The sequence below is a fragment of the Thermoactinomyces vulgaris genome (assembly GCF_005886755.1).
Lineage (GTDB): Bacteria > Bacillota > Bacilli > Thermoactinomycetales > Thermoactinomycetaceae > Thermoactinomyces > Thermoactinomyces vulgaris.
Map to the genome: position 1 here is coordinate 2,119,698 of NZ_CP039710.1, position 115,343 is coordinate 2,235,040.

Consider the following 115,343-nt stretch of genomic DNA (forward strand, 5'->3'; position numbering starts at 1 on the left):
TCAGCACCGAGCTCAAGCCCCAGCACTTTATCCAGTTCATCCGTTTTGGCTGTCAGCATCAAAATGGGAATATGCCTTTTCTCCTGTCTGAGCCTGCGACAGACTTCCAACCCGTCCATTTTGGGCAACATCAAGTCCAACACCACCAAGTCCGGATGGAATTGATCCGCCATCTCCAACGCCATTTCCCCGTCATACGCCACCTCAACCTGATACCCTTCTTTCTTCAGGTTGAATTGCACTAACTTCACAATGGACGGTTCATCATCCACCACCAAGATTTTTTTGCTCATCGCCGTTCGCCCCCCTTTTATTCTCGCCATGAATTATTCCAAATTCTTTCATCTTTTATTTACAAAGCAAATCATAACATAACAAAGTTAAGAAAAAGTAAAAAAAGCACCTTCCCTTAAGAAGGTGCTTTCGTCCTTTGTCAAAAATTATCCAACAGATTGTCCATCATGGGATTTAAGGGTTGCGGCGGCAATACATCAATTTCTCCTTCCGCAATGGTACGCGCATCGCCGGTGACCAACACTTGTAAAGTAATGTTCCGGTCCGCGGGATTCTTGTCCTTCACCGTCAGTGAAAAAGAAATTTCATTTTCCGGATGAAAGGTTTCAGGAAAAGACAAACGCATCTCTTTCACAACGCTTCCGGGTCCCGGCAACTCTGAAGAAATCAATGCTGAAATCCAACTGACAATGAGTCCGGACGGAACGATCACCTGGCGGTATCTTGTCTGAGCAGCGTAGCTTTCTTTCAGGTAAATGGGATTGCAGTCGTCTGCCGCTCCCAAATAAGCAAAAATATCGCGCAAAATCACCTTTTTCTTGACTTGAATCCCGTCGCCCACTTGAATTTCGTTCCAACCTTTTCCTGTGGTCACTAATTTTCCAAAGTCCAAGCGAACCCCTCCCTATGTATCCGCTTTCATTTTAGCATACTTGAATGAAAATTCATAGAAAAGCAAAAAGACTTAAAAGGCCTTTTTATGCCGGCGGGCAGCTTGATCAATCCGGTTTATGCCTAGTTTTCCCTTCCGCATCGTTTTTTCATGCATCCCACCGCCGTTTTTTGGTAAAGAAAATGCCCGGAGCATCGTCCGACTCCGGGCAAAGGCGCTTGTTATTGCTGTAAAACTTTCATCACGCTTTTCACAGATTCCGCCGATTTGTCCAGGGCTTTCTTTTCCTCTTCCGTCAAATCGAGGACGATCACTTTTTCCAAACCACTTCCGCCCAAAATGGTCGGCACCCCGAGATACAAATCGTTGTATCCGTATTCGCCCTCCAGATAAGCAACCGCCGGCAAAATGCGTTTTTTGTCTTTCAAAATCGCTTCGGCCATTTGAACCAGCGAAGCGGCCGGCGCATAATATGCGCTTCCGTTCCCCAGCAAGTTGACGATCTCTCCGCCGCCTTTGCGTGTCCGTTCCACAATGGCATCCAGACGGTCTTGGGGAATCAGTTTCTCCAACGGGATGCCGCCTGCATAGGAGTAACGCACCAAAGGCACCATGTCATCCCCGTGGCCTCCCAAAACAAATCCGCTGACGTCTTCCACAGACACGTTCAATTCCTGGGCAACAAAAGTGCGGAAACGTGCCGTATCCAACACGCCGGATTGGCCGATCACACGGTGTTTCGGGAAACCGGAGGTACGGTAAACCTCATAGGTCATGGCATCAACCGGGTTCGTCAACACAATGATGATGCAATCCGGGGAATATTTAACCACTTGTTCCGTCACGGAACGGACGACTCCGGCGTTAATGTTGACCAGGTCATCCCGGCTCATTCCCGGTTTGCGCGCCACTCCGGCCGTGATGATCACCAAGTCGGAATCTTTGGTATCTTCATAGTTGCTGGTTCCGATGATGTTGGCGTCAAATCCTTGGACAGGACTGGCTTCCAACATGTCCAACGCTTTTCCTTTCGTGGGGTTTTCCGCTTTTGGGATATCCACAAGTACAACGTCACCCAATTCTTTTTGTGCAAGCATTAATGCTGTTGTACTGCCGGTAAATCCCGCACCGATGACAGAAATTTTTCTGCGTCGAATGGCCATTTGGCATCCTCCTCAAATATTACAAGTTTTGAATCAGGTGGTCTGCAAACTCAGAACATTTGACTTCTGTTGCTCCATCCATTAAGCGGGCAAAGTCATACGTAACGGTTTTGTTGCTGATGGTTTTGCTCATGGATTGGTAAATGAGGTCCGCCGCTTCTTGCCATCCCAGATGTTCCAGCATCAAGACGCCGGACAAGATCACCGAACCCGGGTTTACTTTATCCATTCCGGCATATTTGGGAGCCGTGCCGTGTGTCGCTTCGAAAATGGCGTGACCGGTTTTGTAGTTGATGTTGGCTCCCGGCGCAATTCCGATTCCGCCAACTTGTGCCGCCAATGCGTCGGAAATGTAATCCCCGTTCAGGTTTAAGGTGGCGATGACATCATATTCGGCAGGACGTGTCAGGATTTGTTGCAAGAAGGCATCTGCAATCACATCTTTTACGATGATTTTTCCTTCTGCTTCGGCTTTGGCTTGCGCTTCGTTGGCAGCTTCCGTTCCTTTTTCTTCTTTGATGCGGTCATATTCGGCCCAGGTGAACACCTGATCTTTGTAATCGCGCTCAGCTACTTCATAACCCCAATTTTTAAAGGCCCCTTCGGTAAACTTCATAATGTTTCCTTTATGTACCAAAGTGACACTTTTCCGTCCATGTTCAATGGCATAATCGATGGCCGCTTTCACCAACCGCTCGGTTCCTTCCGAAGAAACCGGTTTGACCCCGATTCCGGCCGTTTCCGGGAAGCGGATTTTTTTCACGCCCATTTCTTCTTGTAAAAATTGGATGACTTTCTTCACTTCTTCGCTTCCGGCTTCCCACTCGATTCCGGCATAAATATCCTCGGAATTTTCCCGGAAGATGACCATATCCACATCCTGCGGTTTTTTCACGGGAGAAGGAACACCTTCAAAATAACGAACCGGACGCAAGCATACATACAAATCCAATTCTTGCCGCAACGCGACATTCAATGAACGGATGCCGCCACCCACGGGTGTGGTCAACGGGCCTTTAATGGCAACGAGATATTCACGAATGGCTGTCAAGGTGTCTTCCGGCAACCATTCTCCCCATTGGTTGTAAGCTTTTTCGCCGGCATACACTTCATACCAGGCAATTTCTTTTTTCCCTTGATATGCTTTTTCAACAGCGGCATCCAAAACCCGTTTGGCCGCCGCCCAGATATCGGGACCGGTTCCGTCGCCTTCGATGAAAGGAATAATCGGATTGTCGGGGACTTGAAGCTTTCCGTTTTGTACTGTAATGGGTTCACCTTTTGTTGGCGCTTCTAACTGTTTAAACAATGCCATCTTTCACACTCCTTTACAATAATCCGAAAAGGGACAGGAGAAAATGGCCCGTCCTGCCCGAACATCTCACTGAACAGGTGCTGGCAGGCATCGATTCAATGAAAAGCCGGCCACCCGTCCACCTTCACCATTTTATTTTAACAAAATTCAGTGGATCTTGCGAGGTGGGGGAGTTCTGCCCCATCCCGCCACCGCATCAACGGGATGGGGATGATGCCTGAATGAAAGAGAATTGCCTTTTACCTGTTTTCAACCGGAACATAACGTTGGTTGGTCGGCCCCACATACTCCGCACGGGGACGAATGAGACGGTTGTCCCGATATTGCTCCAAGATATGAGCGGTCCATCCGGTTACACGGCTCATGGCAAAAATTGGCGTGAAAAGATCCCGCGGAATGCCCAAATAAGTGTAAACCGAAGCGGAATAGAAATCGACATTGGGCTTGAGCCCTTTCTTCTCGGTCACCAGTTTCTCGATGGAGGTGGACATGTCGTACCATTTGGTATCCCCGTGTTGAGCTGACAATTGACGGGACATTTCCCGCAAATGTTTGGCGCGCGGATCCCCGTTTTTGTAGACACGATGACCAAAGCCCATGATTTTTTCTTTCCGGTCCAATTTGTCTTGGATCACCGTTTCGATGCGATCTGGGCTCCCGATTTCTTCCAACATGGCCATGACCCGTTCATTGGCTCCGCCATGCAACGGCCCTTTCAAGGTCCCGACCGCTGTCGTCACCGCCGAATAGATATCGGAAAGCGTTCCCGTGGTCACCCGGGCGGCAAACGTGGAAGCATTCAGCTCATGGTCGGCATGGAGCACAAGCGCTTTATCAAACGCTTTCACAGATACGTCGGAAGGCTCTTCGCCCGTTAACATGTACAGGAAGTTTGCCGCAAAGCTCAATCCTTTTTTGGGAGCAACCGGCTCCAATCCTTGGCGGATTCTGGCAAAGGCTGTAATGATGGTCGGGATTTTTGCCGTTAATTTGATCGCTTTTCTTTGATTTGCTTCCAGACTGTTGTCATCGGCTTCCTCATCATACAGGGCCAATGTGGAAACAGCCGTGCGCAACACTCCCATGGGGTGTACATCTTTCGGATACGCTTTCAATTGTTCATAAATGACATCCGGGATTTCCGCATAATCCTCAAAATTTTTCTTTAACTCGTCCAATTCCGACCGGGTCGGAAGATGGCCTTTCCACAATAAGAAAGCCACTTCTTCAAACGTTGCATTATCGGCCAGGTCATCAATGTTATATCCACGGTATGTTAAAACCCCATCAATAATCGAACTGATCTCGGAAGAACACGCCACGATACCTTCAAGACCTTTTGCAACCGTCATATGATCGCTCCTTTACTCAAAGATCTATGCCATGTGGGACACTACCTTTATTGAAAACGGTTAAAATTTTTTAATGAATGAACCATCATTCTCTTTACTAATTATAAAACATCTTTTTCAATAAAACATCATTTGTTCGTATTTACACAAATTTTGGACTTTTCTATTATCCTTGTTTATCAAATAATAATATTTAGCTAAATCATAATAAATATTATTATTTAAATTTATACATTTTGTAATTTTGGTAGTGCCCGGCTTTTTATATCGATTTTCATTTTATCATAAATTGAACAAATTATCACATCAGTTATTCACCATTGTTTATAATTGAACAAATTCAACGAATATTTTGCTTTGATTTTCTCCATGGATTGTCTTTTTCCATGGTATAATAAAACCGCAAAGAACGTTGTAACTGGGAGGTCCGCGTCAGATGGTTTATCCTAAGTGGATGGGAATCATTCTCCGGTCCCTTCTGGTGATCGGCGCACTGCTGGGTACATATTTATTGGTTTCATTCACCATGCCGCTGGTGTATCCCTTTGTGATCGGCTGGTTGATCGCCATGCTTATCGAGCCGATGGTCCGCTGGCTGAACAAAAAGGCCAAAATCCCCCGTTGGGCAGGAGTGACATTGATCCTGTTATTGCTTCTGAGCTTGTTGTTGACGCTGATTATTTTTTTGGTAGCCGAAATCGTGGTTGAATTAACGAAACTGGCGGACTTCCTGCCGGTGATTTTCGATAAGGTCGGCCAAACTTTTGTTCAGACATTCACGAAAGAAAACACTGATGTTCGCCGGATCATTGATACAGTGCAAACGTACCTGGAAAAAAATCCCGAACATGAACAACGCATCTCCCAAAGCATCCAGGAAAATATCGGGGTGATTGCCGATAAAGGAAGCGAATTCATCACCGGAATCCTTGTGGCCATCGGACAGTTTATCAGCAATCTGCCTTATTTAATCACGGTCCTTGTCTTTATCACGCTCGCCGCACTGTTTATCGGTTGGGACTGGCCGCGCTTACGAAAAAAAATATTATGGGTGATCCCCGTTGACATACAAAAAACAATCCGTACCATTTTAACGGATTTAAAAAAAGCGTTACTCGGATTTGTCCGTGCACAACTTGCACTGGTCACCATCACTGCCGTGATCATGTTGATCGGGCTCACGATATTAAAAGTTCCGTATGCCTTTACCATCGCATTTATCATCGGGCTGGTGGACTTACTGCCTTATCTGGGTGTCGGCGCCGTTTTGGTTCCCTGGATCATTTATTTGTTTTTGACCGGAAACCTTCAATGGGCGATCGGTCTTTCCATCACTTACGGAATCATTATCACCGTCCGTCAATTCCTTGAACCCAAATTGGTGGCAAGCAGCATCGGCATTGATCCGCTGCTCACCCTGATCTCGTTGTTTGTCGGCTTAAAGCTGTTTGGCATGATCGGGCTGATCCTGGGACCGGTTACGGTGGTGATTTTAATGGCTCTTCACCGGGCTCGTGTCTTCCAAGATGTCTGGAAATACATCCTCGGTCATCAACCGCCGGTTCTCCGGCAGAAAAAGGATTGACAGAAAAAACCCCATCCCCAAGCAAACAAGGAGTCCGAATCGGACTCCTTTTCAATATCTCCGGTACCATATGATTTCCCCGCGTTCGATTTTCTTCTTCAACCATCGGATGATCCAATGCTTGACAATCGCACGGGTATAAGGAAAGACCAAAAGAAAACCGGCCGCATCCGTAAAAAATCCGGGCGTGATGAGCAAAATGCCTCCGCTCAAAATACAAGCCCCGTCAAGCAAAGCTTCGCCGGGCAATTCCCCGTTTTGCATTTGGATCATGGCCAACCGGTACGTATTCCAACCTTCCCGTCTGGCAAAATAGGCTCCCAGCACTGCGCTCAAAAAAACGAGCATGATGGTCGGCAGGGCCCCGATCCATCCTCCGATTTCAATGAACAACCAGATTTCCAATGTCGGGATGACGATGATCGCACCGAGAAGAAACAAAAACAGATTTCTCATTTTCCTTCCTCCGTGAAACGGATGAACCAATCATAAAGCTCCGGAACCGCTTTCTTCAAATTCACCCGCTTCATGTTCCGGTCCACCCATAAATGAGAGGATTCCCCTTTTGCCAGACATTGGCCGGTCTCATGGTTTACCACTTCATAAGAAAAAATGATTTTCCACTTGTTCCAGTCTTTGATGCTTGTCCGCACAACCACCAAATCATCATATTTGGCAGAATACAGATATTTGCAGTGAATATCCACAACCGGCAGCAAAATGCCTTTCTCTTCCAATTTTTTATATGAAAATCCGTGTTCCCTCATGAATTCGGTACGCCCCGACTCAAACCAAACCAGATAATTGGCATGATAGACCACGCCCATTTGGTCCGTTTCCTGATAACGGACACGCAGCTTCGTTTCGGCCGTCTTTTTCATCATACGGATTCCCCCTTCGAATTGCACCGGTGACTTTTGACATATTGTTTTATTTGTCAACCTTTTTTTATAATAGCCTTAGCATAAATCAAACGGGAGCTTTCTTTACACATATTTTAAATCTTCCTCTCACATAATGTGAGTAACCACCCTCTTCATCCAACTCATATACAAACAAGGAGGGAAATCAATGAGCCGCAAAAAGAAGAAAAAGTTGCGCAGGAAACTTCGCTGGTGGGTCTTTCCGCGTTTGGGTCTGGTTCCATTTTCATTTTAATCATAACCGTCTTAAAGAAAAAGCGCTGGCTGATCCAGCGCTTTTTCTACAGAACGTTTGCCCTTCCTGAGTAAATTTGTCCGTGTTCCCCATCGACAGTCACTTCACTTTCGTTTGCCAACAGTTTCACGGCGTCTTTCACTCCCACAACCACCGGAATGCCCAAGCTGACACCAACCACCGCAGCATGCGAAGTCAAACCGCCTTCTTCGGTAATGACAGCCGAAGCCTTTTCAAATGCTTCCATCATGTCTTTATCCGTGCTGTGTGTCACAATGACGCCGCCTTTGACCATCTTGCGATTCAACTCATCCGCATTTCTTGCCACGACCACCGGACCGGTCACGACTCGTTTGCCGATTCCCTGTCCTTGAGCCAACACGCCGCCAATCACATGCACTTTCATCAAATTGGTGGTTCCTGATTTTCCGACTGGCACCCCGGCCGTAATGACGACCAGATCCCCTTGTTTCACGTATTGGTTTTCCAATGCCGTGGAAATGGCATAAGTAAACATTTCATCCGTTGTTTCCGCATTGATTCCCTTGATGGGATAAACTCCCCACACCAGCGATAATCTTCGCAAGGTCGATTCATTGGGCGTCACGGCAATCACGGGTGTTTTCGGGCGGTATTTGGACACCATGCGTGCGGTATATCCGGTTTCGGTCGGGGTCACGATCGCCGAACATTCCAATTTGTAAGAGGTATGCACCACGGCCTGGCTGATGGACTCGGTAATCGTGTGGCTGATCTCTCTGATTTTTTGTTGAAAACGTTCTTGATACCGAAGCGATGATTCCGTGCGAACGGCAATGCGTGCCATGGTACTGACGGATTCAACCGGATATTTCCCGGCTGCCGTTTCCCCGGACAACATGATGGCATCGGTTCCGTCCAAAATCGCATTGGCCACGTCGCTGGCTTCCGCCCGGGTGGGCCTTGGATTGCGTTGCATGGAATCCAGCATTTGCGTCGCCGTGATCACCGGTTTGCCCAGATGGTTGCATTTTTTGATCATTTCTTTTTGGACAATCGGCACTTCTTCAACGGGAATCTCCACTCCCAAATCGCCACGGGCCACCATCAAACCGTCACTGACATCCAAGATGCTGTCCAGGTTGTCAATTCCTTCCTGGTTTTCAATTTTGGAGATGATCGGGATATTGGCTTGGTGCTCCTCCAAAATTTCCCGGATTTCCAAAACATCCTGGGGCTTTCTCACAAAAGAGGCCGCGATAAAATCGACTCCCTGTTCAATTCCGAAAAGAATATCTTTGGCATCTTTCTCCGTGATGCCCGGAAGGTTTATTTTGACCCCCGGGATATTCACCCCTTTGCGGCTTTTTAAAACACCGCCATTGTCAATGATGCATTCGATCTCGGAGCCATGAACCCGTTCCACGGTTAATCCGATCAAACCGTCATCAATCAAAATCGTGGCGCCCGGTTGGACATCCTGCGGCAACCCTTGGTAGGAGACGGAAATCCGTTTTTCATTCCCCAATACCTGTTCGGTTGTTAGTGTGACCTTGTTTCCGGCAACCAATTCAATCTCCGGCTTTTCCAAATCACCGGTGCGGATTTCCGGGCCTTTGGTATCCAGCAAAATCGCAATATTTTTTCCTTCTTCTTTCGCCGCTTGCCGGATATTTTCAATCCGCTGTTTATGTTCTTCATGAGAGCCGTGGGAAAAATTCAAGCGGGCCACATCCATGCCGCTTTGAATCAGCTTTTTTAGCACCGGGATCTTTTCACTCGCCGGACCAATCGTACAGACAATCTTTGTTTTACGAAGCATCCTGCTACTCATCTCCTCATGTTAAATCGATAATATCTTTGCCAAGTCATATAATTCCATATCGGGTTGATGCTTCATGGAAAAAGCCTCATCAAAGTCAATTCCGACCAATTTATTATTTTGAATCGCCACCATTTTATCCTTTTCTCCTCCACGCAAAAGATCGACCGCTTTAGCTCCCATCCGGCTGGCTAAAACACGGTCGAAAGCAGTAGGAGATCCTCCGCGCTGCACATGTCCCAACACGGTCACTCTTGTCTCAACGCTGAGTTTTTCTTTGATTTTCTCTGCAAATTCGACGCCGCTGCCCACACCCTCAGCAACAATGATGATGCTGTGTTTCTTCCCGCTTTCCGCTGCTTGTTTCAACCGGTTAACCACATCATCCAGATCATACGGCGATTCCGGAATCAAGATGGATTCGGCCCCGTCGGCCAATCCGGACCAGAGGGCAATGTCCCCCGCATTTCTTCCCATCACTTCGATTACATAAGTGCGCTCATGGGAAGTGGCGGTATCCCGAATCTTGTCAATGCAGTCGATGACGGTGTTGACTGCTGTGTCAAACCCGATCGTGAAATCCGTACCCGGAATGTCATTATCAATGGTTCCGGGAACCCCCACAGCAGGGAAACCCAATGCCGTCAATTTTTGGGCTCCCCGGAAACTGCCGTCTCCGCCAATGACCACCAATCCGTCGATTTCATGCTTTCTCAATTGCTCGACCGCTTTTTTCCGGCCTTCCTCTGTTTGAAACTCTTTGCAACGAGCACTATATAAAATGGTACCGCCGCGATGAATGATATCCCCGACCGATCTTAAACTCAACGGGCGGATATCCCCGTTGATCAAACCAGAATAACCGCGGATCACTCCATACACTTCCAGGCCATGATAATGTCCGCTGCGCACAACGGCACGAATGGCGGCGTTCATGCCCGGAGCATCACCACCGCTTGTAAGTACAGCTATACGCTTCATTGTTCAAATCACCTCATCAGATTCAGTATATCCCAGCCCTCAGGGACAAAAAACGTCCAACCGGGACAAAAAGAGAAACCGTCAAAACGGCTTCTACTTTGTGACCATTGAAGTAAATTCTCCGATCTTGGAAAATTTTTGATACCGATCCTCAATCAGTTCGTCTCCTGAGAGCAAAAGCAAAGATGACAGATGTTTGTTTATTGCTTGTTTAATATATTTTGATTGTAACATGGGATCTTGGTGAGCTCCACCTTTTGGTTCTGAAATAATTTCGTCAATGACTCCTAATTTTTTCAAATCTGCTGAGGTTATCTTCAAAGCTTCGGCTGCTTCCTGGGCTTTTGCCGCATCCCGCCACAAAATGGCTGCGGCCCCTTCCGGCGAAATCACCGAATAATAAGCATGCTCCAGCATCAACAAGCGGTTGCCGACACCGATGCCGAGTGCGCCTCCGCTTCCCCCTTCACCGGTGGTGACACAGATGATCGGGACCGAAAAACCGGCCATTTCCCGCAAATTCCTGGCGATCGCTTCACTCTGTCCCCGTTCTTCCGCTTCAATTCCCGGATGGGCCCCTTGTGTATCAATGAAGCAAATGATCGGTCGGCCGAACTTGTCGGCTTGTTGCATCAAACGAAGCGCTTTTCGGTACCCTTCCGGATGGGGAAGGCCGAAATTGCGGGCAATTTTATCTTTCGTGTCCGTGCCCCGTTCATGTCCGATCACCGTCACCGGACGCCCGTCCAACTTGGCAATGCCTCCGACAATCGCCGGATCATCCCCGTAGAGCCGGTCCCCATGCAATTCCATAAAATCAGTAAAAATGGTCCGGATGTAATGCAGGGTCGTCGGACGGTTCGCATGCCGGGCAATCTGGATCTTTTGCCAGGTTGTCAAATTCCCGTATATCTCATTTTCCAAACGGGCGGCTCTGTCTTCCAGCTTTGCGATTTCATCCGACAGATCGAGATTTTTTTCCTGCGAAAAATTCTCAAGTTCCTCAATTCTTTTTCTTAATTCAATCAGTGGTTTTTCAAATGGCAATGCATTTTTCATCAAGCTTCCCTCCTATCGGCGTGAAAATCCAAAATCCGTATCAGGGTTTCACGCATATCTGAACGGGGAACCACTTGATCCAACTGGCCGTGTTTCAACAAAAACTCCGCTGTCTGAAAATCATCCGGCAATTTTTGGCGAACCGTTTGCTCGATGACCCGGCGTCCTGCAAAGCCGATCAAAGCCCCCGGTTCCGCGATGTTGATATCCCCGAGGGAGGCAAAGCTCGCAGAGACTCCGCCCGTGGTCGGATGGGTCAAGACAGAAACAAACAATACACGATTCCGGTGCAATTTTTCCAGAGCCGCACTGGTCTTGGCCATTTGCATCAAGGATAAAATCCCTTCCTGCATCCGTGCCCCTCCGGAAGCACAAAACAGAATAAACGGGTACTTTTTCAGAACCGCTTTTTCCGCCGCACGGGCAATTTTTTCCCCGACGACCGACCCCATGCTCCCCATGCGAAAACGGGAGTCCATCACACCCAACACAACCGGATAGCCTCCCATGTTACCTTCACCGGTTATAATCGCTTCATTCAGATTGCTTTTTTCCATATCTTTTTTCAGTTTCCCCTGATAACCCGGAAATTCCAAAGGGTCGGCTGACCGCAAATCCGCGTCATATTCGATAAAACATCCGCTATCCACCAATGACTCAATGCGCTCCCATGCGGTCATGGGAAAATGATAACCGCACGCCTTGCACACTTTCAGGTTTTTTTCCAGCTCTTTTGTAATCAAGATTGTCCGGCATTTCGGGCATTTTTGCATAATCCCTTCGGGAATCTCTTTTTTGACCTGTTCTGAAGGAATGGTTGCGTACTTTTTCTGTTTCCTGAATAAATCTCGTAACACGTTAACACCTTCTCTGAAAGTCTTCTTTTCAATCTGTCAAGTCCAATTCCATTCCACTTGTCGATTCATGATGACTGATTCCGGTCCGAATCGATCGCCAGGCGGCAAAGAGCCGTTCCAAGCAAGAGATGGCGGACCACTCCCGTTTCTCCTTGATTGCATCCACAATTTCCTCGTAGCACGCGATCATCTTCCGGTAAATCTTCTCCTCATCGTCCTTCTCTTTGCTGATCGCCTTTTCAAAACAAACAACGGGATGCCAAACACGGGTTAACAGATAGTTGTCTGTTAACTTGATCAAATAAGCATGAAAATCCATCATCACTTTTTTTGGATTTTGATGATCATAAACCAGCCTTTTCATTTTCTCCACCAGATACTCCAAATGAGCCGTCTGCTCTTTTGTCACCGGGTGTTTTTGAATGAGACGAACCGCTCCGATCTCCAGGATCATCCGCATTTCCATGACGTCTTTCTTGGCATTTTCGTTTTTTAAAATGAATCCTGCCAACAGATCGACAAATTGATGGGCATAGACAGGCTCCAGGAAAGTTCCTTCCCCTCTCCGGGTACTGATCAATCCCAACAGTTCGAGTGAGCGCAAAACCTCCCGAACCGACGATCGTCCGGCATTTAACCGCTCGGACAATTCTCTCTCGGAAGGGAGGCGGTCACCCGGCCTGAGCCCGTCTTCTTCTATCAGTTTGTGTATTCCTTTAAAAATTGCTTCAAATTTACTGGATCCACTCATCGTTTTCATCCATCACGCCTTATTTCTGTCATGGTACATATACTTTGGTCCATTGGATTGTTTTTTGGCGAATTTCCTCCGGATCGACTTGAATTCGCGCCTCACCGGTTTCCATCGCCGCTTTGGCAACTTCCATGGCCACTTTCGGGGCCACCCGCGGATCAAAAGGAGCGGGAATCACATAATCCGGATTCAACTCATGTTCCTCAATCAGACTTGCGATGCCATGCGCAGCGGCAATCTTCATTTCCTCGTTGATCGCTTTGGCCCTCACATCCAAGGCTCCCCGGAAAATCCCCGGAAAGGCCAAAACATTGTTCACCTGATTGGGGAAATCGGACCGTCCCGTTCCCACCACTTTCGCCCCGGCTTGTTTCGCTTCTTCCGGCATGATTTCCGGAACGGGATTGGCCATGGCAAAAATAATCGGGTCTTTGTTCATGGATCGAACCATTTCCGGCGTCACCGCACCGGCTACCGAAACACCGATAAACACATCGGCGCCTTTCATCACATCGGCCAATTCCCCGCGCAGCATCCGGTGGTTGGTCATTTCAGCCACTTTTTCCTTCACGGGATTCATCCCGTAGGGACGCCCTTTGTAAATGGCACCTTTGCTGTCACACATCACCACATCGCGGACGCCCATATTGAGTAACATTTGAATAATGGCAATACCCGCGGCTCCGGCACCATTGGCGACAACCCGGATTTCTTCCATCTTTTTGCCAACCACTTTCAAAGCGTTGATCAACCCGGCCAAAGTGACAATGGCGGTGCCGTGCTGATCATCGTGAAAGACCGGGATGTCCAGTTCTTTTTTCAACCGCTCTTCAATGATGAAACAATTGGGAGCGGCGATATCCTCCAGGTTGACCCCGCCAAATGTGGGGGACATAAATTTGACCGTCTCTACAATTTTATCGATTTCCGTCGTATCAAGGCAAATCGGAATTGCATCGACACCTGCAAACGATTTGAACAGGACCGCTTTTCCTTCCATCACCGGCAGGGCAGCTCCCGGACCAATATTCCCCAATCCCAACACGGCGGTGCCGTCAGTAACGACAGCAACCAGATTTCCTTTCATCGTATAATCATAAATGACGCCCGGATCCTTGTGAATTTCCCGGCAAGGTTCGGCAACACCCGGTGAGTAAGCCAAACTGAGATCATACGCCGACTCGACAGGAACCTTTGATTGCATCGTGAGCTTTCCGCGCTTTTCCCGATGCAACCGCAATGCTTCTTCGCGCAAATTAGCCAATACCGATTCGCTCCTTTTCTCCGAATAAGTGGTCTGACCACTAATAAGTCACATTATACCAGAACAGCCGGGGAAGTGAAAATGGCTGTTGTTACTTTGTATAACCCCTCACAAAGCCTGTGCTTGTCTCATCGGATGCGCACGGTTATTTTTCTTTATTTTCAGACTTTTATCCATCGTTCCGGATGCTTCCCCCGAAAACCATTATTTTGTCAACAAAACCTCCTCCTTTTGTTGATCCCACCGGATTTCCAGCGTCAACCGATCCGTCTCCTCCACCGGGGAAATGTCTTTCAAAACCGAATTCATGACCGCCTGGCCATTGCCATCCAAAAACGTTTTCTCCTCGCTTAAAACCTTTTGCCCGGATTTCAACTGATAGTGAACCGGCCCCACAAAAGCCGCTTCTCCGCCGATATACCGGATCATCAGTTTTTCTTCGCTGGTGTTTTCGCTTTGATGGTATTCCACCGCCGCTTCCCAGTGTTTCGTTTTTCCGGATAAACGGTCTGTCGCTTCCGGATGGGCACAAGCCGACATCAAAATCAAACCGGCCAAAAGAGAAAGAATGACCGGAAACCGGATGTTTTTCATCTGCACTCCACCTTTCTGAACCATCTTTTCCTATGTATCCAATCAGCTTTTCATCCCGCTGATCATTTTTTATATTTATGTTTTTATACATTTATATAAACAAAATCTATGATCTTCCGCAGGAGAAAAGCCCGCATCCGAGCTTTTCCGGACTTCCTGTCACAACACCAAACCCATTTCTTTTTTGGCTTCTCTATGAAACCAACATTCTCCCTTGGTGATCAATCCCAAAACATATTCCCTCACTTCCCGACGCTGCAAAGTCAAAAAACTCAAATCTTCGCCCATCCACACTTCCCATCCGGGTTCTTCCGCCTGACGGTTCACCCTGATATCCAACCCGTAATTCACATCAAAAAAACGCCAAACTTTTTTTGATGCAAACACACTTTCCAAATAATCATCTATCCCGGATTCAAACCGTTCGTACACAGGCTCCAGTTTTTGCGCAACCAATTTTCCACTCGTGAAAACTTCTTCTTTTTTTATTTCATTTATAAGTGAAACGAAAAAAATCTTTTCTTTTTCGAAATGGATACAGTATCGCTCATGATACACAGGATCCATCAGTTCACGGGTCTCTTGCTGTTTCCACAACCTGCGAATGGCCTTTTTCATCCCCATCCTCCTTGTCAAATATAAAAAAATATTCTAAAAACAATTTGTGAATGATTTCGTCTACTTTTATTATAAACAATCAGGGGAATTTTTCATTAAAGAAAGTAAATAAAAAGAAAAACTTGTGAACAAACATGCAAAAAGAAGTGTCCGCCTCCCGGCAAACACTTCTTTAAAAAGATCAAGGTTGATTTTTCATATATGGATTTGTATCGGGATGTTGATGAGCAATCCGCGCGGATGCCGCCGCCGCCACGCCGGCGACAATATCATCCAAAAACACATGAATCTGTTTCCCGTGGTTATTTAATTTCTCCATGATCCCGACTTTGTTTTTATCCAAATAACCAAAACTGGTCAGACCGATGGTTCCATAGACATTCGTAATACTGAGTGCCAGAATTTCATCAATTCCGTACAGCGGTTCATCCACTTCCATGATGGTTTGAAAAGGCTCGGGCAACTTCTTTTGTTCTGCGAGCATATCCAAGGACACACCCGTGATAATGGCATGTTGCACTTCCCTTTTTTTCAATACGGCTTTCACATTTTCAACGCAGGTTTGAAGTGACAAATCCTTGTTGTACGGTGATTGCAACTGATAAACGATCTCTGCGATTCCTTCGACGGTAACCCCGCGCTTTTTCAGCAACTTCAAGGAATGTTCATAAAACAAAATCTCACCTTCTCTTAGCGGCTTGCCGCCTGTTTGTGCCTTCCGTCTCTCTTTTGACCCGCAGCCCTTCTTCTCCGACAATTTGTTTCAGTTGGTTGACACATGCCTCCGTCAATGCGATCCCGTATTGTTCAACCGGCAACGCACGCACTTTTTTCAACCGCTCATAATAAAGATAAACGGGAATCCGCCCCCGGTTTTGAAGAATGACTGCTTTTAACCGGTTTAATCTTTCCGCTTGTTCCAACTCCGGAGTGATGCGCAGATACAACCCCTGCGGAGTGTCCGATCGGCGTGCTTTCACCGCTTTCAAATCCATCAATGCATCCACAACCACTTGAACCCGGTCATCCGGGTCGGTTTGGACACTTCCTTTGACCAGAACCATCGCTCCGTCTTGCACATCATCCCGGTATCGGGAGAAAGCTTTGGGAAACAAGATCGTTTCCACTTCGCCGTGCCGGTCGGCAAGCGTCATAAAGCCCATGGGTTCCCCTCTTTTGGTTTGAATAACTTTCAATCTGGTGACTTGTCCGGCAATCCAAACCCGGCTTTTGTTCGGCAGGCCCCTTTATTCCTGAATCGTATGGGTGGTGGTTTTTCGGATCTCTTCTTGATAAACGTCCAACGGGTGGCCCGACAAATACAATCCCAAAAGCTCTTTTTCCTTTTCCAATTTTTCTTCCCGTGAGTAAGGGGTCACCCGGCTTTGGGACAGGTGAAATTGAATGTCCTCCCCGTTTGAACCGGAAAAAGCAAAGCTTAACTGGTCTTTGTCGGCCAGTTGTTTTTCCAACAACGCCTGTTCCATGACATCGTCGAGAACGGATAAATTTTGCGCCCGATGCCCCGGAAACGAATCCATCGCCCCGCATTCGATCAACGATTCCAAGACGCGCCGGTTGCAGATTCGCAAGTCCACACGCCGGCAAAAATCCAACAGATCCTTAAACGGACCATCTTCCCGGGCTTCAATGATATTGCGGATGGCTGCAGTGCCGACATTTTTGACGGCCAACAGCCCGAACCGGATCGCCCGGCCTTCCATCGTAAACGTCAGTTGGCTCTTTTGAATGTCCGGAGGCAGAACCGGCAAATTCATCCTTTTCGCTTCCTCAATATATTCGGCCATTTTGTCATGATTTTCCATCACGGTGGCCAAAAGCGCCGTCATGAATTCAAGCGGATAATTGGCTTTCAAATAAGCCGTTTGATAAGCCAGCACGCCATAGGCCGCCGAATGGCTCCGGTTAAACCCGTAATCGGCAAACCGGACAATCAAATCATAGATTTGTTCTGCTGTCGATTTATCATAGCCTTGTCCGATGCAACCTTTGACAAACGCCTGCCGCTGTTCCAGCAACAAGCTTTTTTCCTTTTTGCTGACCGCCCGGCGCAAGATATCGGCCTGCCCCAGCGAAAAGCCGGCCATTTTGGCGGCGATTTTCATGATTTGCTCCTGATAGACAATAATCCCGTACGTGCTTTCCAGGATCTCTTCAAGATCCGGATGCAGATAATCCACCTTTTCCAACCCGTGTTTGGCGCGGATAAACCGCGGAATCTGTTCCATGGGACCCGGACGGTATAAGGCGAGCACCGCGATCAGGTCCTCAAAATGGGTCGGCTTTAATTCTTTGAGTACTTGCCGCATCCCGAAAGACTCCAACTGGAAAACACCGACGGTCTCACCCCGGGACAACATCCGGTAGGTGGCCGGATCGTCATATTCCATTTGCGAAAAATCCGGTGTCTGTCCGTGGGTTTCTTTGATGAGACGAAGCGCATTTTCAATAATGGTCAAATTGCGAAGCCCCAAAAAATCCACTTTGAGAAGGCCGATCTTCTCCAAGACTTCCATCGGATATTGCGTCAGCGGAATCCCTTCACTTCCTTCCTGTAACGGAACGAAGCGGGTCAGGGGTTCGCTGGAGATGACCACTCCGGCGGCATGAGTGGATACATGCCGCGGCATCCCCTCCACTTTTTCCGCCGCTTTCAACAATTTGCCCATCGCCGGATCCAAGGTTTGCTGTTTTAACCGTGGTTCGGATTGATAGGCCTTCTGCATGGTCATCCCGGGGCTTGCCGGAATCATTTTTGCCAGCCGGTCCACCGACGGATAAGGATAATCCATCACACGCCCCAGATCCCGGACCGCCGCCCTGGGGGCCATGGTTCCGAAGGTGATGATGTGCGCAACGTGATCCTCGCCATATTTTTTGACAACATAACGAATCACTTCATCCCGCCGCTCATAGTTAAAGTCAATATCGATGTCCGGCATGCTGATCCTTTCCGGATTTAAAAACCGTTCAAACAACAGTCCGTACCGGATAGGATCGATCTGGGTGATGTTCAGCAGATAGGCCACAAGGCTTCCGGCAGCCGAACCGCGTCCGGGACCGACAGCAATCCCGTTTTCATGCGCAAAACGGACAAAATCCCAAACCACCAGAAAATAATCGTTCAAATCCATTTGATCAATGGTTTCCAATTCATAGTGAAGTCGGTTGAAAATTTCGTCGGTGATTTTTTCATACCTTTCCTCCGCTCCCTTTAAACATAGTTTTTTCAAGAAATCTTTCGCGCTCATCCCGTCCGGGACAGGGAAGCGGGGGAACCATTTTTGCCCGAGCGGAATCGTCACATGACAACGCTCGGCAATTTCGGCTGTATTCCGGATGGCTTCCGGCACATGCCGAAAGCGCTCCTTCATCTCATCTTTCGACTTTAAATAAAATTGATCCGAACCGAAACGAAACCGATTCTCATCATCCAATTTACTGCCTGTTCCTATACATAATAAACAATCATGAATTTCATGATCATTTTTTTCCACGTAATGGACATCGTTGGTGGCAATGAGTGGAATCTTGAATTCTTCCGCCCACTTGATCAGCACCCGGTTCACCTGCTGTTGTTCCGGCAATGCATGATCCTGCAGTTCCAGATAAAAACAATTTCTCCCAAAAATATCCAAATATTCCCGGATCAAACGCCGGGCTTTTTCATATTGGCCGTTTAAAATCGCCTGCGGAATCTCCCCCTTCAGACAAGAACTGGTTGCGATCAAACCGGCCGCGTGTTTTCGAAGCAAATTCCGGTCGATTCGCGGTTTATGGTGAAATCCCCGCAGATGGGCTTCGGTACATAAGCGGATCAAATTTTGGTATCCTTCATTGGACTCGGCAAGGAGCAGCAAATGGTATGTTTTTTGCTCCTTGAGGGGCGGTTTTTTCGTGTAATCGTCCGTCAAGTACATTTCACAACCAATGATGGGTTTGATTCCTTCTTCCAGACAGGCCCGGTAAAAAGGGATCACACCGTACATCACACCGTGATCACTGATGGCCAATGCCTTCATCCCCAGTTGTTTTGCTTTGGCAACCACCTCTTTGATCCGGACCGCCCCGTCCAACAAACTGTATTCCGTGTGAAGATGCAAGTGGACAAAATCATCCGGTTCCACAGCCATCACCTCCCATCTTTCTCCCATTATATCAAAGAAGGTCGTCCTCATATTTTACAAGAAGCGCTCATAGGGTGAATAGAAGAAACCGAATGGAGGACGGTTAAGCGATGGAACAGGAATTTTGGACCACAGCCATTTTGGATTTTCTGATTGCATTGGGCGTTGTGTTGGGCGGAGTCATGTTGGGAGGACTGGGTGCTTTTGTGGCGGATGATTACCCGATGTACAAAATGTTGCGGTTGTCCGAACAGCTGAAAATCTGGGCCATGGTTGCCGCCATCGGGGGAACGTTTGACACCATCAAAAATTTTGAAATCACCATTTTGGGAGGACAATTGAATTTAGCATTCCAACAATTGATTTTTATCGTCAGTGCTTTTTTGGGCGCCCACACAGGAACCATCCTGGTTCGTTGGTTGATCCAAGGGGAATTTTAAAAAATGTCCAATGGCGTTTGGCAAATGCTGAAAAAAAACCGCCGTTCTTTTGTAATGTTCCTGTTGGGCGTTGTCACGGGCAGCAGTATTTTTCTGATTGTCTACGGACAAAAACTGGACGGTTTGCTTTCCGAGAGAAACACCATCTATTATGCAAACAACCAAAAATACAAAGAAATCCTGAAATTGGAGAAAGAAATTGAGCAACTGACCAAAAAAGGAAACCGGCGGCAAGACGAGGAAGAACGAATCAAAAAAATCGTTGTGGAGGTGGATGCCGAACAGCCTTTTATCTCGGACGCCGTCAAAACGCGGATCGAGAAAAAATTATCCCCCTTTCTGGACAAATCCATGCAATGGATCAGCAACAATCCGGATATCATTGAACTGATCCTCGAAAAAGAACAAGTCACCATTGATGACACCCAACGCACCAAAGTGGAAGTTCACTTAAAATATGTCTCGTTGTACAATGAAACGCTGAAAATCTGGCTGGAAGCCAAAAGCCTCAACAATGACGTGGCAAACACGAACGGTTGATGCAATGCTTTAAGATATACGATATGATGTAAAGGAAACCGGCATTTTAGCCGTAAAGGCAAAACGCCTTGTTCCATCTTGGACATGACCAAACGCCGCATGCGGTTTCAGGAGGTATTATCAGTGGAAGCCCTTGTCATCCTGTTGATTTCATTGATATGCATCAGCATTTTCGGAACTTTTTTCAACAGCATTTTATCGCGTCGCCAACAAGGAATATCCAAACATCTTCACCGGGCCCGGATGAATATCCATATGGGGGTCATGTTTGTCTCCATCGCCCTGTTGCAATTTGTCACTATCCAAACGACAACGATACAGGGAGTGTTCATCGCCATCATTTTTGTGCTGGGCCTGATCAACGGATATTACGGAATCAAAAACCATCACTATTTCAAACAACTGAGACAAGAAAAACAAGAAGCCTCACAGTCCTGAAAAAACAAAAAGGCTCAAACCTGAAGAGATTTGAGCTTACCATGACGGCATGGGCAATGAAGTCCATGCTTTTTTTAACGGTCGATGGCGTGCGCTGTGATGAGCGCTTTGGCCACAACTTGTTGATCCAATATCATTTCCACATCCATTTTCGCCTGTTTCCGCCCCAGATCCAAAATTTTGGGTTGGATTTTTACGTTGCTTTCGATTTGAACCGGTTTTAAAAAATAAAGCGTCACATTTTGGATGGTGAGATCCCCGCGCCGTTTCCGGCGAAGGGCACGAATGGCGGCCTCCGTCATCAACGTGGTGCACACCCCCGTGCTTAACATCCCCAAAGAATCCGTCATTTGCGGGGTGATTTGACCGCTGAATACGGTTTCTCCATTGGTTCCCTCTTCCGAGAACCCGCGAAAACTCAATTCCTGGATCGTTTCGCCGACTTGCGGCTGTTTTTGCATATAGTGCAACGATTTGATCACATCTTCGCGGCTGATCACCCCGATGATTTTCCGGTAATCATCCACGACCGGCAACAATTCAATGCCTTCCCACACCATTTCATGGGCGGCGGAAGCGAGGGATGTCTTTAAATTCACCGTGATCGGATTTTTGGTCATCACTTTTTCAATTTTCTCATCCGGGGGAAATCCCATCACGTCTTTCGCTGTCACCATCCCGACCACGCGGTCTTTGTCATCGGTGACCGGATACCGGCTGTGCGAGGTTTCCCGCAACAACTCGTGAAAACGGGAAATGGTGTCATCCGCCCGCAGATAAACGGGACGATTGGATGTTTTGATCACATCTTCCACCATCAAGATCTCTTTTTTGATCAGCCGGTCATAAATCGCCCGGTTGATCATCGTCGCCACCGTAAAGGTATCATAACTGCTGGAGATCACCGGCAACTCCAGCTTGTCCGCCAGCTGCTTCACTTCATCGGTTGCATCAAACCCGCCTGTAATCAGCACGGCGGATCCTCTTTCCAGCGAAACCCTGTGCACATTATCCCGATTTCCGACGATGAGAAGGTTCCCCGGTTCCACGTAACGCATCATGGCTTCCAATTTCATGGCTCCGATCACCATGCGGTTCAACGTCTTGTGCAAACCGGCCCGGCCGCCAAGAACACTTCCGTCCACAATGTTGACCACTTCGGCATATGTCAATTTTTCAATATCGGAACGTTGCTTTTTCTCAATACGCACCGTTCCCACCCGTTCAATGGCATGGACAAGCCCCTTGAGCTCTGCGTCTTTAATCGCTCTGTAAGCGGTTCCATCGCTCACGTTCAATTCTTTGGCAATTTGCCGTACAGATATTTTATGTCCCACTTCCAAGCTCTCAATGTATTTGAGAATTTGCTCATGCTTTGTCGCCAATTGCCTTCCCTTCCTTCGCCGTTACTGTTACACCTATTATATTACAAAACGGGAGACAGAAAAAATAAAAAGGAGCTTTCCAAGAAAACTCCTTCCTGTTTGCAATAGAAACAGTCTTGCCAAATAGAAAGAAACAGATTCAATACCCGGTGATCTGACGGTGTTTTAGGGTTTTCTTCAGTTCCAACATTCTGAAATATTGCCGGATCATTTTTTCTTTGCGTTCTTTTTTCAACAACCGTTTCATCTCCAAAATATTGGCCGCGATATTCAGGGATAACCCCGTCAACCACATCAGGGAAAAAAACGTTCCTCCCCCTCCATGGAGATCAAAGGGAAGCTTGGGGACGGCAATGATCAAAAGGGCCACACTGATTCCAAGTTCAATCATCCGTTTACCTTTCAATTCCCTTCCCCCCTCACCATTTACCAACAATATATTCTTTTGTCTTTTTATATAGCACCGGCTTATCAGCCTTATGAGCAAACAAAAAAGAGACGGCTTTAAAACCGTCTCTACCAAAGGGGGTTTTCATCTTCGTCTATTGTAGTGGAAAAAGATTACGAGTCAATTACAGTAAATTTACAAATCGTTATCTTAGAGGGTGAATGTTTCGCCGACGCCAAGCACACTGCCGCTCATACCTTTGGCATTCAGTTTCTCCACAAAAGCGCCGGCATCTTGCCGGATCGGCGGGAACGTGTTGTAATGCATCGGAATCACATGCTTGGCCCCGATCCATTCCGCAGCCGTCAGCGCATCTTCCGGCCCCATGGTGAAATTGTCCCCGATGGGGAGAAGGGCCAAATCGATTTCTTTTCCTCTTCCAATCAGTTTCATATCAGAGTAAAGCGCAGTGTCCCCTGCATGGTAAATGGTTTTACCTTCCAAGGTCAGCACAAAACCGGATGGTGGTCCCAAATAAATGATTTGTTGTTCTTCATTTTTGACAAATCCGGAACCATGCAGCGCATTCACCATTTTGACATGGCCAAAATCAAACGAATAGCCTCCGCCAATGGACATGCCATGGGCATTCACCCCTTGGAAACCGAGCCAGACGGCCAATTCATGGGGGGCGATCACGGTCGCTTGATTCCGCTTGGCAATGTCCACCGTATCCCCGACGTGGTCGTCATGACCGTGCGTCAATAAAATCCAATCTGCCTTGATCTCTTCCGGTTTCGCTTTCGCCAGCGGATTGCCGCTTAAAAACGGGTCAATGACAATGCGGTGTTTCGGGGTTTCAATTTCAAAACAAGAATGTCCGTGATATGTAATGTTCATCCGTCATCCTCCTTCTTTGCAATCCTTTCAACCTGTCTGACCATCCCGGGAAACCGTGACCGTGGACAAGGTCATCCTTCCACCCGTCCGGCTTCAGTCCCCCTCTTTTTCATCCTAACGATTTTCCCGCTTTTTTTCCATCCCTTCCGCCGAAGCCAAGCCTGTTTTATTCACCATGCGGTTGACGCCCACATACCATACATTAGTATTTTACAGGCGGAAGGGGATTGTCATGGGGCTGGCACAAGTACAAATTCAAATCTTGTCGCAACATCAGCTTCCTCACCACATTGATCTGGTGATGAGTCAGGCTTTGGCCAAAAAATTGGAGATAAAAACCCCGGTTTTCTCAGTCGCATTTGGTTCAGCCATCGCAAAAGGACGAGTCGCTTTCAGTCGCATGAACCATAAACTGATTTGCATCAGCTCTGAGCTTGCCGAGCAATTGAAAATGAACCCTCAGCCATGGATTCGGGCCCATTTTGACGCACATTCTCTCCGCTTGCGATTTGGACCTGTTTTTGGCATTTTGATCAATGCCCATCCACAGGAAAAGCGTGCTCAACCTTTTGGCCTGATGACCAAATTTCTGGATGAATGCATCACTGCCGGTCAGATGAGAGGGATCCGGGTCGCTGTCATCACGCCGGAACACATCGATTTAAACCGGAATGAAACGACCGTCTGGATCAAACAGAAAAACCGGTGGCAATGTACAAAATACCCGCTCCCGGATGTAATTTACAACCGCATCAACTCACGCCGCATCGAGCAACAAGAATCTTTGCAGAAAAAAATGTCCCTGTTAAAAAACCTTTTCCGGATCCCCATCTTTAATGAGAGGTTTTTGGATAAATTACAGGTTTATCAAATCCTGGTCCAAGATGAAGCAATCCGTTCGCGATTGCCGGAAACCTATTCATTCCGCGATCCGAGGGCCTTATCCCTCTTTAAACGATACTCCACCGTTTATCTCAAACCGACCAACGGCAGTCTGGGAAGCGGGATCATCAAGATAACCCATTCCAAAAACAGGTGGATTTATCAACTGTCCACTCCAGGGGGAACGGTTCGCCGAACCTTGAAGAACCATTCCAGCCTGATGAAATTGTTAAAACAAAAAATCAGAAGCCAGCCTTACATCGCCCAACAGGGACTCAGGCTGATGAAATTTGACTACCGGCCGGTAGACTTTCGCATTTTGGCACAAAAAACCAAGGAAGGGGTTTGGAAAATCACTTCTTCCGTTGCGCGGATTGCCAACATTCAACATATTGTATCCAATCTGGCCCGTGGAGGTACAATCCGCAAAGCAAGTGATGTTTTGAAGGAATTGTCCTATCCAAACAAACCGTCCATCCACCAACTTCGGGCCGCCGCACTTGACATCGCCAAAACGTTTGAACGTTTGGCCGACGGTCATTTCGCCGAACTCGGAATCGATCTGGCCATTGATGTGCACGGAAAAATCTGGCTGATTGAAATCAATTCCAAACCATCCAAAACCGATGACACCGTGATTAATCCAAACAGCCATTTTCGCCCGTCCGTGTTGCGGTTGATCGACTACGTGCTATACCTTTCCAAGCAAGGAAAACATCCTCCCGCCCCTTCTCCTTCGACGACTTCCGGGATCATGAGGAGGCAACGGCGATGACCGATCAAAAAAACAGGCTTGGCATAATGGTTTGCTACGGAAACAACCAAAAACACCCTCCGTTTAAAGAGCACACATTCTTTGAACAACTGACACTCGAAGGAAAAAAGCAGGGGCTGGAAGTCTTTATATTCAATCCGGGCCGGATTCATTGGAAAACCAGAACGGTTCCGGCTTGGCATTATCACAATCAGCGTTGGAAACAACAGACGGTTCCGCTGCCGTATTTGATCTATGACCGTTGTTATTATGTCAACGCCCGGCATTATATGAAGTATAAACCCCATGTTCAAAAAATCACCCAAGACCCGCAAATCCGGTTGCTTGGAAGAGCTTTGGGCGGGAAATACCAAACCTATCTCATCTTGAAAGAGCATCCGGAAATCCGGACTTATCTCCCGGAAACCAAGCGGTTGACCCATGCACAAGAGCTGTTCTCTTTCCTCCGGAAACATAACCGTGTTTTGATCAAACCCAATGGCGGCAGTCACGGAAGAGGAGTGGTCGCCATCGAACAAATCCCCCCCTCCTCTTTCTTGCTGAAAGGGCGGACGAAATTCAACCGGCCTTTTTCCGTTCAATTTGAAACCCTGGTCCAACTCAGCCATTGGGTGGAACAAACCATCCGGGACACCCGTTACATCCTTCAACCTCTTTTGTCGCTGAACACACCGGATGGACGCCCGTTTGATGTCAGGATTCTGGTCCAAAAAAACGGACAAAAAAGATGGGAAACAACGGGGCATGCCATCCGGACCGGCCAACCCGATTCCATCACCTCCAATTTGCACGGCGGCGGGCAAGCTTTACCGTTCCAACCTTTTTTAAAGCAGCATTACACCCCGCAAGAAGCAGCCAAAATTTCCTCGACCATCAACTATCTGAGTGAAATCGTGCCCCCTTTTATCGAAAGCCGTCACGGTCCTCTGGTAGAGCTGGGAATCGATATCGGCATCGATGAAAACAAAGATGTCTGGATTATTGAAGTCAACTCAAAACCCGGGCGGTCCGTTTTCTTAAAAACCGGAGAACTGGAAGTGCGGCGGCGTGCCATCCAGTTTCCCATTCAATATGCGAATGCCTTATTGAACAGCTAGGAGGGTCAGTATGAAATCAATCCTTTGCCAAATACGAATTCACTCCAAAACTCCGGCCAAAGCCATTGTGATCAGCCAGGCATTAGGGAATTTATGGGGATGCCAAAGCGGGCAATCCATTAAAATTCAACTTGGAAACAAAACGATGATCACCCGGGTGATCATCGCTCCACTGGCCGGAAACAAGATTTTCCTTTCCCCGGCGGTCGCCAGACAGTTGCTCTTCCCTTACACGGGAACCATCCGGGCCCTGTTTACCGACAAAACGTTGAAATTCGGACCCGTGATCGGCATCCTCACCACCGGTTTCCGCCACCACCCGGAACAACCTTTCGGCAACCGGACCCAGTTATTTCGTAGTTTCATTCAAGCGGGTTTTGACGAAAAACCATTCATCTATGTCTTTACTCCGGAAATGGTGAATTGGCAGAATCAAACCGTCCGGGGATGGTACTTCTTCCAAAATCGTTGGCATCCCTTGCTCTCACCGTTTCCCGATGTCATTTATGAACGGATTCCCAATCGCCGGGCTGAATCCATGGCCCAGGTTCAGTCCTGTTTAAACCGCTTCAAAAAAAACACCGCTTGCAAAATCTTCAACCAAGGCTTTTTCAACAAATGGTCCATCCATCAGATGCTGAACCACCATCCGGCAACATCCACTTTCATGCCCGAAACTTACATGCCCCCCACTCTGGAGATCATGGAAAGAATGCTGAAAGAGCATCGGATGGTCTATTTAAAGCCCAGTGGCGGCAGTTTGGGGCTGGGGATTTTCCGCATCACTTACCACCCGGGAAAAGGTTACTATTGCCGGTTCCACAAAGGGAACAAAAACGTCCTTCACCTGTTCCGGTCTTTAAAAGCGTTAATCAGCCATTATTTTGGCAGCATCCACTCTCCCCGGTTCAAAAAATATCTCGTTCAGCAGGGGATCCGGTTGATCCGGAATAACCACCGACCTGTCGATTTCCGTGTTCACATGCACAAAGACAGCAAAGGGCACTGGAAAGTGGTTGCCATCGGCTCCAAGGCAGCCGGTTTCGGTTGCGTCACAACACATGTCAGGACCGGAGGCTCCATCATCCGGACGGATGAACTGCTTCTTAAAACATTCCATCAGCATGCCTCTGAAGTGAAAAAAATGATCATCCGCTCCGCCATCACCATTGCCGAAACATTGGAAGAACAGATTGACGGAACCCTGGGAGAGTTGGGGCTGGACATCGGGGTAGACCGCAACGGCCGCGTTTGGCTTTTTGAAGTGAATGCCAAACCGGGCAGGCACATCTTCTTGCATCCGAGTTTGCGCGAAGCCGGGCGCATGTCTGCAAAATATATAACCGATTATTGTTTAAATCTGACCAACTTCATTTAACAAAGGGGGAGCGCCATCTTATGAAATTACCCAAAGCCGGCTGGCTGTCCATCGTACCAAACAAAAACACCCTGGAATTTGTTCCGCTCAGACGATATCCAAAAAAACAGTTTCCCGGCATGGTTTCTGCCATTATCGGCCGTCACACGAAAGCGAAAATCAGATTCAACCCCCACGGCAGGCCCAGCCAATCCCATCACACGCCCGCCCGCCTCAGGCATTTGTCCCGGAATCATTATCAAGCCGGTCCTTTTGTCGCCATATTAACCTCAAACAATAAAAAGCCGTTTGGAGGAAATCACCAAAATTTCGCCGACTTGATCCGGACGGGAAGAGAAATGGGCGTCACCGTGTTTGTCCTTACGCCCCAAGGCATCGGCAACCATTCCACCGTCAACGGATATCTGCTGGATCCTCATTCGGTGAAACCGCGGTGGAAAGCGGCCCGGCTGCCCTTCCCGAATGTCGTGTACAATCGCATCCCCAACCGGATGATTGAAAAAACCCCGGAAGTCCGGCAAACCATCCGGCAACTGCAGCAAATGCCGGGCGTTTACCTGTTTAACCCCGGCTTTTTTGACAAATGGACGCTGTACCAACAGCTTGCCGCTTCTCCCGACTTACACCGGCTGTTACCGGAAACCGTCCGGCTTCACCACATGGAACAATTGGAGCGCATGGCCGCCAAACATCCGGTTCTTTATTTTAAACCGGTCGAAGGAAAAGCCGGCATCAAAATGATGCGCCTTGACAAAAAAAAGCAGCACTATGAACTCTCCTACCAGACCACCAGGGAAAAAAAGAAATACCGGGTGCGGACCCTGAAAGAAGTTTGGGATTTGTACAACCGGCTGAAACAAAAAACCGCCTATATTTTGCAACAAGGCATCCCGTTGGCCACCTTTCACGGCCATCCGTTTGACATCCGCATTTTGCTCCAGAAAAACGGCACCGGCCGATGGGGGTTATCAGGGATGGGGGTCCGGGTGGCCGGCGAACGGGCAATTTCCACCCATGTTCCCATGGGAGGGCACATCGAAAAAATCGACACGGTACTTCAATCCGTGTTTGGCAGCGAAACAGATCGTATCAAAGAACGGATCGAACAAGTCGGCATCCGGACCGCCCGGTGGATTGAAAACCAACAAAACGCCCTCCTGGGGGAAATGTCGATGGATCTCGGAATTGAAAAAGACGGAAGCCTTTGGATCTTTGAGGCCAATTCCAAGCCGATGAAATTTGACGAACCCAACATCCGGAGACGGTCTTTGCGCCGTTTGATTGAATACTCATTGTACCTGAGCGGATTTTCACATACATCGGAGGGGACGGCGACATGAAAATTCATGCATTTCCGCCGCAATCGTTGGAGCGGATCCGAAAACCCCTGCTCCGCTTTTTGAGACGATACGGAGACGGGAGAATCACCCATCAGGCGATGCGGTGGTTCCACCGGTTGACGCCTGGAGAATTGAAGGAAGGAACTTATATCGCCGCCGCTTATGACGAAAAAAAAGTGGCGGGAATCATTGTCTTTGGAAACTACGGAATTGAAGAATCTTTCATCGCGGTCCATCCGGATTACCGCCGGAAACGGGTGGGGGAACAACTTTTGAAGCAAGCGATCCAATCCTTGGGGAAAGTATATGCCCGGGTCGCTTCCGACAACATCCCCAGCTTAAAACTGTGTTTTTCATGCGGATTGATGGCTTTTTCGCTATGTAAAGGCCCGACCGGAAAAGACACCCTCTGGCTGGGCGGGGGAAATTTCGATCCGGCGGACGTGTTGAAGAAATCCGAACCGTCTGTCAGAATCCCGGTTCCGGAAAATTAAACAAATGACTGCTCAGAAACAAGATCTGAGCAGTCATTTTCATTTGTTGGAGCGACAACGAATATTTTCAACGGATGTTTTTTCCGAATTTACCGAATCACACGTTTACTGAATCACACGTTGGGCTTTGACAAACCCTTCTTTCAACCAGCGGTCGGACAAATCGTCATACCGGACACCACCCGGTCCCCAGGTATGCAAGATTTTGTTGTTCCCGGCATAAATGCCCACATGGCCGATCCGGCCCGGATTGCTGCTCAGCTCAAAGAACAACAAATCCCCCTTTTGGATTTCACTGAAAGGAACCGTTTGTCCAACCGTTGATTGTTGACGGGAGTTACGCGGCAAATCAATGCCATTTTCTTTAAACACATGTTGAACGAAAGAAGAACAATCAAAGGTTTTGGTTTGTCCTGATTTAGCGCCAAACTGGTAAGGTGTTCCCAAATATTTTTCTCCTGTTGCAATAATCTGGTCTGCTTTGGTCGTAGCTGTTTGTTCTGTATCCGTTTGCCCGTTATCGGACGGTGCTTGTCCAGTTTGGTTTTCAGGAACCGTGGTTTGTCCGGACGGTTCTGAAGCTTCCGGATTTTCAGGCTGTGCATTTGCCGTTTTTCCCTTGAACGCCCAACCAAACTGTTTGAAAATCTGGGAAATCAAGGAATGGTTGGCCGTTTCCAAAGTGGCGGCATGTGTGATGCCTGCCGGAAGTCCTGTAGAAATCACAAGAGATGCTGCGACAGTAATTCCCAATTTAATAAATTTTTTACTGTTTTGCATCAAATCCTCCTCTTCCATTTTTGCCGCTCCCAAAGCTAGGTTCATACTAACATAAATCCACGCTCCTTTAATATGTAATAAATGGTTATTCTTAGGAAACCCGATGAATACTGGCGTTGTGCGATTTTGATTTGACATGTTTCCATTTTTCATTTTGATGCATATACCTAAAAGAGAGTGGAAAATGCCCGATAGAAAGGAGTACGACCTTTGAAGAAGAGAAAGTCTCATTCAGCCAAAAAAAGGGAACGTCCCTCTCCTTACATGGCCGATGAACGAATTTTGGAGGAACTCATTCAATTGGAGCAAGCAGAATTGAAAAAGAAACGGAACAAAACCGGTCTGTTGGAAGACATGGAAAACACCGCGGAAATGTCCGATTTATCCAAACCTTTAAAAACTTCATCCACCCAGACCCGGCAAAGCCATTCGCCGATTTACACCAATGACATCGCCGACGCCGCCGTAACGGAAGAAAAAATCGCCAACCAGTCGATCAGCGGGAAAAAGATCAAACCGGACAGCATTGGCACCGATCACCTTGAACAGGCGGCCGTAACCGAATCCAAATTGAAAAATGAAGCCGTCACATCACAAAAAATTGCCAAAAATGCAGTCCGCTCCTTCCATCTGGATCATGATTCCATTGAAGGAAGCCACATCAAAAAAGATTCCATTCAAGCCAAACACATTAAAGACAATGAAATTCCCGGCAGCAAATTATCAGACGGCAGCATCAATGAAAGCAAACTCAAAGAACGCTCGATCCAAAGCAAACATTTGTCACTGGGCCATATTTTAAATGAGCATTTGGCCGATCAGTCCATCAGCGGCGAAAAATTAAAAAGCGGTTCCATCCGCACCATTCATTTGGAAAACGAAGTCGTGAACCAAGCAAAACTGGCCGATGAATCCGTCTCCGAAAGCAAATTGCAAAACGGCGCTGTCACCAGCGACAAAATCGCATCTCAATCCATCGAATCCCAACACATTCAACCCGGCTCCATTCAAGGTTCCCACATTCAGGAAAAAGCCATCAGCCCCCACCATTTCGGGGAACAATCCATCCCGGGGGAAAAAATCACCCATCAATCCATCACCGGACAACAAATCCGAAATCAATCCATTCACAAAGATCATTTGCAGCCGGGCATCATCACCCATGAACATTTGACCCCGGATTCCGTCAAAGAACAACACATCGCCCCAAACAGTGTCCATGCCGAAGCCATTGCCGAAGGCGCCATTCAGGAAAAACATCTGAACAGGAAAATCATCGGCGAAGAACACCTGCAAGAAAACAGCATCAACAAACGCCACATCCAGGAAGCAAGCATCAATGAGCAACATTTGGCCAATCATTCCATTTCCGGTTCCAAGTTGATCGACCATTCGATTTCCACTTCCAAACTGGCTCCGGAATCGGTATCCACCGACAAAATCAACGACTTTGCCATCACTTCGAACAAACTGGCCAACGGATGCGTCACGTCCGAAAAAATCGGACACCACACCATTTTGCGGGAACATCTGGGAGAACAGATCATCCAGTCCAGACACATTGACCGGGGGCAAATCCAACACAAACATCTGGCGGACGAATCCGTCTACGGGGATAAACTGGCCAATGAAAGCATTCAGGGAAAACACATCGGATCCGCCACCATCAGCGGCCATCACATCGCACCTTTTTCCGTCCAGTCCACCCACATCGTCGACGGAGCCATCACCAAAGAAAAACTGGACCACTCCGTCATCGAAAACCAACATATTGCGGATCAGTCCATTGAGGACCATCACATCAAAAACGGGCAAATTCACACACGGCATTTGAAAGATCAAGCAGTGACCGCAGAAAAAATCGGAGAAGGCGAAATCGATTCCCGCCATCTCCACAGCGAATCCGTCACCTCCCGCCACATCCGGGAAAAACAAATTGGTCCGGAGCACATCAAAGACCAGTCCATTTCCAACGAACTGATCCAAAATGAAGCGATCCATGCCCGCAACCTTGGAGAAAAATCGGTCGAATCCCGACATCTTGACGCTGAAGCCGTATTATCCCGGCATATCGGGGAAAAGCAGATCCAAAGCCACCATCTGCAAGACCAATCCATCGGCGAAAATCACATTGAGGACGGGGCAATCAACGCAAAACATCTGAAACACGGCGAAATTCACACGGACCATTTAAAAGACCATGCCATCGTCAGCGAAAAAATCGCCAATCACCAGATCAAATCCCGTCATATTCAAGATAAAGCCGTCAACGCCGAGCATATTCAGGATAAGCAAATCAGCGCCCGGCACATTCAGGAACAATCCATTTCCGGGGAGCTGCTCTGTGATGAAACGGTTTCTTCCCGGCATTTGACATCCGACTCCATATCGTCCCGGCATCTGTCCGCCGCATCCGTTTTGTCTCACCACATCGGGGAACAACAGATCCAAAGCGGACACCTGGATGAAAACTCGATTTGCGAACATCATCTGAACGAGGAAGCTGTCGGGTCATTGCACATCTCAGCCGGTGCCGTTTTGTCACGTCATATCAGAAAAGAACAGATCCAAGGCCACCATATTGAAGATACAGCCGTCTCCGGCCGGCACATCCAAGAAGAGGCCATTCAATCCGGGCACATTCAGGAAAAGCAAATCGAGTCGAAGCATATCGCGGAACAATCCGTGGCATCCGGACACATCCAGGATGAAGCCATCGCGGTCCGCCATCTGGCCCAAAATGCAATCTTGTCCCCGCACATTTCAGCCGGTGCCGTTTTGTCCCGGCACATTGAAAAAGAGCAAATCCAAGGCCACCATATTAAAGATACGGCCGTCTCCGGCCGGCACATCGAAGAAGAAGCCATCACCAAAGCCCATCTTCAAGATGACGCGGTCGATGCCGGCAAACTGGCTTCGCATTCCATCTTGCCGCGCCATATCGCAGATGATTCCGTGCGCTCCTGGCACATTGCCCAACGGCAAATCCAGGAAATGCACATTGAGCAAGGAGCCATTTCAACCGATCTGCTTCAAGATCAAGCCGTTCATTCCGACAAGTTGGCATCCCAGTCCATCTTCCCCCGCCATATCAACGATGATGCGATTTTGTCCTGCCACATCGCCAAAAAACAAATCCAGGGAACACACATCGAATCCGGCGCCATTTCTGCGGAACATCTGACGGACCAAGCAGTCACCACCGAAAAAATCGCTGATCAAAGCATCGGCTTGGAGAAATTGAATTTCCGTCCGCTCCTTGCGGATGAACAACCTGCCACGGTTTCAGGCATTGCCCGCTTCCAACTGGAAGAAAATATGTCCGGACGGACGTTTCAAATCCCGTTGGCCACTCCGATTAAATCGCCCTATGCCGTCGTGGCCATCACCAATCATCCGGAATGCCTGGTGACACTGAAAGAAAATCACGCCGACCACTTTGTCATCCAAATCGACCGCACTCATGAATCCACGACCTCCATCGAAGGATTGCTCCACTGGTTCGCCCGACAAACCCCGGTGGATGACATTCCTGCCGCCATCCCGGTTCCGGACACAGACAATGTCGCAAACGAAGAGAAAAAACCGGAAAACGCCAATTCCGACCATCATCCAAAAACGGTGAAACTGGAAGAAGAAGATGAACAAAACCACAACCCATTAACGGATGACCCGGTCCAACCCTTTCTCCCGTTAACCATTTCCTCTGCAACGGACATCGCGGAAACCGAAACAACCGGGGAAGAAAAACAGCTGGAAGAAGAAGAAACGGAAACGCCGGATAAAGAGGAAATGGAAACCCGGGGTAAAGAGGAGCCGGAAACCGGATCGGAAGCCGGAACAGAAGATGCTCAACAGGAGGAGCCGCGTTCCGGTGAATAAACAAAAATGTCCGCTTCAACCCCGAATTGAAGCGGACATTTTTTCACAAATAGCGCCGTGTGCATTTTTTCCCGTTATAACAAAAAACCACTTTTCTCTCTTCAATCACTGTCTCCAAATAGACCGGGCGGCCCCATAATGCATAAACATGCGGCAACGTTTTTTCCAGATATTTCGTATCCAACTCAACGCCTTCATACCGGTGGAGCAAATACAACCCTCCGTTTTCCGCATAATCCCCGTCTTTCACCACAATGAACGGATGTCCCCCGTTGATCCGGCTCATCACCAGCTCATCCCGGACCGACTCCCAGTTTTTGTCCGTGATTTTCCACTCGTCGCCTTTGCGTTGGAATACATACAAATCCAGTTTTTCCACCAACTCTTCGGTCAGGTAATTCCGCAAAAAGGAAATATCGGAATCCAACTCACGGACTTCAAAGATTTTTTTCCGCCCTTGCCCGGGCTTCATCCCCAACTCCCTCTGCTCTTTTTCGGTTGGATGATCCCACCGGCGTTCAATGTCTTCAAACATCTTCAATCCCAGGTAATACGGATTGATGGATGTTTTGGAAGGTTGCAAGACAGAGGCATTCAAACCGGCAAATTCAATCGCCTCTTCTTCATTCAAATCCAACTCGCGCATGATGCGGATGTGCCAGTAGGAGGCCCAACCTTCATTCATGATTTTGGTTTCCAGCTGCGGCCAGAAATACAACATCTCATTGCGCAAAATGGTCAAAATGTCCTGATGCCAATCTTCCAGCACCCGGCTGTGTTTCATCAAAAACAGAACCAAATCTTTTTCCGGCTGTTCAGGGAATTGTTTCTTTTTTGGAGAAGGCTTCGGGTGTTTTTCCGGTTGATCCAATTCCCACAAGTCATCATAAGGAGTGGAAGGTTTGGAAGGGGTTGACGGATTCGCTTTCTTCCGGTTGGCTTTTAAATCCAACAGGCTCGGATTGATGTGCTCTTGAATGGCGAGGGCATGATCCAAAAATTCCTCCACCACTTCTTTCCCGTACTTCATTTCATATTGGCGGATCCGCTCCGCGCTGGCGGCCATTGTCTCCACCATGTCTCTGGAAGTTGCCGAAAAACGGACGTTGTTCTTAAAAAAGTCGCAATGCGCCAGGACATGAGCCACGATCATTTTGTTTTGCGTCAAGCTGTTTCCCTTGAGCAAAAAAGCATAGCAAGGATTAGAGTTAATGACCAATTCATAAATTTTGCTTAAATTTAAATCGTATTGCAGTTTCATTTTGTGAAAAGCTTTGCCGAAGCTCCAATGCGAAAACCGCGTCGGCATGCCATAGGCACCAAAAGTATATATAATGTCTGCCGGACAAATTTCGTATCTCATCGGATAAAAATCAAGCCCGAAACCCTTGGCTATCTCTGTGATTTCGGCAATCGCCCGTTCCAACGCCTTGTGGTCCACACTCATCTCGCATCTCCTTCCCGAAAAGGAATTCCTTTCTATATCTGATTCAGACCCACATAGAACTGGAACGACTGCTTTCATGGAAGAACGAAATTTATATTAATATATAAGTATATTTTACTAAATTTTCCGTAAAAATTCAATCTTTCCGGTTGCAGGATGGCACCCTCCCCGCCCTTGTTTAATAAAATATAATGACAATATGTCCTTTAAGAAATTTCAACACAAGATCAATTGACAACCCTTTCTGCCAAGCGTTATACTTGACAACGTTCAAAACCTTATATTGTCATGGTTTTATCTCTGTTAGGTGAGGTTCCTGTTCGGAGATACGCTACTGCCCAAAAATGTCGAGAGACGCCAATGGGTCAGCAGAAAAGATCGGAACGAAGGTCTTTTCTAATGTAGCTGGTTGTTACAACCTATGCCGTGCAGTGCCAAAGCTCGATGAGGGAGATAAAGGCCGGCTCATGCTTCAATGGGCTTGTTTTGCTCTGTCTCCCGCTCTCATCGTCAGTGGGAGTTTTTTATTTTATAAAAGGGGGGAAACGAGATGAGTCAAGCAGCTTTCGTCAAGGAAGAGTTGCAAAACCTGTTCTGCTCCGAAAAAAAAGAAACGCGCTTGTTGGAGCTTTTGCGCCAAATGCAACCATACGATTTGGCCGAGATTTTCCGAGATTTGGATGTGGATCTCCAACGGGAACTCATCACCCATTTATCTTTGGCTCATGCCGCGGAAGTTTTGGAATATCTCGAGCCGGAAAGAACCTATGAGTTGCTGAGCCGCATGGACGAAACGGTCACCTCGTTATTGATCAAGCAAATGTCCAGTGACATGGTGGTGGACCTCCTGCTCGCCATCCACCCGCTGCAAGCCGAAAAGTTGCAACGGCTGCTCCCGGCGGATTACCGGAAAAAGATCAAACAGCTGATGACTTATCCGGAGGATACGGCCGGCGGCTTGATGACAGTGGATTATGTATCGGCCCGGGCCTATTGGACGGGGGAACAAACCATCCGGCACATCCGGAAAGTGGGTTATGAAGCGGAGATTGTCTCCTACATCTATGTCACCGACCAACGTGGCAAACTTTTTGGCGTGGCTTCACTCAAAGAAATCATTTTGGCCGATCCGAAAACCCCGCTTTCCGACATCGCCAAAACCGATATCATTTCCGTTCCGGCCGAAACCGGACAGGAAGAGGTCGCATCGGTTTTGTCCCGTTACGGTTTTTATGCCGTACCCGTCGTGGACCGGCAACACCGGTTGATCGGAATCGTCACCTACGATGATGTGGTCGAGGTCATTCAGGAAGAAGCAACTGAAGACATCCAAAAAATCGGAGGAAGCCAACCGTTGACCGAACCTTACTTCAAAACCTCCATCTGGAGTTTATACCGGAAACGGATTGTCTGGCTCTTCATTTTGTTTGTCGGAGGTGCTTATACCGCAACAGTTTTGGAAAGTTACCAGAGCACGCTGGATCAAGTGGTTGCCCTATCCTTTTTTATCCCTTTGTTAATCGGGACAGGCGGAAACACCGGTTCGCAAATTGTCACCACACTGATCCGGGCCCTCGGTGTCGGGGAAGTCAAGTTTCAAGATTTGTTCCGTGTCATCAAAAAAGAACTCCTCACCGGAATGTTTCTCGGCATGTCGCTGGGACTGATCGGCTTTATCCGGGCCTGGATCATGGGCGTCACCTTTGACGTGGCTTATGTGGTCGCGTTGGCTGCGATGTTTATTGTCATCTGGTCGTCCGTGGTTTCCGCAGCATTGCCGCTGATCCTGAGCCGGCTGAAAGCAGACCCGGCGGTCGTTTCCGGACCATTGATCAGCACCTTGGTGGATGGAACCGGATTGATCATTTACATGACGATTGCCAAAATGATATTGGAACTTTAAAATCTGATGAATCGAGGTTGATGAAACTTTGAGTACCGATCAAAGTTCTGATCAGGAGATGAAGGCAGGTGCCTTTGGTTAATCCTCTGTGAAACAACAACAGGACCAAACCAAAAGCACCTGCCTTTTAGTATGCAAGAAAAAAGAATTTCAGAAGGTTTTGATATTTTTACATAGAATTATTCATATGGATAAAGATTGCCTTCTTTTATCAATTGAATAGTTTCAATCTTTATCCAATTCATTATATTTTTGAAAGGAGTGCCTTTGTTCCCATGCTTTCCCGTAAAAAACGGTGGTTTTCCCTGACTGTCTCCCTGATGCTTTTGGCGGCCTTTCCGATGACCGGCTTTGTCAACAGCGCAACAGAATCCTTGGATGAAAACCGTTTTTCCACCACCGGATTCTACCACATCCCTGAAGTCAAAAGCAAAGAACAACGAACCGAAATTGCCCGGACCGGTGCATCCATCGAAGAGGTCGGAGCGGATTATGTGAGAGTGCTTGCAACCGACACGGAACTGAAAAGCCTGAAAGAAAAAGGCTTTCAACCCAAAGCCGAGCCGGTGTTGGGAACCCTCGATTTCCCCGATGCCGACTCCCGCTACCACAACTATGACGAAATGGTTAAAGAGATTGATCAAGCCGTTTCCGATCACGGCGACATCGTCCGCAAATTCAGCATTGGAAAATCATATGAAAACCGTGACCTGTGGGCGGTGAAGATCAGCGACAACGTTCAAGAGGATGAAGACGAGCCGGAAGTTCTCTACGCCTCCCTGCATCATGCCCGCGAACATTTAACCGTTGAAATGGCTCTTTATCTGCTCCACCTGTACACCGACAATTATGCCACCGATCCGAGAATCAAAGAGATTGTCGATTCCCGGGAAATCTACATCCTCTTTAATATGAACCCCGACGGGGGAGAGTACGACATCTCCACCGGCAAATACCAATACTGGCGCAAAAATCGCCAGCCCAACAGCGGATCTTCCTCCATCGGCACCGACTTGAACCGGAACTACGGTTACCAGTGGGGTTGTTGCGGAGGTTCCAGCAGCAATCCGTCCAGTGAAACCTATCGCGGACAAGCTCCTTTTTCCGCACCGGAAACTGCTGCTCTCCGCGATTTCGTCAACAGCCGGGTGATCAACGGGGAACAGCAAATCAAAACGGCCATCAGTTTTCACACCTACAGCGAATTGATCTTGTGGCCCTACGGATACACCTACGAAAACACCCCGGATGACATGAGCGCTGATGATTATCAGGTATTTAAAACCATGGGGGAAACCATGGCTGAAACCAACGGTTACACCCCCCAACAATCCAGCGACTTGTACATCACGGATGGAGACATGACCGACTGGGCATACGGCGAACATAACATCTTCGCCTTCACGTTTGAAATGTATCCGAAAGGAACCTCCGGCGGAGGCTTTTATCCACCGGATGAAGTCATTGAACGCGAAACGGAACGGAACCGGGAAGCGGCTCTTTATCTGGCGGAACAAGCCGATTGTCCCTATCGGGTCATCGGAAAAGAGGCACAATATTGCCAAGCTAAGGATTAACAATATAAGATTTAAGATCCTTTCTCACAAAATCTGTGACGGCCCATGTCCGGCCGTCTTTTTTTGCGCATGAAAAACAAAACATTGAAACACACTAACCATGAAGGTGATACCATGTGGGAATTTATCGTGGAGCATATTCCGGATAAGAAAATATTCATTTTTGCCATATTGATTCTCGTGATTCCTTGTGCCGTGACCCGCCTCTTTCAATGGATTCGTTCATGAAAGGATGACTGACGTTGATCAAGCGCCATTTCTACCGGAAACGGAAAAAAGACATACATGAAAACAAACAATCAGCCGATACGGATCGTTTGAAAAACAACCTTGAAACCAATGTGAATTATTTCAACAAACTGACAGAACAACATCCGGACTTGACCATCCGTTCCTTTCGAATCGGCGGGACCAACATCCAGGCGGCCTGTTTGTTTATGAAAGAAATGGTGGATGAGAAAACCATCAACGAACAAATTCTCGACCGTTTGATGCACAACTGGGATGAATTCACCACCGGGGAAACCGAATTCATCCAGTCGGATGAAATCATCAACTTGATCAAAAACCACGTTTTAAGTTTCTATAAGATCAAATCAATTCAAAGCTATTCGGATATTTTCATCCATTTGATCCGGGGATCCACGGCCGTGTTGGTGGACGGATGCGACCAAGCAATTGTAATGGCCACTAGCAAGAAGTTGACAACCAGCTTGGGACCCTCCGAAACCGAAGCAATTGTCCGGGGACCCCAAATCGGTTTCACCAACTCGCTGGAAGTCAATTTGGCGCTGCTCCGGCAAAGTTTGGCCACGCCGAATCTTACTTATAAGTCCTATGTTCTCGGAAGGCGGACACAGCGCAAAGCGTCAGTCGTCTACATCCAGGACCTCGCAGACCCGGAATTGGTCAAAACGGTGGATCAACGCATAAAAGAGATCGACATCGATGAAGTATTGGACACCAGTTATATTGAGCATTTGATCGAAGACAACACCTTTTCTCCATTTCCGCAAGTGCAAGACACCGAACGTCCGGACCGGGTGGCGGGGGCGCTGACAGAAGGACGGGTGGCGATACTTCTGGACGGGACCTCCTTTGCCCTGATTGTACCTGTCACGTTTTGGATGTTTTTGCAATCGCCGGAAGACTACTACACCCGTTGGATTCCGGGGATCCTGCTACGTTACTTGCGGTACATGTCTGCTTTTCTGTCGATTTCCCTGCCGGCTTTCTATATCGCCTTTACCTCCTTCCATCAAGGGCTGATCCCGACAAGGCTGGCGATGAGCATTGCCGCCACCCGGGAAGGTGTGCCTTTCCCGTCGGTTTTGGAGGCGTTGTTTATGGAAGTGGCAGTTGAAGTGTTGCGGGAAGCCGGGCTCCGTCTTCCCAAATCGGTCGGCCAGACCGTGGGTATTGTCGGCGGGTTGGTGATCGGGGAATCCGCTGCGCAAGCTGGCATTGTCAGTCCCATCTTGTTGGTGGTGGTTGCGGTGACAGCGATCTCATCCTTTGCCATCCCCCAATATAACGCCGGGATCGCTCTCCGGTATTTGCGCTTTGTGCTCATGTTATTTGCCGCCTTTTTCGGTTTGTACGGGATCATCATCTTTTTCTTGTTAACAATGACTCATCTCGTCCGCTTGGAAAGCTTCGGATTCCCTTACTTGGCACCGATTGCCCCCATACGAACCCAAGATTGGAAAGACATTTTGTTCCGGTCGCCGCTGAGTCGCACAAACCGCCGTCCGGTCACCTTAAAACCCCAAGACCCGGTCCGGCAAAAACAATGAAGGATGTGTCGTGATGCTAGACAGCAATCGGAAACAGATCACCACCATTCAAACATCGATATTCATCGCCTCGGTCATTCTGGGAATGGGCGTCCTAACCCTTCCCCGGAATGTCACGGAAGACACACAAGGACAGGACGGTTGGATTTCGGTCATTCTTGCAACCCTGATTCTTCTGTTGATGGGATGGTTGATTATCCGGTTGAACCGGTATTATCCGGATCAAACTTTTTTTCAATACAGCACGCAAATCTTTGGCAAATGGATCGGCAATTTGGCCAATTTGATCTTTCTCTCATATCTTTTTATCACTGCCGGCTATGAATTGAGAGGCATGGCCGAGGTGACACACTTCTATTTGCTTCCCAACACCCCGCCGGCTGTATCCATATCGCTCATGGTGTTTGTCGGGATTTATCTGATGACCGGCGGAATCGTTGCCGTCGCCCGGATGTTTGAAATTTTGCTTCCCATCACTCTCTTCTTTTTCTTTGTCGTATTGGCCACCAGCTTTAAAGTGTTTGAATGGCGAAACATTCTGCCGGTCATGGGAATGGGGGTGGAACCGGTGATCAAAGGGATTCACGGTTCATCCCTGACGTTTTCAGGTTATGAATTCATGTTGGTGTTAAACGCATTCATGCAACGAAAAAAAGAAGCATGGAAAGCGATTTCCGCCGGGATTTTGGTGCCCGCACTCTTTTACGTTGTCATTGTGATTGTCGTGGTGGGCGGATTGGGACCGGATCAGACGATCACCCTCACTTTTCCGACCATTGAATTAATCCGCTCCTACGAACTGACAGGCATATTTTTCGAACGATATGAAGTGTTTTTGCTGGCCGTCTGGATCTTGCAAATCTTCGCCACCTATGTGAGCATGCAATACATCTTTTGTCTGGGGATTTCCCAAATTACCGGAAAAAACATCCGTTTTTTTATCTACGGAGTCTCTCCCTTGATCTTTTTGATCTCATTCCTGCCGGCGGATATCAATGAATTTTTTAACCTGGGCACCATTTTGGTGCACATCGAGCTCTTCGTGGTCTTCATCATTGTGCCGATCGCACTGGTGGTTGCCTGGATCCGCAACCGGCGTTCAAGACACCATAATTAACGGAGGTCAACATGAACGGAAAAAGGCGACTGTTTGTCAGTTTGATTCTCGTAAGCCTGATCATGCTCACAGGCTGTTGGGACTACCGGGATATTGAAGAAACTTCAGCCAATATCGGACTGGCCCTTGATCTGGGTGACACAGAGACCGGTGAAGTCCGGATTGAAGGGGAAAAACCGGTGATCAACGCCACCCTTCAAATTATGGATCCGAACCAAACTTCCGGCGGGGAAGGAGAAGTCGATTATGAAAATACAACGATCACCGGAAACACCTTAGGCAAGATGGCTGTGGAAGTCGCTTTATTCAACCGGGGTCCGCTCATTGGACAACACCTGAAGATCACGTTGATCGGGGAAGAATTGGCCAAACGCATGAATTTTCGAAACATGCTGGACTATCTGTTTCGAGGCCCGTATGTCCGCTTAAGCAGCACCATCCTGTGCACGAAAGGAAAAGCGGGAGAGTTTCTGCAGAGCGATGATAAAAGCAAAGGCAATGAATTGCCGGCTCTTAAAATTCTCAGTATCGCAGACAACACCAAATATTCGCTTCGGATATTAGAGCCGGTGACGTATGGAAGAGCAGGGAAATTTTTGGCCAGCAACCAAAGCTTTTTGCTCCCCTGCATCGCCAAAAAAAATGATGAAATCGTACTGGAAGATGCCGCTGTCATCAGCGGGAGAAACAAAAAATTGATCGGTTTCATGAATTCCGAAGACATTGCTGGGGTCAACTGGATCACCGGAAAAAAGGGAGGCGGCGTGTTAAACGTTTATGATGAGGATCAAGCCATTTTCGCCGTCAGGATTTTTAACATGTCCAGCAAAATCAAACCCCGTGTGGATGGTGACAAAATTTCTTTTGATGTCCACGTGAAAACCGGAGGTTATTTGACGGAAGACTGGATTGAAGAAGAAGACGCCACGGATCCGAAATATCTTGAACGCTTGGAACAAAAGGCAGAAGAAAAAATCGTCCATCAAATGCGTTCGGCATTGTATAAAATGCAAAAAATTTATCAGGCCGATGTGGCCGGTTTCGGAGACGCTCTCCGCATCCATGACAACAAATTGTGGCAACGCATCAAGAATGAATGGGAAGTCAAATGGTTTGCCGACGTTCCGATTCGCATTAAAGTCGATCTCAATTTGCGGGACTACGGTGTCAAAGCCAAAGACGAGTGATCCTCCTCCTTCTCACGCCAAAGATATGTTATATTGTTAAAAAATAAAGGAGGAGAAAACCATGCATGCACAAATCATCCGCCAATTTGGTTCCCCGGATGTGTTTGAACCGGCAACCCTCCAACGACCGGCGGTGTTGCCCGGACATGTCCTGATCCGCGTCGCCGCCACCAGTGTCAATCCGATTGATACAAAAATCCGAAGCGGAGCCGTGCCGAATGTTGCCCCCGAACTGCCGGCCGTTTTACACGGCGATGTGGCCGGTGTCATTGAAGAAACCGGGGAAGGGATCACCTCTTTTCAAGTCGGGGATGAGGTTTTTGCCTGTGCCGGAGGCTTTAAAAACACGCATGGCGGGGCTCTGGCCGATTACCTGCTCGTCCGCGAAGAGTTGGTGGCACCAAAACCCCGCACACTCTCCTTCCAAGAAGCGGCCGCCCTTCCCCTGGTGTCGATTACCGCCTGGGAAGCCGTTTTTGAGCGGGGACGGATTCAGGAAGGACAAAACGTGTTGGTTCATGCCGGAACCGGGGGCGTCGGCCATATCGCCCTGCAACTGGCCAAACTCACCGGTGCCACGATACATACCACCGTCTCCACAGACCGGAAAGCAGAAATCGCCAAAAGGTTGGGAGCCGATCACCCCATTTTTTACCGGCAAAGCGAAGTGGATGACTATGTCAAACAATATACCGGCGGCGAAGGCTTTGACGTGGTGATCGACACCGTCGGCGGAGCCAATATCGACCGCTCTCTGCAAGCAGTCAAAATCCACGGCCATGTCGTCACCATCGCAGCCCGTTCCACGCATGATTTATCCCTCATGCACAACAAAGGATTGACCCTGCATGCCGTCTTTATGATCCTCCCGATTCTCACCGGCAAAGGCCTGCAACGCCATGGTGAAATCTTGAGACAAATCAGCCGGTGGGTGGATGAAGGAAAAATCAAGCCCTTGTTGGATGAAAAAACTTACGCTTTTGCAGAAGCGGCTGAAGCCCATCGACGGCTCGAATCGGGCCAGGCGGTTGGAAAAGTCACGCTGATCAACGAAAACTTCTCCTGAAAAAAGAGGCGGAAATGCTCCGCCTCTTTTTACCGCTTCAAAGGGATTCTGCCACCGGGCGAATCACGGCCCTGACCGGGCTCCCGTCCCCTCCGAGAATGGGAAGCGGCAAAGCGATCAATTCATAAATCCCTTCTTCCACATTGTCCAAAACCGCCCCCTCCAAAATGTGGATGCCTGCATCCCATAAAGCATGGTGTGCCGGCAACGTCTTGCTGTCGATCGGATCCACGGACGGAACATCCAGCCCGATCAGGCGGATCCCCTGTTTTTTCAGATACGGGACCGCATCCGGATCCAAATGACAAATTTCTTCGGGAAACACGTTCCGATCCCGCCACGAATCGGTCCGGATCAGAAGGCGGCTTATCCCGCCCCATTCTTTTTCCATCAGGTCCTCCGCCTTGATTTTTTCTCTTCCCGGCAAATGAATGACCCTGGCTTTGCCGATATAAAGATTCACATCCAATTCGTTCACCTTGCTCCCCGCCTCGTCAAAGTGAAAAGGGGCATCAATATGGGTTCCGGTATGGGTGCTCATTTGCACCTGACCGACATTGACCGATCCGCTTTCTTCTTTGGTGTAAGTGAATTCATATTGAAACGGGGCATCTCCCGGCCAAACCGGGATTCCGGAGTGAAGGGGCTGGGAAATATCAATCCAGGTCATCAAGTCACCTCTTTCGATTCAGTGGGGTAATGTTGATACTTTTTCTCATCCATAATCTGCTTCAATCGTTTCATGGCTTCACAAACATCGATGAACGAGTTGTATAAAGCCACCGGAGCCAATCGTATCACATTGGGAGGGCGAAAGTCAGGGATGACGCCCTCTGCCTTTAATGCCCTGCTGATTTGAAGGGCATCGGGATGTTCCAAAGCAAGATGCCCTCCACGCTGCTTGGGATTCCGCGGGGTTCCGGTTTCAAATCCGTAAGAAGAAAAAATCTGATCCACCATTTTGAAAAGAAAGTCCGTTAACATTAACGATTTTTTGCGTATGGCTTCCATCCCCGCTTCAGCAAAGATGGACAACGATCCAATGAGCGGAGCCATACTGAGCAAATGCGGCGTTCCGATCTGATAAGCCCCGGCGTCGCTTCCGGGGATCATCTCCGGTGCCATTTCAAATTGGCGCTCTTTGTCCGAACCAAACCAACCGGCAAGCCCCGGTTTGGTTCCGTGATGTTTTTTGTGGACATAGAGACCGGCCACCCCACCAGGACCGCTGTTCAAATATTTATACGTGCACCAAGCGGCAAAATCAACCCCCCACTCCGCAAACCGGTGGGGAACCGCCCCGACAGAATGGCATGCATCCCAGCCGATGAGGATGCCGCGCTCATGAGCCGCTTTGGTCAACTTTTCCATATCCAACAATTGTCCGCTTTTGTATAAAACGGGCGGCAACCAGGCCAGCGCCACCTCCTCATTCATCATTGCAATGATTTCATCCTCATCCAAATATCTCCCCGACGGGTCAGACGGCACACAGATCAAGTCTTCTTCCGCAGAATATCCGTGAAGAATCAACTGGCTTTTTAAAGCATAAAGATCGGAGGGAAAATTGAGTACATCCGCCAAGATCTTGCGGCGGGAACCTTGCGGGCGGTAAAAAGTGGCAACCAATTGGTGGATATTCACCGTCGTCGAACCGGTCACCACCACTTCCTCCGGCCGCGCCCCCACCAAAGGCGCCATCTTTTGCCCCAAATCCTCCGCGAAATAAAACCAGGGCCTTTTTCCCTGAACCCAGCCGTCTATCCCGAGTTTTTTCCAACTGTCCAAAACTTCCGTCAAGGCCAGCTCCGAACGTTTGGAAAGCAACCCCAATGAATTCCCGTCCAAGTAGATTTTCCCGTCCGGCAAATAAAATTCCCCGCGATACTTCCCGAGCGGATCGTTTTGATCCAGCTCCCATGCTTCTTCAAAAAAAGAGGAGAAGGACGGCACCGGATTCACCTCGCCTGTAGTTTTGTGCGCACATGCCAAAGCTCCGGAAAAAAGGATTGGTCCAACCCTTTTTTCAAATAAGAAACCCCGGACGAGCCGCCGGTTCCTTTTTTGTAACCGATGATCCGCTCCACGGTTTTCATGTGCCGGAACCGCCACTGCTGAAACCAGTCTTCCAAATCGACCAGCTTCTCTGCCAATTCATACAAATCCCAGTATTTTTCCACGTTTTGATATACCTGAAGCCACGCTTGTTCCACACTTTCCTCATATTGATAAGGCTTTCGGACATCCCGGTTCAATACTTTTTCGTCAATGGAGAAACCGGCCTTATGCAATGCTTCGATGGAAACATCATATATGCTGCGGGCTTCATAAGCTTGCTTCAATTTTTCAAGCAAAACTGGATCGTTTTCATAAATTTTTAAAATGTGTGTACTCTTTTTGCCCAGATAAAATTCAATCATCCGGTATTGATAGGATTGAAAACCGGAAGCATGTCCCAAATAACCGCGAAACTTCATATATTCGGACGGTGTCAACGTGGACAACACATCCCAAGATTGGATGATTTGGGATTGGATTTTGGAAAACCGGGACAGCATTTTAAAAGCGGCCGGCAAATCCCCTGTCCGGATCGACTCCATCGCCGCTTCCAACTCGTGAATCATCAACTTCATCCACAATTCACTCGTCTGATGAATAATCACAAACAACATCTCATCATGATGGCCGGACAACAGTTTTTGGCAATCCAACAGCAAATGTAACCGGAGATAATCCCCGTAAGTCATTTGTTCACGAAAATCGGTATGGATGCCTTCTTCCGGATTCATCTCGGCTCCCCTTTCATGCAGGATGAGAGACGACTTGATTAACAGAAATGATTCATCCTTTTAACCCGCTGTCCAATAAGGTGATTTTCACGCCGGATAACGGGAAAAGCCGGATTTGCATGGTTTCCCGGTCTTTGAGCGCAACCATATTTCCGTCACGGGACCAATTGGCTAAATATCCGCAATACGTTTGCCCCTTATACTCCAACTCCACCAGTTCATACGGCTGCAACAGTTCAGTCATGGAGAACGCCTCTTTGTTCAGTTTGGTATCCAACGGAAATTGCAATTGAAACCGGTTTTCATAAACTTGGAAACACCGGGTCAATCCTTCCATCCGGTAAAATTCCTGCGTCATGCAAGAAACGGGAATCTTAAACTTGGGTTCTGATTTCAAGACTTCTTGCACCTCATCCGAAACCGATTCCACGATCAGCTCGATATGTCCGGAACACTCTTCATAATCATAAATCAATTGCCCGTGCAAAAACGGGATTTCTGTACGAGATATTACAATTTTGCGCAACAAATAACTTTCTTTCATAATGGCTCTCATTCTCCCTCTGTACTTAATTTTATTATAAACCAACGGGCTTTGGCTTTTAAGCACCAACCCGGAACCGGAAAATCCGTGCAGGGATCACTCCTTCCAAAAGAGAAGTCATTGGAAAACCATTCCAAAAAGGAGTATCGTATGTCAGTCCGCAGATACCACTTATTGATCGATGAAATCAAACGGGATATCGAAGAATGCGAAAAACAAATGTTTTATCATCTTGATGAAATGCAGCGCGCCAAACACCAAGGGAACAAAGAGGTGGAACGCCATCACCGGCTGGAACAATTGAAATGGGAACGCAAGCTTCGCGAAGCCACCCGCGCATTCATCCACACGGAACAAGCCTTGGCCAAGGCGGTGGAAGAAGAACATCTTCACCGTTTTCAGGAAGATCAGGCGCGTCGCGAGGGAAAAAGCCGGAACACGTGGCAATGATCCTTCTTTCTCCGTTTCAAAGGATGTTTTTATCACCGCTTGCGCACAATAAAAAACAACCGAATGAACGAGAAGGAGGATTTTTCGATGTTCCGAAAAAAAGCCGGTGAATACTTGGTTGATCTGCTGATCGATTGGGGAGTGGATCATATATACGGAATGCCCGGGGATTCGATCAACTCTTTGATCGAGCCAATCCGGAAAGCCAAAGACAAAATCAAATTTATACAGGTCCGGCATGAAGAAGCCGGTGCGTTGGCCGCAGCCGCCTACGCCAAATTAACCGGAAAATTGGGCGTTTGTACCGCCATTGCCGGGCCGGGGGCCATTCATCTGTTGAACGGATTGTATGACGCCAAGTTGGATCACGCTCCCGTTTTGGCCATAACCGGCCAAGTTGAATCCGATTTGATCGGAATTGACTATTTCCAGGAAGTCAATCTGGATCGCCTGTTTGACGATGTGGCCGTTTATAACCAGCGGATCATGTCGGCCGAACAACTGCCGGCGGTGGTTAATCAGGCCATCCGGACCGCCTACACCAAAAAAGGGGTTGCCGTTTTAACCATTCCGGACGACATTCCCCGCTTTGAAGTGGAACGGGAAGTGCGCACCACCACTTCGTTTTATTGCAAACAAGAAATCCGCCCCGATAAAAACGATCTTCTCCAGGCCAAAGAAATCCTGTTAAAAGCGAAACGGCCGGTCATCCTGGCCGGAAAAGGAACGAAACATGCGAAAGAAAATCTGATCCGCCTTGCGGAAAAAATGGCCGCTCCCATCATTCTCAGTTTGCCGGCCAAAGGCGTGATCCCCGATGAACATCCCCTTTGTCTCGGCGGTCTGGGACTGATCGGAACCCGCCCGGCCTATGAAGCCATGCAAAACGCGGACACCCTGATTCTGGCAGGCACGTCGTTCCCGTTTACCGGCTTTCTGCCCCGGGAAGCGAAAACCATTCAAATCGACACGGATCCCACCCAAATCGGAAAACGCATGCCCGTGGATATCGGACTGGCCGGCGACGCCGATTACACATTGGGCTGGCTCATTGATCAGGTTCCTTATCAAACAGACCGCAGCCATTTGGAGACCCATCAAAAAATGATGAAAGACTGGTGGGACCATCTTGCGAAACACGAAGAAGCCGATGAGGTTCCGATCAAACCACAACGGGTGCTGAAAGCTTTGCAACAAGTCGCCGATGATGATGCCATTTTATCGGTGGATGTCGGCAATGTGACGGTATGGGTGGCACGGCATTTCCGTATGATCCGGCAACAATTTCTCACCTCCGCATGGCTGGCCACTCTGGGTTGCGGGCTTCCCGGAGCCATTGCATCCAAAATCGCACATCCGGATAAACAAGTGTTTGCCATCTGCGGGGACGGGGGCTTCGGCATGACGATGAACGACTTTGTCACCGCTGTCAAATATGGGCTTCCCATCGTGGTGGTGGTCTTGAACAACCACAAAATCGCCATGATTAAGTTTGAACAGGAAGTGATGGGCAATGTTGAGTTTGGAACCGATCTGACCAACCCGAATTTTGCCCGCTATGCCGAAATCTGCGGCGGGATCGGCTACCGGGTGGAAACCCCCGATCAACTGCTCCCGGCCTTTGAGCAAGCGGTCAGGCAGAAAAAGCCTTGCATCATCGACGTGGTGGTCGATGCCGACGAAGCGCCCATGCCGGCCAAGATCACCTTTGCCCAAGCTGCCGGCTACGCCAAGCACATGGTCAAAGAACTGTTCGCTCAGGGAAAAACCGATGTTCCTCCTCTGGTTTAAGTCCAGGCATTGAAAGCCTGTTTTCAATCCAAAGCCACAAAAAATCTGAAAAAAGAAGGAACAGACAAGGGAGGAGTAGAAAGTTTTATAGTTACAACCTACTTTTACGCTGGAGAGGAAGGAAGAAACCCATGAAATGGATGGCCATTCACGGAAGTTCACGGAAAAATGGAAACACGGAAAAACTGACACACTTTGTACTGGAAGATATACCGGCAACGCATCTTTATCTCCGGGAATACTCCATCCGTCCGATTTTGGATCAGCGCCATGACCCCGACGGCTTTGATCCGGTGGATGATGATTATGACCGCCTCATTCAACAGGTCATGGAGCATGACGCCATTGTCTTCGGAACGCCTTTATATTGGTACGGGATGAGCGGACACATGAAAAATTTTATTGACCGCTGGTCCCAAAGCTTACGCGATTCCCGGTATGATTTCAAAGAAGCCATGCGCGGAAAACAAGCTTACGTTGTGATCACCGGCGGGGAAAATGCCCGGTTGTTCGCTCTCCCGCTCGTACAACAGTTTGATTTGATCTTCAAATTTATGTCGATGGATTTCAAAGGGTATCTGATCGGTTACGGAGGCAAACCCGACGGAATCCTGCATGATGAAAGAGCATTGGAAGAAGCCAAACAACTGAATCAACAACTGAAACGAATCCATGCCGGATAACATTTTTCATTCGCAAGCCCCGGTTCCTCTGCCCGGGGCTTGCGTGTATTCCACGGCCATGTTTCTTCTCCTTTTAACTTGCGGCCACAGGCGGCTGATTTTTAGTAATTTTCAATAAAATATAACCTAATTATTTTATATTATTAGCGACAGGATTCCTTTGCATGGAAGAAAATTGAAAGGGCCTTTGGATTGAAAATCATTAGCATCCATTTTTTCATGAGGTGATATCTTGATCCAGATTGCCAGCACGCTTGGGAATGCTTTGAGATCTTATGCCCAATTCCATCCGGATCAAGAGGCGCTGGTTTCTCCCGGTTTTCGCATCCGCTACCGGGAGTACGAGGAACGAACCAACCAATTTGCCCGTTATTTATCCGGGCAAGGGGTCAAAAAAGGAGACCGGGTTCCCCTTTTGACCGGAACCAATGCTTCGTTCGCCCTCAGTTTGATGGCCTTGGCCAAGATCGGAGCCGTCGCGGTTCCCCTGAACCATTACTGGAAACCGGAAATGATCCGGTGGGCCATCGATGATCTGGAAGCGGACTTTCTCCTGGTGGGAGATCAATTTTATCCCTTGATTCAAACGGAAGCCGAAACCGGAAAAATCCGCCACACCATCGTTTGTGAACAGAACAAAGTAAGTCCAGGCCTTTTGAGGGCGTTACAAAAATATCCGGACACTTCGCCAGTGGAATCAGTTGCACTTCCCTTGTTCTGGACAGGTATTCACGTCATCTGGTGGCGACTCCTTCCTTCCACATTTCAGCGATTGCACCGGTCTGTTTACAATCCTTTTTGGGTGTAACCCTTGTTTTCCCGCCGGAACTCACTGCTGAATCCTTGTTACAGACCATCGGCAAAGAGAATGTGAACACCGTCTTGTTGCCGCCTCATGCACTCGGCATTTTACAATCCCTTATTCGTCAAAGCGATTCTGCTTTTTCCTCTCTCAAACGTTTCCTCTCCGAAGGGACCAGAGTGCCCGAAAATGTGATCAAAAGTGGCGAATCACCGGACTTTGAGGAGGTTCAAGCTTATGGAGCCACCGAATTAAACGGGATCATCTCCATATGGAATCCGAAAATGGGTCTTGATAAAATCCATACCGTCGGAAAAACGCATTTATTCCCGGAAATCAAAATCCTGGACCCCGAAACCAAAAAAGAGCTTCCACCGGGTGAAACCGGGGAGGTTGCCATTCGGGGCCCGCAACTTTTCACCGGGTATTGGAAAAAGCCGGAGGAAACCAAAAAGCTTTTCATCAAGGATGGTTCTTGACAGGAGACGCCGGGAGAATGGATGAGGACGGGTTTCTGGAAATCGTGGACCGTTATAAAGATGTAATTTATTCCCCCGAAATCGGCGGGATTTTCCCCGCTGAAGTGGAACAAGTGATCCGGGAACTCCCCGGCGTGGAAGATGTCAGCGTCACCGGGGTCCTTCATCCACAATGTTCGGAAATTCCCTGCGCTTTTGTAAAACCCGTCCAAGGGGCTTCACTTACAAAAACAGAGATTCTCCAATACGTACACCAAAAACTCGGTCCCCACAAACTCAAGGATGTTTTCTTCTGCAGGCAACCGCTTCCCCGCAATGCCAACGGAAAAGTGGACAAATCACAGTTGCGCCGGATGTATCAGCAACTTGTAAACGCTTCGGAAGAATAACTATCTTTGTTGAAACCTGACCGGCTGCTATATCCGGTCAACTTCCTCCGCGCCCGAACTGAAGACATGCGGATTGATATCCGTATCCGGTCCTTTGAACAGACGATGCTCATACCACTCCGGCTCCCGGATCCGCAAGAGATAACCGGCTTCCTCCAACGCCGGGACATAAGCCGATTCATCTGTGAATCTTTCACCACCAGCTGGATGTCGATGACAGGCTTTGCACACAGTCCCGGCACGGAGGTGGATCCGACATGCTCCAAACGCAACATCTTGTCGCCAAGTGCCAAGCGGATTCGTTTGGCTTCCCGTTCAAACAACTCCGGCCAGCGCGGATCATACTCCTCGAGATGGATGGTCGCATTGTGGGTTTCAACTCCCCCACGGTAACTTTCTGAAGCTCTTCGTCACTCATGGGCTTGCTTTTTTGATCCTGTCCATTTCCCTCAACCATGATGATTCACTCCTTTTCCAAGCATCTTGACACCGATTACAGGAAGAATGTCCATGATCCCATCAATTCTCTTCTTTGCTATGGATATTCAATTTTTGCCGGGCATTCCATGGTACCACTGATCACAATCAATCTGCATGAAACCTTTTTTGAGTGCAAAAAACCCCGGAGCGGCAACCCCGGGGTTTGTCTTTTTATGACAAAGCCAGTGCGTTGGTCACTTTTCCATATTCGGAAGCGTGCGGACGGTCCACATCGTCTTCATATCCGTAATCCAGCATCCGGTTGCGGTTGAGACAAAGTTTGGTGAATTTCGGCCGGAGCAAATCAAACAACCGGAAACGTTCTTGGAGTTCGGGGAACCGCTTTTGGTAAGCCAGGATGGTGTCCCGTACTTTTTTCCAGAAGACTTCTTCCGGATACTGATGATATTGTTCCAACAGATCCGACAGATAGCGCATATGGCAGATAAACAATCCGGTGAAAATAAATTGGCAAAGCCCTTCCGGCTCTTCACTGCGCAACACCTGTTTCAGATCTTCCGGCAAATCTTTCAATTCCTCCAGCGGTTCCCGGCTCACGTTGACATCATCGACAAAGTCTTTCATGGCCAGGCGGATCGGAACGGAATCTTTCAACACCAAAATGGTGTTTTGCCCGTGCGGGGAGAAAACCACCCCATAGCGATACAAGTAATGGAGCAACGGCGGCAAAATGGCTTCAAACAAACGATCCAGCCATTCATCCAAGCTGAGTCCCGATTTTTCCACCAACCGGGAGACAAACGGTTTGCCTTCCCCGTCCACATGCACCAGAGCCGCCAAGGTGATCGGTTTTTCCCCTTCTTCCATAAAGTTGTAAATGCTTTCCCGCCAAATGCAACCCAACATCTCCAAATATTGATACGGGGCTCCTTTAAGCTTGGCATAATAGGGATGATCATAGTTGATGCTGGCCACTTCCCCCGGTAAGATCAACCGGCACTCCTTGTGCAAATACGGATCATTTTTCCATATGTTCCAGATGTATTCCGTGATTTTGGGAGCCAACACGGTTCTTTCGCCGGGCAATCCACGGTAAACCAAGGTGTTTAAAATGCTCATCGGCAACTTGACGTGATGCTTCTCTTTGGAACTTGTATTGACAAAGGTGCGAATCGATTGTTGCGGCAGATATTCATCTTCCCCGGTTCCCAGCAGGATGATCCGGTTTTGCGCGAGTTCTTCCGCAAAAAACGGCACAATATAATGATCCCACTGCCAGGGATGCACCGGCATGAAGTAATAATCTTTGTCATCCAAACCGTTTTGGATGAGGACTTGCCGGAAGGATTCCACCTGCTGTTCTCCCAGTTCTTTTTTCACCAGCTCCTCGTATTCAACACCGGTGACCGAATGAAAATCGGCTCTTTTTTTATGCACGGCAATCCAGGACAGTTTAGCCTTATTTTTCTGTTCGGGGGCATAGTTCAGGTAATCTTCATGGCTAAACCCGATTCTCCCCTTGTTGTAAGTGATCCACGGATGCCCTTCCATTTCCCCTTCCAGCTCGGCATAATCCAATTCGGTCAAATCCAGCTGTTGGTTTTTCTTTTTTTCAAGGATATATGCATCCGCCACCAGGGTGTGGGTGTATTCCCGAATCAAATGCCCCGCCGTCATTGAATTCATGCCGATGGTGCTTTGGATGTCCAGCAAAAATTGAATCGGATTGTCGGCCGGTTTCACCTCCCCGTTTTCCTGTCGGTAAATGGTGTCGCCATGAACCCGGTAACTGTCAAACAACCGTTTTTTCACTTCGAAAGTGTACGTGACACCGCTTTTCAGCTCCAAACGGCAACGTTGATTCTCCCCGTCCGCCTTTTCCATATCCGGATGAATGATGTCTTCATACATAAACTCGGCAATCATCTTGGTTAACAAATTCCGGGAAACGGTCTCCCATGTTTCCGGTTGAAAACTTTTCAGTGTATTCATGATGCATCCCTCCCTTTTATACCGGTAAAGAGGACGTTTGATGTGCATCCTCTGTGGTGTTGATTTCTTCCGGGACTCCGAATTGCTGAAAAACATTCCGCTTTTGAACCGGGTAAATCTCCCTTCCGGTCAGTGTATTGATAATCACGGAGTTCCGGTATGCCCCGAGACCCAGATCCGGTGCCCCCACCCCGTGGGTATGAAGCTCCGCATTCTGCACAAAAATCTCATTTTCGGCCTCTTGGGTCTTTTTGAGCCGGTAATCCAATGACACCTGATAACGTTGCTTCTCATCCCAGGCGATCAGGCCGGACAAATTCTTGACACAGGATGGGATCTGATGCTGATAACCCGTTGCCAGAACCACCACTTCACTTTCATGCGTGAAGGTTTTGTTTTGCTCACGGTGGTGACAAGTCAGGCGATATTTCTTTTCTCCCGGCACCGGCTCGATTTTTTGGATTTCCGTTTGGGCCAGCATCCGCACCGGCACATGTTGATTTCCCACCGTCCGTTCGTAAAGAAGTTCATAAATATCAGCGATGGTGGCGGCACTGATGCCCTTGTACCACAAATCCTGGGTTTTCAGCCGCGCTTCTTTCACCTTTGGCGGCAGGGAATAAAAGTAGTGAATGTAGTCCGGTGAAAAATGTTCCAGCCCCAGTTTGGAATATTCCATCGGGAAAAATCCGGTGGAACGGGTCAGCCAATCCAGCCGGTAGCCGTGATTTTTTTGTTCCTGAAGCAAGGTGTAAAAGACTTCCGCCGCACTTTGCCCCGATCCGACCACGGTAATCGATTCCGCTTCTTTTAACCGGTTAAGCCGCTCCAAAAAGTGGGCCGAGTGAAAAATATCTTCTTCCGGCAACCCTTGGAACGATGGAGGAACAGACGGAACACTGCCGACGCCGAGGACCAGGTGTTTTGCGTGATAAACCGAAGTTTGTCCGGTCAAAGGCGATGTGACTTCCACGCGGAAGTACGTTTCACGGTCTTTCACCCAATCGATTTTCGTCACTTTTTGCCCGAACCGGCAGGTTTTCAGGCTTTGTGACACCCAACGGCAATATTCGTTGTATTCCCGGCGCGGAATCAGAAAGCGCTCCAAAAAGTAGAAATGATAAAGTCTTCGCTGTTCCTTCAGATAATTCAAGAACGTATAGCGGCTGGTCGGATCCGCCATCGTCACCAGGTCGGCAAAAAAAGGTACTTGCAATGTGGTTCCTTCCATTAACAGACCCGGATGCCAGTCAAAGCGGGGTTTCTGCTCAAAAAACACCGCTTTGACTTCCGTCACGGGATCAAGCAATGCCGCCAGCCCCAAATTAAAGGGGCCAAGCCCGACTCCGATCAAATCAAACATCTCATTCGACTCATGCTTCACCATGGTTCCATCTCCTTTGAAAAGTGTCCCGGCAACAAAACATCAAAGCCGCCCGCTTATCCGGCAGATCAATCTCCCGTTGAAATTCAAATCCGCATTTTTCAAAGATATGGATCATTTTTTCATTTCGGATATCCGGCTCTGCAACCACTTTTTGCGTCGGTTGATGCTGAAATAACCGGTACGTCATGGCCCTTAACAGGGGTAAAGCATATCCTTTCCCCAAAAACGAGGGCGGACCGATCAAAAGATGAATCCCCTGGTCTTCGGGATCATAGTCATAATATTTTCCGAGAATATCACCCCGGACCCAATAGGTTTCCCAATAACTCATGGGGGTGCCGTCAAGGGAACCGATATGAAGGGTTTGGTGTGGATCCGCCAGGAATTTGCGCAAATGCTCCCGGTATTGATCAAAGGGAATGTTTAAATTCCAAAACGGAATGACATGCGGTTGGTGCATCCACTCATGCAGCCTGTCCAAATCTTTTTCCATCTCCACCCGGCGAAACGATATCACTTTGCCGATATCGGGATCCTTGATCGCAAACGTTTCAGACATGACTGGGTATTTCATCGCAAACCTTCTCTCCTTGCCGCAAGGGATTTTGAATTTGAACATAAACCGACTGGCTTTCCATCGGCCCCACCAGCTCGTCCATATCATGAAGACGGGTGAGCAGATTGGCTTTCCCCGGAAGCCATTCATCTTCCAGAAGGCTTTCAATCAAACGGGAAGGTTTTCGGTTCTTGGGCAACCATTTTCGAAGCGCTCCGGCAAGCTCCTCCAACAGCACCTTTTCGTTCGCCAGGCCACATGCCCCGAAAGCATTGATCAGCCCGAATAAATGATTGATAAAAAAGTAGTAGCGGAAACGCTCATCGGCCACGGCATCGGCACACAGGGTATGGCTTTTTTCATTAATGCCCGGAAGGATTCCTTGCAGTTTGGCAAAAGTCGATTCACAGTAGTAATAGCCCTGGTTATCCCGGTAGAAAAATTGGTCCGGATATCCGTTTTTCAGCTTTACCAGGCTGTTTTGCTGATGGGCCTCCAGTGCAATGCCGTACTCCGAATACAACCACATCAGCGGTTCAAACGAAATCGCCAGGTATTTCTTGAACCAGTCGATGCTCACTTGTCCGGGATCTCTGCCTTCCCTTTCTGCCACCTCTTTGATCACTGCGGCCAGGCGGGGTTCAAATCCGGGCAGGGCATCTTGACAAAGCCCGGCAAGCAATGTCACGTCTTCTTTACCACCTCCCTGAAACGGGTTTTCACGCAAAACCACTTCAAACCCCGACTCATCCGCACCGGGAATCTCAATCGTGATAAAGGCAGGGTCTTTGACCACATGAAATCCGGGATATTTTTGCTTCATACGGTACCCGATCTCACTGTCCAACAGGCGGGTCACTTCCACTCCCCTCTCCAACTCCTTATACAGATTTTGCCGGACGGAGTTGGTGATCTTGATCCGGACAGAAAATTTCAACATAAAGGAAGATTCCGGATGGTAGACCGTGCGGATGGAAGCGGTCGGATAATAAGCTTTTCCCAGGACCCCCAGATCTTCCAATAACCCCTTGTCCATCAACGACCGGACCCGTTCATCCTCCAGCAAATGTTTGGCTTGCAACGGATGGACGGGCAAAAGGGAATATTCATCCTCTTTCAGATACTTTTCTTTAAAGGACGGATCCACTTCTCGGTCGTTCCAAAGCTCTTTTTTGATCCAATCCGTCGCAGACTCCGGCAAGTTGCTCCCTTCTTTGACAATGGAACGGTGAGCACGGAAATAACGCAGGGAAAAACGTCCCTTCAATTCAGGAGAATAAGTCTTTTGCTCCTGCTCCGGAATGCCTTGCCGACTTTTCGGCGTCGGATGCAGCAAATGTCCGAAAATGAGGGATTGTTCGGCATCCAAATAATCAAAGTGCGTGCGGTACAGTTCTTCTGCATCTTGATATCTCTGCGCCACAAACGTTTCCATTTCATGGCAGCTTTGGATCACGCGAAGAACCAGCTCATCCGGAAAGACATTCAATTTTCGTTCAACGGTCAATTCTTTGGTCAGCATCGTCACCAGCGTCACATAATCCAGCTCCCTCAGTTTCCCGCCTTCTCCGATCCGGTAAAAGAACGGGAAGTAAAAGAGATGCCGGCCGGTCAAGGACCAGTATTTCAGCGGGGCGATAATCTCCATCTGATGGTGCTGTAAGGAAACAACCAAAAATTCTTTTGCCGGCGAATCGACCGTTTTTTGGTTGTGAATCCGGTGTTTTTCCCACTCATCCTTGGCATACCGTTTGAATTGCCGGGTTTCTCTGAGGTAACAGTTGAAAAAGGCCAGCATGCTGGCTTGTTCCGCAATTTTTTTAGCCTCCATACGAGTCTTTCTCTCTCCTCTCTTCTTCCAGTTCCAATCCGGTTTTCCTGACTTCCTCCAGTATTTCCGTCAAAACGGGAAGCGTGATCCGGGGATTGATGATCGTCAGTTTCAGCGAAGTCAGCCCGTCCACTTTGGTCAAAGCCATCACCGCTTTCCCCCGTTGCAACAACGTTTGGCGAATATCCCGGTTGATCCGATGAATATCCACGGTTTGATCACGGGGGACATAACGAAAAACCAGGGCATTCATTTGGGGCGGATCATTGACCAGTTGCAAGTGTCCGGTCCGCCGAATCCAGTCCGCCGCCTTTTTGGTCACCTCTATCGTATGGTCAATCATCCCGGCAAATCGTTTTTTTCCGACTGCTTGCAAAGAAACAAACAGTTTTAATGCATCGAACCGGCGGGTGGTTTGCACCGATTTATGAACCAGATGAGGAATTCCCGACCTTTCATCTTCTTCTGAATTTAAATAATCTGCATGCCGCTTGATCAGTTGAAAACGGGACCCGTCTTTTAACAAAAAGGCTCCGCAACTGATCGGCTGATAAAACAGTTTATGAAAATCAACGGCCAGTGAATCCGCCCGCCCGATTCCGTCCAGACGGTGCCGGTGTTTTTCACTCAAGGCCAACGCTCCGCCGTAAGCGGCATCGACATGAAACCATGCACTTTCCGCTTCCGCCCTGTCCGCAATCCCTTGCAGGGGATCGATGCTTCCAAAATCGGTGGTTCCGGCCGTCGCCACGATGGCAAACAAATGATAACCATCCTTTTTCAACCGGCTGATCTTTTCATCCAAGTCCGTTAAACTCATCTGATACTTGGCATCCGTTTTCACCGGCACCACTGCATTTTCTCCCAATCCGAGCAAGGCGGCCGATTGTTTGATCGTAAAATGCGCGATGTCCGAACAGAGAACCTTCATTTTTCCCGCCGCCGGCGGCAATCCTTGATGCATCCCGTTCCAATTCAGCTTCTGTTTCAAGAAGTGATCCCTTGCCAACAGAAGTCCCATTAAATTGGACTGGGTCCCTCCGCTGGTAAAGACGCCGTTCCCCTGACTGTTTCCGTAAAAAACGGAACACAGCCAGGAAACCATTTTTTCTTCCAGGATAGTGGCGGCAGGACTTTGATCCCAGGAATCCATCGATTGGTTGGTTGCGCTGATCAAAAGCTCCGCAGCCAGGGCCGGTGTCAGCGGGGGACAATGAAGATGTGCGGAACAAGCGGGATCATGCACCCGGACGGAGTGTCTTAAAATGTGATTTCCGACATCCTCCAGCACTTCACCCAAATCCCGACCCTCTTCCGGACAAACCGGCATGTCCTTGAATAACGAAACCAGCTCGTCAATCCCGGTTCCGCTGAACGGTTGGTTCAACGATGCGTAATGTTCATACAATACCGTTTGTGCAGCTGATATCGCTAGTTGGTATGAAGACCACGCTTCCGGTGTATGTCCCAAAAACAAGTCTTTTACCGGCAACTTTGTCATCATGTTGCTCTTCAATTGCCTTCCCCCTTAAGCCAGGCCTTTTGATTGTTCGGCAGCTTGTACTGCTTCCGCAAAAATTTCAACAATGCAGTCGATCTGCTCCGATGTAATGATCAGCGGAGGCAGGAAACGGACCACACTTCCATGACGACCTCCCAACTCCAAAATGAGTCCGCGGTCAAAACACTCTTTTTGAATGAGCCGGGCCATCGCCGGGTCGGTTAGATAACTTCCCAAATGATCCGGTTCCTGTTGAGGATCCACCACCTCAACACCGATCATCAGGCCGCGGCCGCGCACCTCGCCGATCACATGGGATTCTTTTTGAACCTTTTTCAACCTGCTCATCAATTTTTCTCCCATTTCACGGGCATGTTGTTCAATTTGATTTTGGCGGATATAGCGGATCGTTGCCAGTCCGGCAGCCATGGCCAATTGGTTTCCGCGGAACGTACCCGCATGCGCCCCGGGAGCCCATCGGTCCAACGCCTCATCATACACCACCACCGCGAGCGGCAGCGAACCGCCAATCGCTTTGGACAAGGTGATCACATCCGGTATGATGCCCGCATGTTCGAAAGCAAACAGTTTTCCGGTACGTCCGAGACCGGTTTGAATTTCATCCACAATCAACGGAATTTGATGCTTCCGGGTGATGGACCGGATTTCGCGCACCCATTCATCCGGCGCCGGGATCACACCGCCTTCGCCTTGGATAATTTCCATGATCATCGCCGCCGGGGCGGGAATGCCGCTTTCCGGATCTTCCAGTGTCCTCCGGATAAACTGACTGCCAATTGAAGCTCCTTTTTCCCCGCCTTGTCCAAACGGGCAACGATAAGAATACGGATAAGGCAAAAAGTGAACATCCGGCATCAATCCCGGAATCGGATCTTTCGGCCCTTTATTCCCCATCAGACTGAGCGCCCCGTGGGTCATACCGTGGTAACCGCCCTGAAATGCCAGAACACTACGCCTTCCGGTGGCAGTTTTCACGATTTTGAGCGCCGCTTCCACCGCATCGGCACCGGCCGGACCGCAAAACTGAATTTTCGCTCTTTCCCTGAACTCGCGGGGCAAGCTGTCAAACAGCTCCTCCACAAACTCATCTTTTACCGGAGTGGTCAGATCCAATGTATGTAAAGGCAACCGGTCTTTGAGCGTCTGCTCAATGGCTTCGGTCACAACCGGGTGATTGTGCCCCAATGCCAACGTCCCGGCTCCCGCCAGACAGTCAACGTATTTTTTCCCCTCTACATCCGTGACATAAATGCCGTATGCTTCCCGGATGGCAATCGGGATTCTCCGGGGATAAGAACGCGCATTGGATTCTGTTTGTTCCTGATGCGCGAGATAATACCGATTGGTTTGTGCATGTGTGATGCTCATTGGTGATCCCCCTTGGGCTCAGCTTAATATTGATAATGATAATGATTATCATTATCATTTATCCATCGACTATATTAACATGAAGTTTGTTTTTCTGTAAACGAATTTCCGTAAATTTTTTATCTTTTATGAAAGACTGGTTGCGTGTGCTCCTTGGTTTGCGGTTTGATCAGACAAGCCATCACAATCATTCCCGACAAAACCCACAGGCAACATTCGAAAGGTACAACCGGATGAATTTCATATAAAAACGATCCGGCAACGGGACCGGCCATCGCCCCGATGCCATTGGCGACCCCGCTCAATCCGGCCGCCGCCCCTTGCGACTCCTCCCCTGCATTTAATGAAATGGCACTTAAGCACCCGGGCAGCATCAGGCTTACCCCCAATCCGATTCCCGCAAAGGAAAGAAGCATACCGGACATCGACACACTTTGCAAAAAACCGAAAAATCCCAAAAACATGACCGGCGCTCCCAGTCGAAGCAACCAGGTATTTGAAGGGTTCCATAAACGTACAATCACCATTTGTCCCAAAAATGCCGCCGTTCCCATGGCAAACATGGAAAGACTGATCCATTGAGCAGCTGTTTTCACATTGACACCCAACTGGTCCGTGAAATACAGACCTGCGGTGACTTGCAAGATGACAATGACCAAATGGACCAAAACCGTCATCAACAAATAAGGAAAAATGCTGCGGTCAAACGGGCTGAGTTTTTCTGTATGCGGTCGGGATTCTTTTCTTCTGACAGGCTCGTCAGGTTCCTTTCTCATCCATATCCATCCCATGACCAGAGGGAAAAGCGCGGCAAAATAAACCGGAACCGTCCAGTCCCACAAAACAAGGATACTTGCAAATGCCGGGCCCAATATCATCCCCAACCCATTGGCAGCTCCGAGAAGCGCCATTCCGGAAGTTCTTTCTTTTACATGGGTCAGATCAGCCATCAATGCCTGGGCCCCGGTTAAAACCGCACCAAAAACCACACCGCCATACAACCGGATCAACAAGAGAAACGCAAACAAAAGCGAAAAGGAAATCCAGTTTGCAAACCCCAATTGAATGACAAACGCAAACAGCAGATAAGCAAATGAAAAATGAAAAACGCCATGTACCAAAAGCTTTCTCCGTCCATGTTTTTCACAATAATCCCCCCACACCAGGCTGGATACAAACAAAGACACCGCAGCAATGGCAAAAACCATGCTGATCTGTGTCTCATCCAAACGCAATTCCCTCAACATGGGAGCAATAAGGGGATTGACCATCGACAAGCCAAAATATGTACTAAACAGTGTGAAAAATAATAAATAATGATGTCTCATGGTTTACCACCTTAATAACCGCAATCGTGATATTGATAATGAGAATTATTATCATCATAGCTTGTCCCAAAGTATGGGTCAATACACGCCATCCCTCTTTCCTCCGTCAAAAAAAGCTGTGCAGAAGATCTGCACAGCTTTTTTCACTCTTTTTCACTTTATTTCAACAAATTCATCACATCAACATACTCGTAGCCGAGATCACGGGCCACCGGAAGGCAGGTGACTTTTCCTTCCAACGTATTCAATCCTTTGGCCAGTGCCGGGTTGTCCAAGGCCGCTTGGCGATATCCTTTATCCGCAATTTGCAATCCGTAATTGACGGTGACATTGGACAAAGCCATGGTGGCGGTACGCGGTACCGACCCCGGAATATTGGGCACGGCATAATGAAGGACTCCGTGTTTGACATAGGTCGGTTCATCATGGTTGGTGATCCGGTCCACGGTTTCAATTGATCCGCCTTGGTCTACGGCAACGTCCACAATGACCGATCCCGGTTTCATTTGTTTCACCATTTCTTCGGTCACCAAGCGCGGTGCACGGGCTCCCGGAATGAGAACCGCTCCGATCAGCAGGTCTGCTTTTTTCACTGCTTCGGCAATGTTGTACGGGTTGGACATCAGGGTGTTCACTTTGCCTTGGAACAGATCATCCAATTCCCGCAAACGGTTGGCATTGATGTCCAGCAATGTCACATTGGCTCCCATACCAACTGCCATTTTGGCTGCGTTGGTTCCGACGACGCCGCCGCCGATAATGACCACTTCACCGGGCAATACGCCAGGAACGCCGCCCAAAAGAATTCCTTTTCCGCCTTTTACTTTTTCAAGATATTGCGCTCCGATTTGAACGGACATTCTTCCCGCCACTTCACTCATCGGGGTTAACAAAGGCAGGGAACGGTTTTCCAATTGGATGGTTTCATAAGCGATGGCCACGACTTTGTTTTTCACCAATGCTTCCGTCAGTTCGGGAGCGGCGGCCAGATGCAAATAAGTGTACAAGATTAATCCTTCTCTGAAATATTGGTACTCTTCCGGCAATGGTTCTTTTACCTTCACAACCATATCTGCCGCCCACGCCTCTTTGGCGGAGCCAACGATTTTGGCGCCGGCATCCACATAATCCTGATCCGTGAATCCGCTTCCTTCACCGGCCGTGGTTTCTATCAACACTTCATGCCCGTGATTGATATAAGAAGCAACCGCCGCAGGGGTCAAACCCACCCGGTTTTCATTATTTTTTATTTCCTTGGGTACACCGATAATCATGAATATCACCTTTAATTTCCGTTTGTAATTCGTACGCCTCCAGTATAAATTATTTATTAAAGCGGTTCCAATAGACACCATGTCATAAATCTGTCCGCCCTTTTCTTACACTCTATCCACAGAAGGTGAATCACATTGGCATCACTCATTTTGCAAGATATCCTGAAACGTCCGACATTTGCCGAGGCCAAGGTGGTTGCAGGCCATAACGGGTTGAACCGGCGGGTCCGGTGGGTTCATATTTTGGAAGTTTCCGAGTTTGACACGTTGATCAACGGCGAAGAAATGATTCTGGCCACAGGCATCCATTTTCAATCTTCTTCGGCTTCTCCCGCCCGTTATCTGGAAAAATTGATCCGGCTCAATGCTTCCTGTTTATGCTTGGAACTGGGATACTACTTTCACACGATCCCGGATGACCTGATTCAAATTGCCAACCGGCATGACTTTCCGTTGATCGTGTTTCCCAACGACATCCGCTTTGTGGATATCACACAAGATTTGCATTCCGTTCTCATCAACAAACATTTTCAGATACTGAAAAACCTGGAAGCCCTGTCCCGTGAGTTGCACCGCTTGAGCCTGGAACCCAACGGCACCAACAAAATTTTAAAAATGCTGTATCACAAAACCCATTCACCCATTCTCTATCTGCCTTTTAAAGATCAGCCTTCTGTATTTCCAAAAATGGAACCCGAAAAAGAAACCGAACTCATTCAGTTTTTAAAAGATAAACGGACGGTTCCCGGCATGGAAACATCAGAACACCGGTCGGCCCGGTATTGGCCGTTTCAAAATCAATATATCCTGCTGCAGCCGGTAAGTGCCATGGGACAAACCTGGGCACACATCGGCATGATTTTGAAACAAAAGCCAACCCGTTACGAATTTTTGATTTTGGATTGGACCTCCTTGGCGATTGCTCAAGATCTTTTGCGCAAACGGTATATGGAAGAAAGACGGTTGCACTCTGAAAATGTATGGGTGGATGATCTGCTTCACAACCGGCTCGACGAATCCCAAATCCACCATCATTTGGGGGCCGATTTTTACGGACTGAACCATAAAAAAAGCTTTGTCTGCCTGATCGAGTGGCTTCCCCGCGCCGAAACCAAACAAGAACGGCGGGAAGTGGAGGAATATCTGCAATACGATTTTCCGATCATCATCCGCGCCATTTTTGAGCAACATCACTTTTATCCGCTGATCACCCGGAGCAACCAAAAGATCGCCATCATCGCATTCGATCTGGAATCTGATTTCTCTTGGAAATCCCGCGTTTCAAAGCTGTTGAAACAATTAAAAAAACAGTCCGGTTTCCTGTTCAAAGCCGGGGTGGGACAACGTTACAACGGGTTTGCTTCCATCAGCCAAAGTTATCAGGAAGCCCGCCAGGTTTTGGATCTGAACGCCCGCCAAAGCAGTGAATTCACCTTTTATGATGAATTGGGCGTTTTCCAGCTGATCATGAATTTAAAAGATAAAGACCAGCAATTAAAAAACTTTATCCATCAACATTTGGGACCGGTCATCGAACACGACCAGAAAAGAAACAGCCATTTGCTCTACACGCTCAAAGTTTACCTGGATCACAACGGATCCAAAAAAGCAGCCGCCGACCATCTGTACATCGCACGCCAATCGCTCTATTACCGGTTAGAGAAACTTCAAGAATTATTGGGGGACGGCTTTTTGACCACAGAAAATCAGCTGACGCTGCAGACCGCGTTGAAAGCATGCCAGTTGATCTATCCGGAATTACTGACAAGCCGTGGCGAAAACACGAAAAAATAGCTTCCCGAAAACAACCGGACGCGTCCTTTGGTCCCCTGTGGAATCCAAAAAACGCGTCCGTTTTTCTCCGGATGATCGGAAACTGCTTGTCCGTTGTTAAACTTTGGACAACGGAATGAGTTCCCAGCCGTTTTTCATACTCAACCGTTCCTCCGACACGGCCACGATCATTTGTTCAAAGATGCCTTGCCAGTTTAGCTGCGGTCTGACCAAAAGACGGCGGGCAATCAGGACATTATCCATCGCCAGCATGATTTTCCCGGGAGAATGCCTCATGCTCAAACGTTCGATCCCGGAATCGCGAAAAATTTCCGTCTCCCCTTTCAATGAATTCATCAAAATGTCCCGGTAATACAAAAGCAACACATCCAACAAAAACCAAGCTCTCTCTTCCTTCACTTCATCCAACAGCCACGATTCGGAAAGGGTGAGCAATGCATCAGGACTGCCTGACAAAATCCGGCCCCCCCACTCTTTCACCTGATGCACCACGGACGCATAGTGTTTGATTTTCCCGTCGTCATACGCTTCGCCATCCGTTTCCAATGAACCGGAAAGTCGGGCAAAGACGCCGGCAAGTTCCTCCGGAATCCCCTTTTTCAAAAGCTGTTCTTTTTTGACCGATGGCGGAATCTCGGAAAAACGGACCAATTGGCAACGGGATTTGATGGTTGGAATCACATCGGACAAATGCCTGGTGATGAGAATGACCACCATGGCGGATTGCGGTTCTTCCAAAAATTTCAACAAGCTGTTGGCGGCTTCATCCCTCATTTTTTCGGCTTCCTCGATGATGGCGAACCGGGTCACGCCTTCCGGGGCGCTGTAACGAAAACGCGATTGCAACTGTCTCAACTGCGCAATTTTGATTACATTTCCCTCCGGAAGGATCTTCAACACTTCCGGATGATTGCCTTGCGCAATTTGAATGCAAGAAGGACACCGGTCGCAGGCATCCGCTTCATTCCGTTCACAATTGGCGGCTTTGGCCAGTTCCAAAGCCATTTCTCTTTTCCCCGTGTTTTTGGGGCCGTAAAAAATATATGCATGCGCCAACCGGTTTCGTTGGATCGCGTTTTTCAGCACCTCTGCCAGATGAGGTTGCAGGGAATTTTCAAAAGACATGGCAACGCCTCCCCGCGCGAACATTCTCTTCATTCATCTTTGCATTTTCCACGCACAAAAATCAAGCGATCATTAAAAAGATCCGCACATGGCCTCCGGGAGACAACCATCCATTGAACCCGCCCGTTCCCGGATCGACAAAACCCGTTGGCATTTGGCAGAATTCTCTTTGTTTCCGATAAAAACCAAGCACTTTTTTGTTTTGTATTGATAAATTTTAGTAACCCGAAATATTATTGCTTAAGCCGGAACCAGCGGAGCAAAGAAACCTTGATTCGCGGAAAAGACGATCGGTACAATCTAATTAGCGGCCTGCACAGCTAAATTCCACCCAAAACAAACCGCAACAATCCATGCAAATTTATGATAAAACTACAATGGGACCTGATTAAACAACATAGAAAGGAAATGAATTATGCCTTTTTTACGTTTTAAAGGTTTTCCGAAGGAAACCCTGAAGCAATTGGCCCCGCAAATTGTCACCGACTTTGCCAAAATGGCACAAGTCCCTGAAGAAAAAGTAAAAATTGAATTGCTTCAGGTCGAACCGATTATCCAGTCACCGCGTTCACTGGAAATCCTGATGTTTCCCCGGGACAAAAAAGTGCATGACCAATTGGTTGCCAAACTCCATCAATTATTGGAAGAAAAAGGTTTTTCAAATACACACATTTTTTTCATTCTCCTCTCTCCCTCCCTCTATTACAAGAACGGACAACCTCTGGAGAACATTCCTTCTCCCCCCTTCCTGCATTCATACTGAGGAGCATCGATCCGGTCAGCTCACCTGGTATCACAGGTGAGCTGATTTTTTGCCCATATATTCATATAAAATATAAATTTCTTTTTATATCTAATATTATTTTTCTTGCAAACAGAAAGCCGAACCCCGTATACTGAAAGTACTTTAAGGAGGTTATTGAATGAAAATTGCATTGGTCACAGACAGCACCTGTGATTTACCCTGTGAAATGGTTGAAAAACTCAACATTCACGTTGTCCCGCTTCGCATCCATTATTCCGGCGGAGAATTCCGCGATGGAATCGATATCACTTCCCGGGATATCATAAACCGCCTCGAACACGAAGTCCCCAAAACATCCATGCCTTCCCCCGAAGATATCACCCGGATCTATCACTCTTTACAAGAGCAGGGATATACCCACTGCATCGTTCTGACAGTCTCCGCTTCCCTCAGTGGCACCCACAACACCTTCCGTTTGTGTGCACAAGAGATTTCCGGCATGAAGATCGATGTCATTGATTCCAAAGGGGTTTCTTGGATACTGGGATTTTTGGTGCTGGAAACGGCCCGGCTGATCCAAAAAACAAAGAATTATGAGGAAATCATCCGGAAGATCCACGAAACCAAAGAAAAAATTAAGGCCTATTTTATCCTGGACACGCTCCAATACGTGCAAAAAGGCGGGCGAATCGGGAAAGTGGCCAAGTCTCTCGGATCGATGCTTTCCATCAAACCCGTCATCACTTTTGATTCGGAAGGAAAACTGCACACGCACTCGGTGGCACGCGGAAAAAAACAAGCCCTCAAAAAGCTGATGGCCCCCGTTTACGAGCATCTGTCTTCCACACGCGCCCGGATTGCCGTGTTGCACACCCAAGCTGAAAAGGAAGCCGAAGCGCTGTTGAATCAAGTGAAAAACGCCGGAAATGTTTCCGAAACTTATCTGGGATGGATCAGCCCCACTCTGGCTGTCCACGCCGGCCCCGGTTTGCTGGGCATCGTCATCCATCCCCAGGATTGACATGACCTCATCCACTTTCTGTGTTTTCAGGAGTGGATGTTTTTTGCACAAAAAAAGGGCGGGTCCCCTCTCAACTATATTTTTGCAGATAATGTGTCATCGCCATTAAAGACCAAACATACGGATAGCTGTGGTAATACACATAAAACTGCCCGGAAAGACCCGCTCCCGCCGGATAAGACCATTCTTCCCCACGTTTCTCCATCATTTCCAACAAACAAGCCATCCCCTTTTCAATCGCCGGTGTCGGATGGTCATGGTAGGCGATCAAAGCATCCAATGCCCAAGCCGTTTGCACCGGAGTCGAAAACGAAAGGGGAACAAACCGGTCCTCCGCATCACTGTAACAAGATTCTCCCCATCCCCCGTCGGGACGTTGCTTGGAGAGTAAAAACCGAATCCCTTTTTGCACGGAAACATGGGTTTCGGGCACTCCCACCGCAGCCAGTCCTTTCAGCGCCGCCCAAGTTCCATAAATATAGGAAACGCCCCATCGGCCAAACCAAGAACCGTCGGAATTCTGGTGATGATAAAGCCAACTCCATGCCCGCCTGACTTCGGGGCGGTCGATGGTCCAGCCAAGCTCCGATCCCAAAAAATGCAAAACGCGTCCGGTCAGATCCGCAGTGGACGGGTCGCCCCAAACTCTTTTTTCATTGCGGGCAGGCAACAACTTGAGCCACATCTTGTTCGTGTTTCGTTCAAAAGCAGGCCATCCGCCATCCCGGTTTTGCATGCTCAACAACCATTGCAATCCCCGTTTCCATTCATCCTGCGCCCAGCCTTCCCGGACAGCCGGAGCAATTGCATGCAAACATTGAACCGTATCATCCACATCCGGATTGATCGTATTGGTGTCGGAAAATCCCCATCCGCCCGGAATCGCATAACGATTCTTTAAACACCAGTCTCCGCACGATGTATGCTGTTTTAACAAAAGATAATTTCTTCCTTTCTGTATCACACCATGCCCGGGCGAAAGGCCCGCATTTTGCAATGCCGTCATCACCAGGGAAGTGTCCCAAACCGTCGAAGTTGCCTCCTGCAAATGAGCGCCCTCTTGAAGAGGAAAAATCATCCGGTCCAATCCTTCCATTGCCTTTTGGATCAACGGATGATCAGGCGGATAGTCGAGAGACAACAAAGCAAAAATCATCAAAAAGGTACTGGTCATATAACTGTACAGCGTCCCGTCTTCTTCAATGCGGGAAAGCAAAAAGTTCTCTCCCCAGTAAAGGGCCCGCTGATGGACATTCTTCTTAAAAAACGTGGAATAAGCCGTTGTTTCCACCGCGGGAAGCAAATCCTCTTTGGTCCAAAAATAATCCGGGTGCATGCGTTCCATATACGTCCGAAAAGAAGAAGGCAACCAGTCTTCCACTTCCCGATAACCTTTGAGATGAATGTAAAAATCCTGATCGGACGCCAACATGACGGGAGCGATGTGAACACGCGCATATCCCACGAAATCAAAAAAATTGACAGGGCTTGCGGCCGGCAACAGAAAAAACTCAACCGGCAGTTTGGTGATGCGCGACCAACTCCGGTGCCCAAGCAATGCCAGAACCACTTGCGTCAAGGAGCCCGCTTTCGTTTCCATGCCGCGGGAAAGCAGGAAGTCGCGCGCTCTTTTGAGCGAAGGATCATCGGGCGTTTTCACCCCGGAATACAAAAGCGCAAGGGAGGCATCCAAAGTGGCGGAAACATTCCCTTCCTTCTCATCCGGAAACGCTTTCCAGGTTCCATCACCGGTTTGTTTGTCCAGAATGCGTTCCAAAACCGGCGCCAAGGTGCCGGGGTCAGGACGCTTTAACACTTGATGCAACAGGACATAATACGCGTCGGTCCCAATTCCATTTTCAAAGCAAAACGGCCACGTTCCATCCGGGTTCTGTTTTTGGATCAACTCTTTTTTCAACCGGTGAATCATCGCTTGAACATGAAGAATCCATTGACTTTGCATCGCACTGCTCCTTCATTCCTGCTAGTTAAAACATATTCAGGGCGCGATGACAAATGACTAAAATTTGAGAATGGAATTTTCCATGATATTTTCCTGATTTTAGAGTAAAAATCTATTCCGTTTCCTGATAGAATAGAGATTACGATCAACATCGATTGCAGGAGGAAGGTTCGTGATGAAACGGATCAACAATGTGATGGTTCCGGTGGGCAAAAACGTAAAAGCGGTCGACAAAGAACGGCAGTTAAAGCTCCTGCTTCAATTTCCGCTGGTCGAAGAATTCAGGAAGCAACATCCTGAACTTCCGACAGAAGTTTATCAGCGTTCTTTCTCCTTCCTTCAGCAATTTGTGATGGAACGTTCCAATTGCCAACAATGTCCGGGGCTGGACCGATGCCCCAACATGATGAAGGGACATTACCCGGAACTGGAAGAGTATGGCGGTTATCTGGACCTGACCATGCATGAATGCAGCAAATGGAAATCGGAAAAACAAAAATCGCTGATTCAAAGCCATTACATCGCCAAAGAAATTCAACAATCGACGTTTGAGCAGATTGACTACGACCACCCGGAACGGAACAAAGCCATTTTGACCGCCATGGATTACTGCATCAGTTTCAAAGAATCCCCTCTTTCTTACGGCCTGTATTTATACGGGGCGTTTGGGGTGGGCAAAAGCTACATTGCCGGTGCGATCACCAATGAATTGGCCAAACACAACATCTCTTCGATCATGGTTCATTTCCCCGCCTTGGTCGAAGAATTGAAAGCATCCATTGCCGATAATCAAATCAGCCGGAAAATCGAGGCGTTAAAAACCACGCAAGTCCTGATCCTGGACGATATCGGCGCCGAGTCCTTGACCCCCTGGCTGAGGGACGAAGTGCTTTCCGTCATTTTACAAAGACGGATGACGGACCAACGGCCGACCATCTATACATCCAACATGACATTGGATGAGTTGGAAGAACACTTCAGCTATACGGCAAAAGGCGGATGGGAAATTTTAAAAGCCAAGCGGTTGATGGAACGAATTCGTCCTTTTGTGCAACCGGTGTTGGTTCAGGGACGAAACCGGCGCTATCCCGCTGAATGAAAAACCTTCATCAAAAACCCCTTTCCCGTGAGAAGGAGCTTTCTGATGAAGGTCACAACAAAGAGCGGAGCCATATTTCTGTCATGAATGCCCAAATCAGCCCTTTGGTCGACAACATCAGCAACCGCTGGTGTTCCAGGCATTCTTTCAGCCGTTCACAATGGATGATTCCCCAATCCGCCAAGATCGAGTCTTCATCCAGCAATTCTTTGACTTGTTCCCGGTGCTTCAGCAAAAAACGGGCCTCCATCGGCAACACCCGGTACTGCCGGGGCACATAGGCAATCACTTCACCCGGCAGCCAATCAAAAAACGCCTGTCTCAACACCGGTTTTTCGATCCATTGCCCCCCGCGAAACAGCACTTTCATTTCAGAAGGCAGGGAAATGGCGATTTCCATCAGTTTTCTGCTGACAAAGGGAAACAACATGTTCATTTGATGCGGGGACAATTGATGCAACTGAATAAGGGACTCCTTGTCCCGGTTTAATGAATACCCCATCGCTTGCCGGGCACTGGTTTTTTCTTTCAGCGAGCCTAGATAATTTTTGGCTTCTTTTGCCGCCTTGTCGGTAAAAAAAAGCGGAATCGGGATGTCTTCCGGATGATTGGCCCACGTCGGGCGAAGCATTCCCAGCTTTTCCATCAGCCGTCTGGATAACGTTTTGTTCCATATCCGCTTGGAAAAGCGTCCGGTTCCGTCATAGCCGAAAATATAGTCGCCAAAATACCCGGAAGCAAGCAGGTTGATCCCGTCCTTTTGGCTTTGCCTGCGGGCTTCTTTGATCATCAGGTAATCCAAGCCGGGATACGGCAAATAAAATTGGTTGGCATCTTTTGTTAACGCCTTCAAATCCCCCGGTTCAAGGATAATGAGCGGGACATTCGCCAATCGTGTCACCTTTTCCGCGCTGAAACGGACCTTGGACTTTTCGCCGCGCCATCCCCAATGATATGCAACGACCGGGATCTGGCAGGATTTTAACATCATGAGAATCGCCGAGGAATCAATGCCTCCGCTCAGCAAAACCCCCACCCGGTCGGCCGGTTCAATCCGGTCCTGGATCGTTTGGGTCAGGATTTCGATCACCAAATCCGCCGCTTGGTCCCATTTTAACTTGGCATAATCCGGCCGGGGACGCAATTGGTCAAACAGGGTCATCTCTTCATTCTCCCGGTGGACGCGGATCATGTGCCCGGCCGGCAGCTTTTTGATATCCCGAAAATAGGTCTGGGATGGCTCCTGGACTTCCGCAAAACAGGACCCCACCAGTTCTTCCTTTTTCACTTTGGACAAATAGGGACGGTCTTCTCCCAGTACCTGTTCAATCCGGGTGGACCAAAAGATCTGCCGCTTGGTCCGGCGCAGATAAAGGGAATATTTACACAACAAACTTCGGTAAATCAATCCGGTTCTTTCTTTCCTTTCAAAATAAACGACAATAAAAGCACCGTCGATTTGTTTTAAAAAACCGGGCCCTTCTTTCAACAATGTTTTGAATTCTTTTTTGGCCTCATGCCAGTTGTTGTTTTGGATCAGCTTCATCAAAGGTTCCAACCGGGGCGGATAACCCCAGACCTCACCGTAAAATTGGAAAAAACTCTGAAAAAAACCGAAATCAATGAATCCCTGGATCGGATCAAATTTTCTCAATGGACGTCAAACCTTTCCGGAATACGCTTAATTTCTCGAAAGTGCCATTCAACCTCCCATGATTCATTCAGGGGAATCTGCCGGAGTTCAACCCAGACATGCAAATTTTCAATCACATGGTCGTCACTTTTTTCCCCCAACACCATTTGCGCCGGAATCCCCAACTTTTTAAGAGACGCACACAATGACAGGGAACGGAGGAAAGAATCAATTTTTCCCGCATTCAACAGGGACACCACAAATTGCGACCAGACCATCACCCGCCTGGCGAACAAAAATTCCGCCAACGGATTTTTAATGCGCACGGGATCTTTGCATCGGATCGACTTGAGCCGGTCCATGGCTTTGTTTAAACCGTAAATCCGGTAAATCAAAAGCATCCAAACCGAAATCACGATCACCCGGAGCAACCGCTTGAACGGTAATGGAGGAACTTTGGCCGCCCGGTCCTTGGCAAACAAAAGAACAAAATACAGATTCACCCAAGAAAGCCTCCAATCCATAAAAAAAGCACAGTATTCCCGAACCCCTACTGTACTTTTCCTCTCACTTATCACTCTATCTGTCAACGGTTTGGCATGATTCAGCCATCAAGAAAAATCCCCCGGTTAATTCCATTTTAATGCAAATTTTTACATCTTTCAATAAACAACTCCTTTCAGCGGACGCTTGCAGCCATGGATGTTAAAAAAGGCGGAAGAATGAAAGCGTTGCCTCCGGGAGGACGTGAAAGTCCTTTCCAGGGCAACGCTTCAGCTTTGTTGAGGTGTAAACAGGTACTCTCTCATTTTTTCCGCCGTGCATCCTTGTTTTTGATGGTTCTATGAAATGACGTGCCATCGCACAAGCACGAGAAATTTTACATTCCATCAATATGATAAAATCATTACGTTCCAAAAATGTCAAAGGAGCGTCCGGTAATGATTTTTTTGCCGTCTTCCATCTCCACCTGGATGACATCGATCAACGGAAGTTGAATTTCCAACCCGTCACCCGTCGACAATTTCACCATTTTGATGCGGTGCTCCGGCTTGTGCTCCACGTAACAAATCACACGGATTTCTTCTTTTTCCTGAAAATTGGTTTCATCTCGCAAATATTCGATTTGCGAACGTTGTCTCAATTCCGACAAAAATGGTCCGACCTTTTCCTTTTGGCCTTCAACCTGCACCTTCAACATAAGCAACTCCTCCCAAAATTTTGCGGTGTTTCAACCACTGAAACCAATCGGCATCTTCCTGACTATAGTTTATAAATCTATTTCTTACATTGCAAATCGATACAAAATTACTAATAATAGAAGGAATTTTGCAGATTTGTGCCAAACTAGATAAATAAATAAAAATAAAGCAAAAATGTTCACCCGGATTTTGCATATTTGCATGAAAAGCAACAAAAAAACAACCGAAAATAAACAAAAATTTTTTTATTTGCGGAGGTGAGTTCGTTGCTCCCTCTTGACCATGAGAATGCGGGGCGTGTCATTCGGAAAAGGCGGAAGGATTTGGGGCTCAGGCAAAGCGATTTGGTGGATAACATGATCAAACTCCATACCATCCGCAAAGTCGAAAAAGGCGAAGTGGTGAATGAGGATATATATCTGCACATATGCAACAAGCTGGATCTGGACATCAAGCAGTTATCCAAGTCTTATGATGACGAGAAGGAACGCGAAGAACAATTGAAATTCAAATTATTCGCGATCGAGCATGACATCGACATGGCGGGTCCGGACAAAGGTTTGGAAGAACTCAGGAAAACCGAGATTGACAAAAACTCCCCCTTGCTTCCCACATACCTCTTTTTAAAAGGAAAATGCATTGCCCGGAAAAAACATTGGAAAAAGGCACAGGCCCAATTTTTGAAAACGTTGAGCACACTGAAACAGTATCCCGATTGGAAATCAACCAACGTGCAAGCCGCAACCTACAATGAACTGGGCCGTTGTTGTTATTATTTGAACAATATCGAACAAGCCCTCCATTATATTGAAAAAGGGTTGGAATCCTATGACCCCTCCGGTGAACGCGAATATGTCGTGTACCATTTAAAAATGAGCAAAGTGATTTACCTTGAAAAATTAAACCGGAATGAAGATGCTTTCCGCACCTTGGAAGATATGTGGAAAGAAGTCGACAATATCGAGAGCATCGAGATCCGCAGCAGTATGTATGAAGTGCACGCCACCTTGCTCAGCAAACAGGAGCTGCATGAAAAGGCGATCGAATATGCCACCAAAGGCCTGCATCTGGCCCGTGTGGACCAAAATGTGGACCGCGCGTTTGAGCTCTGGACGGCGCTCGGGGATTGTTATCAAAACATGGGGGATTATTACAAAGCAGAAGTTGCATTTCGCACAGCATTAAAACTAGAAAAAAAAATCGGAAAAAAAAATATGTTGGTATCTACCTATACGAAACTAGGTATGCTATACTTAAAAACAAAAAAAATCCCCTTCGCACAAAAAGCTTTGCAGAATGCCGTACAAACAGGACAAAAAACAAACGATGCTTTAAAATACTGCAATGCTCTCATTGCTCTGGGCGATTGCTACATGCGCCAAAACAAAAACGGCGATGCACGCAAATGCCTGCAAAAAGCACTCACGATCTCCGAAAAACATGCACTCAAAATCCTTGAACCGGAAATCCTCGTCAAACTTGCAAAATGTTGCGAAGAGGAAGATCCTGTCACTTATGAAAAATATAAAAACAGATTTTTTCAAACTTACTGCCAATTACTTGAAAAAGGCGAGGGAAAATTGTAACCCCTTTCCCTTCCTTTTCCTGGAAAGGAGGGATCCGGATGAAACGCCTTTTCGGCGGAGAACCGCCCGCTGTTTGATCGTACTTTTCCAATCCAATCTTAATCTTAAGGAAGGGAGTTTAACACAATGACTTTTCTCTTTGACGGAGAACCGCCTGCCGTATAATTCCAAACCAAGCCAACTTTTCTTTTTGACTGAATGATCACAAAATTCGCGCAGCCATTTTGGGGGAATGGCTGCTTTTTTTATTTGATCTTTATAGAAAGTTTATATTAATTTTACAGAATTGTCAATGTTCTCTACCCTTTCCCAGACCGGATTGGAAAAGTACCGGTCACTATATTATTCGTAACCCGGTTCGAATTTGCATCCCTTCTCTTCCACTTTTTTTGAGAAATTTGCCATAGTCTTTTCAATTGAATTCACCACAGGCATTCAGTATGATAAAATCATTGCTTGATCATAGGGAAGGGAAGTACCATGTTGAAAAAAACTCTGCTGATTGTTTGCACACTCCTTCTTGCATCCGGTTGTTCAGTCTTCGCCGATTACCAGCTTTCACACCAACTGGTTGAGTCGATCGAACAGTTGGTCGTGCAACACAATGACACTGAACATACCCGGAACAAGATGGAAACGTATTATAAAAACATGGAAAAAAGCATGAACCAATTTCAACGCAGCATTCAAGAAACGGGAAAAGCCGATCCCAATGAGTTAAAAGCGCTCTTAAGCGATATGGACCAAGTGATCGCTGAACTTCGCAACTATCAAACAGAAGAAGAAAAAGCCCTGAAGCAACTGGACCAATTGATGAAAAAAGCGGAAGAAATGTCCGGTGACAAAGGTCAGATGGCAAAGGACACCTTAAATTTGTTTAAACAGCTGGTTCAGCGTGAATCCAGACTGGCCGAAGTGAATATCGGGATTTTGACGGCGAATAAAAATTACTACACCGCCATCGCCAAGAAAAATACGCCTCCCAAAGACCAATTTGAATCGTTAAATCAGGAAAGAAAGAAATTGGAGAAAGAAACGGAAACGCTCATTCAAAAATTTAATCAGTCTTGGGGCCGCTTCAGCGAGGAAGTCACAGGACAGCCTTTGAATAAAAGCAACAGCAATCCATCCTTATAATCCGTTTTGCCTGCCTTTTCTCTCCACGATGCGGAGAAAAGGCTTTTTTGTATGCAGGTGATCATATTTTTCAAATCCTTCCAAAAAAGAGGGAGACGCCGCTTTCGGCCACTCCCTTTTGACACAGCGGAAGGGACCGGTCGGCTGCGACGGTCCCTTTGATCATAATAAGCAAACCGGTTTTTAAACTTTGACAATCTGTTTTCCCAGGTTCTCTCCGTGAAACAGCCCCAAAAAGGCATCGACGGTGTTTTCGAATCCTTCCACAATGTTTTCTTTATATTTCAGCCGGCCGGCATTTACCCATTCTGCCAACTGCTTTAACCCTTCATCAAATTTGTCGGCGTAATCGGAAACGATAAATCCTTTCATCAAAGCGCTTTTAATCAACAATTGCGGCTGGATTCTCGGTCCGATATCCGGTTTTTCCAGATTGTACAGGGAGATTTGTCCACAGAGCGGAATCCGGGCCTGATGATTTAATAATGAAAGGACTGCATCGGAAATGTTCCCACCCACGTTGTCAAAATAGATGTCCACCCCGTCGGGACAAGCTTTTTTCAGTTCTTCCCGGATGGAGTCCGTCTTTTTATAGTTAATCGCGGCATCAAAACCCAATTCGTTCTTCAAAAATTCCACTTTCGTCCCGGAACCGGCAATCCCGACCACTCGGCAACCCTTGATTTTGGCAATTTGTCCCACGGTCATGCCGACGGCTCCAGCGGCACCGGAGACCACCACCGTTTCCCCTTCCTTGGGCTGTCCGATTTCCATCAGTCCAAAATAAGCGGTAAGCCCCGGCATGCCCAAAACGCCGAGAGCGGTGGAAATCGGAGCCAGATCCGGATTCACCTTGGTCAATTCATCTTCCCCGGCCACGGCAAATTTCTGCCAACCGTAATTGCCGAGGACAATCTCTCCTTCATCAAACAGTTTGGATTCCGATGCAATCACCTCACCGACCACTCCGCCGGTAATCACTTCATTCAGCCGGTAAGGCGGTACATACGATTTTTGGTCGTTCATTCTCCCGCGCATGTAAGGATCGACGGACAGATATAACGTCTTGACCAGAACCTCACCGCTTGACGGTTGAGGAATCTCCTCTTCCACCCATGCAAAATCTTCAGGCACCGGCATTCCTTGAGGACGTCTGGCCAGCAAAATTTTTTGGTTTCTCTCTTTCCCCACGGATAACTCCCCCTTCATTCGACATTTAATAACGATATTATTCCCGCAACCTGTTTCATTCAAACGGCTTTTCAAATAAAATGAAAATGAGAAGGGATGTGATGACCGCGATGCAGCCGATTCGTTGCCTTGAGTGCTACAAACAGCGTCCGGGCGGCCGTTGTGACTTTTGCCCGCTGCACCGGAAAAACCGCGACAAGTATCAAGCATTGGGAGACGGATGGTATTTGCCGAAAGAAGAGAAGCTACCTGTTGAATCAGATCACCTCTCTTCTCGCAAATCCCCACCAAGCCAAGAAAATAAACAAGACATAGTGAACCGCAAGCATCACCAATGAGAAGCCCAAGGTCATCCCGTCAAATGCCGGGAATCCTCCAAAAATATAATTCGCCAAATCCACATTCGCAAAGAGAAGATATTTTCCCCATTGGACATCGAACCCCCGGAGCAATTCCACCCAAAAATACCCGGTGAAATACAGAAACAGGGTAAGTCCGATGGACAGCGAATTTTTGGTTGTCAAGGCCGAAATCGCAAAAGCCATGGTCACCATCATCACCATTTCCACCCACTTGCATCCGTAGATCACCAGGGCACGCGCCAAAAGCATCCCCGAATCTCCCCGGACAGGTGAACCGAAAAAAACCCATCCGTACAAGGCGGAAGTCCCCGCCAGCAACAAAACCCCTGCCAGCAACAAGAGTAAAACCGAGGCATACTTGGACAACAAGATTTTCAAACGGGAAACCGGGCGAATCCAAAGATACGTCATCGTCCCCCAGGCATATTCACTGCTGACGGCATCCGCGGCAATGATCAAAGCAAACAATTCCACCACCGGCAAAAGAAAAGTGTTCGTAAGAAAAAATCCCCAGACATCTTCCTTGATGCCGCTTACGGATTGCAAAAACAAACAGACAAACGCCATGACAAATCCGGCAAGCAAAAGAATTATAAAGAAAACCGATGTACGGGTCCTCAGAAAAATTTTCATCAACTCATTATGTACAAGCCGGTTCCAGTGGACCATCCGCTTCACCTTCAATCATTTCCAAATACTGATCTTCCATGGTCTGATGAACCACCCCGATTCCGTAAACTTTGACTCCTTGTTTCATTAATTCGGCAGTGAACTCCGGAATTTGTCCTTTTTTTAACATGATTTCAAATCCCTTGGGGACAGGCACAAATTCCTTTTCCCAATTCAATTCTTGTAAGGCGGTTTTCACGTTTTCCAGCGAATCCACTTCAAAACGGACCCAACCTGCCTCCGCTTCCTTGTCCGGTTCTCTCTTTAGCGAGCGGACCGCCACGCATTTTCCCGCATTCATCACCGCAAACCGGTCACACATCCTCTGCATTTCCGACAACAAGTGTCCGGATATGAGCACGGCCGTTTTTTGTTCCCTTGCCAGCTTGCCCAATAAATCGCGCAACCGGCGGATTCCTATGGGATCGAGACCGTTGACGGGCTCATCCAATATCAACAGGCGGGGCTTGGAAAGAATCGCCTGTGCCAATCCCAAACGTTGTTGCATGCCCGGGGAAAAGGTATTCACCGGATCATGAACGGAATCGCCAAGATCCAGGAAAGCGATTACTTCATCGATCCGCTCTTTTTCGACATCCGGCATCATCCGCGCAAAAAGGCGTAAATTTTGATACCCGGTTAAAAAGGGATACCACTTGGGACGTTCCACAATGGCGCCGACCGGCCGGATCGCCTTTTGAAATTGGGTGCGGACTGAATATCCGTCAATGAACACATCTCCCTGATCCAACTTCATCAAACCGACAATCAACCGGATCAACGTTGTTTTTCCCGCACCGTTCGGGCCAAGCAAGCCAAACACCTCTCCCGGGTAAACATCAAAAGAAACTTGGTCAATCACCTTTTGTTTTGCAATCGATTTGGATATATTTTTGATCTCAAGTATCGGTTGCCGGTCCATGTTTTTCTCTCCTTCATCCAACGGCCTTGTCTTTCAAATTGTAACAAAACCGCACAGAGTGACGAGGAAACGTTTGATGAACGAACCAAACAAAAACACCGCTCTCAAAGGAACGGTGCCGGATAAAAAATTTTGCCGCTTATCTTTCCAACACCGGGTAACAGCTTTTCAGCTCAGAAATGCCATCCTGTTGATGGATGGAGGCAAGTACCCGGTTTAAATCGGCTTTGACCGCTTCATGTGTCACCAAAATAATTTCCGCACGGTAACCTCCGTTATAAGGTTTTTGAATCACTTGCTCCATGGAAATGTGGTTTTCCGCAAACAGTTGAGTCAGCCGGGCCAGCACTCCCCGCTCATCGGCCACCACCAGCCGCAAGAAATATTTTGATCCTTTCTCCTGGTCGGTTTTTAATCGTTTGGTTTCATAAGGCGCCACCATTCTTTGCCCGTTGACGCCCAGTTTCATATTCCGGATAATCGTCACAAGATCAGACACCACGGATGTCGCCGTCGGCAAAGAACCTGCCCCCGGGCCGTAAAACATGGTTTCCCCGACCGCTTCCCCTTCGATCAAAATGGCATTATTCACCCCGTCGATGGAAGCGAGCGGATGTTTTTGGGACAGGAATGTCGGTTGAACGCTCACTTCGACCTTATCGTGGTCCCGTTTGGCCAAACCCAGCAGTTTTAATTCATAGCCCAGATCTTTGCCCAACTCGATATCCTCCATGGAAACTTTTGTAATCCCCCGCACATCCACTTCATCCGGATGGACAGCGATGTGGAAACCCAGCGTGGACAAGATGGACATTTTATATGCCGCATCCCACCCGTTCACGTCGGAAGAAGGATCGGCTTCCGCATACCCCAGCTTTTGCGCCTCTGAAAGAGTGTTCTCAAAGCTTGCTTTGTTTTGGCTCATCTTGGATAAAATGTAATTGGTCGTCCCGTTGACCACTCCCATGATCTTGTGGATCCGGTCGGAGGAAAAGCTGTCCATTAAAGCCCGCAAAATGGGAATCCCGCCGGCCACACTGGCCTCGTAATAAACATCGCATTGATTTTCCTGTGCCACCCGCAAAATCTCCGCCCCATAAAGAGCCATCAAATCCTTGTTCGCAGTAACCACATGTTTTTTCCTTTTCAGAGCCGTCAGAATATATTCCTTTGCCGGTTCAATGCCCCCCATCACTTCAATCACCACATCAATTTCCGGATTTTCAATCACTTCCCCCGGATGAAGGGTCATTTGATCCGGATTCACATCGGTTTCCCTTTTTTTGTGCAGGTCTTGCACAAGGACTTTATGAATTTCCACATGCAGCCCGGTCTCTTTATACAGATCCTGTTGATGATCCGAAATAATCCGCACGACCCCTTGTCCGACAGTTCCCAATCCCAATAGACCCACTTTGACGGCTTGTCTTACCATATTCTCCCTCCCGCTTGATGTAAACAATGGACAAAAGAAGGTTTTGTCCTCCGTAGAAATACATATGTTTTCCGCATGGAGACAGTATAACGAATTCAAAAAAAATTAGCAACCGATATGAAAAAGAAAAAACAGGAGATGATGGTTTCTTCTTAATATTGTCATTTTTTTCTCTTATAAATTTGATAAGATTACTATATACAAGATCATGAAAGCGTTTTTTTGGCATAAAGAGAAAAAAACCGGCGAAGTCCTTGTCTATTTCAATAAGGGGGTTCTTTCGCTTATGATGTTTAAAACCTTATTGGCCAAAATGGGGAAGGGCGGAGCACAGACAGACTTGATTCTGGAAAAGGATCGAGTGCATTTGGGAGATCAAGTGAAGGGAAAATTATTGGTTCGCGGAGGCATCATTGATCAAGAAATCCACCAGATCGCGACCGATCTGATGATTCATATCCGGATGGAACAACAAGTGCATTCCTATTCCATTGCATCATTCCCGTTTCATTCTCCATGCTCTGTTCGTCCCTCGGAAGAAATCACGTTTCCTTTTTCTTTTCGACTGCCTGCAAACCTGCTCGTTTCCGGTTATACCGTCTCCTATCAATTTGTCACCCGGCTGGAAGTGGGTACCGGTGAGAAATACACAAAAACCGATCCGGTCATTATCACCCCGCCCCGTTCTTTTCAACCTTTGTTAAGTGCTTTGGAGCAATTGGGGTTCCATGAAAAATACGGCTCCCGCAGCTATGATGGAAAAATGCAAACGTTTGAATTTAATCCCACTACTTTTTTGACAAAGAAAGTCCGTGAATTAGAAATGGCTGTTGCCATCGGAAAGGAAACGGTTTATATGTTGGTACAACTGCCATCTCTGGCGGCTTGCCGGGAAATCAAGTTGAAACGCGAATGGTTCAATCAACCGGAACGGCTGAAAAACTTTTTGCAGGCATCTTTATGGGAAATGGTGTATTATCCGGAGCACTGTCAACAAAGCAAAGAAATGTTTTATAAAAAATACTGTTCTCTCCCCGGGTCCATCGGCGCTTTTGCCGGAGAGTGGTCGGAGCATTATGAACACCCGGACTGGGTGATCAATCAGAAAAAGGCTTGACGACGAATCCATCGCCAAGCCTTTTTTGCAATCATGATTCCAATGGAGCTTTCTCCATGGCATCTTCTTGATGTGGTTCCTTTGAATTCAGCGGAGAGACAATGATCCGGGAAATACGCAACTGATCCATCTCTTTGACGGTAAACACCCACTTGTCAAACGATACTTGATCCCCTTCCTCCGGCACTTTATCCAGCTCGGAGAAAAGCCAACCGCCGATGGTGTCATTATCCGGATCCTCGATCGAAATGTTGAAATGTTCATTGACATCCTCGATCAACAAGCTGGCATCGATCAATGTGTCTTCTCCGACTTTTTGGATCAACGGCAGTTCGTTATCAAATTCATCTTGGATTTCTCCAAAGATCTCTTCAATGATATCTTCGGTTGTCAACAATCCTGAGGTTCCGCCGTATTCATCCACAACAATCGCCATTTCCACGCGATTCTTTTGCAAGTTATGGAAAATATCCTTTAACTCCATGGTTTCCGGCACCACCACCACCGGGCGGATGATTTGGGAAATATCCGGCTTTTCCCCTTCCGCAATGTATTTATAAATATCACGGATGTGCACTATCCCTTTGATATCGTCTTTATCCTGACCGCAAACCGGGAAGCGGGTATGATGGTTTTCTTTTATGATTTCAAAATTTTCTTCAAACGAATTTCCTTCAAAAAGGCAAACCATTTTCACCCTTGGTACCATAACTTCCCTGGCGATTCTTTCCGTAAAGTCAAAAACGTTATCAAACAACGTCAATTCGGTTTTGTCAATCACTCCGCTTTTATGGCTTTGCGCGATCAGCATCCGGATTTCTTCTTCCGTATGCGCTTGCTGATCCGCTTTTCCGTCGACACCGATTATTTTCAACGCCAAATTGGCTGAAGAGTTCAAAATAAAGATGAAAGGCTTAAACAAATTGTAAAACCAATTGAGCGGTGTTGCCGTCCATAAGGTTGTCTGCTCCGACTGGCGGATGGCCAGGGATTTTGGAGCCATTTCCCCCAAAACAATATGCAAAAATGTGATGATCAAAAATCCGATCACCGCGGAAATGGTATGAATGACCCAGCCGGGCATGCCGAAGTAAGCAAGCACCGGTTCAATCATTCTTGCAATGGCTGGCTCACCAACCCATCCCAATCCAAGCGAAGCCAAGGTGATTCCCAACTGCGTTCCTGACAAGTATGCATCCAAGTTCTTTACAACTTTTTTGGCTACCTGAGCACGGCGTCCTTTCATATTGGCAAGTTGCGTCGCTCTTACCTTGACAATGGCAAATTCTGCAGCAACAAAAAAGCCGTTTAAAAATACGAGAAAAAGCACCAGGATTAATTTCAATATAATACTTATCACTTCGTCCAAATCTTTTTCCCCCTATTAAACACCGCAAAAATCATGAAGTAAAAAGAAATCAAATCTTATTATAACGCATTTTTTCTCATGGGCGTTGATCATTTGATGAAATCATAAACCGGGCAAATCGTCAAGATCACCAGTACCAACAAGGTCAGGTAGTAATCCCGCTTCTGCTGTTTCATCACTGGTGTCTTCTTCATGAAACCGTCGATCCTGACATCCATCCATGCAGAGGAAAAGCCGGCCGACCCATGAATGGAAGACACGGGGGAAGATTGTTCCAAAATCTTCAAAAGAGCGGAAGCCAACGGTTTTAAACCGCATTGCCCGATGGCATGCCGGTCGGCAGCCAGTTCCTTTTCTAAATCATATTGTTTTGACCAGGTTCTGATTAATGGAAAATAAAAAAACCCGGCAGATGCACTTTTGGCAAACCATATTTTTAACGGATCCCTTTGTTTGCAGTGATAAACCTCATGTTCCAACACGGCTTTCAGCTCTTCCTCATGAAGCGCTTCCATCATTCCTTCACTCACCAAAATTTGCGGGCGGAACCATCCGTACGCAAAGGCAAAAGGCTGAGGATGTTTCACCACCTTAAACGGGATTGAGGTCTTCTTTTGCATCTGGTGAACCAACGGGAAAAAGGCATCGGATTGCCATTTTAACAGTTGGTTGATCTTTCGTTTTGTTCGGATCAGAATCGTTGCCGAACGGACGGAAAAAATCATCAGACTGAGGATGAAAATCCCCTGCACAAGATCATGATGGATCCACCGGGACTCCCCAAAAAACCTGTCACAACAGTGATCCATCCATCCGGCCGCAAACCAGTTGAAAACACCCCATCCCACGGTAAAGGCAAAAAGCTTTTGGAACGAACTCATTTTCGTTCCCCTTCCTCTAACTCATTTAACAACTGTTTCAACTTTCTCAGTCCGTCCGGTGCGTTGCCCACCGCATCGACAAATTGGGCAATCGCAATATCCCCGAAATCATCCAAGATACCTTGGATCGTATGAGAGGAAAAATGACGGATCAAATCTTCCGGTTGATAACGTGCTTTGTAAAGATATCTCTTTCCCTTTTTCTTCCGGCTCAACACGCTTTTTTGGTGGAGGCGGTTCATCACCGTCATAATGGTTGTATAAGCGTAATGCTTGTGCGCCGGCAATTGATCCAACACCTCTTGCACGGTTTGCCAATCTTTTTGCCAAATGATTTTCAGGACTTCCAGCTCCAAAGGACCGAATAATTTGCTTAACATCTTGTGTTGTTCTTCTGTCATCATCGTCGTTTCCTCTCCTTCTTTCTTCATTGTATCAGCCTCCGAACCTTTCGGTGGAAAAATTCCATCGAAAAAAGAACTCCGGCTACCGGAGTTCTTTCAACCATGTTCGTTAATGATGTCCCATATGTTCGCCATGCCCGTTGTTTCCCTGCATGGGCATATGCTCCTCATGTCCGGACCCGCCGCTTTTGGGCACAATCTCCAGCAAACGGTCGATTTTCCCTTGAACCGCAAACGGAACCGATTTTTCGGAACCGATCAGATAGGCGTGATTGTAAGGGCCTTCGGTCGGCTCCTTCTCATACCCGGGCTGAAGTGATGTTAAATATTGTTGCAGCGCCGCGGATAAATCGTTCCCCTCCAAAACAAGCATGGGGGCATGTTTTCCAAGATGGGCAAACGAAGCCGAAGCAATGGCGGTGTCCAATGAACCGCTCTTGACAAAGGTCAAGCCATGCCCGGGTTCGGTCACTCCCCAGCCAAATCCGGTTTTTTCATCTTTGAATTTGGCAAAGGCAATCGCATTTTCTTCCGGAACATCTCCTGCAATCCGGACCACTTCCCCATAGGACTGCAATTCTTTTTCCACTTTGGGGGAAATCACTTGTTCCGGCCCCAGCAAATATATTTTTGCTTGCCCCTTCCGTTGTTGAAGTGCCTGCCGGGTGGCTTCCGGAACCGCATCTTTGCTGACATAAAGCAACGGCTCGGGCATATGGGCGATCCAGCCAGCTGCCGGCAAAGTGTAGTCAAGCCGGTCGACCGAACCGACAATCACGTTTTTAGGATACTCTCCCCCGTTTACTTTTGCATAGTAAGCGTCCAGCTGCCGGGCCATTTCAGCAGGATCTTCCCCGTGAATGACATCCACTTTGTACCCTGCATCCGTGATTTGTTTTTTGGCCTTGGGAGCAAAAGAACCGATCATGATCACTTGGGTTCCCTGATTCATCGAACTTCCGGCCGGCTGAAGCCGCTTGATTTCATCCAGCGTCTCTTGCGGGATCTGATCTTTTTTGGCATACAACAGCGGCCCGTTATTCGGATGATGCACCAGAGTGACCGACGGCAAATTGAGTTTGGTTTTGCCGGCTTCTGCAATCAATACCGTTCCCGGCCGGTTTTGCGCATCCGTGGACGGCCAAATCATCCGGGAAATCAGAACCGCAGCCTTGACCGGATCATCCTCATTCACCCGCGTCACATTCTTGGTTTGCAGCACCCATTGTCCGGCGCCTTCCGGCCGGTCCGGTTCCTGCCCCCGGGAACCGCAACCGGCCATCAGCATCGCCACGGCCAGGATCGCCATCCATACCATCCGTCTTCTCCTCATTTTCTCTCCCCTTTTTACAGTCGAAACATTTTATACTACATCATTGTAGTAGTTTGACGGGGATGATTCAACAAAAAAGACGCCCCCTTCGGGACATCTTCGGTCAGGAACTGGAAAACGAAAAATATTTTTTATATTTGCGATGGCGGTAACGGTCCGATGATGAAAAAAACGGAGACGAATAACGGCGACGGCGCGGATATGAACTTGAATACTTGTGGTGGCGCGGGTAAGAACTCGAATACTTGTAACGGCGCGGGTAAGAGCTGAAATATTTACGCCGGCGGCGGTGCTTGTGCCGGGATGAGGAAAAGAGGCTGCCGAACAATCCGCAGTGATATTGCAAACATTCCAGTTCCTCCCCGATGCGGGACCGGTAAGCCTCTTTGTCCTCTGTAAAAAAGAAACGCCCTGTATCAATCACCCGGATCCGGTTGGTGTCCTTGTCCAACATCAAATTGTTCAGATGGAGATCAGACGGGATGATTCCTTCGTCATAACAATCCTCCACAATTTCCTCGATCTGCGCATAAGTCCGGCTGTCCAGCTTTTCTCCGGACCGGACGGCCTCCGCCAGTGTGAATCCGTCCACTTTCTCGACCACCATCCACCGCTTTCTTTGATCGATGTAATGAAATGCCGGAAATGCGGGATGGCTGTTTAAACCGCTCAATGTTTTGTAATCATCATTCTCGCTGTAATTTTCTTTATACACTTTGACTGCAAATCCGTCATAATCATATACTTTTCCGCTCAACCCTTCCCCAAGCAGGGGATACTCCTCGATTTTCCCGCTTTCAATCAACGCCTCCAAATGGCGGATGGCTCCTTTATCCGTTGCAAAATTCTGTTTTTGGATCACCTACATTTCCTCCTCCATGTTTTCTACCTGAGTATTTCTCGTTTCTCCCACGGAATAAACCTCTTTTGCCCCCGCGAATATGAACAAACGATGAACACAGCGGGTTGCCAAACGAAAGCGTTCACCGGAAAACTTCCCTTTACACAAGGCATCTCCGGTAAACGCTTCCGAATTCTTCAGGAGAATAAATGCCGCTCTTGAAATTCTTTTTCGATCTCCACTGCCAACCGACTCCAATAATGATTCATTTTTTGATCCATTCTTCTTTTGAATAAGGTATAAAGAATGCCGTTCAACCAATTCCATTTCCTGGTTCTTTGTGTAATGACCGTGAGCCGGGTTCCTGCTTCCACCCGTTTGAGCCGGTAAGTATGCGTCAGGTTTTCCTCTTCCGTGGAAACGGTTGTCTTTAATAAGGAAGGAGGAGCATATTCGGCAATTTTCATTTGGATGGTTTCCGTTCCGGCCGGTTTTTCGTACGTGATCCTGAACACTCCCCCCACTTCCGGCTCCATCTCCACCTCTAACACATCCTGATGGGCCCGGCGGCGGATTCTTTCATTCGTTAATTTGGAAAAGCAAAACTCCGGCGGTGCCTGAACATAAAAAACGGACACATGTTCAATGCAGATGGTGTCTTTATTCTTTTGTTTCAGTGGTTTCATGATGTTTCCCCTTATTCCTGATCTAATCTTATTTTACTGGAATTTTTCCACTGTAGATGGAGAAAATATGTTTGATTTCTGCCTGCTTCTCTCTGTTTGTTTTTGTCCACTGTGAGTAAACATTTTTGTGAAAATATGATAAATTAGTATCAGAAACGTTGATATAAAAAGACCGACGCACCTTAATATGTCCTCGTCATGCGGACATATGTGTTTGTGCTCAAGAAAACACGGATGGCGCAAGGAGGAGTTGCCATGGCAAGCAAAACATTAGACCAGTTTTTACATGACAACTTGGAGGATTTAAAAAGCCGGGGCCTTTACAACGTGATTGATCCGCTGGAAAGCCCCAACGGACCCGTGATCGAAATCGACGGCCGGGAATTGATCAATCTTTCTTCCAACAACTATTTGGGTTTGGCAACAGACGAACGCCTGAAAGAAGCGGCATTGGAAGCGGTTCAAAAATACGGCGTCGGTGCCGGTGCCGTTCGCACCATCAACGGAACCCTGAGTCTTCATGTACAGTTGGAAGAAAAACTTGCTGAATTTAAGAATACAGAAGCGGCAATCGCTTATCAATCCGGCTTTAATTGCAATATGGCCGCAATTTCTGCCGTGATGGATAAAAATGATGCCATCTTGTCCGACGAACTGAACCATGCATCCATTATTGACGGTTGCCGCCTTTCCAAAGCAAAAATCATCCGCTTCAATCACTCCGACATGGATGATTTGTATGCCAAGGCAAAAGAAGCCAAAGAATCGGGACAATACAAAAAAATCATGGTCATCACAGACGGCGTTTTCTCCATGGACGGCGATGTCGCCAAGTTGCCGGAGATTGTGGAAATCGCCAACCGTTTTGACCTGATCACTTATGTCGACGATGCACACGGCTCGGGTGTCCTGGGTAAAGGGGCCGGCACGGTGAAACACTTCGGACTGTCCGATCAAGTGGATTTCCAAATCGGAACCTTGTCCAAGGCGATCGGCGTCGTCGGTGGTTATGTCGCGGGCAAAAAGCTGTTGATTGACTGGTTAAAAGTCCGCAGCCGTCCGTTCTTGTTCTCCACCGCCCTGCCACCGGCCGATGTGGCTGCATGCATCAAAGCCATCGAGATTTTGATGAGCAGTACGGAACTGCATGACAAATTGTGGAGCAACGGGCGCTATCTGAAAAATGGCTTGAAGGAACTGGGCTTTGATATCGGTGAAAGTGAAACCCCGATCACCCCTTGCATCATTGGCGATGAAGTGCTCACCCAGAAATTCAGCCGGCGCTTGAATGAAGAAGGCGTTTATGCCAAAGCCATCGTCTTCCCCACTGTTCCAAGAGGAACCGGGCGTGTCCGGAACATGCCGACGGCGGCCCATACCCGGGAGATGCTGGATCGCGTGCTCGCGATTTATGAAAAAGTGGGAAAAGAAATGGGCGTCATTTAATTTGACGAGTTGTGACAGCAGGAGGCGTTTTGCATGAAGAAAATATTGGTTACCGGTGCTTTGGGACAAATCGGTTCGGAACTGGTAATAAAGTTAAGGGAAATTTATGGAGACCACAATGTCATTGCAACGGATATCCGAGAAACCGACAGTACGGTCGTCCATTCCGGACCGTTTGAGATTCTGGATGTGACCGATGGCAAAGCCATGTACGATATTTCCGAAAAATACCAAATTGACACCCTGATCCATTTGGCGGCATTATTGTCTGCCACCGCGGAAAACCGTCCGCTCATGGCCTGGAATCTCAATATGGGTGGACTGATCAACGCACTGGAAGTGGCACGGGAACTTCGTTGCCAATTTTTCACCCCGAGTTCCATCGGTGCTTTCGGCCCGTCTACTCCCAAGAAACAAACGCCGCAAGATACGATTCAACGCCCCACCACCATGTACGGGGTAAACAAAGTTTCCGGTGAGTTGCTGTGTGATTATTACTATCACAAGTTTGGCGTGGATACACGGAGTGTGCGTTTTCCGGGGTTGATCTCATATGTGGCTCCCCCCGGAGGCGGAACCACAGATTACGCCGTCGAAATTTACTATGAAGCACTGAAAAAGAAAGCATACACTTCCTATATTGCCCCGGGCACTTACATGGACATGATGTATATGCCGGATGCCTTGAATGCCATCATCACGCTCATGGAAGCGGACGCAGCCAAATTGAAACACCGCAATGCTTTCAATGTGACCGCCATGAGCTTCGAACCGGAAGAAATTGCGGCGGAGATCCGCAAACATATTCCGGAATTTCAACTGGATTATCAGGTGGATCCGGTCCGGCAATCCATCGCCGACAGTTGGCCCGACTCCATTGATGCCACTGCCGCCAAAGAAGAGTGGGGCTTTCATGCCGAATATGACTTGGAAAAGATGACCCAAGACATGCTCACCCGTTTGCAAGAAAAATTTGCGGTGTTGTCGTAAAAAAAGCCGTCTTCCCTCTGTTTCCGGGGAAGACGGCTTTTGTCATTCTTTCTCAGATCTCTCTTTTTCTTGCCGGATGATTTGGGTGAACGCTTTGGACTCCGCCACCACGACGCCGGACAAACCGATCAGGCCGATCAAGTTGGGAATGGCCATCAATCCGTTGAAAACATCCGCAATGGACCACACCAACGCCAAATTCAGTCCCGAGCCCAACAACACCGAACAAGTGAAGACCACCCGGTAACCCGTGACCGACCGGGAACCGAACAAATATTCAAAACATTTCTCGCCGTAATAGGACCATCCCAACACGGTGGAATAAGCAAAGAAAATCAAGCCGATCGTAACGATCCATCCGCCCGGGCCCGGCAACAAACGGTTAAAAGTTTCGGTCGTCAATGCCGCTCCCGTCAAATCGCTGCCGACATAGTAGCCGCCCATCACCAGACCGATTCCCGTGATGGAACAAACAACAATGGTGTCCAAAAAGGTTCCCGTCATCGACACCAGCGCCTGCCGTCCCGGATGGTCCGTCTTGGCTGCGGCTGCAGCAATCGGAGCCGATCCCATCCCGGCTTCATTCGAGAATACCCCCCGGGCCACTCCATAGCGGATCACCGTCCCGATCGCTCCGCCGGCAACCGCTTGTCCCGTAAACGCATCCGTAAAAATCAAGGCGAGGGTGGAAGGCAGTTGATCCACATGAAGCACAATGATGAGGAGCCCCCCCAAAACATAGAAGATCGCCATCAACGGAACCAAAAAGCTGGTCACCCGGCCAATCGATTTGATGCCCCCGATAATCACCATCCCGGTGATCACCGTCAATACAACGCCGGTAATCCAGGGATTCACACCAAAACTGGCCTTCATCGACTCCGCCACGGAATTGGATTGCACCATACTGCCAATACCAAACGCGGCAATCGATCCAAACAAGGCAAACAGAACCGCCAGCCATTTCCATCCCAGACCCCGTTCGATGTAATACATCGGTCCGCCGGCCATCTCGTTCCGCTCGCCAACCACCCGGTACTTCACGGCCAAAATCGCCTCTGCATACTTTGTCGCCATGCCAAAAATCGCGGTAATCCACATCCAAAACACCGCTCCCGGCCCCCCGGCAACCACGGCCGTGGCAACCCCCGCAATATTTCCCGTCCCAATCGTCGCAGAAAGGGCGGTCATCAACGATTGAAAATGGGAAATATCCCCTTGCGACTCATGATCCTGTTTCAAGGAAAAGGCGGTTTTCAAAGCGTAAGGAAGTTGGGAAAATTGCAAAAATGACAAACGAATCGATAAATAAATGCCTGTCCCCACCAATAAAACCAGCAAGGGAGGACCCCAAACCACATTCGAAATTTGATCCAACCATTGAGTAAATGATTCCATACCGTTTTCTCCTTTTTGTCTAACACATATCGAATGAATTTTTTTATAATTTTATTTAAAAAGATAATATCACGGCCCCTTCATTTTTTCAACAGATGTTCACAATTTCGCGAAACCGCCAAATAAAAAAGCTGCCCGCCATCGAGCAGCTTTCTTTCAAGAAAATGGATCAAAATACCAAGAAATAAATGATTACCGCCAAGACAATCCGGTATACGGCAAACGGCACCAACTTGACTTTGTTAATCAGTTTCAAAAAGTAGCGAATCGACAACAACGCAAAAAGAAATGCACTGATGAAACCGGCGATAAAGAAAGGAAGAGCATCCGCCGTAAAATACTCCCAGTTTTTAATCAGAGACAGACTGCTCGCCCCGGCCATGATGGGAACGGCCATGATAAAGGTAAAATCGGAAGCAGTCCGGTGGCTCAAACCGATCAAAACCCCGCCGGAGATGGTGGAACCGGAACGGGAAAAACCGGGCCACAAGGCAATACATTGAAACAACCCGACGAGAAATGCGTCTTTGTAACTGATTTGATCCAACGTTTCCACTCTCGGTCTGGTCGGACGGAACCAGTCTGCGACAATCATCAGGATCGCCCCGGCCACCAAACCGACGAGTACCGTGGACAGTCCAAAGAGATGTTCATCGATCAAGTCCTCAAATAAAAAGCCCAACACGGCAGCCGGCAGCAACCCGACAAAGATTTGCCCCAAGGTCAGGCGGTCTTTCTTTTCGCCTTCTTCGGATCCTTTTCTTTTCAAGCCCAACAGATCCAGAATCCGGTCTTTAAAGACGATCACCACCGCCAAAATCGAACCCAACTGGATGCACACTTTGAATGTATTGGCAACCGGCTCGGAAAAAATCTCTTTCGTTTTAAAAAGAATGTCATCAACCAAGATCATGTGCCCTGTTGAAGATACAGGAGCAAATTCGGTCAATCCTTCGACCATCCCCAAGATGATCCCGACAAAAATTTCCCACAAGTTCAATGCGCTCACCTTTTCCTTCAGACTTAGTGATGTATTTCCTGTGAAGACTTCGGAAAAAGAAAATCTATCTCCTATAATGGCACAATTCCTTTTTTCTTGACAATGAAAAGTCCAACAGATTTTTTAAATGTTCATAACTATTTTTTATAAAATCGGAGAGAGCAACCGGGAAATCGATTCTTTAAATCGAATCCAGTTGGAACGCCGGTTATACACCTCTTTCGTCAACTCCCGCGAATTTTTGAGATCTTGCTCAAAAATGGTTTGCAGACGTCCGGCCACCTGAACATCAAATAAAAAGGCATTGACCTCAAAGTTTAATTTAAAACTGCGCACATCAAAATTCGCTGTCCCCACCGATGCAATTTTGCCGTCGACCACGATGGTTTTGGCATGGATAAATCCTTTTTCATAGATGAAACACTTCACGCCCACTTTCAACAGTTCCCCGATATAAGAATACGTCGCCCAGTAAACAAACATGTGATCCGGTTGGTTCGGGATCATCAGGCGGATTTCCACTCCGGACAGCGCAGCAATCTTTAAGGCATGCATCAAGCTGTCGTCGGGAACGAAATAAGGTGTTTGAATATCTATGCGTTCCTTGGCGGAATAAATCATTTTTATCATCCCGTTTTTGATTTGTTCCCACTCGGAATCCGGACCGCTGGACACAATCTGAAGTGCCGAAGTCCCTTGGGATGATTTTTCCGGAAAGTAACGTTTTTCATAACGGAGCTCCTTTTCCGAAGCATTGTTCCAATCCAGGAAAAACCGGGATTGCAAAGCATCCACGGAACTTCCCTTGATCCGGAGATGAGTGTCCCGCCAATAACCAAACTTCGGGCTTAATCCCAAATACTCGTCGCCGATGTTGAAACCGCCGACATAGCCGATTTTCCCGTCAATGACAACGACTTTGCGGTGATTCCGGTAATTCACCCGGAAGTTTAAATACGGAATCCATTTGGAAGGAAAAAAGGCAGCTACTTCTCCCCCGGCTTCGATGAGCGGTTTAAAAAAGCGGGGCGGCAGCCAGGCCGATCCCATATCATCATACAGGACGCGCACCTTGACCCCCTCTTTGGCTTTTCGGGTTAAAGCTTGCACAATTTGATTGCCGATCCCGTCGTTTTTAATGATGAAATAAAGCAGATGAATATGATCTTTGGCCTGATCAATATCCTTTAAAAGAGCATGGAATTTTTCCTTCCCGTCTGTGAATATTTTCACTTCGTTGTCCTGGGTGAGCAGCCCGTATCCGCTGACCAGATTCATGTAAATAATGGGCTGGTATTGTTCAATCTCCGGATCCCGGAATTGAAACCGCCGCTCCTCCAACTCCTTGGCTTGTACGGATAATTTACGGACAAAATCTTCGGTGTGCTCGGCATTGAGCTGGAAGATTTTCCGTTTGCTCAGATTTTGTCCAAAAATAATATACAGCATAAAGCCGACAACAGGCAGAAACAGCAGGATCAAAATCCAGGCCCAGGTTGTGGCCACGTTCCGCCTCTCTAAAAATATAATGACGATCGCCAACAGAATATTCACCATGGTTAACAATGAAAGCGAATGTACACCCATGTCCACGAAATTCATCCCACTTCCTCCGCTTTTCCCATATTTTTCATAAACTCTCCAAACAAACCATATAAAACATATGAAAAGGAGAGAAATAGCCATGTCATTCGGTCCCCGTTTTTCCCGACGCATTCGTTTGTTTGCGAGAAGACGCTTTAAAACACACAAAAGAAGACCGAGGTTTGCCCGCTCGTCTTTCAGAACTTCCAATACGTTTTTGAAGCCATCTTCAATGATTTTTCTTGTCTTTCTCGGATTCACTGTATTGACCGGTTACCTTGGTTATACCTTTGTGAACCACCAATTGAAACCCGTATTGGTCGCTCTCGCTGAAGAAGAAGCCAAAAAAACGGCACAAAAAGCATTTTTAAAAGGCATTGAAGAAATGCAGCAAAAGGTGAACCCGGTGGCCACCTTGCAAGTCGACAAACAAAACCGGATCACCGGGGTCCAGTTCAACAGCCAGATGGAAGCCAAAGCCTATCAGGTGGTGACGCAACGGATTCTGAAAGAATTGAGTAAAGAAGAGAACCGGCTGAAACACATTTCTTTTGGGAAAATCTTGCAGAGCAGCATATTTGCCGATATGGGCCCCAATATCCCGGTTCATATCTGGGTCGAAGGAACCCCGCATGTCACCTTTACATCCAGTATCGAAGGAAAAGGAATCAATACCACCTTGATTACCGTAAACCTGCAGGCTGTCATCGAAATGCAGTCGTTATTGCCTTTAACCAATGAACATTATACCCTAAAATTCAACCAGCCCATTGCCCGGCAAGTGATCGTGGGGGAAGTGCCGGATTTTTATCCTTTTGGCCTGAATCCAATCCCCCAAAATGATTAGACTGTTATAATGAAAGAAACGGCTTTTTTCCGCCTGCACCCATCATGACAGGAGGACTGTTTATGCATTCGCATCACCATCATCATACCCCTTCCACCCGTAACCGCCAAAGCCTGACCATGGCACTTGCAATCACTGCAAGTATAATGGTTTTGGAGTTTGCAGGCGGATTATGGACAAAAAGTCTGGCTTTGATATCGGACTCCGGGCACATGCTAAGCGATTGCATCTCACTCGCCCTGAGCCTGGCGGCCTTATGGTTTGCCGCCCGGCCGCCATCAGCCCGCAAAACATACGGCTATTACCGGTTTGAAATCTTGGCGGCGCTTTTTAACGGCGTCACCTTGTTCATCATCGCCGGGTTCATCGTGTGGGAAGCCATCCAACGTTTTTTTGCCCCGCCCGAGATCCAAGGGAACATGATGATGGCCATTGCAACCATCGGACTGATCGCCAATGTGATGAGCGCCTGGATTCTCTTTAAAAAAGGGGATGTGAAAGAAAACCTGAATGTCAAAAGCGCCTACCTGCATGTATTGGGTGACGCCTTGGGTTCACTGGGCGCCATCATCGCCGGCCTCATGATCAGTCTGTTTTCTTTTTACCTGGCCGATCCGCTTCTCAGCATCATCGTTGCCGTCATCATCCTAAAAAATGCATGGGGAGTGATCACCCATTCGGTCCATATCTTGATGGAAGGCACACCTGTCACGGTGGATCGCGAAAAAGTGGAACAAGCATTAAAACAGATTCCCGGTGTCATCAATGTCCATGATCTTCACATCTGGACCATCACGTCGGGCATCGATTCCTTATCTTGCCACTTGCTGGTGGAAAAGGATACAGACCCGCAACAAATCTTAAAAACCGCCATCGAGGTGATCGAACAACAATTTGCCATCCAACACACCACCATTCAAATCGAAACCACTGATTTTCAGCATCAAGCCGGACACCTTCTTCACTGACCAACTTGACAGAAAGGAGCATTCATGATGCAAAACGAAGAACACAAAGAAAACGCAAAACAAGAGAAAAAAATATTATTTACCATCGTTTCCTCCGCCTTTTTGATTGCACTTCTCATCTTGATTTTTGCCATTTCCATCACTTCATAACAAAAGCCCCGGCCAAAAAGCCGGGGATCTTAGTTTGATATTTTAAATAGTTTATTTTAAGGTTCAATGCCACAACTTTAACCTTTAATTTTCTCTAAAATACTGACTGCTGTATTGATTAACTGACAAACCGCTTCACTTCCCGCCAGCAACCCGCTAAGATTTTGTAACTTTGTATTTAAAATAGAGAGAAAATTGGCAGACATTTGATCAGCAGACACCTTACTTGACGCTTCTTCAAGATCATAAAGCGCCTCTTCTTTTTTCTCTGGTGGTAAAGATTCCGTTTTCTCTAATTCTTTTACTATTTTTTCAAGCACTTCCACCAACTGACGTTTCGGATCTTCCTCATCAAGCTTCCCAAGATTAACGGTTTGCGATATGTTTTGTGGCCCTCCATGGCTGATATTAATTTGTCCATTATTCTCACTAATGTTTAATTCATTTTTACTCATGGGTAACTCCTCCCGAAATTTATTTTTTGTTTACCACTTGTGAGACCTGCATTTTCCCATCTTTAGCAATATTTATCTGACCTTGATTCCGGTGAATAATTATTTGTTGAATAATCGTTTGCTTTCCACTATTCTTCTTACCACTTTTACGAGCAATTCTTTCAAACAAACGATCAACATGGGTTTGCTCTTCCCGTGTCCGTTCAAATAATTTGTCCTCATGAGAAATATATTGTTTTAATTTACCTGATGGAAATCGCCTCACATTGCCAAACTTATTCCAATCAGTAAATACAAGAAAACTTTCGCGTGCGCGGGATACTGCAACATTCAACATATTAATCCCTTGATCATAAAAAGGACGATTTGACTCATGATCCACTGGCGAAAACAAAATAATATCCCTTTCTGCTCCTTGCAATTCATGAACAGTACCTACCGTGATATTTTTGACGCCAAGTTCTTTTAAAAATTCTTGTATCAAAGTACGCTGGTACCTGAAAGGAGTAACCACTCCCACCAAATCCTTCAACTCTGACTTTTTATTTTCCGTTTTTTGAGCTTGTCTGAGAATTGAATGTTTATTTTCTGCAATCCATTCAGCCACTGCAGCGGCTTCCATCAAATTGAACTTACTACCGCCAATCTCTTCGGTCTCCCCTTCAATATGAGCATATCCTAAATACGGAATATCATGATATTTCATTGAATTACCTCTAAGAGGCATAAGATTTCCATTATAAGCCAAGTCGTTGCAATACTGGATGATATCATCCACACAACGCCGGTGCTCATTAAGGAACATTCCGCCATACATCTCTTCCTTTTGATATTTACTGCGGCGCTGTGCAATTCTCATTACACTACCGCGATGGGTAATTCCTGTTTTTTCAATTTCAGAAAACTGATCCCACCGTTTAATTATTTTAGCCCCCAAAAGATTTCCAATATCTATAGATAAGTTGAGGTTGCTGATGGGCTCAATTTGCATGGTATCCCCAACGATTAGAGCTTTTTTGGCCAATGAAAAAACCGGCGCCGCCAAAGGAGGAGTCACTTGACCCGCTTCATCAATAATAAGTAAATCAACAAATTCATAAAGGTAATTTGGATCTCTGTCATTTGCAAAAGATTTTTTTCCCCACTTGTTATCCAATTTTAAATGGCGGGCAATCATATAAAATGTTGCAACAAAGCATGGAGCCAGCATGGCATAACGTCGCAAACAATTGGCTTTTTTCTCTTTTGATTCCAATTTGCTTTCAGTATCATTTTCAACTTCCAAAAGCCAGCGTGCTTCCCAATAATGGGTTGCCAACTGAAACAAGAGATAACGAAGACTGACATCCAACTCCTCCATCATCTCACTAAAGCTGTCAGGAATTTGTTCAGGTTCTTCACCAATCCCGTATTTTTTTCGCCAATTTATCAAGTCAGCTTCTGCATCCTTATATTTCTCTAACCGCGAATAACAATTATCCAATTGCTGTTGGATATGCATTTTAGAAAACAGAGTCACTTCGAAGGGGAGATCATCTTTCCATTTCAAAATAAAATTTTCATTTCTTCGTTCCCTGTTTTTCTTTAATAGCTGGGATAAACGACAACAAGGACCAATGAAACGGCTCTTTACTACAATGTTGATTCCACTCTGTCTTCAACATTTTAAGTTGCTTAATTTGTTTATCAAGTTGTTCTTTATGTATAACTCGCGAATCTTCTAACTCAGAAAAATAACCGCGACCGTTTTTTTTCAATTCCTCTTGGTAAGCCACCCAGCTTTTGATGTATTGAATCCCCTCCTGCAACACCTGATGCCACTTGTTCAACTCCTCATGCAACCATTTACAAGCTTCCTTGAGATGATGAAATTTTTGCCCCGTCGCTTTCCCACAGTGATTCAAAAAAGCTTTTTTCAATACGGGCATATTCATCTTTTCCATGTCTTTCATAAAATTCATACCGTTTTGTGTGACGATTTGGTAATCATTTACTTTGTTTTTGTTATTATCCAGCCATTTCGAAGAAGGAAAATAAAGCCCGTAACTCTTTAGCGGCTGAATCCAACGACCTTGTAATAATTCAGCCAATTCCCCCCATTTTCGATTTGAATTGGTTTTTCCCTGATTCATTTTCCCAAATGAATCAATAACATTAATAATCGCCTGATTATTAGTCGATGTTGCGAAAATAACAGGAGGTTCACCGCCTTCTATCGCCTTTTCAACCCACAATGAAGCTACAACATTTTGAATCAATGTGGTTTTACCGGTTCCCGGGGGCCCATTGACTGCAAGAATCTCTCCTTTTTTTAAAGAAAATAAGTGTTGTAGCGATTCTCTTTGCCGTTGAGACAATGGATATTGAGAATTCATCTGCCCCAAATGAGATTCAGCACCGTCCTTTTCATGCTGAATCGGCTCTTTTTCCTTTTCGTCCAATGACAAAAATTCTTGTAAAAGCTTTGGATATTTTTTTAACTTAATTACATCTTCATATAGAGATAAAATATCCCTTGATTTATTCTCTAATTCCTTGGGAATGATACACACTTGATTACTTACCCGATAACCTGGCAACTTTAGCGATCGGAAATTTTTTCCTGTCACATGTTGAAACATATTTTCAGCATATTTCCAAGCTGCTATCCAGTTTTCTTCCACCAAATAAGGGTGTTTCTCCACATAATCATCATTCTTTTCAATTGTACCAATCGTTATCTCATTGTCTTTGGATGACGGTTCCAAATATTGACGGACAAAATATGGTGGTCGCTGTGAAATAGGCACCAATCTCTGTTCATTCAATTCGGCAATGATAAAAAAGGGCAATATAACTGATTGACTGTCTGATTCAGAAAGGATAACCGGACAAATGTGGTATTCTAATTCTCCTTTTGATTTTATATTTGATGATTTTTTCTTAATCAATTCCAGTGATTCTTCAGTCAGTTTTCCACTCTTTACTTCATCCAGGGAAAGATTTACACCATGATTCATATTTAGTGAACTGTGATCACTATCAATATGACTTCGCAAAAAATAACGTAATAACTTTTTGTCGGAATCCATTTTTCCACTCCTCTCCCATATTCATATTCTTCTGCAAACAAAACAAGATCCCTACCGCAATAATTAAATTTTTATAAATCCGTTAAATAGATAAAAAATAGACTTAATCACAATTGCATTAACAGTATGACGGGCATTCTTAAAATTTGATTCAATGATTTCAAGAATAACATTCATCATCAAATCAATATACATTTTAATAAAGGTGACAGGGAGCGACGTAAATGAATGAAAAAATCGATATCCGGCAATTCAAGCGTGCCAGTAAAACGGCCGAGTTTGCCGCTTTGTTCCGCACGTTGGAATACTCTTTTCCCAAAGAACGGCGTTTGGTGGAAGATCCGTTTGCATTTCATTTTTTAAGCCGGCCATTGAAATTAATTGCAGCATTGGCCCGCATTCCGGTTGCCAGCTGGTGGATTCCCGGACTGATTGATCGCGTTGAACCCGGAGCCAGGGCTTCCGGCGTGGCCCGAACCCGCCTCATTGACGACCATTTGATCTATGCTTTGTCCCGGGGAATATCACAAGTGGTGATCCTCGGTTCCGGATACGATTCCCGCCCTTACCGCATCCCGGAATGCCGGAAAACCCGGGTGTTTGAAGTGGATCAAGCAGGAATCTTGCGTTTGAAAAGGACAAAACTGGATCGCCTTCTTCACCGGTTCCCCGGGAATGTCTCTTTTGTTAAAACCGATCTGAACATTGAAAAGATCAACGAAACATTGCGGCAACACGGGTTCAACAAAAACAAGCCCGCTTTTTTTATCTGGGAAGGTGTCACCCAATATCTGACCCGCCGCGCAGTGGACCAAACCATGGATTTTATCAGCGGGACGGCCCCCGGCAGCTTTCTGCTTTTCACCTATGTCCATAAAAAAGCGATTGAACAGTGGTTGAACGGGCCAAAAGCTAACTGGATCCGCCGTTGGGTCAAGCAAATGGGGGAACCGTGGATCTTTGGTTTTGATCCCAAAGAGCTCCCGGATTACTTGTACCGTTATGGGCTGGAATTGGTGGAAGATGTGGATTCCAAAACGTTCCGGCAGCGTTATATGAATCCACGAAGTCCCCATATCGAAGAATACCGGTTTTACCGGGCGGCTCTGGCCCGCGTTAAAAGCGAAGAACAACCCCGGATCCGATTCTTTCGATCTTTTTTTCGCCAAATGGAATAAAAAAAGAAACCAATGCCTACAATGAACCTTAAAGAGGCACTGGTTTCCCGTTTAATCCTGATGGTACGCAGGAATATCCAAAAGTTCATTCACGGTGACAAACTGGTAGCCTTCTTGTTTTAACTGTTGAATCAGCCGGGGGAGGGCTTGAACCGTTGCCGAACGATTGCCTCCTCCGCTGTGCTGTAAGACAATGCTGCCGGGTGATGCATGTTGGACCACATTTTGAAAAATCCGGTCCGGTGTCTGTCCCGGTTCCCAGTCCAATGTGTCGATATCCCATTGAATGACGGAAATCCCCATTTGATGGATCAATTTTTCTTTTCCTTTGACAGCCCCGTATGGCGGTCGCAGCATCGCCATTTTTTTGCCTGTCAGTTTTTCCACGATTTGATAGGTTTTGGTGATTTCCTGCCGTACTTTCGCATCATTCTCCTTCACCAAATTCGGATGGCTCCAGGTATGACTGGCAATCACATGTCCTTCATCCACAATCCTTTTGACCACGTCTGGATGGCGCGGCACTTGATTGCCGATCACGAAAAATGTGGCAGGCACCTGCTGTTGCTTTAAAATGTCCAGAACCTGACTGGTATATGTAGCATCCGGTCCGTCATCAAAAGTGAGTGCAATTTTTTTCTCTTTGGTCGCGCTCTGGTAATAAGTGGCAGCCGGTTTCGCGTGATAATAAAAAGAAGGGACAGAAGCCCTCTCCGCAAGTTTATCCGGCATGGCAAGCGTTTTTTCGTTCAATGCATCCGGCTGCTCTTCCGGATTTGCTGCAAACAAAGGCGTGCCTGCACAACCGCTGAGCAAAAAACAACACGACAACAGTAAGATTAACTTTCTCATCGATGAACTTCCTACTCTATTCTTCTATATAGTAAGCGATCCTATATTAAATCTATGCCATCTATGAATCTAAATTCAAGCGATGATCCGTGGAAATTTTTGATGATCATGTGAACCTTTTGCATTACAATAACACCACATCTGCGATCGTTGATCCTTATGTCATTTTAAAGAAAAATATTCCTCCATGACCAGTCCTTTTTCATTCAGCTCTTTGGCCAATTCTTTGCCCACATACCGAATATGCCACGGCTCATAAGCATAACCGGTCACGTCTTCTTTTCCTTTGGGATACCGGATAATAAAGCCATGCTCCGCCGCATGATCGGCAAGCCAACGTCCGGCTTTGGTTTCTCCGAATGATTCAATCAACTGATAATTAACGATGGAACTGGAAACGTCCATCGCCAGTCCGGTCTGATGTTCGCTGTGTCCCGGCCGGGCATTATACTTCGACGTATCGGCCATCCCCTTGCGTTGCAAAGCAGACTGATACGTCGCTTGTTGCCGCTTATATGAACGGTAACCGGATACGGCAACCAGATCAACCCCGTCTTTTTCAGCCGCCTTGAACAATTCCGCCAAGGCTTCTGCCGCTTCCTTTCGCATCAATTTCTTTTCAGCGGTGCCGGCAAAAGAAAAGGTCACATCCGGTTCAACCAAATCCGGGGGAACATAATCCGCCGGAATTTCTCTCTTTTTATTCACCACCACCGTGATCGAATCGGGCGTATCAATATCCCATTTTTCCTGCGGCGGTACCGGTTTGGGTTTCTCCTGTGTCACCTTTTCCTGTTTGGGTTCTATATTTTTGGCATCAGCCGGCACATCCGTCTGAGTACAGCCGGCCAATAGCACTGTGCCTGCAATCAGTGGAATCGAAATGGATTTGAAAAACATTTTTTTCATATCTGTCCTGCCTCCAGTGTGCATATCCGTCCAAGCGAACGTGTCAACGGATAAACCATTGAACTTCCTCATATCATTATATCGCTAATCCAACGGTATGTGCGGGGGAACTCTTCGTTGTTCGAAAAAATATCAGCCTTTTTTGCCACTTTTAACCATTTTGTAACATAAGAGCAGAAGAAAGAATTACTCTTCCCCCTTCTCCCGGTTCAAGGCGCAATCGGTATCCCGCCTCATTTTTCTATGTATTATGAATGGAAATAACCTTTTGCAAACAACACGATGGTATCCAGGACATTGAGTCCGATCAAGATCCAATCTTTCTCAACATCAGCGATACAACGGCCCACAAAAGAGAAGCAATGCCGAAAGGTGACCAAAGAAACACAAAAAGGATAACCACCGTAATCCTCGAACTGAGATCGGGCAGCAAAAGGATTATGTTATATGTCACCACAAATTTGACAAGGAGCGTCACGGCTGCCATCACATTATAACCATTGATTTTTTTCAGTACTTTTTTCCAGCCTTCTTCTTCCCCCGGGAGAGTGTCTTCTTCCAGAACTTCATCTCCTGCCTTCTGTTGATTGATCAGATACTGCAGATAGAAAACCCCCAGAAAAAAGGCCAACAGATAGGTGACGATTTGATTGGCGAGGTCGGTGCCTTTCCCCTCATGCTCCAAAAACATGCCCCGTAAATAAACGGGAATGATCCGGATTAGAACAAACAAAACCGGGAAAATCACCAAAGCAACAAATTCAAGATAGAAATCTAAAAATTCGTAGGAAAACTCAAGTCCTGCCAATCCCGCAAACAACCATACAAAACTCATGGCAAAATCAAGCAATGCGGCGATCCAGATATACCAAAACGGGAAACGCTTTTGGGTGTTTAATTGCTGAATCGCTTTTTTTCTGCTCAAATACCAGTAATAACCATAAAACCGCCATGTCACCACTTGCAAAAGAATCATTGCCACTACCGGAATTTTTTTAAATCCGGCTGCCCGGTATGTTTTTTTCAGTCCGGCATGACCAATGGCTTCCAAATTAAAATCTCCTTTTCGGAAATTATAATTCTATTCATTTATCTTATCATAAAACTGTTTCACAAGAATTATCGCAACCCCCGGAATAAAACATTAAAAAAGGCTGTTGACTTTTAATAAGCCAACAGCCTTTCAGTCTGCCTTCACACGGGATTATGATTGAAATTTCCCGAGGACGTCAGCGATATTGACTCCCAAAGCATCCGCCAAACGAGTGCCGTATTCTTCATCCGCACGGTAGAAGTTGTAGATGGCCCGTTGTTTCGTCTCTTCATGCACTTCTTTCAAATCATTTGTCAGGTTTTTGATCAAATTGTCCTGCTCTTCTTTTGTAAACGAACGGTAACGTTCGCCTGCCTGCTTAAAGTCGAGGGTTTTATAGATTTTATTCCGTCCGGCGTTTCCTTCCAGCGGGGTTTCGCTTTCCAAGTATGCCGGATCTTCTTTCGGACGGTCGTCATAGCGGTTGGGTTCATAGTTAACGGTCGGGACATCTTGCTTCATTTGCATGGGTCCGTCCGTTTGATAGTTATTCACCGGAGCAATCGGCCGGTTGATCGGGAGGTGCAGGTAGTTTGCCCCCAAACGGTGACGTTGCGTATCCGGATAAGAAAACAACCGTCCTTGCAACAATTTGTCTTCCGACGGCTCAATTCCCGGAACCAGCGCACTCGGGGAAAATGCCGCTTGCTCGACTTCGGCAAAGAAGTTTTGCGGGTTCCGGTTCAAAGTCATGCGGCCGACCAATTGCCACGGATACTCGTCTTCCGGCCAGATTTTGGTTGCATCCAGCGGATCAAAATCAAATTTATCCATATCTTCCGGCGGCATGATTTGGACGTAAAGATCCCATTCGGGATAATTTCCTTTTGCAATATTTTCAAACAGATCGCGTGTGGCATGGTTTGCGTCTTTTCCTTGGATTTCCATTGCTTCTTCCGCGGTCAAATTTTTGACACCCTGGAGGGGTTTCCAGTAATATTTAACATATACGACTTTACCTTCATGATTTACCCATTTAAACGCATGTACACTAAACCCTTCCATTTGCCGGTAGTTCGCGGGAATGCCGTAATCGGAAAACAGCCATGTCATCATATGTGTGGATTCCGGACTCAGTGTCATGAAATCCCAATACCGGTCCGGCGACTGGATATTGGTATCGGGAGCCGGTTTCAGCGAATGAACCATATCCGGAAATTTGATGGCATCGCGAATAAAGAATACCGGCAAATGGTTCCCCACCAAATCATAGTTTCCTTCCTCAGTATAAAACTTCGTTGCAAAACCGCGCGGATCCCGGGCCGTTTCCGGCGAACCTTTGGAATTGATCACGGTTGAGAAACGGACAAATACCGGTGTCTCTTTCCCCACTTCTTGCAAGAAAGCCGCTTTCGTATATTCTTTCATGCTGTTGATCACACGAAACACACCGTGTGCGCCGGCACCCCTCGGGTGAACCACCCTTTCCGGAATGCGTTCACGGTCAAAGTGCGCCAGTTTTTCGATCAAATGATAATCTTCCAACAGGGTGGGACCACGCCGGCCTGCGGTGCGGGAATTTTGGTTGTCGCCAACAGGAGCCCCCTGGTTCGTGGTTAAACGTTTTTTGGATTGATCCATCTGTCTATCGACCCCTTTTCAAGGTGATTATTATTATCATTCTTTATTAATAATAATTATAATCTAGAAAAAATGCAATGGGTTTTCCGGAAAAAGATTTGACATAAAAAAAAAGCGATCCCGTCCAGGACCGCTTTCATAAATCCGGGGAACATCTCTTCTTTCTCTCTGATAATATTATTCGCAAACGGACCTGCGTTTACGGTCTCCGAAACAAAAAAATCATGAATCTGTTTCATTTCTTTTAATAATCAGCTATAAAAATAGCAATGAACACGCTATACTTATGTGGGAATAATCATGGAAATGGATGAGGAGTTGAAACACGCAAATGGAGAACTGGATTATTGAATTCATGGAAAAATTCGGATATTTTGGCGTCTTTTTAATGATTGCTTTGGAAAACATCTTCCCTCCCATCCCTTCGGAAGTGGTTCTCACCTTTGGCGGATTTATGACCACCAAATCGGAACTATCCGTTTTCGGCGTGGTGGTTGCAGCTACATTGGGAGCCGTTGTCGGAGCCGTCATCCTGTATCTGATCGGGTTTTTGTTGAATGTGAACCAACTGGAAAAGATCATTGACCGTTGGGGACATATCCTGAAAATTAAGAAAGAAGATATCCATAAGGCAGATCGTTGGTTTGAACGTTATGGCGTATGGACTGTTTTCTTTTGCCGCATGGTTCCCATTGTGCGCAGCCTGATTTCTGTTCCGGCCGGCATGGCCCGCATGAACATGGTTATATTTTTGGTTTTCACCACCATCGGAACCCTGATCTGGAACACCATTTTGGTCATGCTGGGAGCTGCTTTCGGTGAAGCTTGGACCACGGTGTTGGATTATATGAGCGTTTACTCCAACGTTTTCTACGTCATTTTTGCCGTTTTGTTCATTTTGGTGATCGCTTGGTATGTCAAAAAACGCAAAGCTTATTAAACAAACAAAAGGTAGGGAAAGGGAACTTCCCTACCTTTTGTTTGTTGCCAAATATCTTTTGGTCGTCTCCATGCTTTGGTGTCCGGCCAAACGGCAAACGGTTTTTAAATCGGCTCCGGCTTCGATTAACCGGCGGCAAAAGGTGTGCCTTAAGGTATGGGGCGAATACTCTTTTAACCCGACCTCCTTCAAATATTTTTTCACCAGGTAATGAACCCCCTGCCTGGACATTTTTTCCCCGTTTTGGGTGCAAACCACCGTCCCTTTGTTTCCCCCTTCTCTCCGCCAGTCATTCAGCGCCCGGTAAAGACGTTGCGTGACCGGAATCCTTCGTTCTCCCTGTTCGTTTTTCACTAAAATTTCGTGATCTTCCCACAATATTTGCTCCCAATCCATCGTAATCAGCTCAGAAACCGTGCAACCTGCGTCCAGCATCAACAACAACAGGCACCGGTTCCTTGATCGTTTCCAATCATTTTTCTCCAGCTCCACCCGGTTCAGCAACCGCTTCTCTTCCTCTTTACTCAACCAGGAGTGGGGAGGCAAAACGGTTGGGGAAGAAGGTGTTTTCCAATCAATCTCCAGCAATGGATTGGTTCCCGCCAGATTTTTTTCGATCAAAAAGTCCCAAAAAGATTTTAATGAAGCCATATATTTATGAACCGTGGCGATCGAAAGCTTTCTCTGCGTTAACAATTCCTGTTGAAAAGCAATGATATGAGAGCTCAATACCTGGGTAGGCAAGGCCAATGAAGGATATTTTTGCTGAAACCATGCCGCGAACATCAACACCGTCATCACATATTCATCAATCGTCCGCTGCCTTCTTCCTGTGTCAACCAACCACTTCACAAACTCATCCACAAAATCCGAAAAACTGCTGAAATCCACAAATCACACCTCCCTTGGTGTCTCCCATTATAACATCCGGATCAGTTGGCAAATTGTTGGAAGTTGAAACATATAAATAATCAAAAACGGACAAGGTTGGTTTCGCTGATGTACAAGCTTATCATGCGCATGCTGTGCTACCCCGCCGGTTTGATCATCAAATCACTGGGAATCACGCTGATGATCGTCTCCCGGGCGGGAACCGATGCCTGGAACGGATTATATGTGGGAATGAGTAATCAGTTTGGATTCACCGTCGGGACATGGGTGATTCTCATCGGAATGCTGATCATTTTGCTCAATGCCGGTTTAAAAAAGAGCAGGCCGGATCTTTTTTCATTGCTGACGGTGCTCATTCTCGGAACCTGCATCGATTTTTGGCTGAACATCCTTTCCTTTTATCCGGTCAATCGCTTGGAGCAAATGCTCACGTTTTGGGCCGGACTGCTTTGCACCTGTTTTGGCATTTCGGTCTATGTACAAGGAAAATTTGCGCTGACACCATGTGATGATCTGATGTATGTCCTGTGCCGGCGGTTCAGGCTGAGCCTGGCTGTATCCAAAACCCTCATGGACGGCTTCGCGCTTGTTTTCGCATTGATGCTTCACGGGCCGATTTCGGTCGGAACTGTCATCTTCACCTTTTTAAGCGGCCCTTTGGTGCAGTTTTTTGCCCCCAAAATCGATGGGTTGTTGGAACGGGTAAAATAATCCATCCTCTTCGGCAAAAAAAACGGCCATCCCTACGAAGCCAGGGATGGATCATTGCCCGGAGGCGCCAACGCCTTGATCTCCAGGTTTTTCCCAATTCGGAATATCAGGCGGGTCCCATCCGGATATTGGCTCAATTGTTCTTGGATCCAGTTTTCCACCACCCGGTTGTTGTCACTGGGAACATAATCCACATACGAACCGGCTCCGCCCTCCTTGCAGACATGAAGCGGCCACTCCACCCGGTCATAACCATCTTTTACGGGATGGTTTTTAAAAGCGGCTTCCCTCCGTGCTTCGGCATTGGCCCGGTCGAGGGTGCAAACATGGATCTTGGTAGTCCGGAAAGCATTCCGGAAAAACCTGGCCCTTTCGGCAAACGTCTTGTCCAAATAAAAAACGGCCCCTTTGCTGAAATCAGCACTCTGGTTTTCCCCGCTTGCCGAACATCCCGTGACCAGCCAAATCAAACTGAACATCACAATCCAAAAGCGCATCGGTTTCCTCCTTTATGGCAAAACAATTTCCGGAATCAACACATGTTTTCCATTTTTAATATGGACGGATCCATCCCTTTTTATAAGCGCCATTTGCCAAGCGAAAGTTGGTATGCCCGCCATCAAAGCCTGACCAATATCTTTGCCATCCGGATCACTCTTTTGGTTCCCGACCTTCAGATCCTATATAATGAATAATAGGAATGTTTTTATAAATATCCAACCGAATTCATCCGGAGGTGTCGTTTCCATGACCCGAAAACATGGATTAAAAATTGTCGCCATCGGCGGCGGGTCCAGCTATACGCCGGAACTGGTCGAAGGATTCATCAAAAGATACGACCATCTGCCTGTCCGGGAATTGTGGCTGGTCGATATTCCCGAGGGAAAAGAAAAATTAAACATTGTCGGGAATCTGGCCAAACGCATGGTGAACAAAGCCGGACTGCCCATCCGCATTCATCTCACGTTAGACCGGCAGCAAGCGCTTCAAGGTGCGGATTTCGTCATCACCCAGTTCCGGGTCGGAGGCCTTCGCGCCCGGGCATTGGATGAAAAGATCCCTCTTCGATACGGTGTGATCGGACAGGAAACCAACGGGCCGGGCGGCCTTTTCAAAGGACTTCGCACCATCCCCGTCATCCTGGATATCTGCAAAGAGATGGAAACCCTTTGTCCCGATGCCTGGCTGATCAATTTCACCAATCCGGCCGGCATGGTCACGGAAGCCATCCTCCGATACAGCCCGCTTACCAAAGTGGCCGGCCTTTGCAACATTCCCGTCGGAATGAAAATGAGCGTGGCCCAAATGCTTCAGGTCGAGCCGGAGCGGATTCATATCGACTTTGCCGGATTAAACCACATGGTCTTCGGGCTCAACGTTTATCTCGACGGGCAAAACATCACCGGACAAATCATTGACCGGATCGCCCAAGGAGACACCTCCGGCATCCGTGCCAAAAACATTATTGACTTGGGCTGGGAAAAAGAGTTTATCAAAGCTTTGGGAATCCTTCCTTGTCCGTATCACCGGTACTACTTCCAAACGGAAAAAATGCTGGCCGAAGAACAAGAACAGGCGAGAAAAACCGGAACCCGCGCCGAAGTGGTGCAAAAAGTGGAAGCTGAGCTGTTTGAAAAATACAAAGATCCGGAGCTCGCCGCCAAACCGCCCGAACTGGAACAACGCGGCGGCGCATACTACAGCGATGCCGCCTGCAACCTGATCGACTCCATTTATCATGACCGCAAAGACATCCAAACCGTCAATGTAAAAAATCAAGGCGCCATCGCCAGCATCCCCCACGATTCCGCCGTCGAAATCAACTGCGTCATCACCGCAAGCGGCCCCAAACCCATCGCCATCGGAGACCTGCCCATCCCCGTCAGAGGCCTCGTCCAACAGATTAAATCCTTCGAACGGGTTGCCGCCGAAGCCGCCGTAACCGGCAACTACCATACCGCCCTGCTTGCCATGACCATCAATCCGCTCGTCCCTTCCGACTCCGCCGCCAAAAAAATCCTGGATGAAATGCTGAAAGCCCACCAAAAATATCTGCCGCAATTTCAACAATAAAAAAGGCGGGGATTCATTCCCCGTCCCAACCATAAAATTAGAGAACCGGATTAAACACAACGCACCGAAATCAGCGTATTTCGGCGAACTCTCCGGACAATCGTTCTCCGGATGCGCCGCCCTCTGCAGACAAAAATAAAGGTTTGTCTGTGCCGGCCCCGGCCGCAGATGACCACCAAAACTTCACCAGGGCGCAAGAAAAAGCGGCGAATGCGCACCACTCTTCTTCCGCAGCGCACAATTCTTCTCTCTCCCCGGCGGAGAACGAAAATTCTCCTTGCCTGTGCCGCAGTGATCCCATGATCTTGGTTAAGGGGGATTCCTGCCAGCTCTATCATCCTATCCCTCCTTTTTGCAAAGCTAAAATATTCTATGAATCCCCCTGCAATTGGTCTAAACCAAGAACCAAATTTCATTGAAATTAAACTTTTTCCCTAATCAAAATTCTTCAACTTTATGATTCTTTTTTAATAACAGTTCCAATTGATTCCCCTGTCATTTGCTTTGCATGCAGATGCAAAATTGCTCTTGACACTCTGAAACAAAGTGATCATCATGACCGTGCGAAGAAAAAACGGGGAGAGGAGACAAAAACATGGAGAATGTAACTGCCAGCGTAAAAACCGAATCCATCCTGTCCTTTCAATCCACCATCCGCAAATCGGAGAATGCCTTGGATCAGATGACGCAAAAAGGCGCAAACACCTCCCTCATCCGGAAAAGGCTCAAAGCCTTTCACATCGGCTTGGCCATGCTGGAATACGCCTGGTATCAAAAGCCTCATCCTTACACACCGGAAGAGCTGACCGAAGCCCGCCAAATTCTCACCGGTTTGCTCCCTTCCATTGAAAAGATTTACGCAAAGTCAAAAGAAGGAAGTCCGCAAAAAACGCTTTTGGAAAGAAGAATCCAAGCGTTCAACCTGGCCGTTCAAGCAATTGACGATTCAGCGAAAAAGTAAAGGACAGGCCGGCCGCCGTGCGGTCTTCCTGCCCTTTCGTATTTAATGTTGCAATTGTTAAGATCATTATATATATACTGTCTAAGTGGCTCAGCCATAAATTTAGGGATGGGCCGATTTCTTTCTGCCCATCCCCTTTTGTTTAATGTTTGATTACTGTTTTGTATTGATCCAAATCGTGATGATCAATATCTATTTTTTGTAAATCATCAATAGTAATGTTATAGCGATATAAAATGTAATCACTGTCATTGGCACCCTTTGGTGCTGTTTTCAATTTGTCTCCATAAACGAAAACTGCTCCTCCAACTCGGTAAAAATTCAATTCTTTTAGTTCTTTTAAATAGTTTTTGATTCCTTGTTCATATTGGCCATTTTGCTCATAAACCCTTAAGGTCACATTTAGCTTATATTCTGGATCCCCTCCATTTTTCAAGACTTCAAACACAGATGGAATCTCTCCGGTATACTTATCTTTTTTGGTTCCGTTTGAAAAACCAATATTTTCGATTTCTCTTACATCAAAATTTTTTTCAACTAAAGACGTGGTTTTGGGTTTTAATTCTTCCGTCCATAATGTTGCCACATAGGTATCCCTGATTTCATTCGGTTCCATAATGATTGCCACATAAGTGTTTTGACCATCTTTTATATTCCCTTCAACGGTATAAGTCTTGCCAGTAAAAAGATCTTTCCTGACCTCGGATACTTCATAATCTTTATTATATGTATCTTTGATATACTGGATCGCTTTTTCTTTGATCTCTTTCTCTTCTGCTCGATTCATATCTCCCATGCCTCCCGTTCCTGTGCATCCAGCCACAAGGAATACAAACAACAGAATGAAAACCATCCAGCTTCTTTGGATATTCACCTTTTCCACTTCCTTCCTATCATCAATCAATTCCTAAGGTCATTATATAAATTTCTCTGTCCCATTGACCTTAGCCATAAATTTAGGGATGGGCCGATTTCTTTCTGCCCATCCCTATTTCTCTATTCTTTGATGACTGTCTTATATTGATTCAGATCAAGATTGACAATATCTACTTTTTGAATATCATCGATCGCAATATTATAGCGATATAAGGTGTAGCTACTTTCTTTTACGTCTTCCTGTGCAGATTTCAACTGATCATCTGCAACGAAAACCGTTATTATAATCTCATTTATGCCAAGCCCTTTAATTTCATCTAAATATTCTTTTAATCCTTTCTCAAACTGGCCGGCATGTTCATATACTCGTAATGTAACTTGTAGCGCAAAATCCGGATCCCCTCCTTTTTTTAATACTTCAAAAACAGATGGGATATTGCCTGTATATTTATCTATCTTCCCGCTACTATACACAATGTCTTCAATACGCCTTACTTCCATATGTTTGTTTGCGAGTGCTTCAATTTTTGGTTTCAACTCATTTGTCCATAACACAGAAACGTATGTATCCCCTACTTGTCCGTTACGTTCCCATATTATGCTAGTTTCCGTATCTTTTCCATCCTTCACGATCCCATCTACATAAACTGTGCCTGTCACCCTGCCTCTATTTATTCCTTTTACTTCAAATTCTTTTTGGTACTTTTCTTTTATATACTGTGCAGCTTTTTCCTTTAATTCTTCATCTTCCAATTGATACATCTCTCTCTCTCCTTCATTTGAACCTGTAGAACCAACCTGACAACCTGTCAATAACAATGAACACATAAAGAAGACTATTAAAAAGCTTTTTATAGTTCTCACTCCATTTTCACACTCCTTTTCCTCGATACAAGATTTCCATCCTGATCATAGATTTTTGGAATCGGTGATTTGCTACTATCAGTAAAATTACCTATTTTATGACCAAACTTCGACGTTAATTGTTGATCTAATCCGTCTTTATCATCGGCTTCTTCAATGCTTCCATCGGGTTGAATATTGTATGTTTTCCCAGGACGATAACCAAATGAGCCAATCAGATCATCATTATATCTGTAGTTACGAATCATTTCATCATAAGCACCGGACCTCTCTTTTTCCGCAATTTCCCGTATCTTCGGATCTGTGATATTTCGTTTATAGCTATTATAAACACCAAATTTTATTTCTCTGTCATAAATAGATTGCACTAAATATTTAGGGAAAAAGGCGAATGCACGAAGAAACTCCTTCACTGTACTGATATTAAGATTTTTTTCCAAATTCATTCCCGGAGCATTAAAGGAAACAGCCGGAATATCATATCTCGCAGCACAATCTACAGCCAGATACCCTCCTAAAGAATGTCCGGTTAATACCATTTTATAACCTTTATATTCTTCACTATTAATAATATCCGTTACTATCTTTCTTGCCTCTACAGCTTGGGGATTATTTCGGTCATCTCCATGAGCTATATATTTATAATCAGCAATAAAAACATCATTTATAAAGTCTTTCGTCGGTTCAGTTCCTCGAAATGCAATAACCATTTCTTGAGTTTTATCATTCACAATTATGTAAGCTTGTAATCCATTGTCACTATCAATCTTTCTAGCCGTCCAACCTTTTTCGCCAAATATAAGACTTAATTCTTGAGGGCTAATATATTCATCATAAGCCAACTCAGATAACTCAGCCAACTGTTTATCTGAAATATTGATATCACTCAGCTTTCCATGAGGATATTGGCTGTTTCCCGCTGCCATTCCGGCATTCCCCAGACTGGCGGTCAGATTTTGTCCTTCCAATCCCTTTCTCGCAAAAAGATTTTTCAAACTCGTATAGGCCGATTGGATTCCTCTGGCGAGGGGTTGTCCGAATTTACTCAACAATCCGGTAAGGGCTGTGATTCCAAGGACAATTCCCCCAGTAATTTTGCCTGCTGTGGAGGTCATCCAATCCCAGGCTTTTTGGGCCGCTTTCTTGGTGGCGGATGCGGCGGTGTCCCAAGCCTTTTTCGCGCCGTTTTTCAGGTTGTTCCAAGTGTTGGAGACCCCGTTTTTTAATTTGTTCCAAGAACCGGAGACAAAGTCTCCCACTTGGCTGAAGAAGCCTTTCTCCTGCTTGGACGGGGTAACGTTCAGCTCCTCCGTCGGCTTGGGAGCCGGAGCCGGTTTTCCTTGGTTGAAATCCTCATGGATCTCTGGAACATCGAAACTCCCGCCACCGGTTGCATAGGCAGTTGGTGTGGCCAGTACACATGCAACAAAAATGAAGCATAAGAAGAGTTTCCCATGATGTATCGTTTTCATTTTGGCAACCTTTCACCTCTTTTGCATGATGCGTCCCCTTGCTGAAGGGGAATTCTGAAAATCCTATGAAATTATATAATATATGACATTATTTTCAATACTCCTTTCTTTTTCATAATCTATTCACAAATTGTTTAACCGATTTATCTCATCAATTTCAAATGGGGATATTGAAATTTTATCAAGTAAAAAAACAAAGGGCGGGACATGCGCCTTGTTTTCCCCTTGAAAATGCATCTTTCCAACCGCCCCATAAGACAAAAGTTATCTTGGAACAAGATTCCCCTTCACTTTTCCGAAAAATTCAAAAAGGGGTGTGCCCTTTTTCCCGAACCGTCCGCCGGAATCATTCCCGCTTGTTTCCGGAAAACGATAGTTGCGGATCAGTTTGTCGTATGCACCGGTTGATTCTTTGACGACTTTTGCCGCACGGGAACCCTCTGTGATTTTGACCGCATAATTGCCCATGGGAGCCATTCCCACGGCTCCTTTGGACCCGCCCAATGCCCCCAACAATGTTTTCT

Annotated in this window: 106 protein-coding genes, 1 pseudogene and 1 riboswitch (2 of these 108 cut by a window edge); of the genes and pseudogenes, 39 read left to right on the forward strand and 68 right to left on the reverse strand. The window is 47.1% G+C overall.

Annotated elements, in window-relative coordinates:
- The 5 genes from FA954_RS10810 to citZ all read right to left on the reverse strand — a co-directional run.
- Window positions 1-293, reverse strand: the 5' end (the start) of a protein-coding gene (locus FA954_RS10810; RefSeq protein ID WP_037993448.1) for a response regulator transcription factor. The gene continues 421 nt to the left of window position 1, outside the view; the window shows 293 of its 714 coding nt (coding positions 1-293); it begins with the start codon at window positions 291-293; its stop codon lies beyond the left edge, outside the window.
- A 140-nt stretch (window positions 294-433) separates the two neighbouring features.
- The gene (locus FA954_RS10815; protein WP_037993451.1) at window positions 434-907 is read right to left on the reverse strand and encodes an FAS1-like dehydratase domain-containing protein; all 474 of its coding nucleotides are present in this window, start codon (window positions 905-907) and stop codon (window positions 434-436) included.
- Window positions 908-1,128: 221 nt separating this feature from the next.
- Window positions 1,129-2,070, reverse strand: coding sequence for a malate dehydrogenase (mdh, locus tag FA954_RS10820; protein WP_037993452.1), 942 nt, complete (start codon window positions 2,068-2,070; stop codon window positions 1,129-1,131).
- A gap of 19 nt (window positions 2,071-2,089) precedes the next feature.
- Window positions 2,090-3,385, reverse strand: coding sequence for an NADP-dependent isocitrate dehydrogenase (gene icd / locus FA954_RS10825; RefSeq protein ID WP_037993454.1), 1,296 nt, complete (start codon window positions 3,383-3,385; stop codon window positions 2,090-2,092).
- A gap of 239 nt (window positions 3,386-3,624) precedes the next feature.
- Window positions 3,625-4,737 (reverse strand): citrate synthase, encoded by a 1,113-nt coding sequence (citZ, locus tag FA954_RS10830; protein WP_037997609.1) that lies wholly within the window; start codon window positions 4,735-4,737, stop codon window positions 3,625-3,627.
- 436 nt (window positions 4,738-5,173) lie between these two features.
- Between citZ and ytvI the strand changes: the two genes are divergently transcribed.
- On the forward strand, window positions 5,174-6,322 hold the full coding sequence (gene ytvI / locus FA954_RS10835) for a sporulation integral membrane protein YtvI (RefSeq protein ID WP_037997610.1): 1,149 nt from the start codon (window positions 5,174-5,176) through the stop codon (window positions 6,320-6,322).
- A 51-nt stretch (window positions 6,323-6,373) separates the two neighbouring features.
- On the opposite strand, the gene FA954_RS10840 is transcribed toward ytvI, so the two are convergent.
- The 13 genes from FA954_RS10840 to FA954_RS10895 form a co-directional block, all read right to left on the reverse strand.
- Entirely contained in the window at window positions 6,374-6,778 is a 405-nt protein-coding gene (locus tag FA954_RS10840; protein WP_138615095.1) for an FxsA family protein, read from the reverse strand.
- A complete protein-coding gene (locus FA954_RS10845) occupies window positions 6,775-7,203 on the reverse strand; it encodes an acyl-CoA thioesterase (protein ID WP_082240772.1) in 429 nt (142 codons plus the stop codon). Before FA954_RS10845 ends, FA954_RS10840 begins: the two co-directional genes overlap by 4 nt.
- A 323-nt stretch (window positions 7,204-7,526) precedes the next feature.
- Complete coding sequence (gene pyk / locus FA954_RS10850) at window positions 7,527-9,281, reverse strand: pyruvate kinase (RefSeq protein ID WP_062842869.1); 1,755 nt, start codon at window positions 9,279-9,281, stop codon at window positions 7,527-7,529.
- Window positions 9,282-9,302: 21 nt separating this feature from the next.
- Complete coding sequence (gene pfkA / locus FA954_RS10855) at window positions 9,303-10,262, reverse strand: 6-phosphofructokinase (RefSeq protein WP_037997618.1); 960 nt, start codon at window positions 10,260-10,262, stop codon at window positions 9,303-9,305.
- A gap of 93 nt (window positions 10,263-10,355) precedes the next feature.
- Window positions 10,356-11,321 carry an acetyl-CoA carboxylase carboxyltransferase subunit alpha gene (locus FA954_RS10860; RefSeq protein WP_037997620.1) on the reverse strand — a complete coding sequence of 322 codons (966 nt, stop codon included), beginning with the start codon at window positions 11,319-11,321 and terminating at the stop codon, window positions 10,356-10,358.
- Complete coding sequence (gene accD / locus FA954_RS10865) at window positions 11,321-12,178, reverse strand: acetyl-CoA carboxylase, carboxyltransferase subunit beta (protein WP_037997623.1); 858 nt, start codon at window positions 12,176-12,178, stop codon at window positions 11,321-11,323. Before accD ends, FA954_RS10860 begins: the two co-directional genes overlap by 1 nt.
- 28 nt (window positions 12,179-12,206) lie before the next feature.
- Entirely contained in the window at window positions 12,207-12,929 is a 723-nt protein-coding gene (locus FA954_RS10870) for a FadR/GntR family transcriptional regulator (protein ID WP_052186870.1), read from the reverse strand.
- Window positions 12,930-12,957: 28 nt separating this feature from the next.
- Window positions 12,958-14,196: an NADP-dependent malic enzyme gene (gene ystJ, locus FA954_RS10875; protein WP_280524659.1), complete on the reverse strand. Its 1,239-nt coding sequence runs from the start codon at window positions 14,194-14,196 to the stop codon at window positions 12,958-12,960.
- A gap of 204 nt (window positions 14,197-14,400) precedes the next feature.
- Window positions 14,401-14,790, reverse strand: coding sequence for a hypothetical protein (locus FA954_RS10880; protein WP_037997629.1), 390 nt, complete (start codon window positions 14,788-14,790; stop codon window positions 14,401-14,403).
- A 159-nt stretch (window positions 14,791-14,949) separates the two neighbouring features.
- Window positions 14,950-15,408, reverse strand: a complete 459-nt coding sequence (locus tag FA954_RS10885) for a hypothetical protein (RefSeq protein ID WP_037997631.1) — start codon at window positions 15,406-15,408, stop codon at window positions 14,950-14,952.
- 181 nt (window positions 15,409-15,589) lie between these two features.
- Window positions 15,590-16,084 (reverse strand): phosphatidylglycerophosphatase A family protein, encoded by a 495-nt coding sequence (locus FA954_RS10890; protein WP_037997633.1) that lies wholly within the window; start codon window positions 16,082-16,084, stop codon window positions 15,590-15,592.
- A 4-nt stretch (window positions 16,085-16,088) separates the two neighbouring features.
- Window positions 16,089-16,604, reverse strand: a complete 516-nt coding sequence (locus FA954_RS13885; protein WP_244932704.1) for an OB-fold nucleic acid binding domain-containing protein — start codon at window positions 16,602-16,604, stop codon at window positions 16,089-16,091.
- Window positions 16,605-16,655: 51 nt separating this feature from the next.
- A complete protein-coding gene (locus FA954_RS10895; RefSeq protein WP_244932705.1) occupies window positions 16,656-19,562 on the reverse strand; it encodes a DNA polymerase III subunit alpha in 2,907 nt (968 codons plus the stop codon).
- Between the two features lie 104 nt (window positions 19,563-19,666).
- Here FA954_RS10895 and FA954_RS10900 point away from each other — a divergent pair, with 104 nt between their 5' ends.
- From FA954_RS10900 to FA954_RS10910, 3 genes are all read left to right on the forward strand, one after another.
- Window positions 19,667-19,996 (forward strand): YtrH family sporulation protein, encoded by a 330-nt coding sequence (locus FA954_RS10900; RefSeq protein ID WP_037997636.1) that lies wholly within the window; start codon window positions 19,667-19,669, stop codon window positions 19,994-19,996.
- A gap of 3 nt (window positions 19,997-19,999) precedes the next feature.
- Window positions 20,000-20,536 carry a sporulation membrane protein YtrI gene (locus FA954_RS10905; RefSeq protein ID WP_037997638.1) on the forward strand — a complete coding sequence of 179 codons (537 nt, stop codon included), beginning with the start codon at window positions 20,000-20,002 and terminating at the stop codon, window positions 20,534-20,536.
- Window positions 20,537-20,659: 123 nt separating this feature from the next.
- Window positions 20,660-20,974, forward strand: a complete 315-nt coding sequence (locus tag FA954_RS10910) for a YtpI family protein (RefSeq protein WP_037997641.1) — start codon at window positions 20,660-20,662, stop codon at window positions 20,972-20,974.
- A gap of 74 nt (window positions 20,975-21,048) precedes the next feature.
- Here the strand turns inward: FA954_RS10910 and FA954_RS10915 are convergent, their stop codons facing one another.
- The 3 genes from FA954_RS10915 to FA954_RS10925 form a co-directional block, all read right to left on the reverse strand.
- Complete coding sequence (locus FA954_RS10915) at window positions 21,049-22,359, reverse strand: DRTGG domain-containing protein (RefSeq protein ID WP_037997643.1); 1,311 nt, start codon at window positions 22,357-22,359, stop codon at window positions 21,049-21,051.
- Window positions 22,360-22,498: 139 nt separating this feature from the next.
- A complete protein-coding gene (locus FA954_RS10920; protein WP_062842867.1) occupies window positions 22,499-22,765 on the reverse strand; it encodes a hypothetical protein in 267 nt (88 codons plus the stop codon).
- Between the two features lie 192 nt (window positions 22,766-22,957).
- Window positions 22,958-23,647, reverse strand: coding sequence for a metal-dependent hydrolase (locus FA954_RS10925; protein ID WP_037998109.1), 690 nt, complete (start codon window positions 23,645-23,647; stop codon window positions 22,958-22,960).
- Window positions 23,648-23,879: 232 nt separating this feature from the next.
- On the opposite strand from FA954_RS10925, the gene FA954_RS10930 reads away from it, so the two are divergent.
- From FA954_RS10930 to FA954_RS10950, 5 genes are read left to right on the forward strand one after another with little or no spacing between them, the layout of a single operon-like run.
- Window positions 23,880-25,304 carry a YheC/YheD family endospore coat-associated protein gene (locus FA954_RS10930; RefSeq protein WP_052186903.1) on the forward strand — a complete coding sequence of 475 codons (1,425 nt, stop codon included), beginning with the start codon at window positions 23,880-23,882 and terminating at the stop codon, window positions 25,302-25,304.
- A complete protein-coding gene (locus tag FA954_RS10935) occupies window positions 25,301-26,401 on the forward strand; it encodes a YheC/YheD family endospore coat-associated protein (protein WP_049719767.1) in 1,101 nt (366 codons plus the stop codon). Before FA954_RS10930 ends, FA954_RS10935 begins: the two co-directional genes overlap by 4 nt.
- Window positions 26,402-26,411: 10 nt before the next feature.
- On the forward strand, window positions 26,412-27,779 hold the full coding sequence (locus FA954_RS10940; RefSeq protein WP_049719766.1) for a YheC/YheD family endospore coat-associated protein: 1,368 nt from the start codon (window positions 26,412-26,414) through the stop codon (window positions 27,777-27,779).
- Window positions 27,780-27,799: 20 nt separating this feature from the next.
- Complete coding sequence (locus FA954_RS10945; protein ID WP_062842866.1) at window positions 27,800-29,119, forward strand: YheC/YheD family endospore coat-associated protein; 1,320 nt, start codon at window positions 27,800-27,802, stop codon at window positions 29,117-29,119.
- Window positions 29,116-29,613, forward strand: coding sequence for a GNAT family N-acetyltransferase (locus FA954_RS10950; protein WP_049719764.1), 498 nt, complete (start codon window positions 29,116-29,118; stop codon window positions 29,611-29,613). The genes FA954_RS10945 and FA954_RS10950 overlap by 4 nt, the downstream gene beginning before the upstream one ends.
- A gap of 105 nt (window positions 29,614-29,718) precedes the next feature.
- On the opposite strand, the gene FA954_RS10955 is transcribed toward FA954_RS10950, so the two are convergent.
- Window positions 29,719-30,393 carry a C40 family peptidase gene (locus FA954_RS10955; protein WP_165489706.1) on the reverse strand — a complete coding sequence of 225 codons (675 nt, stop codon included), beginning with the start codon at window positions 30,391-30,393 and terminating at the stop codon, window positions 29,719-29,721.
- 210 nt (window positions 30,394-30,603) lie between these two features.
- Between FA954_RS10955 and FA954_RS10960 the strand changes: the two genes are divergently transcribed.
- Window positions 30,604-34,275 (forward strand): WIAG-tail domain, encoded by a 3,672-nt coding sequence (locus tag FA954_RS10960; RefSeq protein ID WP_138615096.1) that lies wholly within the window; start codon window positions 30,604-30,606, stop codon window positions 34,273-34,275.
- A gap of 43 nt (window positions 34,276-34,318) precedes the next feature.
- On the opposite strand, the gene FA954_RS10965 is transcribed toward FA954_RS10960, so the two are convergent.
- Window positions 34,319-35,722 (reverse strand): SpoVR family protein, encoded by a 1,404-nt coding sequence (locus FA954_RS10965; RefSeq protein WP_037994410.1) that lies wholly within the window; start codon window positions 35,720-35,722, stop codon window positions 34,319-34,321.
- Between the two features lie 292 nt (window positions 35,723-36,014).
- A riboswitch (M-box (ykoK) riboswitch) is annotated at window positions 36,015-36,181 on the forward strand.
- A gap of 91 nt (window positions 36,182-36,272) precedes the next feature.
- Here FA954_RS10965 and mgtE point away from each other — a divergent pair.
- From mgtE to FA954_RS10995, 6 genes are all read left to right on the forward strand, one after another.
- Window positions 36,273-37,625 carry a magnesium transporter gene (mgtE, locus tag FA954_RS10970; protein WP_037994408.1) on the forward strand — a complete coding sequence of 451 codons (1,353 nt, stop codon included), beginning with the start codon at window positions 36,273-36,275 and terminating at the stop codon, window positions 37,623-37,625.
- 275 nt (window positions 37,626-37,900) lie between these two features.
- Complete coding sequence (locus FA954_RS10975; protein ID WP_121873940.1) at window positions 37,901-39,202, forward strand: M14 family metallopeptidase; 1,302 nt, start codon at window positions 37,901-37,903, stop codon at window positions 39,200-39,202.
- A gap of 242 nt (window positions 39,203-39,444) precedes the next feature.
- Window positions 39,445-40,998, forward strand: a complete 1,554-nt coding sequence (locus tag FA954_RS10980; RefSeq protein WP_062842860.1) for a spore germination protein — start codon at window positions 39,445-39,447, stop codon at window positions 40,996-40,998.
- Between the two features lie 13 nt (window positions 40,999-41,011).
- A complete protein-coding gene (locus FA954_RS10985) occupies window positions 41,012-42,115 on the forward strand; it encodes a GerAB/ArcD/ProY family transporter (RefSeq protein ID WP_138615097.1) in 1,104 nt (367 codons plus the stop codon).
- Window positions 42,116-42,126: 11 nt separating this feature from the next.
- On the forward strand, window positions 42,127-43,302 hold the full coding sequence (locus FA954_RS10990) for a Ger(x)C family spore germination protein (protein ID WP_138615098.1): 1,176 nt from the start codon (window positions 42,127-42,129) through the stop codon (window positions 43,300-43,302).
- Window positions 43,303-43,363: 61 nt separating this feature from the next.
- Entirely contained in the window at window positions 43,364-44,368 is a 1,005-nt protein-coding gene (locus tag FA954_RS10995) for a zinc-dependent alcohol dehydrogenase family protein (RefSeq protein WP_138615099.1), read from the forward strand.
- A 37-nt stretch (window positions 44,369-44,405) separates the two neighbouring features.
- Here the strand turns inward: FA954_RS10995 and kynB are convergent, their stop codons facing one another.
- The 4 genes from kynB to FA954_RS11015 are packed head-to-tail and all read right to left on the reverse strand — an operon-like array spanning window position 44,406 to window position 47,701.
- Entirely contained in the window at window positions 44,406-45,038 is a 633-nt protein-coding gene (gene kynB, locus FA954_RS11000) for an arylformamidase (RefSeq protein WP_037994396.1), read from the reverse strand.
- Entirely contained in the window at window positions 45,038-46,321 is a 1,284-nt protein-coding gene (kynU, locus tag FA954_RS11005) for a kynureninase (RefSeq protein WP_138615100.1), read from the reverse strand. Before kynU ends, kynB begins: the two co-directional genes overlap by 1 nt.
- A gap of 5 nt (window positions 46,322-46,326) precedes the next feature.
- Complete coding sequence (gene kynA / locus FA954_RS11010; RefSeq protein WP_037994394.1) at window positions 46,327-47,157, reverse strand: tryptophan 2,3-dioxygenase; 831 nt, start codon at window positions 47,155-47,157, stop codon at window positions 46,327-46,329.
- A 52-nt stretch (window positions 47,158-47,209) separates the two neighbouring features.
- A complete protein-coding gene (locus FA954_RS11015; protein WP_037994393.1) occupies window positions 47,210-47,701 on the reverse strand; it encodes a hypothetical protein in 492 nt (163 codons plus the stop codon).
- Window positions 47,702-47,851: 150 nt separating this feature from the next.
- Here FA954_RS11015 and FA954_RS11020 point away from each other — a divergent pair, with 150 nt between their 5' ends.
- The 6 genes from FA954_RS11020 to FA954_RS11045 all read left to right on the forward strand — a co-directional run bounded on the left by FA954_RS11020 (window position 47,852) and on the right by FA954_RS11045 (window position 52,295).
- On the forward strand, window positions 47,852-48,151 hold the full coding sequence (locus FA954_RS11020) for a hypothetical protein (RefSeq protein ID WP_037994390.1): 300 nt from the start codon (window positions 47,852-47,854) through the stop codon (window positions 48,149-48,151).
- Between the two features lie 87 nt (window positions 48,152-48,238).
- Window positions 48,239-49,942, forward strand: coding sequence for a pyruvate oxidase (locus FA954_RS11025; protein WP_037994388.1), 1,704 nt, complete (start codon window positions 48,239-48,241; stop codon window positions 49,940-49,942).
- 131 nt (window positions 49,943-50,073) lie between these two features.
- On the forward strand, window positions 50,074-50,625 hold the full coding sequence (locus FA954_RS11030; protein WP_037994386.1) for a flavodoxin family protein: 552 nt from the start codon (window positions 50,074-50,076) through the stop codon (window positions 50,623-50,625).
- Window positions 50,626-50,857: 232 nt separating this feature from the next.
- Window positions 50,858-51,433, forward strand: coding sequence for an AMP-binding protein (locus tag FA954_RS11035; protein WP_062842858.1), 576 nt, complete (start codon window positions 50,858-50,860; stop codon window positions 51,431-51,433).
- The gene (locus tag FA954_RS14015) at window positions 51,367-51,906 is read left to right on the forward strand and encodes an AMP-binding protein (RefSeq protein WP_170151198.1); all 540 of its coding nucleotides are present in this window, start codon (window positions 51,367-51,369) and stop codon (window positions 51,904-51,906) included. The genes FA954_RS11035 and FA954_RS14015 overlap by 67 nt, the downstream gene beginning before the upstream one ends.
- Before the next feature lie 17 nt (window positions 51,907-51,923).
- The gene (locus FA954_RS11045; protein ID WP_175413206.1) at window positions 51,924-52,295 is read left to right on the forward strand and encodes an AMP-binding enzyme; all 372 of its coding nucleotides are present in this window, start codon (window positions 51,924-51,926) and stop codon (window positions 52,293-52,295) included.
- A 30-nt stretch (window positions 52,296-52,325) separates the two neighbouring features.
- Here FA954_RS11045 and FA954_RS11050 read toward each other — a convergent pair.
- The 9 genes and pseudogenes from FA954_RS11050 to ald all read right to left on the reverse strand — a co-directional run.
- Window positions 52,326-52,752: pseudogene (locus FA954_RS11050) on the reverse strand (GrpB family protein); the annotation flags it as partial.
- Window positions 52,753-52,946: 194 nt separating this feature from the next.
- Window positions 52,947-54,728, reverse strand: a complete 1,782-nt coding sequence (locus FA954_RS11055; protein ID WP_175413207.1) for an IucA/IucC family protein — start codon at window positions 54,726-54,728, stop codon at window positions 52,947-52,949.
- A gap of 16 nt (window positions 54,729-54,744) precedes the next feature.
- Window positions 54,745-56,115 carry a lysine N(6)-hydroxylase/L-ornithine N(5)-oxygenase family protein gene (locus FA954_RS11060; protein WP_049719749.1) on the reverse strand — a complete coding sequence of 457 codons (1,371 nt, stop codon included), beginning with the start codon at window positions 56,113-56,115 and terminating at the stop codon, window positions 54,745-54,747.
- Window positions 56,102-56,689, reverse strand: a complete 588-nt coding sequence (locus FA954_RS11065; protein WP_037994377.1) for a GNAT family N-acetyltransferase — start codon at window positions 56,687-56,689, stop codon at window positions 56,102-56,104. The genes FA954_RS11060 and FA954_RS11065 overlap by 14 nt, the downstream gene beginning before the upstream one ends.
- Window positions 56,667-58,502 (reverse strand): IucA/IucC family protein, encoded by a 1,836-nt coding sequence (locus tag FA954_RS11070; protein ID WP_037994375.1) that lies wholly within the window; start codon window positions 58,500-58,502, stop codon window positions 56,667-56,669. The genes FA954_RS11065 and FA954_RS11070 overlap by 23 nt, the downstream gene beginning before the upstream one ends.
- Complete coding sequence (locus FA954_RS11075; protein WP_217496813.1) at window positions 58,492-60,018, reverse strand: pyridoxal phosphate-dependent decarboxylase family protein; 1,527 nt, start codon at window positions 60,016-60,018, stop codon at window positions 58,492-58,494. Before FA954_RS11075 ends, FA954_RS11070 begins: the two co-directional genes overlap by 11 nt.
- Window positions 60,019-60,030: 12 nt before the next feature.
- Complete coding sequence (locus FA954_RS11080) at window positions 60,031-61,392, reverse strand: aspartate aminotransferase family protein (RefSeq protein WP_037994373.1); 1,362 nt, start codon at window positions 61,390-61,392, stop codon at window positions 60,031-60,033.
- 119 nt (window positions 61,393-61,511) lie between these two features.
- On the reverse strand, window positions 61,512-62,720 hold the full coding sequence (locus tag FA954_RS11085; RefSeq protein WP_037994371.1) for an MFS transporter: 1,209 nt from the start codon (window positions 62,718-62,720) through the stop codon (window positions 61,512-61,514).
- Window positions 62,721-62,878: 158 nt separating this feature from the next.
- A complete protein-coding gene (gene ald / locus FA954_RS11090) occupies window positions 62,879-63,994 on the reverse strand; it encodes an alanine dehydrogenase (protein ID WP_037994369.1) in 1,116 nt (371 codons plus the stop codon).
- A gap of 135 nt (window positions 63,995-64,129) precedes the next feature.
- On the opposite strand from ald, the gene FA954_RS11095 reads away from it, so the two are divergent.
- Window positions 64,130-65,788: a PucR family transcriptional regulator gene (locus FA954_RS11095; RefSeq protein ID WP_121873933.1), complete on the forward strand. Its 1,659-nt coding sequence runs from the start codon at window positions 64,130-64,132 to the stop codon at window positions 65,786-65,788.
- A gap of 96 nt (window positions 65,789-65,884) precedes the next feature.
- On the opposite strand, the gene holB is transcribed toward FA954_RS11095, so the two are convergent.
- Window positions 65,885-66,913, reverse strand: coding sequence for a DNA polymerase III subunit delta' (gene holB, locus FA954_RS11100; protein WP_052186662.1), 1,029 nt, complete (start codon window positions 66,911-66,913; stop codon window positions 65,885-65,887).
- A 415-nt stretch (window positions 66,914-67,328) separates the two neighbouring features.
- Here holB and FA954_RS11105 point away from each other — a divergent pair, with 415 nt between their 5' ends.
- Together FA954_RS11105 and FA954_RS11110 are read left to right on the forward strand one after the other, a co-directional pair.
- Entirely contained in the window at window positions 67,329-67,676 is a 348-nt protein-coding gene (locus FA954_RS11105; RefSeq protein ID WP_037994365.1) for a DUF1904 family protein, read from the forward strand.
- 160 nt (window positions 67,677-67,836) lie between these two features.
- On the forward strand, window positions 67,837-68,679 hold the full coding sequence (locus FA954_RS11110) for a DegV family protein (RefSeq protein WP_037994364.1): 843 nt from the start codon (window positions 67,837-67,839) through the stop codon (window positions 68,677-68,679).
- Window positions 68,680-68,749: 70 nt separating this feature from the next.
- Here the strand turns inward: FA954_RS11110 and FA954_RS11115 are convergent, their stop codons facing one another.
- The gene (locus tag FA954_RS11115) at window positions 68,750-70,642 is read right to left on the reverse strand and encodes a terpene cyclase/mutase family protein (protein WP_037994362.1); all 1,893 of its coding nucleotides are present in this window, start codon (window positions 70,640-70,642) and stop codon (window positions 68,750-68,752) included.
- A 175-nt stretch (window positions 70,643-70,817) separates the two neighbouring features.
- Here FA954_RS11115 and dnaI point away from each other — a divergent pair, with 175 nt between their 5' ends.
- A complete protein-coding gene (gene dnaI, locus FA954_RS11120) occupies window positions 70,818-71,741 on the forward strand; it encodes a primosomal protein DnaI (RefSeq protein WP_037994361.1) in 924 nt (307 codons plus the stop codon).
- A gap of 52 nt (window positions 71,742-71,793) precedes the next feature.
- Here dnaI and FA954_RS11125 read toward each other — a convergent pair whose 3' ends face one another.
- From FA954_RS11125 to FA954_RS11135, 3 genes are all read right to left on the reverse strand, one after another.
- On the reverse strand, window positions 71,794-73,395 hold the full coding sequence (locus tag FA954_RS11125; protein WP_037994359.1) for an asparagine synthase-related protein: 1,602 nt from the start codon (window positions 73,393-73,395) through the stop codon (window positions 71,794-71,796).
- Window positions 73,392-73,877 (reverse strand): transglutaminase-like domain-containing protein, encoded by a 486-nt coding sequence (locus FA954_RS11130; RefSeq protein WP_037994357.1) that lies wholly within the window; start codon window positions 73,875-73,877, stop codon window positions 73,392-73,394. Before FA954_RS11130 ends, FA954_RS11125 begins: the two co-directional genes overlap by 4 nt.
- A 404-nt stretch (window positions 73,878-74,281) precedes the next feature.
- Window positions 74,282-74,575, reverse strand: a complete 294-nt coding sequence (locus FA954_RS11135) for a hypothetical protein (protein WP_037994354.1) — start codon at window positions 74,573-74,575, stop codon at window positions 74,282-74,284.
- 267 nt (window positions 74,576-74,842) lie between these two features.
- On the opposite strand from FA954_RS11135, the gene FA954_RS11140 reads away from it, so the two are divergent.
- Both FA954_RS11140 and FA954_RS11145 read left to right on the forward strand, forming a co-directional pair.
- On the forward strand, window positions 74,843-76,162 hold the full coding sequence (locus FA954_RS11140; protein ID WP_037994352.1) for a helix-turn-helix domain-containing protein: 1,320 nt from the start codon (window positions 74,843-74,845) through the stop codon (window positions 76,160-76,162).
- A gap of 480 nt (window positions 76,163-76,642) precedes the next feature.
- Complete coding sequence (locus FA954_RS11145; protein WP_037994349.1) at window positions 76,643-77,299, forward strand: hypothetical protein; 657 nt, start codon at window positions 76,643-76,645, stop codon at window positions 77,297-77,299.
- 183 nt (window positions 77,300-77,482) lie between these two features.
- Here FA954_RS11145 and FA954_RS11150 read toward each other — a convergent pair whose 3' ends face one another.
- The 4 genes from FA954_RS11150 to FA954_RS11165 all read right to left on the reverse strand — a co-directional run bounded on the left by FA954_RS11150 (window position 77,483) and on the right by FA954_RS11165 (window position 81,878).
- Complete coding sequence (locus tag FA954_RS11150; RefSeq protein WP_037994347.1) at window positions 77,483-78,508, reverse strand: NADP-dependent oxidoreductase; 1,026 nt, start codon at window positions 78,506-78,508, stop codon at window positions 77,483-77,485.
- 239 nt (window positions 78,509-78,747) lie between these two features.
- Window positions 78,748-79,521, reverse strand: a complete 774-nt coding sequence (locus FA954_RS11155) for an ABC transporter permease (RefSeq protein ID WP_037994344.1) — start codon at window positions 79,519-79,521, stop codon at window positions 78,748-78,750.
- On the reverse strand, window positions 79,493-80,443 hold the full coding sequence (locus tag FA954_RS11160) for an ABC transporter ATP-binding protein (protein ID WP_138615101.1): 951 nt from the start codon (window positions 80,441-80,443) through the stop codon (window positions 79,493-79,495). Before FA954_RS11160 ends, FA954_RS11155 begins: the two co-directional genes overlap by 29 nt.
- 139 nt (window positions 80,444-80,582) lie before the next feature.
- The gene (locus FA954_RS11165; RefSeq protein ID WP_062842854.1) at window positions 80,583-81,878 is read right to left on the reverse strand and encodes a homoserine dehydrogenase; all 1,296 of its coding nucleotides are present in this window, start codon (window positions 81,876-81,878) and stop codon (window positions 80,583-80,585) included.
- A gap of 286 nt (window positions 81,879-82,164) precedes the next feature.
- On the opposite strand from FA954_RS11165, the gene FA954_RS11170 reads away from it, so the two are divergent.
- Window positions 82,165-82,995: a sporulation protein gene (locus tag FA954_RS11170; protein WP_175413208.1), complete on the forward strand. Its 831-nt coding sequence runs from the start codon at window positions 82,165-82,167 to the stop codon at window positions 82,993-82,995.
- Between the two features lie 31 nt (window positions 82,996-83,026).
- Here the strand turns inward: FA954_RS11170 and FA954_RS11175 are convergent, their stop codons facing one another.
- The 6 genes from FA954_RS11175 to FA954_RS11200 form a co-directional block, all read right to left on the reverse strand.
- The gene (locus tag FA954_RS11175; RefSeq protein WP_342353661.1) at window positions 83,027-84,355 is read right to left on the reverse strand and encodes a hemolysin family protein; all 1,329 of its coding nucleotides are present in this window, start codon (window positions 84,353-84,355) and stop codon (window positions 83,027-83,029) included.
- Window positions 84,356-84,453: 98 nt separating this feature from the next.
- Window positions 84,454-85,245, reverse strand: a complete 792-nt coding sequence (locus FA954_RS11180) for a M56 family metallopeptidase (protein ID WP_049719743.1) — start codon at window positions 85,243-85,245, stop codon at window positions 84,454-84,456.
- Window positions 85,242-85,676, reverse strand: coding sequence for a BlaI/MecI/CopY family transcriptional regulator (locus tag FA954_RS11185; RefSeq protein ID WP_231564581.1), 435 nt, complete (start codon window positions 85,674-85,676; stop codon window positions 85,242-85,244). The genes FA954_RS11180 and FA954_RS11185 overlap by 4 nt, the downstream gene beginning before the upstream one ends.
- An 82-nt stretch (window positions 85,677-85,758) precedes the next feature.
- Entirely contained in the window at window positions 85,759-86,967 is a 1,209-nt protein-coding gene (locus FA954_RS11190; protein ID WP_138615104.1) for a cell wall-binding repeat-containing protein, read from the reverse strand.
- 118 nt (window positions 86,968-87,085) lie between these two features.
- Window positions 87,086-87,844 (reverse strand): BUD32 family EKC/KEOPS complex subunit, encoded by a 759-nt coding sequence (locus FA954_RS11195; protein WP_138615105.1) that lies wholly within the window; start codon window positions 87,842-87,844, stop codon window positions 87,086-87,088.
- Between the two features lie 176 nt (window positions 87,845-88,020).
- A complete protein-coding gene (locus FA954_RS11200) occupies window positions 88,021-88,509 on the reverse strand; it encodes an SRPBCC family protein (protein WP_037994334.1) in 489 nt (162 codons plus the stop codon).
- Between the two features lie 255 nt (window positions 88,510-88,764).
- Between FA954_RS11200 and FA954_RS11205 the strand changes: the two genes are divergently transcribed.
- Together FA954_RS11205 and FA954_RS11210 are read left to right on the forward strand one after the other, a co-directional pair.
- A complete protein-coding gene (locus FA954_RS11205; RefSeq protein ID WP_037994332.1) occupies window positions 88,765-89,955 on the forward strand; it encodes a glycine C-acetyltransferase in 1,191 nt (396 codons plus the stop codon).
- A 33-nt stretch (window positions 89,956-89,988) separates the two neighbouring features.
- Complete coding sequence (locus FA954_RS11210) at window positions 89,989-90,945, forward strand: L-threonine 3-dehydrogenase (RefSeq protein WP_138615106.1); 957 nt, start codon at window positions 89,989-89,991, stop codon at window positions 90,943-90,945.
- A gap of 42 nt (window positions 90,946-90,987) precedes the next feature.
- On the opposite strand, the gene FA954_RS11215 is transcribed toward FA954_RS11210, so the two are convergent.
- The 3 genes from FA954_RS11215 to cls form a co-directional block, all read right to left on the reverse strand.
- Complete coding sequence (locus FA954_RS11215) at window positions 90,988-92,343, reverse strand: alanine/glycine:cation symporter family protein (RefSeq protein ID WP_037994295.1); 1,356 nt, start codon at window positions 92,341-92,343, stop codon at window positions 90,988-90,990.
- A 169-nt stretch (window positions 92,344-92,512) separates the two neighbouring features.
- Window positions 92,513-93,337, reverse strand: a complete 825-nt coding sequence (locus FA954_RS11220; RefSeq protein ID WP_138615222.1) for an undecaprenyl-diphosphate phosphatase — start codon at window positions 93,335-93,337, stop codon at window positions 92,513-92,515.
- 150 nt (window positions 93,338-93,487) lie between these two features.
- The gene (gene cls / locus FA954_RS11225; protein ID WP_049719739.1) at window positions 93,488-94,945 is read right to left on the reverse strand and encodes a cardiolipin synthase; all 1,458 of its coding nucleotides are present in this window, start codon (window positions 94,943-94,945) and stop codon (window positions 93,488-93,490) included.
- Window positions 94,946-95,159: 214 nt separating this feature from the next.
- Here cls and yunB point away from each other — a divergent pair, with 214 nt between their 5' ends.
- The 3 genes from yunB to FA954_RS14020 all read left to right on the forward strand — a co-directional run bounded on the left by yunB (window position 95,160) and on the right by FA954_RS14020 (window position 96,892).
- The gene (gene yunB / locus FA954_RS11230) at window positions 95,160-95,774 is read left to right on the forward strand and encodes a sporulation protein YunB (protein ID WP_170151196.1); all 615 of its coding nucleotides are present in this window, start codon (window positions 95,160-95,162) and stop codon (window positions 95,772-95,774) included.
- Window positions 95,775-95,836: 62 nt separating this feature from the next.
- The gene (locus FA954_RS11235; protein WP_084712821.1) at window positions 95,837-96,742 is read left to right on the forward strand and encodes a cation diffusion facilitator family transporter; all 906 of its coding nucleotides are present in this window, start codon (window positions 95,837-95,839) and stop codon (window positions 96,740-96,742) included.
- Between the two features lie 27 nt (window positions 96,743-96,769).
- Window positions 96,770-96,892: a hypothetical protein gene (locus FA954_RS14020; protein ID WP_255347158.1), complete on the forward strand. Its 123-nt coding sequence runs from the start codon at window positions 96,770-96,772 to the stop codon at window positions 96,890-96,892.
- Window positions 96,893-96,969: 77 nt separating this feature from the next.
- On the opposite strand, the gene FA954_RS11240 is transcribed toward FA954_RS14020, so the two are convergent.
- Genes FA954_RS11240 through FA954_RS11250 form a run of 3 tightly spaced genes read right to left on the reverse strand, consistent with a single transcriptional unit; the run spans window position 96,970 to window position 100,418 of the window.
- Window positions 96,970-97,347: a hypothetical protein gene (locus FA954_RS11240; protein WP_037994291.1), complete on the reverse strand. Its 378-nt coding sequence runs from the start codon at window positions 97,345-97,347 to the stop codon at window positions 96,970-96,972.
- Between the two features lie 19 nt (window positions 97,348-97,366).
- Window positions 97,367-98,896 (reverse strand): DEAD/DEAH box helicase, encoded by a 1,530-nt coding sequence (locus tag FA954_RS11245; RefSeq protein WP_138615107.1) that lies wholly within the window; start codon window positions 98,894-98,896, stop codon window positions 97,367-97,369.
- A 10-nt stretch (window positions 98,897-98,906) separates the two neighbouring features.
- A complete protein-coding gene (locus tag FA954_RS11250) occupies window positions 98,907-100,418 on the reverse strand; it encodes a DEAD/DEAH box helicase family protein (protein ID WP_138615108.1) in 1,512 nt (503 codons plus the stop codon).
- 224 nt (window positions 100,419-100,642) lie between these two features.
- Here FA954_RS11250 and FA954_RS11255 point away from each other — a divergent pair, with 224 nt between their 5' ends.
- Complete coding sequence (locus tag FA954_RS11255) at window positions 100,643-101,596, forward strand: class I SAM-dependent methyltransferase (protein ID WP_049719735.1); 954 nt, start codon at window positions 100,643-100,645, stop codon at window positions 101,594-101,596.
- A 51-nt stretch (window positions 101,597-101,647) separates the two neighbouring features.
- On the opposite strand, the gene FA954_RS11260 is transcribed toward FA954_RS11255, so the two are convergent.
- The 4 genes from FA954_RS11260 to FA954_RS11275 form a co-directional block, all read right to left on the reverse strand.
- The gene (locus FA954_RS11260; RefSeq protein ID WP_049719734.1) at window positions 101,648-102,448 is read right to left on the reverse strand and encodes a polysaccharide deacetylase family protein; all 801 of its coding nucleotides are present in this window, start codon (window positions 102,446-102,448) and stop codon (window positions 101,648-101,650) included.
- 162 nt (window positions 102,449-102,610) lie between these two features.
- Complete coding sequence (locus FA954_RS11265) at window positions 102,611-103,357, reverse strand: M15 family metallopeptidase (RefSeq protein ID WP_049719733.1); 747 nt, start codon at window positions 103,355-103,357, stop codon at window positions 102,611-102,613.
- 307 nt (window positions 103,358-103,664) lie between these two features.
- Window positions 103,665-104,408 carry a hypothetical protein gene (locus FA954_RS11270; RefSeq protein WP_062842845.1) on the reverse strand — a complete coding sequence of 248 codons (744 nt, stop codon included), beginning with the start codon at window positions 104,406-104,408 and terminating at the stop codon, window positions 103,665-103,667.
- Window positions 104,409-104,561: 153 nt separating this feature from the next.
- Entirely contained in the window at window positions 104,562-106,031 is a 1,470-nt protein-coding gene (locus FA954_RS11275) for a catalase (protein ID WP_049719730.1), read from the reverse strand.
- Window positions 106,032-106,362: 331 nt separating this feature from the next.
- On the opposite strand from FA954_RS11275, the gene FA954_RS11280 reads away from it, so the two are divergent.
- Window positions 106,363-106,971 carry a DedA family protein gene (locus tag FA954_RS11280; protein WP_037994282.1) on the forward strand — a complete coding sequence of 203 codons (609 nt, stop codon included), beginning with the start codon at window positions 106,363-106,365 and terminating at the stop codon, window positions 106,969-106,971.
- A 30-nt stretch (window positions 106,972-107,001) separates the two neighbouring features.
- Here FA954_RS11280 and FA954_RS11285 read toward each other — a convergent pair whose 3' ends face one another.
- Window positions 107,002-107,862 carry a tyrosine-type recombinase/integrase gene (locus tag FA954_RS11285; RefSeq protein WP_049719728.1) on the reverse strand — a complete coding sequence of 287 codons (861 nt, stop codon included), beginning with the start codon at window positions 107,860-107,862 and terminating at the stop codon, window positions 107,002-107,004.
- A 108-nt stretch (window positions 107,863-107,970) separates the two neighbouring features.
- Here FA954_RS11285 and FA954_RS11290 point away from each other — a divergent pair, with 108 nt between their 5' ends.
- A complete protein-coding gene (locus tag FA954_RS11290) occupies window positions 107,971-108,573 on the forward strand; it encodes a YczE/YyaS/YitT family protein (RefSeq protein ID WP_037994277.1) in 603 nt (200 codons plus the stop codon).
- Between the two features lie 32 nt (window positions 108,574-108,605).
- Here FA954_RS11290 and FA954_RS11295 read toward each other — a convergent pair whose 3' ends face one another.
- Window positions 108,606-109,070, reverse strand: a complete 465-nt coding sequence (locus FA954_RS11295; RefSeq protein WP_049719727.1) for a hypothetical protein — start codon at window positions 109,068-109,070, stop codon at window positions 108,606-108,608.
- A gap of 250 nt (window positions 109,071-109,320) precedes the next feature.
- Here FA954_RS11295 and FA954_RS11300 point away from each other — a divergent pair, with 250 nt between their 5' ends.
- Window positions 109,321-110,646, forward strand: coding sequence for a 6-phospho-beta-glucosidase (locus FA954_RS11300; RefSeq protein ID WP_138615109.1), 1,326 nt, complete (start codon window positions 109,321-109,323; stop codon window positions 110,644-110,646).
- A gap of 50 nt (window positions 110,647-110,696) precedes the next feature.
- Here the strand turns inward: FA954_RS11300 and FA954_RS11305 are convergent, their stop codons facing one another.
- Window positions 110,697-110,984 (reverse strand): hypothetical protein, encoded by a 288-nt coding sequence (locus tag FA954_RS11305; protein ID WP_138615110.1) that lies wholly within the window; start codon window positions 110,982-110,984, stop codon window positions 110,697-110,699.
- Between the two features lie 257 nt (window positions 110,985-111,241).
- Between FA954_RS11305 and FA954_RS11310 the strand changes: the two genes are divergently transcribed.
- Window positions 111,242-111,607, forward strand: coding sequence for a hypothetical protein (locus FA954_RS11310; RefSeq protein ID WP_138615111.1), 366 nt, complete (start codon window positions 111,242-111,244; stop codon window positions 111,605-111,607).
- A 142-nt stretch (window positions 111,608-111,749) separates the two neighbouring features.
- On the opposite strand, the gene FA954_RS11315 is transcribed toward FA954_RS11310, so the two are convergent.
- The 4 genes from FA954_RS11315 to FA954_RS11330 all read right to left on the reverse strand — a co-directional run.
- Window positions 111,750-112,481 carry a hypothetical protein gene (locus tag FA954_RS11315; RefSeq protein ID WP_138615112.1) on the reverse strand — a complete coding sequence of 244 codons (732 nt, stop codon included), beginning with the start codon at window positions 112,479-112,481 and terminating at the stop codon, window positions 111,750-111,752.
- Window positions 112,482-112,603: 122 nt separating this feature from the next.
- A complete protein-coding gene (locus tag FA954_RS11320) occupies window positions 112,604-113,245 on the reverse strand; it encodes a hypothetical protein (protein ID WP_138615113.1) in 642 nt (213 codons plus the stop codon).
- 98 nt (window positions 113,246-113,343) lie between these two features.
- Window positions 113,344-114,819: a Tle-like phospholipase domain-containing protein gene (locus tag FA954_RS11325; RefSeq protein ID WP_138615114.1), complete on the reverse strand. Its 1,476-nt coding sequence runs from the start codon at window positions 114,817-114,819 to the stop codon at window positions 113,344-113,346.
- Window positions 114,820-115,083: 264 nt separating this feature from the next.
- A protein-coding gene (locus FA954_RS11330) for an alpha/beta hydrolase family protein (RefSeq protein WP_138615115.1) crosses the window boundary here: on the reverse strand, window positions 115,084-115,343 show its 3' end. The gene runs 925 nt beyond the window's last position; only the last 260 of its 1,185 coding nucleotides appear in the window; its start codon lies beyond the right edge, outside the window; it ends in the stop codon at window positions 115,084-115,086.

Coding starts and splice junctions, on each gene's coding strand:
- mdh (WP_037993452.1), bottom strand. CDS start 2,070: ATGGCCATTCGACGCAGAAAAATTTCTGTCATCGGTGCGGGATTTACC.
- icd (WP_037993454.1), bottom strand. CDS start 3,385: ATGGCATTGTTTAAACAGTTAGAAGCGCCAACAAAAGGTGAACCCATT.
- citZ (WP_037997609.1), bottom strand. CDS start 4,737: ATGACGGTTGCAAAAGGTCTTGAAGGTATCGTGGCGTGTTCTTCCGAG.
- ytvI (WP_037997610.1), top strand. CDS start 5,174: ATGGTTTATCCTAAGTGGATGGGAATCATTCTCCGGTCCCTTCTGGTG.
- FA954_RS10840 (WP_138615095.1), bottom strand. CDS start 6,778: ATGAGAAATCTGTTTTTGTTTCTTCTCGGTGCGATCATCGTCATCCCG.
- FA954_RS10845 (WP_082240772.1), bottom strand. CDS start 7,203: ATGAAAAAGACGGCCGAAACGAAGCTGCGTGTCCGTTATCAGGAAACG.
- pyk (WP_062842869.1), bottom strand. CDS start 9,281: ATGCTTCGTAAAACAAAGATTGTCTGTACGATTGGTCCGGCGAGTGAA.
- pfkA (WP_037997618.1), bottom strand. CDS start 10,262: ATGAAGCGTATAGCTGTACTTACAAGCGGTGGTGATGCTCCGGGCATG.
- FA954_RS10860 (WP_037997620.1), bottom strand. CDS start 11,321: ATGAAAAATGCATTGCCATTTGAAAAACCACTGATTGAATTAAGAAAA.
- FA954_RS10870 (WP_052186870.1), bottom strand. CDS start 12,929: ATGAGTGGATCCAGTAAATTTGAAGCAATTTTTAAAGGAATACACAAA.
- FA954_RS10880 (WP_037997629.1), bottom strand. CDS start 14,790: ATGAAAAACATCCGGTTTCCGGTCATTCTTTCTCTTTTGGCCGGTTTG.
- FA954_RS10885 (WP_037997631.1), bottom strand. CDS start 15,408: ATGAAAAAGGCCATTCGCAGGTTGTGGAAACAGCAAGAGACCCGTGAA.
- FA954_RS10895 (WP_244932705.1), bottom strand. CDS start 19,562: ATGGCTGTGGAACCGGATGATTTTGTCCACTTGCATCTTCACACGGAA.
- FA954_RS10900 (WP_037997636.1), top strand. CDS start 19,667: ATGGAACAGGAATTTTGGACCACAGCCATTTTGGATTTTCTGATTGCA.
- FA954_RS10905 (WP_037997638.1), top strand. CDS start 20,000: ATGTCCAATGGCGTTTGGCAAATGCTGAAAAAAAACCGCCGTTCTTTT.
- FA954_RS10925 (WP_037998109.1), bottom strand. CDS start 23,647: ATGAACATTACATATCACGGACATTCTTGTTTTGAAATTGAAACCCCG.
- FA954_RS10930 (WP_052186903.1), top strand. CDS start 23,880: ATGGGGCTGGCACAAGTACAAATTCAAATCTTGTCGCAACATCAGCTT.
- FA954_RS10935 (WP_049719767.1), top strand. CDS start 25,301: ATGACCGATCAAAAAAACAGGCTTGGCATAATGGTTTGCTACGGAAAC.
- FA954_RS10940 (WP_049719766.1), top strand. CDS start 26,412: ATGAAATCAATCCTTTGCCAAATACGAATTCACTCCAAAACTCCGGCC.
- FA954_RS10945 (WP_062842866.1), top strand. CDS start 27,800: ATGAAATTACCCAAAGCCGGCTGGCTGTCCATCGTACCAAACAAAAAC.
- FA954_RS10950 (WP_049719764.1), top strand. CDS start 29,116: ATGAAAATTCATGCATTTCCGCCGCAATCGTTGGAGCGGATCCGAAAA.
- FA954_RS10955 (WP_165489706.1), bottom strand. CDS start 30,393: ATGCAAAACAGTAAAAAATTTATTAAATTGGGAATTACTGTCGCAGCA.
- FA954_RS10965 (WP_037994410.1), bottom strand. CDS start 35,722: ATGAGTGTGGACCACAAGGCGTTGGAACGGGCGATTGCCGAAATCACA.
- mgtE (WP_037994408.1), top strand. CDS start 36,273: ATGAGTCAAGCAGCTTTCGTCAAGGAAGAGTTGCAAAACCTGTTCTGC.
- FA954_RS10975 (WP_121873940.1), top strand. CDS start 37,901: ATGCTTTCCCGTAAAAAACGGTGGTTTTCCCTGACTGTCTCCCTGATG.
- FA954_RS10985 (WP_138615097.1), top strand. CDS start 41,012: ATGCTAGACAGCAATCGGAAACAGATCACCACCATTCAAACATCGATA.
- FA954_RS10990 (WP_138615098.1), top strand. CDS start 42,127: ATGAACGGAAAAAGGCGACTGTTTGTCAGTTTGATTCTCGTAAGCCTG.
- FA954_RS10995 (WP_138615099.1), top strand. CDS start 43,364: ATGCATGCACAAATCATCCGCCAATTTGGTTCCCCGGATGTGTTTGAA.
- kynB (WP_037994396.1), bottom strand. CDS start 45,038: ATGACCTGGATTGATATTTCCCAGCCCCTTCACTCCGGAATCCCGGTT.
- kynA (WP_037994394.1), bottom strand. CDS start 47,157: ATGAATCCGGAAGAAGGCATCCATACCGATTTTCGTGAACAAATGACT.
- FA954_RS11015 (WP_037994393.1), bottom strand. CDS start 47,701: ATGAAAGAAAGTTATTTGTTGCGCAAAATTGTAATATCTCGTACAGAA.
- FA954_RS11020 (WP_037994390.1), top strand. CDS start 47,852: ATGTCAGTCCGCAGATACCACTTATTGATCGATGAAATCAAACGGGAT.
- FA954_RS11025 (WP_037994388.1), top strand. CDS start 48,239: ATGTTCCGAAAAAAAGCCGGTGAATACTTGGTTGATCTGCTGATCGAT.
- FA954_RS11030 (WP_037994386.1), top strand. CDS start 50,074: ATGAAATGGATGGCCATTCACGGAAGTTCACGGAAAAATGGAAACACG.
- FA954_RS11045 (WP_175413206.1), top strand. CDS start 51,924: ATGGATGAGGACGGGTTTCTGGAAATCGTGGACCGTTATAAAGATGTA.
- FA954_RS11055 (WP_175413207.1), bottom strand. CDS start 54,728: ATGAATACACTGAAAAGTTTTCAACCGGAAACATGGGAGACCGTTTCC.
- FA954_RS11060 (WP_049719749.1), bottom strand. CDS start 56,115: ATGGTGAAGCATGAGTCGAATGAGATGTTTGATTTGATCGGAGTCGGG.
- FA954_RS11065 (WP_037994377.1), bottom strand. CDS start 56,689: ATGAAATACCCAGTCATGTCTGAAACGTTTGCGATCAAGGATCCCGAT.
- FA954_RS11070 (WP_037994375.1), bottom strand. CDS start 58,502: ATGGAGGCTAAAAAAATTGCGGAACAAGCCAGCATGCTGGCCTTTTTC.
- FA954_RS11080 (WP_037994373.1), bottom strand. CDS start 61,392: ATGAGCATCACACATGCACAAACCAATCGGTATTATCTCGCGCATCAG.
- FA954_RS11085 (WP_037994371.1), bottom strand. CDS start 62,720: ATGAGACATCATTATTTATTATTTTTCACACTGTTTAGTACATATTTT.
- ald (WP_037994369.1), bottom strand. CDS start 63,994: ATGATTATCGGTGTACCCAAGGAAATAAAAAATAATGAAAACCGGGTG.
- holB (WP_052186662.1), bottom strand. CDS start 66,913: ATGTCTTTTGAAAATTCCCTGCAACCTCATCTGGCAGAGGTGCTGAAA.
- FA954_RS11105 (WP_037994365.1), top strand. CDS start 67,329: ATGCCTTTTTTACGTTTTAAAGGTTTTCCGAAGGAAACCCTGAAGCAA.
- FA954_RS11110 (WP_037994364.1), top strand. CDS start 67,837: ATGAAAATTGCATTGGTCACAGACAGCACCTGTGATTTACCCTGTGAA.
- FA954_RS11115 (WP_037994362.1), bottom strand. CDS start 70,642: ATGCAAAGTCAATGGATTCTTCATGTTCAAGCGATGATTCACCGGTTG.
- dnaI (WP_037994361.1), top strand. CDS start 70,818: ATGAAACGGATCAACAATGTGATGGTTCCGGTGGGCAAAAACGTAAAA.
- FA954_RS11135 (WP_037994354.1), bottom strand. CDS start 74,575: ATGTTGAAGGTGCAGGTTGAAGGCCAAAAGGAAAAGGTCGGACCATTT.
- FA954_RS11145 (WP_037994349.1), top strand. CDS start 76,643: ATGTTGAAAAAAACTCTGCTGATTGTTTGCACACTCCTTCTTGCATCC.
- FA954_RS11150 (WP_037994347.1), bottom strand. CDS start 78,508: ATGAAGGGGGAGTTATCCGTGGGGAAAGAGAGAAACCAAAAAATTTTG.
- FA954_RS11155 (WP_037994344.1), bottom strand. CDS start 79,521: ATGGTCCACTGGAACCGGCTTGTACATAATGAGTTGATGAAAATTTTT.
- FA954_RS11160 (WP_138615101.1), bottom strand. CDS start 80,443: ATGGACCGGCAACCGATACTTGAGATCAAAAATATATCCAAATCGATT.
- FA954_RS11165 (WP_062842854.1), bottom strand. CDS start 81,878: ATGGTAAGACAAGCCGTCAAAGTGGGTCTATTGGGATTGGGAACTGTC.
- FA954_RS11170 (WP_175413208.1), top strand. CDS start 82,165: ATGATGTTTAAAACCTTATTGGCCAAAATGGGGAAGGGCGGAGCACAG.
- FA954_RS11180 (WP_049719743.1), bottom strand. CDS start 85,245: ATGAGTTCGTTCCAAAAGCTTTTTGCCTTTACCGTGGGATGGGGTGTT.
- FA954_RS11185 (WP_231564581.1), bottom strand. CDS start 85,676: ATGAAGAAAGAAGGAGAGGAAACGACGATGATGACAGAAGAACAACAC.
- FA954_RS11190 (WP_138615104.1), bottom strand. CDS start 86,967: ATGGTATGGATGGCGATCCTGGCCGTGGCGATGCTGATGGCCGGTTGC.
- FA954_RS11200 (WP_037994334.1), bottom strand. CDS start 88,509: ATGAAACCACTGAAACAAAAGAATAAAGACACCATCTGCATTGAACAT.
- FA954_RS11205 (WP_037994332.1), top strand. CDS start 88,765: ATGGCAAGCAAAACATTAGACCAGTTTTTACATGACAACTTGGAGGAT.
- FA954_RS11210 (WP_138615106.1), top strand. CDS start 89,989: ATGAAGAAAATATTGGTTACCGGTGCTTTGGGACAAATCGGTTCGGAA.
- FA954_RS11215 (WP_037994295.1), bottom strand. CDS start 92,343: ATGGAATCATTTACTCAATGGTTGGATCAAATTTCGAATGTGGTTTGG.
- cls (WP_049719739.1), bottom strand. CDS start 94,945: ATGAATTTCGTGGACATGGGTGTACATTCGCTTTCATTGTTAACCATG.
- yunB (WP_170151196.1), top strand. CDS start 95,160: ATGATTTTTCTTGTCTTTCTCGGATTCACTGTATTGACCGGTTACCTT.
- FA954_RS11235 (WP_084712821.1), top strand. CDS start 95,837: ATGCATTCGCATCACCATCATCATACCCCTTCCACCCGTAACCGCCAA.
- FA954_RS14020 (WP_255347158.1), top strand. CDS start 96,770: ATGCAAAACGAAGAACACAAAGAAAACGCAAAACAAGAGAAAAAAATA.
- FA954_RS11240 (WP_037994291.1), bottom strand. CDS start 97,347: ATGAGTAAAAATGAATTAAACATTAGTGAGAATAATGGACAAATTAAT.
- FA954_RS11250 (WP_138615108.1), bottom strand. CDS start 100,418: ATGGATTCCGACAAAAAGTTATTACGTTATTTTTTGCGAAGTCATATT.
- FA954_RS11255 (WP_049719735.1), top strand. CDS start 100,643: ATGAATGAAAAAATCGATATCCGGCAATTCAAGCGTGCCAGTAAAACG.
- FA954_RS11260 (WP_049719734.1), bottom strand. CDS start 102,448: ATGAGAAAGTTAATCTTACTGTTGTCGTGTTGTTTTTTGCTCAGCGGT.
- FA954_RS11265 (WP_049719733.1), bottom strand. CDS start 103,357: ATGAAAAAAATGTTTTTCAAATCCATTTCGATTCCACTGATTGCAGGC.
- FA954_RS11275 (WP_049719730.1), bottom strand. CDS start 106,031: ATGGATCAATCCAAAAAACGTTTAACCACGAACCAGGGGGCTCCTGTT.
- FA954_RS11280 (WP_037994282.1), top strand. CDS start 106,363: ATGGAGAACTGGATTATTGAATTCATGGAAAAATTCGGATATTTTGGC.
- FA954_RS11290 (WP_037994277.1), top strand. CDS start 107,971: ATGTACAAGCTTATCATGCGCATGCTGTGCTACCCCGCCGGTTTGATC.
- FA954_RS11295 (WP_049719727.1), bottom strand. CDS start 109,070: ATGCGCTTTTGGATTGTGATGTTCAGTTTGATTTGGCTGGTCACGGGA.
- FA954_RS11300 (WP_138615109.1), top strand. CDS start 109,321: ATGACCCGAAAACATGGATTAAAAATTGTCGCCATCGGCGGCGGGTCC.
- FA954_RS11305 (WP_138615110.1), bottom strand. CDS start 110,984: ATGATAGAGCTGGCAGGAATCCCCCTTAACCAAGATCATGGGATCACT.
- FA954_RS11310 (WP_138615111.1), top strand. CDS start 111,242: ATGGAGAATGTAACTGCCAGCGTAAAAACCGAATCCATCCTGTCCTTT.
- FA954_RS11320 (WP_138615113.1), bottom strand. CDS start 113,245: ATGTATCAATTGGAAGATGAAGAATTAAAGGAAAAAGCTGCACAGTAT.
- FA954_RS11325 (WP_138615114.1), bottom strand. CDS start 114,819: ATGAAAACGATACATCATGGGAAACTCTTCTTATGCTTCATTTTTGTT.